116 protein-coding genes and 1 pseudogene are annotated in these 107,040 nt (G+C 61.9%); 32 read left to right on the top strand and 85 right to left on the bottom strand.

Going from position 1 to position 107,040, the window contains the following annotated elements:
* The 4 genes from HMPREF2617_RS07745 to HMPREF2617_RS07730 all read left to right on the top strand — a co-directional run.
* Window positions 1–516 (top strand): MetQ/NlpA family ABC transporter substrate-binding protein (locus HMPREF2617_RS07745; RefSeq protein ID WP_246817568.1); only part of this gene is annotated, 516 nt, incomplete at its 5' end.
* Window positions 517–1,545 (top strand): methionine ABC transporter ATP-binding protein, encoded by a 1,029-nt coding sequence (locus HMPREF2617_RS07740; RefSeq protein WP_070450483.1) that lies wholly within the window; start codon window positions 517–519, stop codon window positions 1,543–1,545.
* Window positions 1,542–2,222 (top strand): methionine ABC transporter permease, encoded by a 681-nt coding sequence (locus HMPREF2617_RS07735; RefSeq protein WP_070482425.1) that lies wholly within the window; start codon window positions 1,542–1,544, stop codon window positions 2,220–2,222. The genes HMPREF2617_RS07740 and HMPREF2617_RS07735 overlap by 4 nt, the downstream gene beginning before the upstream one ends.
* Before the next feature lie 11 nt (window positions 2,223–2,233).
* A complete protein-coding gene (locus HMPREF2617_RS07730; RefSeq protein WP_070614290.1) occupies window positions 2,234–3,004 on the top strand; it encodes an HAD family hydrolase in 771 nt (256 codons plus the stop codon).
* A gap of 29 nt (window positions 3,005–3,033) precedes the next feature.
* On the opposite strand, the gene HMPREF2617_RS07725 is transcribed toward HMPREF2617_RS07730, so the two are convergent.
* On the bottom strand, window positions 3,034–3,915 hold the full coding sequence (locus HMPREF2617_RS07725) for a sucrase ferredoxin (RefSeq protein WP_070614289.1): 882 nt from the start codon (window positions 3,913–3,915) through the stop codon (window positions 3,034–3,036).
* Window positions 3,916–4,056: 141 nt separating this feature from the next.
* Here HMPREF2617_RS07725 and HMPREF2617_RS07720 point away from each other — a divergent pair, with 141 nt between their 5' ends.
* The gene (locus HMPREF2617_RS07720) at window positions 4,057–4,644 is read left to right on the top strand and encodes an AMIN-like domain-containing (lipo)protein (RefSeq protein WP_070614288.1); all 588 of its coding nucleotides are present in this window, start codon (window positions 4,057–4,059) and stop codon (window positions 4,642–4,644) included.
* A gap of 22 nt (window positions 4,645–4,666) precedes the next feature.
* Here HMPREF2617_RS07720 and HMPREF2617_RS07715 read toward each other — a convergent pair whose 3' ends face one another.
* Window positions 4,667–6,220, bottom strand: a complete 1,554-nt coding sequence (locus HMPREF2617_RS07715) for a Y-family DNA polymerase (protein ID WP_070840449.1) — start codon at window positions 6,218–6,220, stop codon at window positions 4,667–4,669.
* On the bottom strand, window positions 6,217–6,954 hold the full coding sequence (locus tag HMPREF2617_RS07710) for a hypothetical protein (RefSeq protein ID WP_246821716.1): 738 nt from the start codon (window positions 6,952–6,954) through the stop codon (window positions 6,217–6,219). The genes HMPREF2617_RS07715 and HMPREF2617_RS07710 overlap by 4 nt, the downstream gene beginning before the upstream one ends.
* Window positions 6,955–7,159: 205 nt before the next feature.
* Here HMPREF2617_RS07710 and HMPREF2617_RS07705 point away from each other — a divergent pair, with 205 nt between their 5' ends.
* From HMPREF2617_RS07705 to HMPREF2617_RS07695, 3 genes are read left to right on the top strand one after another with little or no spacing between them, the layout of a single operon-like run.
* Window positions 7,160–8,284: a helix-turn-helix domain-containing protein gene (locus tag HMPREF2617_RS07705; protein ID WP_070570562.1), complete on the top strand. Its 1,125-nt coding sequence runs from the start codon at window positions 7,160–7,162 to the stop codon at window positions 8,282–8,284.
* Window positions 8,281–8,745, top strand: a complete 465-nt coding sequence (locus HMPREF2617_RS07700) for a DUF4411 family protein (RefSeq protein WP_070422792.1) — start codon at window positions 8,281–8,283, stop codon at window positions 8,743–8,745. Before HMPREF2617_RS07705 ends, HMPREF2617_RS07700 begins: the two co-directional genes overlap by 4 nt.
* 1 nt (window position 8,746) lies before the next feature.
* Window positions 8,747–9,163: a hypothetical protein gene (locus HMPREF2617_RS07695; RefSeq protein ID WP_070570565.1), complete on the top strand. Its 417-nt coding sequence runs from the start codon at window positions 8,747–8,749 to the stop codon at window positions 9,161–9,163.
* Between the two features lie 102 nt (window positions 9,164–9,265).
* Here the strand turns inward: HMPREF2617_RS07695 and HMPREF2617_RS07690 are convergent, their stop codons facing one another.
* Window positions 9,266–10,657, bottom strand: a complete 1,392-nt coding sequence (locus HMPREF2617_RS07690) for an RNA-binding domain-containing protein (protein WP_070840448.1) — start codon at window positions 10,655–10,657, stop codon at window positions 9,266–9,268.
* Window positions 10,658–10,836: 179 nt separating this feature from the next.
* Between HMPREF2617_RS07690 and HMPREF2617_RS07685 the strand changes: the two genes are divergently transcribed.
* Entirely contained in the window at window positions 10,837–11,349 is a 513-nt protein-coding gene (locus HMPREF2617_RS07685; protein ID WP_070840447.1) for a PspC domain-containing protein, read from the top strand.
* Here the strand turns inward: HMPREF2617_RS07685 and HMPREF2617_RS07680 are convergent.
* The 5 genes from HMPREF2617_RS07680 to HMPREF2617_RS07660 are packed head-to-tail and all read right to left on the bottom strand — an operon-like array spanning window position 11,346 to window position 17,680.
* The gene (locus HMPREF2617_RS07680; RefSeq protein ID WP_070840446.1) at window positions 11,346–12,563 is read right to left on the bottom strand and encodes an alkylhydroperoxidase domain protein; all 1,218 of its coding nucleotides are present in this window, start codon (window positions 12,561–12,563) and stop codon (window positions 11,346–11,348) included. The genes HMPREF2617_RS07685 and HMPREF2617_RS07680 overlap by 4 nt on opposite strands.
* Window positions 12,556–14,160 carry a dipeptide ABC transporter ATP-binding protein gene (locus HMPREF2617_RS07675; RefSeq protein WP_070840445.1) on the bottom strand — a complete coding sequence of 535 codons (1,605 nt, stop codon included), beginning with the start codon at window positions 14,158–14,160 and terminating at the stop codon, window positions 12,556–12,558. The genes HMPREF2617_RS07680 and HMPREF2617_RS07675 overlap by 8 nt, the downstream gene beginning before the upstream one ends.
* A complete protein-coding gene (locus HMPREF2617_RS07670) occupies window positions 14,157–15,044 on the bottom strand; it encodes an ABC transporter permease (RefSeq protein WP_070614283.1) in 888 nt (295 codons plus the stop codon). Before HMPREF2617_RS07670 ends, HMPREF2617_RS07675 begins: the two co-directional genes overlap by 4 nt.
* Window positions 15,041–16,033, bottom strand: a complete 993-nt coding sequence (locus tag HMPREF2617_RS07665; protein ID WP_070840444.1) for an ABC transporter permease — start codon at window positions 16,031–16,033, stop codon at window positions 15,041–15,043. Before HMPREF2617_RS07665 ends, HMPREF2617_RS07670 begins: the two co-directional genes overlap by 4 nt.
* Window positions 16,034–17,680 (bottom strand): TIGR04028 family ABC transporter substrate-binding protein, encoded by a 1,647-nt coding sequence (locus HMPREF2617_RS07660; RefSeq protein ID WP_070840443.1) that lies wholly within the window; start codon window positions 17,678–17,680, stop codon window positions 16,034–16,036.
* 128 nt (window positions 17,681–17,808) lie between these two features.
* Here HMPREF2617_RS07660 and HMPREF2617_RS07655 point away from each other — a divergent pair, with 128 nt between their 5' ends.
* Together HMPREF2617_RS07655 and HMPREF2617_RS07650 are read left to right on the top strand one after the other, a co-directional pair.
* Window positions 17,809–19,686: an FAD/NAD(P)-binding protein gene (locus HMPREF2617_RS07655; protein WP_371441299.1), complete on the top strand. Its 1,878-nt coding sequence runs from the start codon at window positions 17,809–17,811 to the stop codon at window positions 19,684–19,686.
* Between the two features lie 75 nt (window positions 19,687–19,761).
* On the top strand, window positions 19,762–19,974 hold the full coding sequence (locus tag HMPREF2617_RS07650) for a hypothetical protein (RefSeq protein ID WP_224213060.1): 213 nt from the start codon (window positions 19,762–19,764) through the stop codon (window positions 19,972–19,974).
* Window positions 19,975–19,994: 20 nt separating this feature from the next.
* On the opposite strand, the gene HMPREF2617_RS07645 is transcribed toward HMPREF2617_RS07650, so the two are convergent.
* Together HMPREF2617_RS07645 and HMPREF2617_RS07640 are read right to left on the bottom strand one after the other, a co-directional pair.
* Window positions 19,995–20,630, bottom strand: a complete 636-nt coding sequence (locus tag HMPREF2617_RS07645) for a LuxR C-terminal-related transcriptional regulator (protein WP_070570581.1) — start codon at window positions 20,628–20,630, stop codon at window positions 19,995–19,997.
* Entirely contained in the window at window positions 20,627–21,754 is a 1,128-nt protein-coding gene (locus HMPREF2617_RS07640) for an ATP-binding protein (protein WP_070840441.1), read from the bottom strand. Before HMPREF2617_RS07640 ends, HMPREF2617_RS07645 begins: the two co-directional genes overlap by 4 nt.
* Before the next feature lie 113 nt (window positions 21,755–21,867).
* Between HMPREF2617_RS07640 and HMPREF2617_RS07635 the strand changes: the two genes are divergently transcribed.
* Window positions 21,868–22,941, top strand: a complete 1,074-nt coding sequence (locus HMPREF2617_RS07635) for a PspC domain-containing protein (protein ID WP_070840440.1) — start codon at window positions 21,868–21,870, stop codon at window positions 22,939–22,941.
* Window position 22,942: 1 nt separating this feature from the next.
* Here the strand turns inward: HMPREF2617_RS07635 and guaA are convergent, their stop codons facing one another.
* Window positions 22,943–24,517 carry a glutamine-hydrolyzing GMP synthase gene (gene guaA, locus HMPREF2617_RS07630; protein WP_141758822.1) on the bottom strand — a complete coding sequence of 525 codons (1,575 nt, stop codon included), beginning with the start codon at window positions 24,515–24,517 and terminating at the stop codon, window positions 22,943–22,945.
* 53 nt (window positions 24,518–24,570) lie between these two features.
* On the opposite strand from guaA, the gene HMPREF2617_RS07625 reads away from it, so the two are divergent.
* Window positions 24,571–25,458, top strand: a complete 888-nt coding sequence (locus HMPREF2617_RS07625) for an EamA family transporter (protein WP_070422778.1) — start codon at window positions 24,571–24,573, stop codon at window positions 25,456–25,458.
* Here the strand turns inward: HMPREF2617_RS07625 and HMPREF2617_RS07620 are convergent.
* The 3 genes from HMPREF2617_RS07620 to guaB are packed head-to-tail and all read right to left on the bottom strand — an operon-like array spanning window position 25,455 to window position 29,455.
* Window positions 25,455–26,741: a PAS domain-containing protein gene (locus HMPREF2617_RS07620; protein ID WP_070840439.1), complete on the bottom strand. Its 1,287-nt coding sequence runs from the start codon at window positions 26,739–26,741 to the stop codon at window positions 25,455–25,457. The genes HMPREF2617_RS07625 and HMPREF2617_RS07620 overlap by 4 nt on opposite strands.
* Window positions 26,742–26,761: 20 nt before the next feature.
* The gene (locus HMPREF2617_RS07615; protein ID WP_070482462.1) at window positions 26,762–27,916 is read right to left on the bottom strand and encodes a GuaB3 family IMP dehydrogenase-related protein; all 1,155 of its coding nucleotides are present in this window, start codon (window positions 27,914–27,916) and stop codon (window positions 26,762–26,764) included.
* A gap of 15 nt (window positions 27,917–27,931) precedes the next feature.
* Window positions 27,932–29,455, bottom strand: a complete 1,524-nt coding sequence (gene guaB / locus HMPREF2617_RS07610; RefSeq protein WP_070840486.1) for an IMP dehydrogenase — start codon at window positions 29,453–29,455, stop codon at window positions 27,932–27,934.
* 124 nt (window positions 29,456–29,579) lie between these two features.
* Here guaB and HMPREF2617_RS07605 point away from each other — a divergent pair, with 124 nt between their 5' ends.
* Window positions 29,580–29,951: a DUF5319 domain-containing protein gene (locus HMPREF2617_RS07605; protein WP_070422774.1), complete on the top strand. Its 372-nt coding sequence runs from the start codon at window positions 29,580–29,582 to the stop codon at window positions 29,949–29,951.
* Here HMPREF2617_RS07605 and HMPREF2617_RS07600 read toward each other — a convergent pair whose 3' ends face one another.
* On the bottom strand, window positions 29,952–30,845 hold the full coding sequence (locus tag HMPREF2617_RS07600; RefSeq protein WP_070840438.1) for a hypothetical protein: 894 nt from the start codon (window positions 30,843–30,845) through the stop codon (window positions 29,952–29,954).
* Window positions 30,835–31,434 (bottom strand): sigma-70 family RNA polymerase sigma factor, encoded by a 600-nt coding sequence (locus tag HMPREF2617_RS07595; RefSeq protein WP_224213064.1) that lies wholly within the window; start codon window positions 31,432–31,434, stop codon window positions 30,835–30,837. Before HMPREF2617_RS07595 ends, HMPREF2617_RS07600 begins: the two co-directional genes overlap by 11 nt.
* Before the next feature lie 234 nt (window positions 31,435–31,668).
* Here HMPREF2617_RS07595 and HMPREF2617_RS07590 point away from each other — a divergent pair, with 234 nt between their 5' ends.
* On the top strand, window positions 31,669–31,977 hold the full coding sequence (locus tag HMPREF2617_RS07590) for a WhiB family transcriptional regulator (protein WP_070422772.1): 309 nt from the start codon (window positions 31,669–31,671) through the stop codon (window positions 31,975–31,977).
* Between the two features lie 80 nt (window positions 31,978–32,057).
* Here HMPREF2617_RS07590 and groL read toward each other — a convergent pair whose 3' ends face one another.
* From groL to HMPREF2617_RS07540, 10 genes are all read right to left on the bottom strand, one after another.
* Window positions 32,058–33,668 (bottom strand): chaperonin GroEL, encoded by a 1,611-nt coding sequence (gene groL, locus HMPREF2617_RS07585; protein WP_070422771.1) that lies wholly within the window; start codon window positions 33,666–33,668, stop codon window positions 32,058–32,060.
* Window positions 33,669–33,678: 10 nt separating this feature from the next.
* The gene (gene groES / locus HMPREF2617_RS07580) at window positions 33,679–33,978 is read right to left on the bottom strand and encodes a co-chaperone GroES (RefSeq protein WP_070422770.1); all 300 of its coding nucleotides are present in this window, start codon (window positions 33,976–33,978) and stop codon (window positions 33,679–33,681) included.
* A gap of 143 nt (window positions 33,979–34,121) precedes the next feature.
* Window positions 34,122–34,574, bottom strand: coding sequence for a hypothetical protein (locus HMPREF2617_RS07575; protein WP_070840437.1), 453 nt, complete (start codon window positions 34,572–34,574; stop codon window positions 34,122–34,124).
* Window positions 34,575–34,649: 75 nt separating this feature from the next.
* Window positions 34,650–35,693 (bottom strand): tRNA (adenosine(37)-N6)-threonylcarbamoyltransferase complex transferase subunit TsaD, encoded by a 1,044-nt coding sequence (tsaD, locus tag HMPREF2617_RS07570; protein ID WP_070815592.1) that lies wholly within the window; start codon window positions 35,691–35,693, stop codon window positions 34,650–34,652.
* A gap of 3 nt (window positions 35,694–35,696) precedes the next feature.
* Window positions 35,697–36,161 carry a ribosomal protein S18-alanine N-acetyltransferase gene (gene rimI / locus HMPREF2617_RS07565; protein WP_070482471.1) on the bottom strand — a complete coding sequence of 155 codons (465 nt, stop codon included), beginning with the start codon at window positions 36,159–36,161 and terminating at the stop codon, window positions 35,697–35,699.
* Window positions 36,161–36,799, bottom strand: coding sequence for a tRNA (adenosine(37)-N6)-threonylcarbamoyltransferase complex dimerization subunit type 1 TsaB (gene tsaB, locus HMPREF2617_RS07560; RefSeq protein WP_070422766.1), 639 nt, complete (start codon window positions 36,797–36,799; stop codon window positions 36,161–36,163). Before tsaB ends, rimI begins: the two co-directional genes overlap by 1 nt.
* On the bottom strand, window positions 36,799–37,302 hold the full coding sequence (locus tag HMPREF2617_RS07555) for a hypothetical protein (protein ID WP_070422765.1): 504 nt from the start codon (window positions 37,300–37,302) through the stop codon (window positions 36,799–36,801). The genes tsaB and HMPREF2617_RS07555 overlap by 1 nt, the downstream gene beginning before the upstream one ends.
* Window positions 37,303–37,312: 10 nt before the next feature.
* Window positions 37,313–37,780, bottom strand: coding sequence for a tRNA (adenosine(37)-N6)-threonylcarbamoyltransferase complex ATPase subunit type 1 TsaE (gene tsaE, locus HMPREF2617_RS07550; RefSeq protein WP_083284743.1), 468 nt, complete (start codon window positions 37,778–37,780; stop codon window positions 37,313–37,315).
* Entirely contained in the window at window positions 37,781–38,866 is a 1,086-nt protein-coding gene (gene alr, locus HMPREF2617_RS07545) for an alanine racemase (RefSeq protein WP_070840436.1), read from the bottom strand.
* 19 nt (window positions 38,867–38,885) lie between these two features.
* On the bottom strand, window positions 38,886–39,545 hold the full coding sequence (locus HMPREF2617_RS07540) for a GAP family protein (protein ID WP_070840435.1): 660 nt from the start codon (window positions 39,543–39,545) through the stop codon (window positions 38,886–38,888).
* Between the two features lie 75 nt (window positions 39,546–39,620).
* Between HMPREF2617_RS07540 and HMPREF2617_RS07535 the strand changes: the two genes are divergently transcribed.
* On the top strand, window positions 39,621–40,475 hold the full coding sequence (locus HMPREF2617_RS07535) for a dienelactone hydrolase family protein (RefSeq protein WP_070840434.1): 855 nt from the start codon (window positions 39,621–39,623) through the stop codon (window positions 40,473–40,475).
* A 34-nt stretch (window positions 40,476–40,509) separates the two neighbouring features.
* Here the strand turns inward: HMPREF2617_RS07535 and HMPREF2617_RS07530 are convergent, their stop codons facing one another.
* The 10 genes from HMPREF2617_RS07530 to eccCb form a co-directional block, all read right to left on the bottom strand.
* Window positions 40,510–40,755 (bottom strand): hypothetical protein, encoded by a 246-nt coding sequence (locus tag HMPREF2617_RS07530; protein ID WP_141739346.1) that lies wholly within the window; start codon window positions 40,753–40,755, stop codon window positions 40,510–40,512.
* 54 nt (window positions 40,756–40,809) lie between these two features.
* A complete protein-coding gene (locus HMPREF2617_RS12410; protein ID WP_070482478.1) occupies window positions 40,810–41,838 on the bottom strand; it encodes a hypothetical protein in 1,029 nt (342 codons plus the stop codon).
* Window positions 41,835–42,152 carry a hypothetical protein gene (locus HMPREF2617_RS07520; protein ID WP_070771066.1) on the bottom strand — a complete coding sequence of 106 codons (318 nt, stop codon included), beginning with the start codon at window positions 42,150–42,152 and terminating at the stop codon, window positions 41,835–41,837. Before HMPREF2617_RS07520 ends, HMPREF2617_RS12410 begins: the two co-directional genes overlap by 4 nt.
* Window positions 42,153–42,255: 103 nt before the next feature.
* A complete protein-coding gene (gene glmM / locus HMPREF2617_RS07515; RefSeq protein WP_070840433.1) occupies window positions 42,256–43,599 on the bottom strand; it encodes a phosphoglucosamine mutase in 1,344 nt (447 codons plus the stop codon).
* Between the two features lie 135 nt (window positions 43,600–43,734).
* The gene (gene rpsI, locus HMPREF2617_RS07510) at window positions 43,735–44,274 is read right to left on the bottom strand and encodes a 30S ribosomal protein S9 (protein ID WP_070422757.1); all 540 of its coding nucleotides are present in this window, start codon (window positions 44,272–44,274) and stop codon (window positions 43,735–43,737) included.
* The gene (gene rplM, locus HMPREF2617_RS07505; RefSeq protein ID WP_070422756.1) at window positions 44,274–44,717 is read right to left on the bottom strand and encodes a 50S ribosomal protein L13; all 444 of its coding nucleotides are present in this window, start codon (window positions 44,715–44,717) and stop codon (window positions 44,274–44,276) included. The genes rpsI and rplM overlap by 1 nt, the downstream gene beginning before the upstream one ends.
* A 293-nt stretch (window positions 44,718–45,010) precedes the next feature.
* Window positions 45,011–45,295, bottom strand: coding sequence for a WXG100 family type VII secretion target (locus HMPREF2617_RS07500; RefSeq protein WP_070450580.1), 285 nt, complete (start codon window positions 45,293–45,295; stop codon window positions 45,011–45,013).
* Between the two features lie 18 nt (window positions 45,296–45,313).
* Window positions 45,314–45,625 carry a WXG100 family type VII secretion target gene (locus HMPREF2617_RS07495; protein ID WP_070422754.1) on the bottom strand — a complete coding sequence of 104 codons (312 nt, stop codon included), beginning with the start codon at window positions 45,623–45,625 and terminating at the stop codon, window positions 45,314–45,316.
* A gap of 103 nt (window positions 45,626–45,728) precedes the next feature.
* Window positions 45,729–46,724: a type VII secretion-associated protein gene (locus HMPREF2617_RS07490; RefSeq protein ID WP_070450583.1), complete on the bottom strand. Its 996-nt coding sequence runs from the start codon at window positions 46,722–46,724 to the stop codon at window positions 45,729–45,731.
* Window positions 46,725–50,219, bottom strand: a complete 3,495-nt coding sequence (gene eccCb, locus HMPREF2617_RS07485) for a type VII secretion protein EccCb (protein ID WP_070840432.1) — start codon at window positions 50,217–50,219, stop codon at window positions 46,725–46,727.
* Between the two features lie 221 nt (window positions 50,220–50,440).
* Between eccCb and eccD the strand changes: the two genes are divergently transcribed.
* The gene (gene eccD / locus HMPREF2617_RS07480; protein ID WP_168168340.1) at window positions 50,441–51,733 is read left to right on the top strand and encodes a type VII secretion integral membrane protein EccD; all 1,293 of its coding nucleotides are present in this window, start codon (window positions 50,441–50,443) and stop codon (window positions 51,731–51,733) included.
* A 2-nt stretch (window positions 51,734–51,735) separates the two neighbouring features.
* The gene (locus tag HMPREF2617_RS07475; protein WP_141763027.1) at window positions 51,736–52,932 is read left to right on the top strand and encodes a S8 family serine peptidase; all 1,197 of its coding nucleotides are present in this window, start codon (window positions 51,736–51,738) and stop codon (window positions 52,930–52,932) included.
* On the opposite strand, the gene eccB is transcribed toward HMPREF2617_RS07475, so the two are convergent.
* From eccB to HMPREF2617_RS07375, 20 genes are all read right to left on the bottom strand, one after another.
* A complete protein-coding gene (eccB, locus tag HMPREF2617_RS07470; protein ID WP_245167912.1) occupies window positions 52,871–54,163 on the bottom strand; it encodes a type VII secretion protein EccB in 1,293 nt (430 codons plus the stop codon). The two genes, HMPREF2617_RS07475 and eccB, sit on opposite strands and share 62 nt — an antisense overlap.
* A gap of 71 nt (window positions 54,164–54,234) precedes the next feature.
* Entirely contained in the window at window positions 54,235–56,340 is a 2,106-nt protein-coding gene (locus HMPREF2617_RS07465) for a DUF6541 family protein (RefSeq protein WP_070840429.1), read from the bottom strand.
* 33 nt (window positions 56,341–56,373) lie between these two features.
* On the bottom strand, window positions 56,374–57,204 hold the full coding sequence (gene truA / locus HMPREF2617_RS07460) for a tRNA pseudouridine(38-40) synthase TruA (RefSeq protein ID WP_070840428.1): 831 nt from the start codon (window positions 57,202–57,204) through the stop codon (window positions 56,374–56,376).
* Between the two features lie 79 nt (window positions 57,205–57,283).
* On the bottom strand, window positions 57,284–57,778 hold the full coding sequence (rplQ, locus tag HMPREF2617_RS07455; protein WP_070422747.1) for a 50S ribosomal protein L17: 495 nt from the start codon (window positions 57,776–57,778) through the stop codon (window positions 57,284–57,286).
* Between the two features lie 46 nt (window positions 57,779–57,824).
* A complete protein-coding gene (locus HMPREF2617_RS07450) occupies window positions 57,825–58,838 on the bottom strand; it encodes a DNA-directed RNA polymerase subunit alpha (protein ID WP_070840427.1) in 1,014 nt (337 codons plus the stop codon).
* A gap of 102 nt (window positions 58,839–58,940) precedes the next feature.
* Entirely contained in the window at window positions 58,941–59,546 is a 606-nt protein-coding gene (gene rpsD / locus HMPREF2617_RS07445; RefSeq protein ID WP_070422745.1) for a 30S ribosomal protein S4, read from the bottom strand.
* Window positions 59,547–59,573: 27 nt separating this feature from the next.
* Window positions 59,574–59,975: a 30S ribosomal protein S11 gene (gene rpsK / locus HMPREF2617_RS07440; protein WP_070422744.1), complete on the bottom strand. Its 402-nt coding sequence runs from the start codon at window positions 59,973–59,975 to the stop codon at window positions 59,574–59,576.
* A gap of 3 nt (window positions 59,976–59,978) precedes the next feature.
* Window positions 59,979–60,347 (bottom strand): 30S ribosomal protein S13, encoded by a 369-nt coding sequence (rpsM, locus tag HMPREF2617_RS07435; RefSeq protein ID WP_070422743.1) that lies wholly within the window; start codon window positions 60,345–60,347, stop codon window positions 59,979–59,981.
* Between the two features lie 173 nt (window positions 60,348–60,520).
* Window positions 60,521–60,739, bottom strand: coding sequence for a translation initiation factor IF-1 (infA, locus tag HMPREF2617_RS07430; protein WP_070422742.1), 219 nt, complete (start codon window positions 60,737–60,739; stop codon window positions 60,521–60,523).
* A 172-nt stretch (window positions 60,740–60,911) separates the two neighbouring features.
* Window positions 60,912–61,709, bottom strand: coding sequence for a L,D-transpeptidase (locus HMPREF2617_RS07425; protein ID WP_070422741.1), 798 nt, complete (start codon window positions 61,707–61,709; stop codon window positions 60,912–60,914).
* A gap of 51 nt (window positions 61,710–61,760) precedes the next feature.
* On the bottom strand, window positions 61,761–62,552 hold the full coding sequence (gene map / locus HMPREF2617_RS07420; protein ID WP_070422740.1) for a type I methionyl aminopeptidase: 792 nt from the start codon (window positions 62,550–62,552) through the stop codon (window positions 61,761–61,763).
* Window positions 62,553–62,632: 80 nt separating this feature from the next.
* Entirely contained in the window at window positions 62,633–63,178 is a 546-nt protein-coding gene (locus HMPREF2617_RS07415) for an adenylate kinase (protein ID WP_070422739.1), read from the bottom strand.
* On the bottom strand, window positions 63,178–64,506 hold the full coding sequence (gene secY / locus HMPREF2617_RS07410) for a preprotein translocase subunit SecY (protein ID WP_070422738.1): 1,329 nt from the start codon (window positions 64,504–64,506) through the stop codon (window positions 63,178–63,180). Before secY ends, HMPREF2617_RS07415 begins: the two co-directional genes overlap by 1 nt.
* A 246-nt stretch (window positions 64,507–64,752) precedes the next feature.
* A complete protein-coding gene (rplO, locus tag HMPREF2617_RS07405; protein ID WP_070422737.1) occupies window positions 64,753–65,229 on the bottom strand; it encodes a 50S ribosomal protein L15 in 477 nt (158 codons plus the stop codon).
* A gap of 7 nt (window positions 65,230–65,236) precedes the next feature.
* Entirely contained in the window at window positions 65,237–65,422 is a 186-nt protein-coding gene (gene rpmD / locus HMPREF2617_RS07400; RefSeq protein WP_034997282.1) for a 50S ribosomal protein L30, read from the bottom strand.
* A gap of 5 nt (window positions 65,423–65,427) precedes the next feature.
* Window positions 65,428–66,060: a 30S ribosomal protein S5 gene (gene rpsE / locus HMPREF2617_RS07395; RefSeq protein WP_070422736.1), complete on the bottom strand. Its 633-nt coding sequence runs from the start codon at window positions 66,058–66,060 to the stop codon at window positions 65,428–65,430.
* A gap of 40 nt (window positions 66,061–66,100) precedes the next feature.
* Window positions 66,101–66,505, bottom strand: coding sequence for a 50S ribosomal protein L18 (gene rplR / locus HMPREF2617_RS07390; RefSeq protein ID WP_070422735.1), 405 nt, complete (start codon window positions 66,503–66,505; stop codon window positions 66,101–66,103).
* 2 nt (window positions 66,506–66,507) lie between these two features.
* Window positions 66,508–67,044: a 50S ribosomal protein L6 gene (gene rplF, locus HMPREF2617_RS07385; RefSeq protein WP_070422734.1), complete on the bottom strand. Its 537-nt coding sequence runs from the start codon at window positions 67,042–67,044 to the stop codon at window positions 66,508–66,510.
* 18 nt (window positions 67,045–67,062) lie between these two features.
* Window positions 67,063–67,461 (bottom strand): 30S ribosomal protein S8, encoded by a 399-nt coding sequence (gene rpsH, locus HMPREF2617_RS07380; protein ID WP_070422733.1) that lies wholly within the window; start codon window positions 67,459–67,461, stop codon window positions 67,063–67,065.
* A 324-nt stretch (window positions 67,462–67,785) separates the two neighbouring features.
* Window positions 67,786–68,502, bottom strand: coding sequence for a DUF2786 domain-containing protein (locus HMPREF2617_RS07375; RefSeq protein ID WP_101732443.1), 717 nt, complete (start codon window positions 68,500–68,502; stop codon window positions 67,786–67,788).
* Window positions 68,503–68,694: 192 nt separating this feature from the next.
* Between HMPREF2617_RS07375 and HMPREF2617_RS07370 the strand changes: the two genes are divergently transcribed.
* Window positions 68,695–69,453 (top strand): formate dehydrogenase accessory sulfurtransferase FdhD, encoded by a 759-nt coding sequence (locus tag HMPREF2617_RS07370; RefSeq protein WP_070450599.1) that lies wholly within the window; start codon window positions 68,695–68,697, stop codon window positions 69,451–69,453.
* On the opposite strand, the gene HMPREF2617_RS07365 is transcribed toward HMPREF2617_RS07370, so the two are convergent.
* The 6 genes from HMPREF2617_RS07365 to HMPREF2617_RS07340 form a co-directional block, all read right to left on the bottom strand.
* Complete coding sequence (locus HMPREF2617_RS07365) at window positions 69,450–70,973, bottom strand: L-lactate MFS transporter (RefSeq protein ID WP_070482511.1); 1,524 nt, start codon at window positions 70,971–70,973, stop codon at window positions 69,450–69,452. The genes HMPREF2617_RS07370 and HMPREF2617_RS07365 overlap by 4 nt on opposite strands.
* A gap of 168 nt (window positions 70,974–71,141) precedes the next feature.
* Window positions 71,142–71,729, bottom strand: coding sequence for a 50S ribosomal protein L5 (rplE, locus tag HMPREF2617_RS07360; RefSeq protein WP_070422729.1), 588 nt, complete (start codon window positions 71,727–71,729; stop codon window positions 71,142–71,144).
* The gene (rplX, locus tag HMPREF2617_RS07355; RefSeq protein WP_070840426.1) at window positions 71,729–72,043 is read right to left on the bottom strand and encodes a 50S ribosomal protein L24; all 315 of its coding nucleotides are present in this window, start codon (window positions 72,041–72,043) and stop codon (window positions 71,729–71,731) included. Before rplX ends, rplE begins: the two co-directional genes overlap by 1 nt.
* Before the next feature lie 2 nt (window positions 72,044–72,045).
* A complete protein-coding gene (gene rplN / locus HMPREF2617_RS07350; protein WP_070422727.1) occupies window positions 72,046–72,414 on the bottom strand; it encodes a 50S ribosomal protein L14 in 369 nt (122 codons plus the stop codon).
* A gap of 326 nt (window positions 72,415–72,740) precedes the next feature.
* Window positions 72,741–72,995, bottom strand: coding sequence for a hypothetical protein (locus HMPREF2617_RS07345; RefSeq protein ID WP_070482513.1), 255 nt, complete (start codon window positions 72,993–72,995; stop codon window positions 72,741–72,743).
* Window positions 72,996–73,034: 39 nt separating this feature from the next.
* Window positions 73,035–73,262 carry a hypothetical protein gene (locus HMPREF2617_RS07340; protein WP_070482515.1) on the bottom strand — a complete coding sequence of 76 codons (228 nt, stop codon included), beginning with the start codon at window positions 73,260–73,262 and terminating at the stop codon, window positions 73,035–73,037.
* Between the two features lie 197 nt (window positions 73,263–73,459).
* Here HMPREF2617_RS07340 and HMPREF2617_RS07335 point away from each other — a divergent pair, with 197 nt between their 5' ends.
* The 6 genes and pseudogenes from HMPREF2617_RS07335 (at window position 73,460) to HMPREF2617_RS07310 (ending at window position 79,333) form a co-directional block, all read left to right on the top strand.
* Window positions 73,460–74,251 (top strand): formate/nitrite transporter family protein, encoded by a 792-nt coding sequence (locus HMPREF2617_RS07335; protein WP_070422867.1) that lies wholly within the window; start codon window positions 73,460–73,462, stop codon window positions 74,249–74,251.
* A 52-nt stretch (window positions 74,252–74,303) separates the two neighbouring features.
* The gene (locus tag HMPREF2617_RS07330; protein ID WP_224213076.1) at window positions 74,304–76,142 is read left to right on the top strand and encodes a GTPase; all 1,839 of its coding nucleotides are present in this window, start codon (window positions 74,304–74,306) and stop codon (window positions 76,140–76,142) included.
* On the top strand, window positions 76,129–77,727 hold the full coding sequence (locus HMPREF2617_RS07325) for a GTPase (protein WP_210400837.1): 1,599 nt from the start codon (window positions 76,129–76,131) through the stop codon (window positions 77,725–77,727). The genes HMPREF2617_RS07330 and HMPREF2617_RS07325 overlap by 14 nt, the downstream gene beginning before the upstream one ends.
* A 21-nt stretch (window positions 77,728–77,748) precedes the next feature.
* A pseudogene (thiD, locus tag HMPREF2617_RS07320) lies at window positions 77,749–78,573 on the top strand (bifunctional hydroxymethylpyrimidine kinase/phosphomethylpyrimidine kinase); the annotation flags it as partial.
* A gap of 5 nt (window positions 78,574–78,578) precedes the next feature.
* On the top strand, window positions 78,579–78,800 hold the full coding sequence (locus HMPREF2617_RS07315) for an antitoxin VbhA family protein (RefSeq protein WP_070422723.1): 222 nt from the start codon (window positions 78,579–78,581) through the stop codon (window positions 78,798–78,800).
* Window positions 78,801–78,805: 5 nt separating this feature from the next.
* Window positions 78,806–79,333 carry a Fic/DOC family protein gene (locus HMPREF2617_RS07310; RefSeq protein WP_070840425.1) on the top strand — a complete coding sequence of 176 codons (528 nt, stop codon included), beginning with the start codon at window positions 78,806–78,808 and terminating at the stop codon, window positions 79,331–79,333.
* Window positions 79,334–79,497: 164 nt separating this feature from the next.
* Here HMPREF2617_RS07310 and glmS read toward each other — a convergent pair whose 3' ends face one another.
* The 12 genes from glmS to rpsJ all read right to left on the bottom strand — a co-directional run bounded on the left by glmS (window position 79,498) and on the right by rpsJ (window position 86,653).
* Window positions 79,498–81,363 (bottom strand): glutamine--fructose-6-phosphate transaminase (isomerizing), encoded by a 1,866-nt coding sequence (gene glmS / locus HMPREF2617_RS07305; RefSeq protein WP_070422721.1) that lies wholly within the window; start codon window positions 81,361–81,363, stop codon window positions 79,498–79,500.
* Window positions 81,364–81,473: 110 nt separating this feature from the next.
* Complete coding sequence (rpsQ, locus tag HMPREF2617_RS07300) at window positions 81,474–81,758, bottom strand: 30S ribosomal protein S17 (RefSeq protein WP_070840424.1); 285 nt, start codon at window positions 81,756–81,758, stop codon at window positions 81,474–81,476.
* A gap of 2 nt (window positions 81,759–81,760) precedes the next feature.
* A complete protein-coding gene (gene rpmC, locus HMPREF2617_RS07295) occupies window positions 81,761–82,000 on the bottom strand; it encodes a 50S ribosomal protein L29 (RefSeq protein ID WP_070422719.1) in 240 nt (79 codons plus the stop codon).
* Window positions 82,000–82,416 carry a 50S ribosomal protein L16 gene (gene rplP / locus HMPREF2617_RS07290; protein ID WP_070422718.1) on the bottom strand — a complete coding sequence of 139 codons (417 nt, stop codon included), beginning with the start codon at window positions 82,414–82,416 and terminating at the stop codon, window positions 82,000–82,002. The genes rpmC and rplP overlap by 1 nt, the downstream gene beginning before the upstream one ends.
* 3 nt (window positions 82,417–82,419) lie before the next feature.
* Window positions 82,420–83,163 (bottom strand): 30S ribosomal protein S3, encoded by a 744-nt coding sequence (rpsC, locus tag HMPREF2617_RS07285; RefSeq protein ID WP_070422717.1) that lies wholly within the window; start codon window positions 83,161–83,163, stop codon window positions 82,420–82,422.
* On the bottom strand, window positions 83,163–83,522 hold the full coding sequence (gene rplV / locus HMPREF2617_RS07280; RefSeq protein ID WP_070422716.1) for a 50S ribosomal protein L22: 360 nt from the start codon (window positions 83,520–83,522) through the stop codon (window positions 83,163–83,165). Before rplV ends, rpsC begins: the two co-directional genes overlap by 1 nt.
* Window positions 83,523–83,525: 3 nt before the next feature.
* Entirely contained in the window at window positions 83,526–83,801 is a 276-nt protein-coding gene (gene rpsS, locus HMPREF2617_RS07275) for a 30S ribosomal protein S19 (RefSeq protein ID WP_018017481.1), read from the bottom strand.
* A gap of 16 nt (window positions 83,802–83,817) precedes the next feature.
* Window positions 83,818–84,651, bottom strand: coding sequence for a 50S ribosomal protein L2 (gene rplB / locus HMPREF2617_RS07270; RefSeq protein WP_070422715.1), 834 nt, complete (start codon window positions 84,649–84,651; stop codon window positions 83,818–83,820).
* A gap of 39 nt (window positions 84,652–84,690) precedes the next feature.
* Window positions 84,691–84,996, bottom strand: a complete 306-nt coding sequence (gene rplW / locus HMPREF2617_RS07265; RefSeq protein ID WP_070422714.1) for a 50S ribosomal protein L23 — start codon at window positions 84,994–84,996, stop codon at window positions 84,691–84,693.
* The gene (gene rplD / locus HMPREF2617_RS07260) at window positions 84,997–85,659 is read right to left on the bottom strand and encodes a 50S ribosomal protein L4 (protein WP_070450615.1); all 663 of its coding nucleotides are present in this window, start codon (window positions 85,657–85,659) and stop codon (window positions 84,997–84,999) included. It lies immediately after the preceding gene.
* The gene (gene rplC, locus HMPREF2617_RS07255; protein ID WP_070422712.1) at window positions 85,656–86,312 is read right to left on the bottom strand and encodes a 50S ribosomal protein L3; all 657 of its coding nucleotides are present in this window, start codon (window positions 86,310–86,312) and stop codon (window positions 85,656–85,658) included. The genes rplD and rplC overlap by 4 nt, the downstream gene beginning before the upstream one ends.
* A 35-nt stretch (window positions 86,313–86,347) precedes the next feature.
* Entirely contained in the window at window positions 86,348–86,653 is a 306-nt protein-coding gene (gene rpsJ, locus HMPREF2617_RS07250) for a 30S ribosomal protein S10 (RefSeq protein WP_034997227.1), read from the bottom strand.
* Between the two features lie 544 nt (window positions 86,654–87,197).
* On the opposite strand from rpsJ, the gene HMPREF2617_RS07245 reads away from it, so the two are divergent.
* From HMPREF2617_RS07245 to HMPREF2617_RS07220, 6 genes are read left to right on the top strand one after another with little or no spacing between them, the layout of a single operon-like run.
* Complete coding sequence (locus HMPREF2617_RS07245) at window positions 87,198–87,734, top strand: Asp23/Gls24 family envelope stress response protein (protein ID WP_070840483.1); 537 nt, start codon at window positions 87,198–87,200, stop codon at window positions 87,732–87,734.
* Between the two features lie 2 nt (window positions 87,735–87,736).
* Window positions 87,737–88,039, top strand: a complete 303-nt coding sequence (locus tag HMPREF2617_RS07240) for a hypothetical protein (protein WP_070570621.1) — start codon at window positions 87,737–87,739, stop codon at window positions 88,037–88,039.
* A 57-nt stretch (window positions 88,040–88,096) separates the two neighbouring features.
* Window positions 88,097–88,297: a hypothetical protein gene (locus tag HMPREF2617_RS07235; RefSeq protein ID WP_070422710.1), complete on the top strand. Its 201-nt coding sequence runs from the start codon at window positions 88,097–88,099 to the stop codon at window positions 88,295–88,297.
* A complete protein-coding gene (locus HMPREF2617_RS07230; RefSeq protein WP_070840423.1) occupies window positions 88,297–89,184 on the top strand; it encodes an Asp23/Gls24 family envelope stress response protein in 888 nt (295 codons plus the stop codon). The genes HMPREF2617_RS07235 and HMPREF2617_RS07230 overlap by 1 nt, the downstream gene beginning before the upstream one ends.
* Window positions 89,168–89,809, top strand: coding sequence for an Asp23/Gls24 family envelope stress response protein (locus tag HMPREF2617_RS07225; protein ID WP_070450621.1), 642 nt, complete (start codon window positions 89,168–89,170; stop codon window positions 89,807–89,809). The genes HMPREF2617_RS07230 and HMPREF2617_RS07225 overlap by 17 nt, the downstream gene beginning before the upstream one ends.
* Window positions 89,806–90,366: a hypothetical protein gene (locus HMPREF2617_RS07220; RefSeq protein WP_070840422.1), complete on the top strand. Its 561-nt coding sequence runs from the start codon at window positions 89,806–89,808 to the stop codon at window positions 90,364–90,366. The genes HMPREF2617_RS07225 and HMPREF2617_RS07220 overlap by 4 nt, the downstream gene beginning before the upstream one ends.
* An 18-nt stretch (window positions 90,367–90,384) precedes the next feature.
* On the opposite strand, the gene HMPREF2617_RS07215 is transcribed toward HMPREF2617_RS07220, so the two are convergent.
* The 5 genes from HMPREF2617_RS07215 to rpsL all read right to left on the bottom strand — a co-directional run bounded on the left by HMPREF2617_RS07215 (window position 90,385) and on the right by rpsL (window position 95,842).
* Window positions 90,385–91,080, bottom strand: a complete 696-nt coding sequence (locus tag HMPREF2617_RS07215) for a hypothetical protein (protein WP_070840421.1) — start codon at window positions 91,078–91,080, stop codon at window positions 90,385–90,387.
* A 104-nt stretch (window positions 91,081–91,184) separates the two neighbouring features.
* Window positions 91,185–92,375 (bottom strand): elongation factor Tu, encoded by a 1,191-nt coding sequence (gene tuf, locus HMPREF2617_RS07210; protein ID WP_070422705.1) that lies wholly within the window; start codon window positions 92,373–92,375, stop codon window positions 91,185–91,187.
* Window positions 92,376–92,680: 305 nt separating this feature from the next.
* Window positions 92,681–94,801, bottom strand: coding sequence for an elongation factor G (gene fusA / locus HMPREF2617_RS07205; protein ID WP_070422704.1), 2,121 nt, complete (start codon window positions 94,799–94,801; stop codon window positions 92,681–92,683).
* Between the two features lie 198 nt (window positions 94,802–94,999).
* On the bottom strand, window positions 95,000–95,467 hold the full coding sequence (gene rpsG / locus HMPREF2617_RS07200) for a 30S ribosomal protein S7 (protein ID WP_070422703.1): 468 nt from the start codon (window positions 95,465–95,467) through the stop codon (window positions 95,000–95,002).
* A 3-nt stretch (window positions 95,468–95,470) separates the two neighbouring features.
* Window positions 95,471–95,842 (bottom strand): 30S ribosomal protein S12, encoded by a 372-nt coding sequence (rpsL, locus tag HMPREF2617_RS07195; protein WP_070422702.1) that lies wholly within the window; start codon window positions 95,840–95,842, stop codon window positions 95,471–95,473.
* Window positions 95,843–96,053: 211 nt separating this feature from the next.
* Here rpsL and HMPREF2617_RS07190 point away from each other — a divergent pair, with 211 nt between their 5' ends.
* The gene (locus HMPREF2617_RS07190) at window positions 96,054–96,683 is read left to right on the top strand and encodes a DUF1707 SHOCT-like domain-containing protein (protein WP_070815611.1); all 630 of its coding nucleotides are present in this window, start codon (window positions 96,054–96,056) and stop codon (window positions 96,681–96,683) included.
* An 89-nt stretch (window positions 96,684–96,772) separates the two neighbouring features.
* On the opposite strand, the gene HMPREF2617_RS07185 is transcribed toward HMPREF2617_RS07190, so the two are convergent.
* The 5 genes from HMPREF2617_RS07185 to rplJ all read right to left on the bottom strand — a co-directional run bounded on the left by HMPREF2617_RS07185 (window position 96,773) and on the right by rplJ (window position 106,654).
* Window positions 96,773–100,771, bottom strand: a complete 3,999-nt coding sequence (locus tag HMPREF2617_RS07185) for a DNA-directed RNA polymerase subunit beta' (RefSeq protein WP_070450630.1) — start codon at window positions 100,769–100,771, stop codon at window positions 96,773–96,775.
* Window positions 100,772–100,857: 86 nt separating this feature from the next.
* Window positions 100,858–104,355 carry a DNA-directed RNA polymerase subunit beta gene (locus tag HMPREF2617_RS07180; protein WP_070840420.1) on the bottom strand — a complete coding sequence of 1,166 codons (3,498 nt, stop codon included), beginning with the start codon at window positions 104,353–104,355 and terminating at the stop codon, window positions 100,858–100,860.
* Between the two features lie 333 nt (window positions 104,356–104,688).
* The gene (locus HMPREF2617_RS07175) at window positions 104,689–105,603 is read right to left on the bottom strand and encodes a cell envelope lipid trafficking protein PgfA (RefSeq protein ID WP_070840419.1); all 915 of its coding nucleotides are present in this window, start codon (window positions 105,601–105,603) and stop codon (window positions 104,689–104,691) included.
* 90 nt (window positions 105,604–105,693) lie between these two features.
* Window positions 105,694–106,080, bottom strand: a complete 387-nt coding sequence (gene rplL, locus HMPREF2617_RS07170; protein ID WP_070422697.1) for a 50S ribosomal protein L7/L12 — start codon at window positions 106,078–106,080, stop codon at window positions 105,694–105,696.
* A 52-nt stretch (window positions 106,081–106,132) separates the two neighbouring features.
* Window positions 106,133–106,654, bottom strand: a complete 522-nt coding sequence (gene rplJ, locus HMPREF2617_RS07165; RefSeq protein ID WP_070840418.1) for a 50S ribosomal protein L10 — start codon at window positions 106,652–106,654, stop codon at window positions 106,133–106,135.
* Window positions 106,655–107,040 lie beyond the last annotated feature (386 nt).

Here is a 107,040-nt window from a genome sequence, read left to right as displayed (position 1 = left end):
GACCACGACTCGCTCGACGGCATCGAGGGCACCGAAATCGCTGTCCCGAACGACCCGTCCAACCAGGGTCGCGCGATCAACGTGCTGGTTCAGGCTGGTCTGCTGAAGCTGCGCGAAGGCGCGCCGAAGCTCACCCCGACCCCGGCGGACATCGATAAGGATGCCTCCAAGGTCAAGGTTGTCGCTGTGGATGCGTCCCAGACGCCGAACGCCTACAACGAAGGCCGCCCGGCTGTGATCAACAACAACTGGCTGGCACGCGCAGGTATCGACCCGGCTTCCTCGGTCGCGGCCGACGATCCGAACTCCGAGCTTGCGGAGCCGTACATCAACGTATTCACTGTCTCAGGCGATGACCTGGACAACGAGACGTACGCCAAGTTGGTCGACGTCTGGCAGTCGCCGGAGGTCACCGCAGCGCTTGACGAGGATTCCAACGGCACCGCCGTGCAGGTCCAGCGCAGCAAGGAGGAACTCAACGAGATCCTCGACCGACTTGTGGAGGAGTACAAGTAAATGACAACAACCGGCACCCGGATTGAGTTCCGGAACGTATCCAAGGTTTTCAAAACCAAAGAGCGCGAGGTCAAGGCCGTCGATGACGTCACCTTGACCGTCGAGCCAGGCGAAATCCTCGGAGTGATCGGCTACTCGGGTGCCGGCAAGTCAACGCTTGTCCGCCTCATTAACGGCCTTGATATGCCAACCTCGGGCGAATTGCTTCTCGACGACACCAACGTCGCCGGTATGCCCGAGCGCAAACTCCGGGAGATCCGCCGCAACGTCGGCATGATCTTCCAGCAGTTCAACCTCTTTTCCTCCCGTACCGCAGCGGGCAACATCGAGTACCCGCTGAAACTGGCCGGTGTGGACAAGAAGGAACGTAAGCGTCGCGTTGCTGAACTGCTCGACTTCGTCGGTCTGTCTGACCGTGGCGAGAACTACCCGGAGCAACTCTCCGGCGGCCAGAAGCAGCGCGTCGGCATCGCGCGAGCACTCGCAACCAACCCGTCGCTGTTGCTTGCCGACGAAGCCACGTCCGCACTCGATCCCGAAACCACCCACGAGGTGCTCGGAGTGCTGCGTCGCGTCAACGAAGAACTCGGCATCACCATCGTGGTAATCACCCACGAAATGGATGTCATCCGAGCCATCGCCGACAAGGTTGCCGTAATGGAGAACGGTCGTGTTGTGGAGTACGGCGGGGTCTACGACGTCTTCGCCAACCCGCAGACCCCCGTCGCGCAGCGTTTCGCAGCGACGAGCCTGCGCAACACCCCCGATGATGTTGAGCGCGCCGAACTGCTGACCAAGCCTGGCCGCCTGTTCACCGTGGATCTTTCCGAGGACTCCGGGTTCTTCGGCGCCGCCGAGACCGCCCGCACGCGCGGTGTTGTCATCGAGCCGGTCCACGCCGGCATCACCACCTTGCAGGAACGTTCCTTTGGCAAGATGACCGTCCGCCTCAACGGCGACGACGCCGCTATCAACGAATTCCTGGCCACACTGCAGCGCAGCACCGAGATTGAGGAGATCACCCGATGACCGAATACCTGCTCGCTGAACCGAACTGGGACAACCTCGGCCCCACCTTCCTCGACGCCATCGGCGACACCCTGTGGATGGTCGCCATCACCATGATTGTTGGTGGCTTCTTCGGCCTGGTGTTGGGCATGCTGCTCTACACCACCCGACCAGGTGGCATCCTGCGCAACAACGTGGTCTACACCCTGATCAACGTTGCGGTGAACTTCTTCAGGCCAATCCCGTTCATCATCATGATCGCGATGCTGTACCCACTGACTCTGGAGGTCGTGGGCACCACCATCGGCCGTGCCGCTGCAACGTTCGTGATGTGTTTCTCCGCCACGTTCACCGTGGCGCGCATCGTGGAGCAAAACCTCGTCGCGATCGACCCCGGCGTCATCGAGGCCGCACGCTCCATGGGCGCAGGCCCCTGGAAGATCATCACCTCGGTGATCCTGCCGGAGGCACTCGGCCCGCTAATCCTGGGTTACACCTTCATCTTCATCGCGGTTATCGATATGTCCGCGATGGCCGGCTACATCGGCGGCGGCGGTGTGGGTGACTTCGCCATCGTGTACGGCTACCGCGCCTTCGAGCCACAAGTCACCTGGGCTGCAGTCCTGGTCATCGTGGTGATCGTGCAGCTCGCTCAGTTCCTGGGCAACTGGCTGTCCAAGAAGGTCATGCGCCGGTAGATTGAAGTGCCATGAAGGTAGCGGCGTTCGACTTCGATGGCACTCTCCACCACCCTCCCCACGGTTTCGACCAGGAGGATATCGCCGCAATAGATGCCTGGCGCAAAGCCGGGCATCTTGCCATTTCTGCCACCGGACGCTCCCGTACAGCGCTCGCCCACGGCATGGCCGGCAGCACGCTAGCGTTCGACTACCAGGTGCTGTCCAACGGTGCATCAGCTACCGACGGCGCCAACCGCGACCTGCTCTTCAGCCACGAACTCGACGGTGCCGTCCTGCGTGCCGCCGTGGAACAGTTCGGGGAGCGCGAGGGACTGGCTATTTTCGGCACCACCATCGGACGTGTCGACGGCGTGTTTGCCAACAACACCGGCCGTACCCACGACTTCACGGCTCACTTCACGCCGATGGGGATTCGCGACATCCCGGACCACCAGTTCGCTGTCATTCCGTTCTGGATTCCTGACAACGACGCGCTGCGCGCCGAAGTCATCGCCTGGGCCACCAAACTCGGCGACGTAGAAGTCGCCCAAAACCAGGACTACATCGATCTGATGGCACCAGGCCGCTCCAAGGGTTCAGGGATCCTCGAGCTGTTCGAGGTACTCGGCATCAACCGCGATGGCGTTGAGCTCTACACGTTCGGCGACTCATGGAACGACCTGAGTATGCATACCCTCGCCGACCACTCGCACTGCTTCCACCACTCCCCCACCGACGTGAAAGCAGCCACAGACCACGTCATCGGGTCAGTGGCTGAGGTGCTCGACGAGTACATCTAGGACCTGGTTTCGCCCCCGCCCGGCATCACCTAACGTGGCTGCACGCTGAGCGCGCCCCAGGCGGAGCCTTCCTTGGGGGCCTTGCCGCAGGAATCGACAATCCCGCTGACCGGACGCTTTTCCAGTTCGACGACGTACTCCCCACCGGCGGTGGTGACGTTGACGGTGGCGGTGGTGTCGTCGATACGCACAGGCGCAACGTCGAACTCCCCGTAACGAGGCTCAGCGACCTCGCTGGCAACAGCAATCTCGGCCACCTGTTCCACAGGACTGAGCGTGCCGCGACCGCGATTGCCGGGTACGAAGTATTCGCCCCGCTTCGCTGCTGTGAGCATCGCGTCGGTGGCCTCCACGTTCATGCGGCCGAAACTGTATGCCCAAGGCATGAGCATCATGGTTGCGGCGAAGCGGTGGCCCTTGATGTGGGAAACCTCCCACACGACATCGTTGCCGGGGCCGAACGGGTAGCGCTCGTGCAGTGCGTTGACCAGCGGGCGACCCTTCACTGCGCAGCAGACATCGCGCTTGGCGTGGGTGCAGATCAGCAGCAGCGGGCGTTCGCGGCGCACTCCACCGTTCTTACCGGGACCCGACAGGTCGAGGTTCAAAATGTCTTCTGGCCCGTCCACATGGAGGACCTCGGTGATGCCTTCGTCGGCGAAGACGAGATAGAGGTGGTGATCCTCAATGTTGCGACCTTCGCGCGTTGGATGGCGGATGAGCAGCAGGGATGCGTCGTATTCGTCGAGGTGTTTGGAGATTTTGGGGGTGATTTCTTCGCCAAGTGCGGCGTTGGAAATCACGTCGCGGGGCCACGGGTCGGGCCACTCAAAGATGACGTAGGTAGCGCCGGGCTTGGCGGTGCCGGGCAGCGGTTCAACCTCAACATCTGAGCAGGGCAATTGTCGCATGTCACCACCATAGCCAAGCTTGGCCTAACTTATTAGATGACCCATTTGAACAACATTCACTTCTGTAACAGTTAGATAACCTTTTGGGTATTTCGCTCTGAGGCTTTTGTTCTGATTCCTCCTGCTGGTTACGGTGGCTTAATGCAAAAAAATTCCGGTTCCTTCCGCGCTGCGGTCGTGGGCGCTTGCGTAGCGACGATCGCTGCCTGCACCGCCTGCACCACACCCAGCTTCGGGGCCGGCGAAACGGTGGCCAGCAGCTTGTCCGCCAGCTCTCCGCGTCTGAAACCGTTGGGCAACGCTGACCCGTCTCCGAAGACGCAGCGCCCGTCGGCACCGTCACAGCTTGTGGTCACCGCGGTCCGTGTTGGCGCACATGAGGGATTCGACCGCGTCGTGGTGGATCTTGAGGGCGACGGGGATCCGGGTTGGTTTGTGGATTACACCTCCACCCCGATGCAGGAGACCACCGGCCAGCCGTTGAAGGTAGCGGGTAACGCGTTTTTGAACATCAACGTCGACGGCACCGTTTATCCGTTTGAGATGGGTAAGGATTCCGATGTTGAGGTGAAGATGGCTGGCGATACCGGCAACGTCATCGACGTGATCAGCGCCGGCACTTATGAGGGCCGCAGCCAGGTCGTGGTGGGTCTGCGCTCTGCCTTGCCGTATTCGGTGCAGGTGCTGGAGGACCCGAAGCGCGTGGTCGTCGACATCGTCCAGAACTAATCGCAGCGCTAAACCCCCACCGTTAATACACCGCCTCGACGCGCCAGCTGCGTCTGCTCCACACAAGCAACCAGCCTGTGACAGCGCCGTCTGGTCCGCCTTCGCGCCCGACGACTTGCATGCGCGCAAGCCGTCCTGTGGCCCCTTCGGTTTGGGCCCACCATCCTTCATCCACGGGCCACGGCCCGGCCCAGCCGGTAACCAGAAACCGGCGATCGCCCCAGGCCAGGGCGTACGGCGTGGTTGAGAGCAGCACTTCGGCGGTGACGATGACGGGGGTTGCGGTGTCGTCGATAAGCGCGATGCGCGAGGCGGGGTGCTCAATGCCGCCGCCGAGGCGCGCAGGCAGCGGTGCTGGGATCGCTCCGGGCCACGACCGCTTGTCGACGACCGGCCCCGCCTCCCCGTACGGCACCATCTGCACCCGTTCTGCCACGCCACGGCCGCCGACGAGCCGGGGTTGGAGCACCGCGTCGATGCCGAGTTGGGATTGCACGCGTTCCACGACGCGGCGGGCGGTGTCGGTGGAGGCGCCGTCGGCCCACAGTTCGCCGACGGGTTCGGGCGCGGCGAGTTCGAGTGGTTCCAGGATGAGACTTGTAATTTCGCCTGCGCCGCCGCCAGTGAGCCAGCCGTCGAGTTGCCAGCGCACACGGTCGGCGGTGGCGGCCTCGGTGAGTGCTTCGCGGGTGCGCCAGACGCGTTCGACACGGGTGCCGTCGCCAAGTTCGGCGGTCACCTTCAGCCGCAGGCAGTTCCGCCCCGTTTCCTTCAGCCGTTCGTGCAGGCTGGCGGCCAGCGCACGGGCGGCGAACGCTGCAGCATCAACTCGGTCGATCGGGTCCTCCGGAGTGATCGCCACCGCGAGGTCCTCCACGGGAATTTCGGGCGCGACGCGGCGGTCCGGCGTGGCTGCGGCGATCCGGTAGATGAGCATCCCGGACTGGCCGAAGCGCGTGGTGACAGCCGCCGGGGGCAGCGCCGCCAACTGCCCGAGCGTGGAAATCCCCAACTGCCCCAACGCCCGCACCGTGTCCATGTCCGCGCCGAGCGCTTCTTCGGCGACGAGCACACCGAGTGGCTGGTCTGCCAGGAACGTCGCCGACTGCCCCTGCGCCACCACGTCAGATGAGCGCGAGGCGATCACTGCGGTGGCGATCTCGTCGGCGGCACCGGCAAGGGCGTCGATGCCGCGGCGCGAGGCGGCGTCGATAAGCATCTCGAGCGCACGGTCCTCACTGCCGTGGAACTTGCCCGCGGCCTCAAGGTCCGCAACGACAAGGCCTGGGCGCAGCACTTCTACGCTCGCCGCGACATCGTCGAGACCCGCTGCAAGTGCTGCGAACATCCGGCCGTCGCGGTCGGCGTTGTCCTCCACCACCGTCAGCTCCGGCGCTGCCGCCTGTGCGTTTCGCACCCGCATCCCACGCCGGATGCCCACTTGGCGGGCTGCCTGCGAGCACGCCTTCACCCTGTGGTGCGCAGCAATCGCAATGGGTTCTATCAACTCGTCGCCGGACTCCAGCTTCGCAGCCTGCACGGGCCAGTCCGGAAACCACAACGCCGCTGCTCTCATGTGACCAGTCGCAGCTTTCGCCTATCGACGACCCGCTCACCACCAGCACCCAACGTCACCCGTGCACTCGCCGGACGATAGCCCTTACCTTCTGCGCGCACGTCGAAATCGATCCCGGTAATGCGCCCTGTGCCTCTGCCGATGCCGTGGAATTGTGCGAGCGTGCCCGTCAGCGTGAGCGCCGGCGACGGCACCGCAACGTTGACACACACAAGCGCCGCTTGCCCTTTCCGGATCCTGGCCAGCAGCGGCCGGGCGCGCACCGGGGTGAGCTGGAACGGGCTGCGGGTGTGCAGCACCACCAGGTCAAGCCCTTCGGCGAGCACGCCCGCCACCGAGAGGTCGTCAATACCCGGCTCCGGCACCGCAACGACCCGCTCAAGCGCATCGGCGCCGATCGCGGCATACGACAACTCCGGCCAACCCACCACGCCTGCGCGCCCACCGGCTTCCACCACCTGGCCGATGAGCTCCACGATCAGCGCCGGGGTGTCGCTGACGTGCGTGACCGCCCTTCGCGCCAAGCCACCATTCGGCAACACAGTCGAAAGACCACCGCCGATCGTGAGCACCTCAGTATCAGCAGCAACCTCCTGAGGGACCTCCCCGCCGAGCGCAGCCATACGCGCACGCAGCTCTGCGATCTGCTCAGCACGCGTCGGCTGAGCAGGCGCTTCGCCCACTTCATGCAGGTGCGCCGCCGCAGATAACGCTCGAATAGGTGTTCCACTCACGCCAGATAGTATGCACCCCGGGGTCGACGCAGGCAACGCCCCTGGTCGAACAGGCTTGCTAAATTATTTTCAACTTCTTTTCGCTGTTCAAGGAATGAAAGTCTTTCACGCGAATCAGCTTTTGTATACGCATTGAACCAGATTGAGTACGCTCAGCAGCATCATTTCCTATCCGAACATTCGCACAGCTGAAGGAGGCAGACTGATGGAGCGGGTTCCAATTCAACCGCAAACGCTCGCATGGGCACGTCAGGTATCTGGTCTCACAGTAAGCGAGCTAGCAAATGCAATCGGAGTGAAGGCAAAGCAGATTGACGCCTTTGAAACCGGCACCGCGAAGCCAACGTTCAAACAACTGGTCAATGTAGCGAAAAAACTCGACCGCACACCCGCATTTTTCTTCACCGAACCGCCAGCCCAAGCAGATGTCCCCCCTACGGTTGATTTCCGGCAGTCCCCCGAAGCCGATGGGCTCGACGCAGCCACCACTAAAGCGCTGCGAAGGGCGGAACGCTACCGCGAGATCATGCTGGAGTACAGCCAACCTTCTCACGCCGGAATCACATTCCCTACCGCTTTTCACTGGGGCACAGAGCAGCAGGCAGCAGCAGCGATGCGTTCTCTGTTGGAGCTCGAGCCTTCTTTTGTTCCTACCGGACCAACAAAGGACGCTGGCTTCAAAATGTGGCGCGACCTTTTGGAAAACCATGGGATCATGGTGTTCCAAACTTCGGATGTGGAACGTGGAGTCTTCCGCGGCCTCTCTGTCTATCACGACGTGTTGCCGATTGTTCTACTCAACGGAAAAGACAGCTCTGCAGGAAAGACGTTTACCCTTTTCCATGAATTGGGCCACCTCATCAACCGCAGCAGCGGGTTGTGCTTGCTCGAGGAGACCGACACTGAAGAAGCGTTAGTTAACTCTTTCGCTGCACACTTTCTTATGCCAGGGGCAGCAGTTTCGGAGAAACTATCTGGCCTAGATAGCGATGACCTCGTCGGCGTAATTGCCACCCACTTCAAGGTAAGCCGGGTTGCTGCGGCTATTCGGCTCAAAAACCTCGGTGTGGTCAACGAATCGGCCGTGAAACGTGAAATGTCGTTAAGCAATTCCGCATGGAAACAAGAACGCGACCAGATGAAAAAGAAGGAAGCCGGGCCAGCATATTGGCGGATGCGTTACCGGGATCTCGGCGCAACGTACGTGGGCACGGTGGCTCGTGCGTTAGAAGAAGAGAAAATTAGCATTCTCGATGCATCGTATTTCCTCGATTCGCGTGTACCAACCGTCGACAAGCTGATTGATGCCTATCGAAGTGAGGCAGGATGACTTCCTACACCTTCGATGCCAACATCTTGATCAACATGGAGCGTTGGTATCCCCGCGAACATTTCGCGAGTGTTTGGAGCAATGTCGAAGAGTTGATCACAGATGGTCGCGCCTGCATTTGCGGGATGGTCGAAGAAGAGATCAAGCGAGGTACCGACGACCTTCACAAATGGACAAGATCCATTGATGAATTCGTCCATCCACACACGGAGCAGGACTATGAGATAGCAGCCAAAATCTCAACCGCCCACCCAGACTGGGTAGTTGAGAAACAAAACGCCGCTGATCCCTTCGTCATCGCGCATGCAGCAATCGAGGGGTCGATCCTCGTGACTCAGGAAACAAGAAAGGGACCCGGAGTTCAAGGCCGGAATTTGAAGATTCCCAATGTCGCCGACGAGCATGGTGTCACATGCATCAATTTTTTCGGCCTACTCAAGGCTGAGAACTGGAGGTTCTGACATGATCCCGATCAGCGCCAACGAGGTCCGTAGCCGCGTCACTCCGATCCCCACACCCGCCATCGTGCGCGCGCTGGGTTCGCTGGCTGTGGGCGGTTCCGTGGGCGTGATGGTGTCCGAAGCGCCGCTGGGCATCAAGGCGATCACAGCACTGGTCTGCGTCGTTGTTGCTATCGCGGTGACGTGGTTGCACCCCTACCGGAAGCAGATTGTGGCGTTTGCGGAGGAGAAAAATGTCAGCAGGGTGCCGTCGATAAGCATGGTTGTGCCGCTCATGGTGTGGTGGCTGGTACTCATGATGGGCCCGCTGGTGCACTGGTCCGCGGTGGCGGGGCTGCTGGTTGGCATCCTTGCGGCAGTGGCGGCGTGGTTGCTGTACCCGCACGTGGACGGCACGCGGCGCCTCGCGTACGCATAGAACTACTAGAAAGAATCTACTCGAAAGGCTTTCTAGTAGACGAGTTTTCGCAGCTCAACCTAGAAACATTCCCTTTCGAGTAGCTTTCTAGTAGCTTTCGAGCTACCGCAAAGGCCCTTCCAAAAGCCATACCGCCCGAGGGTCCCGCGGACCTTTACCGCGCCATTGAATAAGGCCCTCCTCCCGCAGCGCTTTCAACGCGCGGCGGGCAGGCGGGTTCGAAATCCCCAAGGCATCTGCAACCTCCCCCGTAGACATTGGCCCGCCTTTCGCTTGCATGACTGACAGGGCGCTGCCGGCGTGAGGCGGGAGGGAGTCCGCGGTCTTCGGATCAAGCCGTTGAACCGCCTTCAACGTGAGCAGAACACTTCCGCTCGTCTGCTGGTAAATCGGGTCAGCAAAACCCACTCGCCGCATACCTGCGAACATACGGCGGATACCCTCGCCGAGTTCTTGACCAATCCGAAGCTCTGCCGTCACCCGCGCAATGAGAGGATTGCGCGCAAATCGAGCAATAGATTCTGGTCGTGTGGGGTCCACCAAACCGGGAAAGCGCCCCGGACTCGAAACTTCGATGCGAGATGGATAGATCTCGAACCGCACATGGTCACCAGCCATGCTGTACGACCGGTGAATGACAGCATTTACTAATCCCTCAAGCCAAACGTCGTTCGGGATGAGATTTTCATCCTCGAACAACCCCGAAGCACCCAGGCGCCGGACTTGCGGCAGCATCCCCTCAATCGCCCGCTGAGCAGCCCAAATTTGTTGTGGCAACGGCCCCTCAAACCGGTCGTCGGCCAAAAGCTGTTGCTGATGCCCCGCGAGCCGCTCATCCTCACCGAACCGCAGAACACGGACATGCGCATTAGGGAAGAACTCTTGCGGGTCTTTACCGAAGAGCAAGAGTGCTGCTGTGCGGGGCCTACCTTCGCGGTCGATGAGATTTCTTGCTTTGAGAGCGTCTTCAGCGGAAGAAGAACCAATAACGTTGGCATATTCACCAACGACCTCCATATCGAGATCACCCATACCGACACGGGGCAGCACCGTCGCGTCGAACTGTTGCTCACCCTTGGTGTAACGCAGTTCGAGAATGCCGTCTGCATTCAGCAACCGAGATTCGTCGCCGACACGCAGGAAGCAGTCCCCCGACCGCAAATAATGCACATGCTCACTCGGGTCTACATGAAACAGGTAAACCTGCGCACCGTCGTCGACATCGAACGGCTCGATTCGAACACGCACGGTTGGATCCGTGTGGTCGAGCGATGTTTGTCTCAGATCATTGTCCTGCTTAGGCGTCGGTGCCCCATCAAACTCCCGGTCAGTAATTCCGACAGCAATAATGCCGCCCTCCGCATTTGCCATGCCGACGATGGTCTTGGCGAGATCCTTCGGCTTGATACGGAAAGACTTTCGCTCGAACCATTGATCTTCCGGCAGACGCAGAAGGAGGCTCGGGTCATCTCGGTAGTTTCTCTCTGGATGCACAGAAGGAATTCTACTCGAAAGGCTTTCTAGTAGACGAGTTTTCGCAGCTCAACCTAGAAACATTCCCTTTCGAGTAGCTTTCTAGTAGCTTTCGAGCTACCGCAAAGGCCCTCGCGCAGGCCCCGCCATTCTCGAAACCCCTGCTGCGAAGTCCGCCGTAGATACGGATAATGGCACGCATGGCTCAAACCTCATCGACATCGCTCAAGCACATGTGGGAAACCCGCCCGCGGCGCATCACGAAAGACCAAGGTGGTCGGGCCGTATTCGGCGGTGTGTGCACCGGTTTCGGTGCCCGCTACGGCTACGACCCGGTGGCGGTGCGTATCGCGTTTGTGCTCACCGGGTTTATTTTCGGCGGTGGCATCTTCGCATACCTGCTGTGCTGGCTGCTCATGCCGCGTCTTGGGGAGGACATGAGCCCGGGCCGGGCGATCTTTACCCGCAAGGATCAGCGCAGCCCCATCGAACAGAAGGAGTGCCGCACCGGCTGGCTGCTTCTGCTCGGACTGATCATTTTCATCCCGGCGGCGGCTGACGCAGGCGATAACCGTGTGACCTTTGGCGTGTTCGTGGTGTTGCTGTTCATTTGGTTGTTCGCCTACGCCGAAAACCCGACGCCACCCGAGCAATGGCGTGACGACGACCTCGTGTGGCGCGACCAGAAACGCCGCCGCAGGTTCAAGCGCTAGCGGTAGCGCTTCGGCACATCCGGCGCGCCGAGCGTGAGCATGAGACGGTTGGCCCAGTTGAAGAAGGCCGACGAGTTGATCACGTCGATGATCGCCAGATCATCCAACCCGACCTCGCGCAATACCTCGACGTGCTCGGCACCGAAAGCAAACGGCGTGCGGGTCAGCGCAACCGCAGCCTGGCGGATCGCGTCCCAGGTGTCAGAGCCAAGGTCCGCCTCCACGCCTTCGTCCAGGAGACGGTCGATCGCCTCCGCGTCGCCGCCTTCCTCCTTCGAACGTGCCTGGTGCACGGATGCGCAGTACTCGCAGCCGTTCAAACGGGACGCGACGGTAGCGGCAAGTTCGCGCTCGGCACGGCCCAGGCCACCTTCGGTGTTGTAGAAGATGTCCAGGTCGGTCAGGGTGCGCGCCTTCAATGCCTGCGGGTCGCGGGCGAGCAGACGGAAGTACTCCATGCCGATGCGCTCCGGCTTGATCAGGGCATCGCGTTGCTCGTCGGTGAATTCGGACTCTTCAAGTGGCGCCACCCACGGCTTCCACCCCAGGGAGTGGTTGACAAACTTTTCGGGTGCGACGACCTCCGGTTGCAGGGTCGCCGCTGCGGGAGTCCAGCCGGGATCGGCGACGCCGGCGGCGCGCTCAACAGCAGCATCGCCAGCACCCGAACCACCCGAGGCAGCAGTACCGCCAGCCAGCACCTGCACACCGTGCACGACGCGCAGCTGGAACGCCACAAAGGAGATGAGTTGGCCGAGCGAGACGATCGCGTCCTCGGTGTAGCCAGCGGTCTGCAGGTGCCCGATCGCCGCCGGCGAAGCATCCTTCGGATGGAAGGTCAGCAGGTGGGCGAAGTCGAAGGCGGCGGCGAGCTGCCCCTCGCCGAAGGTGACAAAGTCCCCGCCCGCGTAGGGGCCGGCGGATACACCTGCGCGCACCGCGTCTTCGACCACGGCAACGAGCGCCTCGTCTTCGTCGGCAAGCAAGTCCGCGTAGAACTCCGCGGCGCGCTGTGCACCGGAAATGCCGGAGACGAAAGCGGCGACGGCGTAGCGGGTGGATACCGGCAGGGCCTCGATCAGCGCCGGGTTGGTGGGCTCAAACAGGGCCTCGAAGCTGCGCTGGGCGTTTTCTACGGCTTCGGGTCGGCGGCGGCGCAGTTCGGCAAGGTCGGCCGGGGTTTCTGCGAGCAGGTCGATAATGTCGTTAGACAACAAACTCTCCTAACTGTCGGGCACGGAAGACGGTGCCGGGGATGGCGTCGATAAGTTCACGGGTGACATCGTGGCGCGGGTGCGAGAACACCTCGTCGGTGGGGCCATATTCCACTTGTTGGCCGCGGCTGAACACGCTCACCGTATCCGAAATCTGGCGCACCACCGCCAGGTCGTGGGAGATGAACACGTAGGTCAGCCCCAGCTCGCGCTGGAGGTTTTCCAGCAGTTCCAGGATCTGTGCCTGCACGGTCACATCGAGCGCGGAAACGGCCTCGTCGAGCACCACGAGTTCCGGCTCAACGATCAGCGCGCGGGCGATAGCGACGCGTTGGCGCTGCCCGCCGGACAGTTGCGCAGGCGTGCGCGACGCAAAGCGTTCCGGGTCAAGCGCCACGCGCTCCAGGTATTCGTTGGCGCGCGCAAGGCTTTCGCGTTTCGACGTCCCCGCGAGGTTGCGCAGCGGCTCCGCCACAATCTCGCCGACCCGCATCTTCGGATCCAGCGATGAAAACGGGTTTTGGTACACCATCTGGATGCGGTTGCGGAACTGCCGCTTCTGCTTCGGGCTCAGCGTGGTCAGTTCCTCACCGTCGAGGGTGATGCTGCCCTCAGCAGGCTGGTTAAACATGGCGATCGTGCGGCCTGTGGTGGTTTTGCCGGAGCCGGACCCGCCCACCAGCGCATGGGTGGAGCCGCGCGCGACCTCGAAGGAGATATCGGATACGGCGGTGAAGTCGCCGTAGCGCACGGCAAGGTTGTCTACGCGCAGGAGGGTGTCGGTGGTGACAGGGGGTCGTCGATACGCATTTGCCACGGACAGCGACGGCACGTTTGCCAACAGGCGCTTGGAGTAGTCCTGCGTGGGGTTGGTCAGCACTGTGCTCACAGGGCCGTGCTCGACGACTCGGCCGCGCTCCATGATGACCACGTCATCGGCGCGATCGCCCGCCACGGCAAGGTCGTGGGTGATGAAAATGACGCCCAGGCCCAACTCTGCGCGCATCTCGTCGAGCAGGTCAAGGATGGTTTTCTGCACGGTCACGTCGAGTGCGGACGTGGGTTCGTCGGCAATGAGCACCTCGGGCTCGAGCGCCACCGCAGCCGCGATGAGCACGCGCTGCTTCATGCCGCCGGACAACTCGTGCGGGTACTGGTTGTAGCGCTTTTCAGGATCATCGATGCCGACGCGCTCAAGCAGGGCAATTGCTTGACGACGACGCGACGCCGCGTCCCCCACCCCATGAATCTCCAACCCATCCTCCACGGATGCGCCGATGGTTTTCAGCGGGTTGAGCGAGTTGTTCGGATCCTGCGGGACCAGACCAATCTTTGCGCCGCGCAGCTGACGCCACTCGGCGGCGCTCAGGCTGGCAAGGTCTTGGCCCTTGAACCGGATGGAACCTGCGCGCACGTTGCCGGTGGGCCCCAACAAGTCGAGCGCCGCCATGGCGGAAGTGGTCTTGCCGGAGCCGGACTCGCCGACGATCGCAGTCATCTTGCCGGCATCGACAGCAAACGCAATGTTTTCCACGGTGGGCTCGGCATCGCCGTACGCAACGGTAAGGCCGTCAACTTCAAGCAAAGGGGTACTCACTTCGCATCACCTTCTGTCTGAATGACCTGGGAGATGTGGTTGGTGGACATCACGGTGGCCACAATGGCCAGACCCGGCAGCACGATCAGCCACCAGGCGGTGGACATAAAGTCGCGGCCTTCCGCGATCAACAGTCCCCACTCCGGCACTGGTGGCGGTGCGCCGTAGCCCAGGAAGCCAAGGATGGACAACTGCAGGATTGCGGTGCCGAACTGCAGCGCAGCCAGCGCCAACACTGGGGTCAGCGAGTTGGGCAGCACGTGGCGGAACAACACCTGGGTCTGGGTTGCGCCAGAGCCGTAGGCAGCCTCGACGAAGTCTGCACCGGCAATCTGGATCACCTGCGAACGAGCCAGACGAGCGAACGTGGCCACCGATGTCATACCGACAGCAAACGCCGCCTGCAGCGAACCGAAACCGGTGACGATGATGATGGACAGCGACAGCAAAATGCCCGGGATGGCCAGCAGCACGTCCACGAACCGCATAAGCACGGTCTCTACCCAGCCACGCTGCGTACCTGCAACAAGGCCAATCAAGGTGCCCAGGACCAGGCCGACCACCACGGCGATCAGTGCGCCGAGCAGCGACTGGCGTGCGCCGTAAACCACGCGGGAGTACACGTCGCGGCCCACGGCGTCGGTACCGAAGATGTGCTCGCCATTCGGCGCGAGCAGCGCCACATCCACGCCCTTGTATGGGTCGTAGGTGGCAAACACACCCGGCAGCAGCGCCCACAGGGCAGCGATGACCAGGACGATCAGCGACAGGAACGTCGCCGGCGAGCGCCACCGGCGGTTCTTGCGCGACTTCGCCCGCACGCCAGCGCGCGTATTCGCCCGCGCAACAGGATTCGTTGCTGCTTGTGTTGTTTGTGTTGTCATCGGGCGCCCTCCTTCACGGCAGCCTGAGCGGTGCTCTTCTTAGCCTTGTTGCTCTGTGGCCCCGCATCCCGCAGTCGCACATCAAGCACCGGGTAGAGCAAGTCGACGATGAGGTTGATCAGCACGTACGCGGTCGCGGCGATAAGCACCACGCCCAGCAGGACCGGCATGTCGCGGCTGGACACCGCGTTGACGGTCAGGGAGCCCAAGCCTGCGCGGCCGAAGACGGTTTCGGTCACCACTGCCCCGCCGACGAGTTCGCCGAACAGCAGGCCGGCCATGGTGATGGCGGGCAGCAACGAGTTGCGCAGCACGTCGCGCCAGAAGATGCGGGCCTCGCTGGCACCGCGGGCGCGGATGACTTGGACGAATGGTTGGGCGCGGACTTCGTCGATAGACCGGATGAGCACCTGCATCAGCGGCGCAGCCATCGGCACGGCCAGGGTGAGCGACGGCAGGATGAGCCCCTCGAGCGGGGTCGGGTCGACCACGTTGACCCAGCCGAGTTGGAAGGAGAAGAACTGCAGCAGCAGGATCGCAATCCAGAAGCCTGGCAGCGACACCATGAACGACGGCAGCGCGCGGAAGAAATTACGCACCGCACCACCGCCCGGCAGCGTGGCCACATAGGCGGTGAGCAGCGCGACGATGACGGCAAGACCGATCGAGGTCGCGGCCAGCGCAAAGGTGTGTGGTGCGGCGTCGACGATGAGGTCGAACACCGGCGTGCCCGAGGCAACCGAGAACCCCAGGTTGCCGGTAAACAGCCCGGCAAGGGTGGCCAGGTACTGCTCGACGAGCGGTTTATCCACGCCCATCTGCTCGCGGATCTCCTCGATCTCTGCCTGGGACAGCCCAAGCGCGGGGTCCGCATAGCGCGCAGCCACGCCGTCCGACGGCAGCGCAGACAGCAGGAAGAACGCAAGCGTGTAGGCAAGCAGTAGCACGAGCAGCGCCTGCCCAACGCGTTTCAGCACAGTGGTACTCATTTAGTTGTCCTCCCCATCACGGTCGAAGTACACCGAGTAGAAACTCGGGCGGGCCACCGATTCGGTAACAAAGCCCTTCACGTGTGGCGCAAGTGCGTACACCTGCGGCTCCTCAAACAACGGCAGCACGTAGGCCTGTTCTGTGAGGTAGTCCTGCACCGCCTTCGACGCGGCCGCACGGCCCGCATCGTCCGGTGTGGAAACCACCTTTTGCAGCAACTCCTCGAGCTTGGCATCCACTGGGGTGCCATCTCCTGCGTTGTTCAGCAGCGAGTCGCGGCGGTTCACCGACAAGTGCGACTCAATCACGTCATAATCCGCACGCCCCACCATCGTGTGCATCAACTGCACGCGGTTGATGTCCTTCTGCGCTGCGTTTTGCGTGGCACGATCCCCGGCCACCATGTTCAGCTCAATACCCAGGTCACGCAGGTCCGACTGCACCATCGTGACAATCTCCTTCGAACGCGGCTGCGGCAGCGCGTGGTTGACCGACAGGCTCAACCGCTGCCCGTCCTTGACGCGGATGCCGTCAGAGCCTGGGGCCCAGCCGGCGTCGTCGAGAAGCGCACGCGCACGATCCGGATCAAACGTGTACGCGCCGGGCTGCTCCGCGTAGCCAAGTGCCGTCGAGGTCATCGACGACGTGGCCAGCGGGTAGGAATCCGACAGCAGAATGCGGATGATCTCTTCACGGTTGATGCCGTGGATAATCGCCTGCCGTACGCGGATGTCCTGCAGCAACGGGTGGTTAAACCGCATGGCCAATTGGTTGTTCATGCCGTTGGTGGCAGAGGCAACCACCTGCACACCCTGGTCTTTCAGGTGCCGCTCCACTGGCGGAGAGATCGTGCGCGCGGCGTCCGCTTGGCCGGACAGCAACGCGCCGGAGCGGACGGCTTCTTCGGCGGCGAGGGTGTAGTGGATGCCGTCAATGCGCGCCCGGCCCTGGTGCTCGAGCGACGGTGGCGCCCAGTCGTAATCCTCGCGCGTTTTCAGCACGAGGTCAGTGCCCAGCGTTTCACTATCGACGACAAAGGGGCCCGAACCGATCACATTCGCCGCCCCGCCTGGGCCGAAGTCCTCGTTGCGCAGTTGCAGGGAGGAATCCGCCAGCAGGCCCGCGTTGTACGAGGACGTAGCCTGCGCGAAGCCCGGAGAAGGTGCGGTGAAGTGGAAGCGAACCGTGTCCTCGTCGACGACTTCGCCGTAGTCGTAGTTGGAGATCTGCTCCGAGACGTTGAGCAGGCGATCCTTGTCGCCCTGGCCGTAGAGGTCGAAGTTGTCGACGATGTTCTGCGCCGTCATCGGCGTGCCGTCGGAGTAGGTCACATCGGTGCGGATATCGAAGGTGAACACGGTGGCGTCCTCGTTGATCTCCGGCAGGTCGGTGGCAATCCACGGCTGGAGTTCGAGCGTTTCAGGGTCTTGGTAGAGCAACCTGTCTGTTAGCTGATTGATCACACCGCCGTTGGGGTAAAACCCGGCAGCCGGCGGGTAGAGGCTGTTAAACCAGTTGGATTCCAGGTAGGTGAGCACATTGTCACCCTCTGCGTGAGATTCAGCGCCACCCCCTGCGGTGCAGCCGCTCAGCAGGGCAACTGCACCTACAAGTACAACTGGGGCCGCGACCGTTTTCTTCGGCACGTTATCGTCCTCTTTTCCCTTGTGGTTTTCGGCACCATACCACTTTTAGACAATTCGGTTCTTTCTTAATAGACTGCGCAGTCTATACACGTTATAAAGATTCATCGAAATCGTGGAGGTACATCGCTGTGGAAGCAGACATCGCCATCGTCGGAGCAGGACCGCGAGGCATCTCCATCACCGAGCGCATCGCAGCCTTCCTCAACGACCGTGGCGCTACACCACTGACGTTGCACATCATCGACGACGCCCAGCTCGGTGCCGGCCGCATCTGGGACACCGAACAAACCCGCACACTGTGCATGAACACCCTGGCTGGCGCGGTAACCCTGTTCACTGAGCCCGGCGCGACCGTCACCGCACCTGTGCTCGAAGGCCCCACCATGTTTGAGTGGATCCAGGCGCTTCGCGGCGAATTCGCGCATCCGCTTATCAGCGACCACCCGCCGGCCGTCCCCAGCACCTTCGACGCTGAAATCCGTGTGACGCGACCTGAATCTAATCCTTCGCGTGCGTTGTATGGCGAGTACTTGCGCTGGGTGTGGCAGGTTGCGCTGGCCGAGCTGCCGGACTCTGTCACCGTGGTTGAGCACCAGTCCCGCGCGATGTCGCTGTACAGCGACGGAGGCCGAGACGCGATCTTGCTTGCAGATGGCACGCTGATCCACGCCGACGCCACCGTGGTCGCCTCCGGCTGGGTGTTGCCCGCCCCGACCCCGGCACAGCAGGCCTTTGCCAAATCTGGCCTGACCTACATCCCGCCCGGCAACCCGGTTGAGCAGGACGTGGACCGCATCGGCGAGGGCGAGCGCCTGCTCGTGCGTGGCATGGGCATGGGCTTTTTCGACCTCATGGCGCTGACCACCATCAACCGCGGCGGCCGCTTCTTCGAAGACGACACGGCCCGCTCCGGTTTGCGTTACGACGCCACCGGCGAGGAACCCCACTTCATCGTTACCTCTGGCCGCGGCTACCCCTACCTGCCCAAGTCCGAGTACAACTCGCTGCCGCCAAAGGCCGATCTGTCACGCCTGCGCGCCGCTATCGATGCCAACCCTGCCGAGCCCGGCAGCGGCACTTTGTCGTTCGGCCGCACCCTGTGGCCAGCGCTCGCCCGCGATGCCTTCGCCGAGTACTACCGCACCCTCGCGCGCGTGCACCCCGAGGCGCTGAAGGTGCCGCTCGAGGAGATCATCACGCGTATCGACGACACCGACCTGGCCGTCCACGCCTCCCCCGAGGACATCCTGCCGGTCGCCCGCGCGCTGACTCAGGCACTCGAGGGCACGAGCACCGAGCCGTTCGACATGGCCGCCTGGGTCGACCCACTCGCCGGCACCGAAGACCTCAGCCTGGACGAACTCCAGCGCGTGGTCACCGACTCCATGGCGGGCGACATCGCCGAGGCTGTCGCCGCCTGGGACTCCCCACTCAAGGCCGGGCTGTGGGCGATTTCAGCCGGCCGCAAACCCAGCGCCATCGCCACCGAAAACGGCAAGGGTGCCCAGGAGGTGGCCCGCTCGCAGTACATGGCGTTCGGCCAGATGGTCGGCTCCGGCCCGCCACTGTTCCGCACGCGCGAGCTGCTTGCACTTGCCGACGCCGGCCTGGTGACGTTCCTGGGCCCGCAGCCGGTCGTCGATACGCAAGAAGGCGCATTCACCGCCGCAAGCCACGGGCGCACCACCACCGCGACGGCACTCGCCGACGCGTTCCTGCCTGGCCCGGACATCCGCAACACCAAGGACCCGCTGGTGCGCTCGCTCGTCGACGCCAACCGCGTCCGCCCCTTCGCCCAAACCGCCTCACCCGAAACCGACGCGGACACCCGCCGCGCCGTCCACCCCGACGGCACCCTGGATCCCCGCCTGCACATCGTGGGCATCCCCACCGGTAAGCAGTGGGCGGACACGACGATCTCGCCGATGCCGGGCACGAACCCGCTCATGCTGCAAGAAACCGACAAGACCGCCCTGTCGCTGCTCACCCAGGCGGGCGTGCTCTAGGTCGGCGCTGGGTCGGCGCTACCCTAAGGCCGGGTCGTAACCGCTGCTGATACAACACGAAAAGAAAGGAACGAAATGAGCCTTGGACGCAGAATGCTGATCATTGCGTTGAGTACGAACATTGCCATGCTTTGTTTAGTGAGTGCTGTTCTCCAGATAGTTCTGCCGAACGATGCACCGCAGTGGCTCATCTTTGGAAATATTGTTGTCTTCGTAGCGTGTGTCTACTACACATACAAAGCAGTGACGGTGTGGCCGGATGAAGAAAAGGCAGCCACAATTAGTTGATTGCCAAATTTCCTGGAGCGCTACCCTAAGTCGCGCGCAACCGCCCACCGGGTCAACTGGTGGCGGTTCGACGTCTGCGTCTTGCGCAAAATGTTGGAGGCGTGCGTCTCCACCGTCTTCACCGAAATGAACAGCCGCTCGGCGATTTCCTTGTAGGTGTAACCACGCGCAAGCAGCCGCAACACCTCAAGTTCACGCCGGGTCAGCGAGTCCACCGCCGGGTCGTCCTCCTCCACAACCGGACCAGAGGCAAACGCGTCGAGCACAAACCCGGCAAGCCGCGGCGAGAAGTATGCGTCTCCGCCGCGCACCCGCTCAATCGCCTCCGCAAGTTCTGTCCCTGCGATGTTCTTGGTCACGTATCCGCGTGCCCCTGCACGGATCAGCGCGATGACATCCTCGGCAGCGTCGGAGACGCTCAGCGCCAAATACGAAGGTCCCGGCGCGCGCTTGAGCACAGCCAACCCGCCGCCGTCGGGCATGTGCACGTCCAGCAACACCACATCCGGGCGCTCCTTTTCGATCCCGCGCACCGCCTCCGCAACCGTGCCTGCCTCCCCGACGACGTCTAGCTGGCCATCGCCTGCGGCAGCCAGTTCGGCCTTCACTCCGGCCCGAAACACCGAGTGATCATCTACGAGAAACACGCGCGTCATAGGTCCAACGCTAGTTCGATCTCGGAGCCATTGCCTATCGACGACACCACGTTAACCTCTCCCCCAACCCGCTCCACCCGGCCCACGATGGAATCGCGCAGCCCGTGCCGGCCCGCCGGTACCGCCTCCGGGTCGAAGCCGGCACCCCGGTCGCGCACGAACACCTCGAGCCTGCCCGCGAGGTGCTCGGCGTAGACGTCGATCGTGTCCACCCCCGCGTGCTTGGCGGCGTTGACCATCGCCTCCCGGGCGGCGAGCACGACCGCTTCGGTGCGCTCATCGAAAGGAATGTCCTCGCCCACCGTGACCGGTTGAATCACGACCCCATAGGCGTCCTCCACCTCGCCCGCGGCCTTGTGCAACGCGGCGAAGGTGGTGGTGTGGTTGGACACGGTGTCGTCGAAAAGCCATGCCCGAAGTTCGCGCTCCTGACCACGGGCAAGGCGCACCACCTCGTCCGGATGATCCGCCTGGCGCTGAATCAGCGCCAGGGTCTGCAGCACCGAATCGTGCAGGCGCGAGGCGATCTCCGCGCGCTGATCCGCCACCGCCTTCGCCTCACGCTCCGCAACAAGCGAGTTGGTCAACTTGGCAATCAGCGGCACCACAAGCACCCCGACACCCAGCACCGTCACCAGCACAGAAACGACCACACCGGCGACCCCGGCGCTCTCCCCGAGGAGTGCCACAGCGAGCACCCCACTCATGATCAACAGCGCGCCTAAGGACAACGCGGCGATGTTGCCCCACGAATCCGTACCGCGGTCGTACGCCTGCAACGCAATCACCGCACCGACGATAAGCACGCCGATGATGAACACCACCGTGGCCCCCGCGCCGGAGGAAATCTGCAGCGACGTCAACGCACCAGCGAAACCTGCAAGCACCAGGAAGATGTCGAGCGCACTCGGGCGCTGCCGCGGCGCAGCACTTTCAGCAACCGGGGTAAACACCCACAGACCTGCGTACAGCAGCACGCCGAAGCCACCAGCGAAACTCGCCGCAACCAAAAACAGACGCACCCATTTCACGTCCACCCCGAGCAGGTCAGCCGCCCCGGACGCCACGCCAGCAATGACGCGGCGGGAACGATCACGGGTCAGCCGGGGATACAACGCAGACATGTCCCCTATCGTTGCACGGCAACTCCCTCAGGCACATCGGGGTAAACCCTGAGATGAAAACTCAGGGTCGTTCCCGATACCGCGCTTGGCGTTGCCTCGCAACAATAGAAGCTATGGAAACCAACACACTCAAGCGCATGTGGGAGACCCGCCCGCCCCGCATCCCACAAGACCAGGGCGGCAAGGCCGTCGTCGGTGGTGTCTGCGAAGGCATCGGTGCCCGCTACCAAATCGACCCAACGCTCATCCGCGTCCTGTTCGTCGTATTGTCAATCGCCTTCGGCGGTGGCCTGTTCCTCTACCTGCTCTGCTGGATCAATATGCCCCGCTTCGGGCTGACCCGCACCCCAGCAACTTCGATCGCCACCCCGAAAGAGCAGCTGACCAAGGTAGAGAAGAAAGAGCGCGACACCGGCTGGCTGCTGCTCCTCGGTCTTGTCATCTTCTTCCCGTCCGTTGCTGTTGCCAGCGACCTGCGCGGTGTTTTGGTTACCTTCGCGCTCTTCGCGCTCGGCTGGTACCTTGCCTACCAGCGCCAGCCGGAAGCACCGGAGGGACTCGTGGTGGGCTTGGAGTCGCAGACGAGCAAAGGCCCTGTCGTAGACACCTCCCACCTGACCGTGCCGGAGGGCTACGAACACCCCGGGCAGAAGCCACCGGCATGGGACCCACTCGGCGCGGCACCGGGCCTGTGGCACCTGCCGAACCCAGTCGAGCCAGCTCCGGAGCGTGCGCAACCAAAGAAGCGCTACTGGCTGTGGATCCCCGTCACGCTGGTGCTGACAACGGCAACGGTGTTTGCGCTGGGGGTCACCAGCGAAGTGCGACTTGGTAATTACAGCCGCTTCGGCAGCGCGTACATCACCGTGTACGACGTCGACGAGCTACCAGACCAAATGGGCACCAGCGGCTTCATCGGCGAGTCCTACATCGACTTCACCGATCTCGAACCGCTGAGTGAGCCGAAAACGGTCAACATTGCGAACAACATCGGCAGCACCGATATCATCCTGCCGGAAAACGTCCCCGTCGACATCAACTGCAAGGTGAACATCGGCGAAGTCGCATGCCCCGAAGAACGACAAAACGCGGACACAGACAGCGCACTACTGACGATCAACGTGTCGCAGCGCGTCGGATCCGTGTCCGCGTACTACGCCCGCGAGAACGCGGACGAAGGAAACTGACTTACTCCCACTCGATGGTGGCCGGCGGCTTGGACGTCACGTCCAGCACCACGCGGTTAACGTCAGCCACCTCGTTGGTGATGCGGGTAGAAATCACCTCAAGCGTCTCGTACGGGATGCGCACCCAGTCCGCAGTCATCGCGTCCTCGGACGCGACCGGGCGCAGCACGATCGGGTGGCCGTAGGTGCGGCCATCGCCCTGCACACCAACCGAACGCACATCGGCCAACAGCACGACCGGGCACTGCCAGATCTGGTCATCCAGACCAGCCTTGGTCAACTCCTCGCGAGCAATCGCATCAGCAGCGCGCAGGGTTTCCAGGCGCTCCTCGGTGACCTCACCGATGATGCGGATACCCAGGCCCGGCCCCGGGAACGGCTGGCGGTTCACAATCACCTCAGGCAGGCCAAGCTCACGGCCAACCGCGCGCACCTCGTCCTTGAACAGCAGGCGAAGCGGCTCGACGAGTTCGAACTCCACGTCATCCGGCAGGCCACCGACGTTGTGGTGGCTCTTGATGTTCGCAGTACCGGTGCCCCCGCCCGACTCCACAACATCCGGGTACAGGGTGCCCTGCACCAGGTAATCCACCTTGTGGTCGGACAGCACATCAGCCACGGCACGCTCGAAGGAACGGATGAACTCCGCACCGATCGCCTTACGCTTGGCCTCCGGCTCGGTCACACCAGCGAGCTTGTCCAGGAAGGCCTTGCGCTCGTCGACAGTGACCAGCTTCGCTCCGGTCGCGGCGACGAAGTCCTTCTCCACCTGCTCGCGCTCACCCTGACGTAGCAGACCGTGATCCACGAACACACAGGTCAAACGGTCACCGATGGCACGCTGTACAAGCGCTGCCGCCACGGCGGAATCCACGCCGCCAGACAGGCCGCAGATGGCGTAGCCGTCGCCGACTTGGTTACGGACATCGTCGATAAGCTGCTGCGCAATATTCGACGCCGTCCAGTTCTGCTCCAGACCAGCAATCTCCGTGAGGAAGCGGGTCAGCACCTCCTGACCGTGCGGCGAGTGCATCACCTCCGGGTGGTACTGCACACCAGCAAACTTGCGCTCCGCGTTCTCAAACGCAGCAACCGGCGCACCCGGGGTCGAGGCAGTGACCTCAAAGCCCTCCGGCGCCTGCGTCACAGAATCGCCGTGGGACATCCACACCGGGTGCTCATCCAGGCCAGCGTGCAGCACGCCACCCTTGACAGCCATCGCTGTGCGGCCGTACTCGCGGGCACCGGTCTCCTCGACCTTGCCGCCGAGCGCCTGCGTCATCACCTGGAAGCCATAGCAAATACCAAAGATCGGCAGCCCCAGCTCAAAGATCTCCGGATCGAGCTGCGGGGCACCCTCCGCGTACACCGACGACGGCCCACCGGAGAGCACCAACGCCTGCGGGTTCTTCTCACGAACCTCCGCAGCCGTAATAGTCGACGGCACAACCTCCGAGAACACATGCGCCTCGCGCACACGGCGGGCGATCAACTGCGCGTATTGCGCACCAAAATCAACGACAAGAACAGGGCGTTTCTGAGCGGTAGTCACGGCCCAAATACTAGCTGATGGCATATAGATCCGAATATATTGTCCATTCTTCGACGTTTCGCCCCAGAATGATCTGCATGACATTGCGTGCCCCCTCCCCGGTTGAACCCAATACCGACCGCACCGCCGTGTTGTGCATCCTTGGGTCCTGCCTGTTTCTGCAGCTTGGCGCCGCTCTTGCCACGCAGCTTTTCCCCCATGCCGGAACCTGGGCGACGAGTTCATTCCGACTACTCATCGCCTCCGTCATCCTGCTTGCAATCTCACGGCCAGCGTTTTGGCGCTGGATCCCCGAACAATGGGGTGCAGCGATCGTGCTCGGAGTGTCGTTAGGCTGCATGAACGGGTTCTACTACGCCGGTATTGCAACTGTGCCACTCGCATCCGCGGTAACCATCCAATTCCTCGGCCCGCTGCTGCTCGCCGCGGTGTTGTCCCGTTCGGTACGCGACGGCATCTCCGTCGGGCTTGCGCTTACAGGTATGGCGTTGCTTGGCGTTGATTCGCTCTCCGGTGAGCCGCTCGACCGCCTCGGCGTGTTCTACATCCTGATCGCAGGCGCTGCTTGGGCGGTGTATATCCTTGCCAACAAGCGCACTGGCCGCCTCATCGCCGGCCAAGGTGGGCTCGCGGTTGCTCTTGCAGTTGGTGGTTTGGTGACGTTGCCCTTCGGTTTCGAAGGCGCACTCGTTATCGTTTCCGATACCAATCTGCTGCTCCTCGCAATTGGTACCGCAATCTTGGCGTCGCTGCTCCCAACATCACTGGAACTGATTGCTATGCGACGACTCCGCCCCCAGGTATTTTCCATCCTCATCTCGTTCGAGCCTGCGTTTGCAGCACTCGTCGGATGGCTTGTGCTCAGCCAGGATCCCTCCCCGCTGAAGCTTGCGGCGATTGCCTTGGTTATCGGTGCTTCCGTCAACCAGACACTCGCCGGCAAGCGACTCCGACGTCAGGTTTAACGGACCGCAGCGCTGAGGCTGTCCAGAGCCTCGCGCACCTTCTCCGTCGAAGGTGCCTGTGCGAGGCGCTCAGCTGAGCGGTGCAGCTGGTTAATCGAGGCATCAGCAGCAGCCATTGCCTTGTTCACCTGCTCCACCAGCGGTGCGACCTCTTCGCCCATGTCGTTGGTGTTCTCAGACCAACGACGAATCATCTCGAGCGGAATCTTGGTCAGCTCCGTGATGGAGTTAACCTTCAGCTCCACGCGGCGACGGAACGACGAGTGCAAGAACACGGCGTCATCCATGTGCTTGACGTCAGCCTCGAGTGCGTCGACGAGAAGCTGCATCGACTCCTGCACGTTAGCCTCCGTGGAGAACTGTGCGGTCTGTGCGGTGTGCAGACGAGCCAGAGCAATCGCCATACGTGCGTTGGACGTCTTGGCGTAGAGCTCCTGAGCGGTCTCCTCGAGGGTCCTCGCGTTCTCGTCGATAATGCCACGCATCGTCGCCCACACCTGCAGCGGTGCGAGCAGCAGCGTACGCGATGCACCCTCGGTGACCACGTTTTCCATCTCGGCCTTCACATTGTTGGTCACTGCGTTTTCCTCGACCAGCGTCGCACTGGCCTTGCGCAGCTCCTCAGCAGCTTCCTTAATGGCGGTCTGCACCGTCATGAACTCGTCGAGTTCACGGTAGAGCGTCACAGCAGCATCGTAGATGTCGCCGGAGCCCTCCGGAAGCGTAAAGCCTGCATCCTCACGTGCCTGGACCTCAGCAGGAAGGACTTCGCGCAGGAATGCGTCGTAGTCCGGCAGCAGCTCCGTAACCTTCTCTGCGCCCATCACTGCACGCTCGCGGCGGCCAACACCGTTGGCCTTCGCCTCGTGCTCAACGATGTTTGCTTCTTGGTAAATACCAGCGGCTGCTTCGAAGTTCTCCGTCATCGGACGGGTACGCACCGACAGGTAACCGCCGTTTGGCAGCGGCGTAACAGTGGCAAACACGTCGTACGCGGAGCCGCTCTTCGCCTTATTACGCACATACGCGGCGAAAGGACGGCCATCCTCGATGGTGTCCCACATGAGTTTGAACGCCGCACCAGGCATCTCCTCATGACGGATGAGGTTGTGCGGCTTACCGATCATCTCTTCGGCGGAGTACTGCGCGTACTTGATGAACACATCGTTCACATGCGTCATCACACCTTTGGCGTCAGTCACCGAAAAGAAGATGTCGTTCACATCAACTTCGTGGAATGGGCCCTCAGGGGCGTCGCGAAGAATCGTTACACGGCTAGACATAGGTCGATTTCATCCAGTTCTTAGTTACGGATTGCCAAATCGGCTTTCTGGAAAGCTTTGATCCCAGTATAGCCACATTTCGCCATAATTCTTTTCAGTCCACCAATGAGATTCATCGCACCCCACGGATCGCTCGATGGACCGAAGAGCACGACCTCCAGTGGCGCCGAAGAAGTGAAGTCAGGTTCCTTCCGCACGCTACCTCGCGGAAAACGTGGGTGAGCTGTCTGAGCTTCCCAATACACGCCACCGGCAGCAGCCTCAGTTGCCTTCGTCAATGGGTTGCCAAGCATGACAGCATCTGCACCACAAGCGATGGCTGCAGCAATCTCGCCTGCCCCCCAAATAGTGGTATCCGCAAGAATGTGGACATAACGTCCACCAGTCTCATCGAGGTAATCCCGACGTGCTGCCGCGACATCTGCGATAGCGGTAGCCATCGGGACATTCACCACCGTGTCGGCATCGCCCGAACCGACAATGACACCAGCAACGCCAGCGCGCATCAGGTGGGTCGCGGTCGTGTAGTCATACACACCACCGGCAATGACCGGCACGTCGAGCGAACCGACGAACTCTTTCAAGTTCAACGGTTCCCCACCTTTTTGCACGTGCTCTGCAGACACGATCGACCCCTGAATGAAGAGGATTTCTGCACCTGCGGCGATAACTACAGGCGCCAATTCGCGCACGTTCTGCGGGCTCACGCGCACCGCAACAGTCACGCCAGAGTCACGCACCTGGGCGATACGTTCCGAAAGCAAGTCGTGATCAAGTTCTGCGGCGTGCAACTCCTGCAAGGTGCGCACGGCACGCTCACCTGCCTCGACAAACTCCTGGTACTTCTCAGCCGTATCGACGTTAAAGGGGTCCTCGCATGATTCCACCACCTTCTTCACCGCAGCCTCCAGATCAGCGTGTCGGCCCCACAGGCCTTCCGCGTCAATCACACCGAGGCCACCCTGCTTGCCCATCTCGATAACAAACTCAGGGCTTGCCAACGCGTCCGTCGGATGGGACGCAAGCGGGATATCGAACGTGTAGGCATCAATATGCCAGGAGGTGTCCACATCCTGCGAGGAGCGGGTGCGTCGTTTCGGAACGATCGACAAATCACTCAAGCCGTAAGCCTTGCGGGCTTCGCGCCCAATGCCGATTTCCACGTAGTCACGCATGTTGTGCTGGTTCTCCTACTGGCGGTAGTTCGGTGCCTCGACGGTCTGCGTGATGTCGTGCGGGTGGGACTCACGCAGGCCCGCGGTGGTGATCTGGACGAACTGCCTGGTCTGCAGCTCCTCGATAGTGGATGCGCCTGTGTAGCCCATCGCGGCGCGCAGACCGCCAACGATCTGGTGGGTGATGGAATCCAGGTCACCGCGGAACGGCACGCGCCCCTCAATGCCTTCCGGCACGAGCTTGTCCTCGCTTGCCACATCCGCCTGGAAGTAACGGTCCTTGGAGAAGGAACGCTTCTCACCAGTCAGTCCACGGCCCTGCATTGCACCCATGGAGCCCATGCCGCGGTAACGCTTGTACTGCTTGCCGCCGACAACAACAATGTCGCCTGGCGCTTCCGCCGTGCCCGCCAACATGGAGCCGAGCATGACGGTGGATGCGCCGGCAGCCAATGCCTTAGCCACGTCGCCAGAGAACTGCATGCCACCGTCGGCAATGATCGGCACACCTGCAGCCTTCGCCGGCACGGCCGCCTCGAGGATGGAGGTAATCTGCGGTGCACCAACACCTGCAACCACGCGGGTGGTGCAGATAGAGCCCGGACCGATACCGACCTTGATGGCGTCTGCGCCAGCGTCGATCATGGCCTTCGCAGCGCTACGGGTAGCCAAGTTGCCACCGACAACGTCGACGCGGTCGCCGAATTCCTTCTTCACACGAGAGACCATCTCAAGTACACGGTTGTTGTGTGCGTGCGCGGAGTCGACAACGAGCGCGTCTACGCCCGCCTCAACGAGCAGACCAGCGCGCTCAAATGCGTCCTCACCGGTACCGACGCCAGCAGCGACAAGTAGACGGCCGTTCTCATCCTTCGAGGCGTTCGGGTACTGCTCGCTCTTGACAAAGTCCTTCACCGTGATCAGACCGGCAAGCTTGCCTTCGGAGGTCACAATCGGAAGTTTCTCCACCTTGTTGGCGGATAGCAGATCGAGCGCTTCCTTCTTGTCCACACCCTCCTGCGCTACAACCAGCGGCATCGGGGTCATGACCTCTGCAACCTTGCGCTGAGCATCCGGCTCGAAGCGCATGTCGCGGTTGGTGATGATGCCAACAAGACGGTCAGAACCGTCAACTACAGGAAGGCCCGAGATGCGGAAACGGGCGCACAGTGCATCGACGTCGGCGATGGTCATATCGGGGGTGGCGGTAACAGGGTTAGTCACCATGCCGGATTCCGAGCGCTTGACCACATCGACGTGCTCCGCCTGGTCCTGAGCGCTCAAGTTACGGTGCAGCACACCGATACCGCCCTGGCGCGCCATCGCGATCGCCATACGGGATTCGGTCACTGTGTCCATCGCCGCCGAAATAATCGGCATGCCGAGACGGATATTGCGGGTGAACTGGGCTTCGGTGCTCACCTCAGATGGAACAATGTGGGACTCCGCCGGAAGCAGCAGCACGTCATCAAACGTCAGCCCCCTCAGCGCCACCTTGTTCGGATCGTCGCCACCCGTCCATACTCGTGCCTCAGACATCGACATGTTCTCCTCTCCCGCGCGATTGTTTTCAGCAATGATATAACGCCGCGCAAGCTCTGGGGCTATGCGGGGATGACGCCCTGATTGGCCTAGCAAGCGGCCACTTAATAGGCTGGGCACCGTGAATTACGACGACATGATGCCGCTGGACCCGTTCGCGGACGACCCAAACGATCCGGCGTCGTTCATCGAAGACGATGAGATCGTGGAGCCCCTCTCCCCTGAGGAGCGCGTCGCCGTCATCCAGGACCTTGCACACGTACGCGACGCACAACGCATGCTAAAGCCGCGCGGAATTTTGGGCATCCATTTCCTGTGCGAGGACTGCGACCAAATGCACTACTACGACTGGGAGATCATGGAACAAAACATGATCGCCACCCTCAACGGGGAACTTCCCCCGGTGCATGAGCCCAGCGCGCAACCGAACGTCACTGCGTACGTTCCGTGGGATTACGCGATGGGCTACCTCGATGGTCTCGAGGCACGCTAGCTAGAAATTTTCCGACGAGCCCGCCCCGCCCGGCACTACCGGCGCGGGCGTTGCTGCGTACCGCGATGCAGAATCAACTGGGTTCGACGAGACATTATCGCGGACCGTCGGCCGTGCTGGCGGCTGATCTCCTGGGATCGGAGTTTGCTCGCGCGAATCGGACGGCTCCACCACCGTCGGTCGCGGTTGCTCCTGCGGCTGGCGCGGCGGCAAGCTCCCGTTCGAAGGCGCCACGGCATCCGACCCCGGCGCCGGTGCCCCGGCCGGCGGCTGCGCATTTTCCGGAGCAGGCGCAGGGTTCTGCTCCGGCGCCGGCGCAGGCTGCTGCACGCTCGGCGGAACTTCAACTTCATGGACCTCCACCACAGTCGTGGTTTCAGTAACCGTGCGTGGCGCTGGCTGCACTACGTCTTCACCGTTGCGCGCCTCACGCATCTTGATACCTGCCATAAGCCCCCTAGCCTGCTCAAGCAGGCTTCGGGCGGCCTCCATATCCCCGCTTTGGTTCGCTGCCTCCAGCTCGTCGAGCGTGGTTGCCAACTCCACCATCGTGGTTTCGTTCGCCGAGCTCTGCGTGCCATACACCGCAGCGCCAGTGCCGACGATAGCCACAGACGCAGCTGCAGCACCGACCACACCTGCGACCCATGGGTTGGCGGTCCGGCGGCGCGCGCGGGCGTCGTCAAGCGATGCAACCGGCGCAACCGGCGCAACCGGGATCACCGTGGGAGCCGCTGGCATCGGGCGATCGACGTCCTGCTTTAGTCCAAGCAGCGCCGCAGCCAGTGGGTCACTGCCGTCACTGGGGTCTACACCACTCGAAAGCGCATCAAGAAACGCATCGTCGCGAACGTACTCTTCTCCAAAGTCGCCGCCACCAAAATCACGCGTCATGGCCTGAATGGTCTCCTTCCAACTGCTCACGCAACTTGGACAGCGCCCTATGCTGCGCGACACGCACCGCACCTGGAGTACTGCCCACTACCTCTGCCGTTTCTTCCGCCGAGAGGCCCACAAACACTCTCAGAATCACAATGTCGCGAGCCTTATCACTTAATGAATCGAGTAATGCGCGAACTTCGTTACTTCCGTCTGCAACAACGGCTGCATCCTCCGGCGTGAACGCAACAACCTCCTGGTCAGGGACATCTTCAGTAGGCGTTGTCTTGTCACGCACCAGGCTGCGGTGCGCATCGGCGACCTTGTTAAACGCAATGCCGTACACAAACGCCATGAACGGCCGCCCGGTATCCACGTAGCGGTCAATGGACGTCGCTACCGCCAAGCAGATCTCCTGAGCGACGTCCTCCGCAGTCGGCATGCGCCCGCCTCCAATGCGCGCCCTGGCGTAGCGCAGCACCCGTGGATGGACGATGGCAATCACACGCTGGAGAGCACGCGCATCCCCTTCGGCGGCACGTGGAACGAGGGTGACAAGTTCATCTTCCTCGTCACCCGCTGTCGCGCCGGTATTGCCAATCACAAGCAAACACTATAAACACTCATTCCCCCGCCATATGAGTTACCGACGCGTATCCAAGAATTCACCAACCTTTAACTCTTGCCATTTTCCCTGCGAATTGCGCTTTTATTCACAAGAGCCTCCGAGAAACACCCGTGCCGTAACCGCGCGGCAACCCTTTGTTCACCCACCGCCGGAACACTGCACTGCTGGTTGTGTACATCACGTTTTCCACGGCAAAGGAGATCTCACACCATGACGTTGCCACAGCAACTCCCCGGCCCCAATGCAGACTTTTGGGATTGGCAGCTTCACGGCGCCTGCCGAGGCGAAGCCTCGGAAATCTTCTACCACCCCGAGGGTGAGCGGGGCCGCGCCCGCACGCAGCGTGAGAATCGAGCGAAGGCTATTTGCTTCAATTGTCCGGTGCTTACCCAGTGCCGCGAGCATGCCCTGCGTGTGGCCGAGCCCTATGGCATCTGGGGCGGCATGAGTGAATCTGAGCGCTCCACTGCCCTGCGCCGCGGCCTTGGCAGCGTGAAGTACGTCGCCGCCGTCAAGTAAGCGCACGACAGAAGAATCACGCCAAAAGAAAAACAGTGCCCTACCGAAGTGGGGCACTGTTTTAGCGTATCGACGACACCCTAGTGGGCGTGTGCGTGACCTTCCTCGCCTTCTTCGGCCGGCTTGGTCACCACGGATACCTCCGTGGTCAGCACCATGCGAGCCACGGATGCGGCGTTGACCACAGCGTTGTGGGTCACCTTCACCGGGTCGATGATGCCCTGGTCGATGAGGTTGCCGTACTCGAGCGTGGCGGCGTTGAAGCCCTCGCCGTTGTTCATCTCGGCAACCTTGGACACGACGACAGCGCCGTCGAGGCCCGCGTTGTCAGCGATCCAGAATGCCGGCTTGGACAGTGCACGTGCCACTGCCAGCACACCGGTCTTCTGCTCGCCTTCGAAGCCTTCAGCAAACTCCTCAAGCTGCTTGGCAATCTGCACCAGTGCGGAGCCGCCGCCGGCGATGATGCCTTCCTCTGCTGCCGCGCGGGCAGCGTTGATGGCGTCCTCGACGCGGAGCTTGCGCTCGTTTTGTTCGGTCTCGGTCGCTGCACCGACGCGCAGCACCGCGACACCACCGGAAAGCTTGGCCAAGCGCTCCTCGGCCTTTTCCTTGTCCCAGGTGGAATCCGTGGTTTCGATCTCGCGGCGGATCTGCTCGCGGCGCTCCTCGACTGCCTCTGCCGTGCCGGCACCGTCGACGATGACCGTGTCGTCCTTCGTCGTGGTTACGCGGCGTGCGGAGCCAAGGTGGTCCAGGGTGGCGTCCTTGAGGTTGATGCCAACCTCTGGGTCGATGACGGTCGCGTCGGTGACAACAGCAAGGTCATCCATGAACGCCTTGCGGCGCTCGCCGAAGTACGGCGACTTCACAGCAACGACCTTGATCACCTTGCGGATCGCGTTGACAACGAGAGCCTGCAGCGCCTCGCCTTCGATGTCCTCGGCCACGACGAACAGCGGCACCGACTCCGATGCAACCTGCTCAAGCAGCGGGAGGAAATCCGGCAGAGAGGAGATCTTGCCGCGTACGAGCAGCACGCGGGCGTCCTCAAGCACGGCCTGGCCGGCATCCGGATCGGTCATGAAGTACGGGGAGAGGAAGCCCTTATCAAAGGAAATACCCTCAGTCAGATCCACGTAGGAATCAATGGACTGAGACTCCTCGACGGTAAGCACACCGTCTTTGCCCACCTTCTCCATGGCACCTGCGACCATCTCACCAACCTCAGGGTCGCGAGAGGACACGGTGGCCACGTTGGCGATCTCAGCGGACGACTTCACGTCGGTCGCGCGAGCCTTGAGCTCCTCGACGACCTTGTCGGCTGCCGCCTTGATGCCCTTATTCAGCTCGATCGGGTTCGCACCAGCAGCCACGTTGCGCAGCCCTTCGGCGACGAGCGCCTGGGCGAGCAGCGTTGCGGTGGTGGTGCCGTCACCTGCAATGTCGTTGGTCTTGACTGCGACGGACTTCACCAGCTGCGCACCGAGGTTCTCAAACGGATCCTCAAGGTCAATGTCGCGGGCGATGGTCACGCCGTCGTTGGTGACGGTCGGGCCGCCCCAGGACTTTGCAAGCACAACGTTGCGGCCACGGGGACCGAGGGTGACCTTCACCGCGTCGGCGAGCGTGTTCACGCCGCGCTGGATGCCCTCGCGAGCTTCCTGATCAAATGCGATGAGTTTTGCCATAGCGTTTTACTTACTTCTCGACGACGGCCAGCAGGTCACGAGCGGACAGCAGGAGGAACTCCTCGCCGCCGTACTTCAGCTCGGTGCCGCCGTACTTGGAGAAGATAACCGTGTCGCCTTCCTTCACGTCCACGGCGATGCGGTTGCCATTGTCGTCGAGACGACCCGGGCCAACAGCGATGACGACGGCTTCCTGCGGCTTTTCCGCCGCGGAATCCGGAATAACCAGGCCGGAGGCGGTGGTGGTTTCAGCCTCAGCGATCTGGACGAGGACCTTGTCCTCCAGCGGCTTGATGTTGACGTTTGCCATGATCAAAAACCTTTCATTGGTGAATGATTCAATAGTTCAGGTCTCACGAGGCGCAGCCGTCGTCGCGGGTGAACAACTGTGCTTCACACAACCTGCCTTAGCACTCTACCTATGAGAGTGCCAGCCAACAACACTGGTGGCGTTTAGCGGTTTTTCACCGCGTTACGCCACAGCTCGAACTCTTCGGGATTGTCGTTGCGGAAGTTTTCCACCGCACGGATCGCGTTGACGACCTCTTCGACCGTTCCCTCGCTGATGCTGTCGCCCCCGCGCGCCGCGAAGATCACTGGCCCGCAGATCGACCGGGTGGGATCCGTAAGAAACTCCGGGGTGTCCGTCTCTGCAGTGTTACGCGCGAGGGACGCAACAGGGTTCGGCTCTGCTCCGACAATTCCAGCGTCAACCCGGTAAATCGCGTGGAACCGGTTGCCGTCGCGGTCAAACGCCACGTCCACAACACCATCGGTTCCGCCACCGAGCATCTCGCGCGCAGAGTCCTCGTCGAACACGATGCGACGGTACGTCAGATCTGGGTTGACGAGCAGCCCGAAACGTTCGCGTTCGGCCTGCTCTTGGCTAAATTGCTCGGTGGTCACGGAGGATTTCCTTTCACGGGATACAGTTCAGGTGCTCAATGTAGCCCCTCCCCGGTGACCTCGCTCGGCGAGCAATTACACGAGCGGAACCTCTACCTCGAGCGACGTGTCCGTGCCTACGCCCAAATCAGACGGCGTGGCCCCTTCGTGGATGAGCTGACCCGCAAGCGCTGCGATCATCACACCGTTGTCGGTGCAGAGTTTGAACCGTGGCACACGCAGTTCGATGCCGTGGTCGTCGCAACGCTGCTGCGCGAGTTCACGCAGACGACTGTTGGCCGCCACACCCCCGCCGAGCAGCAGGGTGTTCGCGCCGGTGTCCTCGCAGGCCATGATCGCCTTGGCGGTAAGCACGTCGCAGACTGCCTCCTGGAAGGACGCGCACACGTCCTCCAGCGAGATCACGCGGCCCTCACGCTCGGCGGCCTCAACGTGGCGCGCGACCGCAGTCTTCAGCCCAGAGAACGAGAAGTTGTAACGGTGTTCGCCGCGCAGATCCTCCGCACGCGACAGCGCCCGCGGAAAACGCACCGCATTCGGATCCCCCTGCGCAGCTAACTTGTCGACGACCGGGCCACCCGGGTAGCCCAACCCCAGAAGCCGGGCCACCTTGTCGTAGGCCTCACCAGCAGCGTCGTCGAGTGTGGTGCCGAGTTCCTTCATCGGCTTGCCCACCGCGTCAACCTCGAGCAGCTGCGTGTGCCCGCCAGAGACCAACAGCGCAATCGAGTGCGGCAAGCTTTCCCCCTCGAGGTTGGCCACAGCGACGTGGCCGCCAAGGTGGTTCACGCCGTAAAAGGGCACGCCCCAGGCGGCGGCGTATGCCTTCGCGGCGGAAGCGCCAACCAGCAGTGCGCCTGCAAGACCGGGCCCGATCGTGGCTGCTACGGCATCTGGCTTCTCAATACCAGCGTCCGCCAGCGCCTTTTCCATCACCTGCGGCATCGCCTCAAGGTGTGCACGGGAGGCGATCTCCGGCACCACACCACCAAAGCGGGCGTGCTGTTCCATCGAGGACGCGACGACGTCGGCAAGGATTTCCATCGTGCCGTCGTCATGAAGGTTGATGATGCCTACGCCAGTCTCGTCGCAGGAGGACTCGATACCGAGGACAATCATTGCTTACACCCTTTCGCTCTTGCGCGGGCGCGTCATGGTGTACGCGTCCATGCCGGAGGCCTGATAGTAGTTCTTCCGCACGCCGGCGGTGAAAAACTCGAAACGTTTATACAGCGCGATCGCGGGCTCGTTATCCACCCGCACCTCAAGATAGACCGGACCATCCATGAGGTCAGCGGTGTGCATCATCTGGTCCATCAACGCCCGGCCCAGGCCGCGGCCCTGCTGTTCGGGGTCCACCCCGATGGTGTGGATTTCAAACTCTGGGTCGTCGCGCGGGCCCAGCATTGCAAGCCCCGCGTACCCAAGCATCCGGTCTGCTTCAAACGCACCGAGGTAAAACGTGTGGGGCGCAGCAATCTCTGAACGAAATGCTGCCTCCGACCACGGGTTATCCCCAGCGAACAGGACAGCCTCTATCGCTGCCGCCGCGGCCGCATCGCCGACTGTCAGTTCACGGAACTCCATCACGGCAGCGCGGGCGACTTCGGAGCTTGCTTCGGTGGCACCGCATCCGGCCGACGCAAATACAGCGGGACGAGAGGCTCCGGGGTGGCGCTCAGATCCGCCACAGCAACCAACCCAGCCGGGGCCGGCGCATGGTACGCAATAGTGCCTGCTACGACCGTGACCTGCTCTGCAAGGTTGTCGGGCACGCTCAGCACGTCCACCTGCTCCACTGGCAGATCCGCCGGCTTACATACCTCGGGGCCTGCAACACGGGCACCGTCGTTGTACCGGGCCCAGTACACCTCGCGGCGGCGGGCGTCGGTCACCACAAGCACATCGCCTTGGCGGTCTACCGCTACCGCATCGTGGGTGCATACCCCATGCACCGGAATGCCAAGCGCCTGGCCAAGCGCAGAGGCGGTGGCCATCCCGACACGCAAACCGGTAAACGGGCCCGGCCCGCAACCGACAACGATGGCGTCGAGGTCGGCGAAGGTGAGCGAGGCTTCGTCGAGAAGCACCTGCACTGTCGGCACAAGCTGCTCGTTGTGCGCACGCGTAGCAACGGTTGCCTCAGCAAGCGTTTTCGCCGCCTCGGTATCCACGACACCTGCGACCAAATCCGTAGTCGCCGTGTCGAGGGCGAGCACCAGCATTACTGGCCCATCCCCAGAGCCCACTGGCCCTTCGTGTTGTAGAACGGCATTGCGGTGTTCAGCGGGAAAGTCTCCGACTGCGGAACAGTGCAGATGTCGACCTTCTTCAACTCAACCGGGTCGATCAGGGCAGTCTCACCCTCCGCTGGGATCAGCAGCACGTAACCCATCTCGCCGTTGAGGTCCACATCCTCATCCGTCAGCGCGAAGGCTTCCTTCTTCGCCTTCACCAGCTCCTCCGGCTCGCCTGGGCACAGCGTGGTGTACCCCATGTACTCGTTTGCGTCGTACACCCTGGACGGGTCAACGAGCTGCGCGGCAACCACGTCACCGCCCGGACGGGTCTGCAGCAACGCACGCGTCAGCGAGTTCGTCGGCTTCACCTCGTCCACAGCGTTCGAGCCACGGGACTGCGGAATGAAGATGATCCCGATCAGGATCACCAACCACAGCACCGCCGCAAGAATGATCCAACCACGGGCTTTGCTACTCGTTTTCAGCATGGGTGTAAGCCTACATCCCCTCCACGACACGCCAGGAAACTATCCTGCCCTCAGTCTCCGCGAGAGTCTCCCGATCCAACTGCACGAGAATGTGGCGCGCCCCCAACTGCTCCATCAAACCGCCGCCCCATTCTGCGACCACCACGGCATCTTCCAACTCGGTATCCAGGTCGAGCGCATCGAGCTCACCCAGCGGATCGTCGCCGAGACGGTAGGCATCCACATGCACCAACGCGGGCCCGCCCACAGTGGAAGCGTGCTGGCGCGCGATGACAAACGTCGGGCTGGTCACGCGTCCCTTCACCTGCATGCCACGCGCAATACCTTGTGTGAACGTGGTCTTGCCGGCGCCGAGCGGGCCATCCAGGATCACTAGATCCCCCGCCTCAAGTGCTGCGCCGAGCTCCTCACCAAGCTGTTGCGTATCGACGACCCCCTCACACACCCGCTTTCCTTCACACGCAAACGTGTCCTTCACTTACTCCTCCCCTACATAGGTGCGAAGCGTTCGGCCCTCCGGCGCGCACACAACCTCATAGTTGATCGTGCCGGCGGCCTTAGCCAGATCAGTTGCGCTGCGACCACCCGCACCGAAGATGATTGCCTCGTCGCCTGCCTGGACGTTGTCCTCGTTTGCGCCGAGCCACACCACAATCTGGTCCATGCTCACACGCCCAACCTGGGTGTAGGTCTGGCCATTGATGGCGATCTCCAACGCACCCTGCCAGCTACGGTGCACGCCGTCTGCATAACCGGCCGGAATCACTGCGGTGTAGCCGTCCTCGGGTGCTTCCCAGGTGCGTGCGTAACTGGTTACTTCGCCCTGCTTCATCGGCTTAACCGCGATGACCTGTCCCACCCACGTCATCGCCGGTTTCAGGTCGTGGTCAAGCCCCGCCACTGGTTCGAGCCCGTACAGGCTCACGCCGGGGCGCACCATGTCAAAGTGCAAATCTTTGCGCGTCCAAGTCGCTGGCGAGTTCGCCATGTGGTTTCGCTCCACACGCAATCCGGCCGCACGCGCCGCCTCGATCGCCTTGCGGAAGTTCTCCGCCTGGAAATCCGTGTAGGGGTCGACCGGGTTGTCGGCGCACGCCAGGTGCGTCATCAAACCAGCAACCTCAATCTTGCCGGCCTGCTCCGCCTCAAATGCCATCTTGAACGCTGCTTCCCACTCGGGTTCGTCGATACCGGAGCGGTGCATGCCCGTATCCACCATGAGGTAGACGGTGCGGTGCGTGGGTTCGTCGATAAGCAACTGCAAATGGGCAACACTCGGCGCGCCAAGATCGATGCCCTCCGGTAACTCCTCGTGGATACTCCACAACCAGGCGAGCACAGGCTTCTGTGTGACCTCACGGACACGACGAGCCTCAGCCAACGTGGCCACGCCGAACGCATCTGCGCCATTGCGATCCATCACCGGAACACACTGTTCAACGCCGTGATTGTAGGCATCCGCCTTCACCACACACATCAGTTTCGCCTCGCCTGCCTGCTCTTTCAGACGGCGAGTGTTGTGCGCAATCGCACCTAAATCAATCGTTGTACGGAGCGGAAACATACGCCCCATTGTGCACCACCTACAGCAGGTGCACGACACCCAGCACAGTCAGCATTACTGCCACAGCCCACGTCGCCGCTGCCGTCACCTGCTGCGGGTGGCTGCGCGCCCACGCAAACCCCCTGCCTGCGAGACTTTCAGGACGAGCGCGCACCAACCCGACCAGCAGCGCACACAGCGTTGGCAGCGACAACGCCACCGAGGCGTACAGCGGAATCGCCGCGTAACGCACCTGCGTGTCAATACCCGAGGCGGACAGCAACGCAAGCCCGCCGAAAAACGGTCCCGAGGTTGCGGACTGCACCAGCCCCAAGACAAAACCCGTCAGCACCGTCAGCGGACCGGGCGTGTTCAGGTGCTGCATGATCTTCTGCGTCAGCGCCTGGTTGTCACCGCCACGCATGGCAAGCACCGCCGTCAGCAAACCCGTTGCGATCAGCAACACACCGAAGACAGGGCCGTTGACAAAACGTTCAACGGCGGAGCCCAACCCGTCGAAAATGACAAGCATCAGCAGCGCAAGCCCCGCCACCCCCAGCCAGTCACCGGCAATCAGCAACGATGTCGTCTTGGCGTAGCGGCCGTTTCCCCGCGGCACCGCAATTCCTACTGCAACGATGACCCCGATGAGCAGAAGGTTCACCGAATCGACGAATGCGAGCTGTAACGCGCCGAGCATCCTGCCTCCTGAGTAACCCCGCCTGCAACGATGGACTCACCCTAGTCCAGACAAGGATGCAGTAGGATCGTCGGCGTGTCTGCGAAGCTAAAGAAACTCTCTGACCTGTCCAAGCGTGGCCCCCACCGCGTCCTTGAAGGCGACTTGGGCTACACGGGCCTACCTGGCAAGGTGTACACCCCTGCCGAGGGCAAGAACCTGCCCGCTGTCGCGTTCGGCCACGACTGGACGAAAGACGTCGACGACTACCACGGCACACTGCGCCACCTGGCCAGCTGGGGCATCGCAGTCGCAGCACCCAACACTGAAACCGGGTTTAGGCCAGATCACCGTGGCTTTGCTGCAGACCTGGAGACGAGCCTGCAGATCCTCGCCGGCGTGCGACTGGGCAACGGCAACATCTCTGTCTCCCCAGGCAAACTCGGCATCGTCGGCCACGGCATGGGTGGTGGCGCCGCAGTGCTTGCGGCGGTAGACAACCCGAAGGTGAAGGCTGTGGCGACGGTGTACCCGGCAAACGTCGCACCGTCCGCGGTGGAAGCAGCCCGTGCGCTCTTCGCCCCCGGCATGGTCATCGGTCCCGGCGAGGACGGCGATTCCTTGTTCGACCCGGGCAACCCCGCAAAGCTTGCCTACAACTGGGCGGGCGATGTGGTCTACCGCGCGCCGAAGAAGGGCGATCAGCAGTCCTTCTCCGAAGACGGCATGATCAAGCGCATCCTCGGCTTGGGCAAGTCCGACCGCGCACTGCAGGAAACCGTGCGCGGCTTGCTCGTGGGCTACTTGCTGCACGTGCTAAACGACGAGAAGGCCTACGCCGGCTACGCGAAAGCCGACGCCGAAGGCTCTGGCGTGGTCTCCCTTTCTGGCGAGAAGCTCGCCAAGGCCGCGGGGCTGGCCCGCGACAACGCCGGTTTCTCCCTGTTCTAGGGCGGCGCGCTTCCGCGGGGTTCTCACTCGCGGGTTAGGCCTCTTCGCCCACGCCGGGCTGCTCCGGCGGAGTCCCCCGGGCCTGGCTTTGCAGCACCGCATGCACCTGCGCCCTTCTTGCGCGACGCGCCGCAGACACGCGCGAGCGTTCCAAGGTGTAATCCCCACGCGGCGCGACCGGCTTCGGCCGTTCCATCGTCTCGCGCGCTCTGGCGTAGTGCTTCGCAGTTTGTTCCATCTTGTTCTGGTGCTCGCGCATCATGGCCTCAAAATCAGCCATGCGTTTTTGCGTCCTACGTTGGAACTGGAGCACAAACAACTCGTAATCCATTGGTTACCACTCCCCCGTTTTCTTCATTGCCCACGGATCCTGCCCGCCCTGAGCGCCTGATTGTGCCCCGTCTGCGCCACCTACGGAAGCAGCTGTTGTATCGACGTGCTGTGCCTTCTTCGGCGGTGGTGGCGGCTCTTGCACCTGCGACAGTTCTGGCGGTGGGGCGATAACCCCATCCTTAGTCGGTGTCGGTGCAGGTGCAGGCGGTGGTGGTGGCGGTGGCGCTGGTGCCGGTGCTGGAGCAGGTTTCGGTGCTGGTTTCGCCGGCGGTTCAGGCTCCGGCTTCGGTGCTTCCTCCGGCGGGCATTCCACCTCGCCCTGTGCCAGGTCGAGCTCAAGGCCCAGTTTCAGCCCCACATCGACCGAGATATTCACGCCGGCGGCCACAGTGCCGACCGAGGAGCTTGCAACCGTGTCGCATGGTTTCTCCACCGCAGGCTCTGGCTGGGTTTGCGCCGCCTCACCAGTGCACTCGGCAATGCTGTCGAGGCACTCCCGGATCACCCCATTTCGGTCCGTGGTCGTTGCTGTTGCACACCGCAGCGCTTCGATGATCACCTCGACGGCGATCTCCACAATCTGAGTGATGCCGCAACGCTGCGCGATTTCGAACACACGGCGCGCAGGTTCCAAGATCGCACGAATCGCCATATCAGCTGAGCGCACGATCGCTTCTATCGCCGAAGAGCACTCTCCAATACGCTGGCCTACCTGCTTGACGTGTTCAAAGTGGTCGGTCTCGCGGGCTTCATTTCGGCACTCCCGATCCCGGATGCCCACCTCCTCAAACCATCCGCTGTTATCCGCCGTGCACGTGCGCGCTGGTGTATCCGGACGCTCACAACTCAACGCCAATTGCAAGCCGATCTGTGCGAACACCGAAAGGTCGAGCCCGTTGATACAGGAGGACTCGGACATCAACTCACCGGCAAGGCCTCGCACGGCATTGCGCTGGTGTTCTGGCACCTCAGGTGCAACCTCGACCGCTTCGACGAGGGTGCGGACATCATCTTGCACTGTCGGCATCATGGCTGCTCCACCCCCTCAAGTACCTCGGCTGCGAGTGCATCGGCGGCCACGATGTCGTCGGTAAGCGCGAGCACCTGCTCCCAGTTCTCGCTGCGGACCTCTAAAAACCGCTTCGACGTACTGTGAAGCGCTTCAAGTGCCTCAGCAACACGCTGGCCTTGCTCCGCGAAGCCATCGCCGAAAGCAGACGGGTCCACCGTGATGCGCCTCGCGTCGAGGTCGTGCGCCGCAGCACGGTACGCGTTAATCGCGGCACCGTACTGCGTTCGAACATTGTCAACGTCAACGTCGACAGCACTGACATGTCGTGTCATTTCCCACCCCTGAAAAGATTCCAGTCCAACTATTTCTACTTAGTTAGACTCCCCCAACGCCCCGGCGGTTCCCTGCCGGGGCAAAAAACTTCTTACTCAGAAGTTACACGGCTGCGACGACCGCCGCGAGCTGTCCGGCAACCTTTCGTGCCTGTTCTTCCTCAGCTGCTTCCACCATCACGCGGAACAGCTCCTCGGTACCCGACGGACGCAGCAAGACACGGCCGGTATCGCCCAGCTCCGCTTCGGCTTCGCGGATCGCGGCGGTAACGGATTCGTCGTCAAGAATGCGCGACTTGTCTGAGACCGGAACGTTGATCAGCGTCTGCGGCAGCACGGTCATCACACTCGCCAACTCAGCGAGCGACTTCCCGGTTTCAGCCATGCGTGCCATGAGCATCAGACCGGACAGCACGCCATCGCCGGTGGTCGCATGCTCCGGAACCACAATGTGGCCGGACTGCTCGCCACCCAAGGAGAAGTCGCCACGGTTGAGCTCTTCGAGGACATAACGGTCGCCCACTTTGGTCTCCCGCATCTCGATGCCCTCGCGCTTCATTGCCTGCTTCAGCCCCAGGTTGCTCATCACCGTGGCCACCAGCGTGTTGGAACGCAGCGAGTTGTTATCGCGCATCGCGGTTGCCAGTACAGCCATGATCTGGTCGCCGTCGACAACATTGCCCTCGGCGTCCACAGCCAAGCAACGATCCGCGTCACCATCGTGCGCCAAACCAAGGTCCGCGCCGTGCTCAACCACTGCGCGCTGAATCTGCTCCATGTGCGTGGAGCCTGCGTCGTCGTTGATGTTGTAGGCGTCGGGCTTGTTAAAGATCGCGGTCACGTCAGCTCCCGCTGCCGCATACGCCTTCGGGGCTACCTCGAACGCTGCACCGTTCGCGCAGTCCACCACAACCTTGATACCTGACAGGTCGGTGCTTACCGCATCAGCCAGGTGTGCCAGGTAGCGGCTCTGCGCATCTGGGGCCTCCTCGATCACACGGCCGATGCTGGTGCCGGTCGGACCGGTTTCCTCCAGCTCGTCCATGGCGCGCTCAATCTCGTCTTCAATATCGTCGGGCAGCTTGTGACCACCAGCGGAGAAGAACTTGATCCCGTTATCCGGCATCGGGTTGTGGGAGGCGGAAATCATTACACCGATGTCGGCTCCGTAGTCGTCCGTAAGAAACGCCAAGCCAGGCGTCGGAATCACACCGACACGCAGCACGTCTACGCCCTTCGACGCCATGCCGGCTGCCATCGCTGCCGCCAGCATCTCACCGGAGACGCGCGGGTCGCGCCCAATGAGCGCTACTGGGCGACGCTTCCCGGAGCGACGGTCCTTCGTCAGCACCGTTGCCGCAGCTGCGCCGAGCTTCAACGCCAACGGCGCTGTCAACGCCTCGTTGGCCAAGCCGCGAACACCATCAGTTCCAAACAATCGAGTCATGCCCACAATTATGCATGCTTGCTGCAATTGCTTATCGACGAACCCTCGCAACCGGTCCGCTCACCAACAACGACAGAAGAAACGGCAAACGCCGCCACCCGAAACCGGGCGACGGCGTGTGGAGTAAGCCAGCGATTAACGCTTGGAGTACTGCGGTGCGCGACGGGCCTTGTGCAGACCAGCCTTCTTGCGCTCCACGGCACGAGCGTCACGGGTGAGCAGGCCGGCCTTCTTCAGGGTCGGGCGCTCAGCCGGGTTGTAGATGTTCAGTGCGCGGGCGATAGCCAGACGCAGAGCACCGGACTGGCCGGTCGGGCCGCCACCGGAGATGTTGGCCTTGATGTCGAACTGGCCTTCGCGCTCGAGCAGCGTCAGCGGGGTCAGGATGTCCTGCTGGTGCAGCTTGTTCGGGAAGTACTCCTCGAACTCACGGCCGTTGACCGTGATCTTGCCTTCGCCCTCGACGACGGTCACGCGAGCGATTGCGCGCTTACGACGACCAACAGTCTGGATCGGGCCCTCGTGCAGCGGTGCGACCTCAACGGTCTCCTCAGCAGCGTCAGCCTCCGGCGCAATTGCGTCACCGATGGTGTAGTTGAACTCCTCGGTTGCTGCGGTTGCGGCATCGATGTCGGTGTCGGCAGCGAGGTTGTCGTAGTTGTTCGGCTCGGTCATTACTGTGCCACCTGCTTAAACTCGTAGGTTTCCGGCTTCTGAGCAGCGTACGGGTGCTCGGAGCCGACGAAGACGTGCAGCTTCTTGATGGACTGGCGGGAGAGCTTGTTGTGCGGCATCATGCCCTTCACAGCTTCCTCGATCACGCGGTCCGGACGCTCGTCCAGTGCGCGGCCCAGGGTCATGGACTTCAGACCACCCGGGTAGCCGGAGTGGCGGTAACGCATCTCGCGATCGCGCTTGTTGGAGGAGATGTGGATCTTGTCGGCGTTGATCACGATGACGTGATCGCCGGTGTCAACGTTCGGTGCGAACTGCGGCTTGTGCTTACCGCGCAGCAGGTCTGCTGCGGTGGAAGCAAGCTTGCCCAGCACCACGTCGGTTGCGTCGATGACGTACCAGTTACGGGTCACGTCACCGCTCTTCGGGTGGTAAGTAGACATGCATGACTCCTTAAAGTCTGTCTAGATTGCTGCCGGCCATCCTTCGCATGTTCCTCGACGGTTCCGGCGGCCGGTGGAGACCCGAAACGCGCGTCAGGCGGGACACACAGGGGTTAAACACTACGGCAATCTGGCCGCAAAACAAAAACGCCGCCGCAGGTGTTCCCCTTCATCACCTGCGGCGGCGTTTCCCCCGAGTCCCCCCTTTTTTCTTTTGTGGATGCGCCGGGGACGGATCTGCCGCGCCCTATCCCCCGATGGTCGGCGTTGTCGCCCCGACGCAAGTCTGTTGGTTAGCCCCAGCTGTTCGCTGCAGCGTTGTTGACGGCCAACATGGTGGAGTTGCCATCCTCAACGGTCTGCGCGATCTGGGTGAGGATCTGGTTGAGGTCCTCTGCTGCCTGGTCCCACTTGGCTTGGTGTGCCTGGTAAGCGGTGGCGGCGGTACCTTCCCAGGTCTGGACCATGGGCTGGAGCATCTGCTTCAGTTCGGCCAGGTCGCCGTTGATGCGGGATGCGGATGCGCGCATATCTTCGGATGCGCCGGCGATCTGAGTGAAGTCGTATTTGATCTGCATGGTGGTTCCCCCTTGTGGTTAGAGTGCGAGTCCGCCAGCGAGCTGACGGAGGCTGTCGGTGTTGGTTGCGTCGGTGGACTCGTAGTGCTTCGCGTTGTCGCGAATGTTCGCGGAGATCGCGGTCAACGCCTCCGACAAACGCTTTTGAGCGTCGTCGTAGCGCATCATCAGGTCGTCGAAACTGCGCTGCGCGTTGCCCACCCAGTAGTTGCGAGTGGATTCGACTACCTGTTGGATGCGGTCGATTTCGCGGTTGACGTTTGCGTTGGTGTCGTCGGTACGGTCTGCGGCGGCGCGCATGACCTCCGCTTCAGTGGCGAACAGCTCCATGGTTTCCCCCTTGTGTGTTTAGGTTGGATGAACGGTGTGTGTTTGCCGTTCATATATCTGACTGACATTTGATGCTTTCGGTTCCATCGAATTCAAAAGTTTTTCATGTCCGCATGTCAGCCCCCTTAAATTCAGCGGTTTCCATGGCCATTCGACACGTTGCGCGTTGCACTGTGGTGGGTTCATGGCGCGTGTGGCAGCCCACGAAAAGCTGGGTGGTGCCGTGCGGCCAGGTCTTCCAGAGCGCCTGCGATCCATCCGCGGCACGCTCCAGGTAGGTCACCGAGGTGCCGTCCGTGTCCACAAGTTCTGTTTGCGGGTCCGCCTCAACATCGGCGAGGAGTTGCTCGGCCATAGTCTTGGCCGGTAGTTGGTACAGCCTCTCAACGGCGATGTGGAGGCGGAAGTTCGGATCATCGCCGGTTGCGCGCCATGTGCCATCGTCGGCCTCAAGAGCGAACCCGGCAGGCAGTTCCACTTGAAGGCCGTCTTGTTCAAGCAGGACGGTCTGCGGTGCTTCTTCGCGTATCGACGACTCCACCGCCACAGACGGCGTTGCCCCCGCAGCAGCTTCAGTAGCCGTCGGTGTCGCAATTGAACTGTCCGTGTTCGCTGCACTGCTGGCGCTGCCGGCACTGCCAACGCTGCCTTTCCAGACAACGTTGAAGATGACCACCGCACACACGACTGCGACCACCACGACGACTGCGGCGATGATCCAGACGCCGATGTTTGACGAGCGGTTGTCCGCAATCGCCGCGAACGTGTCTGTCGGCGGGTCCCGTGGCGGGTCCCGTGGCGGATCCCACGGCGCAGGTGGCGCGGAGGGTGCGTTGAGCGAACGTGGCACGTCTGCCGGATCGGGACCAAGGAGTTCGGTGGTTAAGTCAATGTCGTAGTCCGCCAGGGCGTACTCGAGCTCGCGTAGGCGCGTGTCGTCTGCGGTGATGTGCACGTGTGCCCCATCTGGGTTCGGCCCCAGCACAGTGCGGATCGTGCTCGCGATTTCACGGCTGCTTGGCGCGTCGAAGCGGTGGACGTCGGCCGCACCGGTGAACACGGTCGACGCATCGGTCGCGGTAATACGCAGGTCTGTCATTTAGTCCCCCATATTCAGCATCGGCAGTTGGATCATGCCCTTCGGCTCGCCCTGTACGAGCGTTGCGCGCCCTGGTGGCTGCGAAGCCGGTCGGACGCCGAAGAGTGCGCCTTCGTCCTTGGTGCCGTCCATAATCAGCACGTCTGGGTGAAGGTCTTTCACAGCGGAGAGGAACGGGCCAAACATGGCACGCCCAACACCGCCGAACTTGCGCGCCACCACGATGTGCAAGCCGATGTCACGCGCGTGGGGCAACAAGTCGATGATTGGGCGCAGTGGTTCGTCGCCGACCAGGTCGAGATCGTCGATAAGCAAGTAGAGCTCTGGGCCTGCCCACCAGGACCTGTCTGCCAGTTGGGCGGGCGTGACGTCGCTGCCCGGCAGTCGCGAGGTCAGCGTGGTGGCCAGCGAGCGCACCGCATCGGTGAGCGCACTCGAGGAAGCTGCGTACGCCGCGACCATGTCGCTGTCCGCATGAGCCAGGTGTGCCCGGCGCGGGTCGCAGATCACCATGCGGGCTTGTTCGCGTGGCATCGCTGAAATAGCCGCAATCGTGCTGGCGATGAAGGCGGATTTGCCCGCGCCGCCTGCACCGATGGCCAGGATGTGGCCGGTGGAGTACAGCGGTGCAAGGTCCGCTCCGCCAATGCCGAGTGGGATGCGGGTGCCGTCGATAAGCGGTTGCGCGTCGACTCTTGCTGGCAGCACGCGCAGGCGTGGCACCGGCGTCTGGCTCGCCGCCTGGGCTGCGATGTGTGCGATGTCTTCGGCGCTGGTCAGCGCGACATGCATGACTTTGCCGTCCGGGGTGAGCGCACGTCCCGGCACGGCGGCGAGACGTTCTTGGGCCTTGCGGTCGATCAGCGAATCCATCGGCTCGGTCAGGCGCATCTCGATGCGGGTGCCGATGAGGTCGCGCACATTCGCACGCACTGCGTTCCACCGCTGTGTGGTAACCAGCAGGTGCACGCGTGCAGCAGGGCCTTCGGAGGCGATCCGTGCCAAAGGATCGCGCAGGTCCTCAAGTTTGGAATCGTTGGCCAGCAACGCATGCCAACCATCGACAACGAGCAGTGTCGCGCGCGAGGCAGGCACATCCAGAAGTCCGGTGACCTCGTCGATAACACGACGCGTGCGTTCTTCATCCTTCGCGTTCGCCACACCCGCCACGTGAGGCAGGGACTCGATGTCGCTGTAGTCGCCGCCGCCAGCGTTGATGATGTAGATCGCCACCTCATCGGTTGTGCGACACAGCGCTTGCTTGGCGACGATCGACCGCACCGCCATCGACTTCCCCGTCTGCGGCGCACCAGCAATGGCAACATGCTCACCGGCACGGGAAAAGTCCACGGCGAAGGGGACTTGGAGTTGGCGATAGGGCTCGTCGACGAGGGCGATGGTGTCGTCGACAAGCGAAGAAAGCGCGAGCGTATCCGGCAACGGTGGCAGCCACACCTGGTGGGCGCGCATGCTCCGGGTTGCGGCGACGTCGCGGGCTTTCTCCACAACGGCGTCGAACAGCGTTGTCGAATAGTCGGTATCGGTAACAGTTTGCGGGGCGATTTCTATCTCGTCGCCGGTAAACAACCGCACTGTCGGCGCGTCCGCTGGGTGCGACAACACCTGGCGGGTCAGCGGGCCGGAGACGTAAGAACCCCTAAAGCGAGTGAGTTCCATACCTGACTTGAGGTAACCCGAGCCCGGCTCACTGGGCAGTTCATAGGCATCCGGCACGCCGAGGACTTGGCGCGACTCCCCTGCGGAAAACGTCTTCAACCCGATGCGATACGACAAGTGGGAATCGAGCCCGCGCAGCTTTCCTTCCTCGAGCCGCTGCGAGGCGAGCAACAAGTGCACACCAAGTGAGCGGCCCAGGCGCCCCACCGCGACGAAAAGGTCCGCGAAGTGCGGGTGTTGCGAGAGCAATTCTGAAAACTCATCGACGATGATCACCAGCGACGGCAGTGTGTGCCCAGCGCGGGTGTAGTCGGTGATGTTGGCAAAGTTGCCTGCGGCACGCAGCAGTTCCTGGCGGCGGTTCAACTCGCCGGAGATGGCATCAAACATGCGCTCGACCAGCACGGCCTCGTCTTCAAGGTTGGTGATCACCGCACTGGTGTGGGGCAGGTCCTCGCAGCCGAGGAAGGTTGCGCCGCCCTTGAAGTCCACAAGCACCAAGTTGAGCTCGTCCGGCGAGTGCGTTGCGGCAAGCGCAACAACGATTTCCTTAAGCAGTTCGGACTTACCACTACCGGTAGCTCCGATACAGAGCCCGTGTGGGCCCATGCCACCGAGCGCTGATTCTTTGAAGTCCAGGTACACCGGCTGCCCATCGGGGGTCGCGCCGATGGGCACGACAAGCTTGTTGCGCATCCCCGGCCACATTGTGGTGGCATCGAGTGCATCCAGGTCCGTAATCCCCAGCATGGCAAGCAGATCGCCCGTGTCTTCACTCGCACCTTCTGGGCGTCGGTAGAACCCGAGGTGGCGAGCGATGAACTCGGCCTGCGCGTCAGTGAACGAGTCCGGAAGGCCGAGTTGCTCCATGCCCTGTTCGGTGACCGCAGCGAGCGTATCGGTGCACACGAGGTGGAAGGCATCCGGGTCCACAAAGTAGTGCTCGTCCGGGTGGACGACAATCACACAGTCGGCGTCGGGGGCGTGGAGGTGCTCCACGGTGGCGTCGATAAGCACCACGCGAAAACGTGCATGTTCCGCGCGAGCGTGCGGCAGCCACTTCGCCCACGCGAATGGCGCGTCGATGCTGACCAACTCGGGCCCATGAAAAAACGCGAGTTGGCACACGATGGAACGCGCCACCTCATGCGCGCCGGGACCAGCCAAGGTGACCGCGGGAAATGCATCGAGCTGCACAACAATCGGCATGCCAGGCACGGTGCTTACGGCAGCGACAGTGCGACGAAGACTCACCGCGCACACCGGGTCAAGGTCCTCTGGGCTTCCCGGATCCTCTACATCGACAGGCGTGCACAGCGCACCGCTGCCAGTCCCCAACCGGACGGTCAACGCCAGCGGTGACGCCGCAGTGCGCTCCCAAACCCGCTCCACCGGTGTCGCAGCAACAAGATCTGCCGGAGCCGGGTGCAACCCTGTCGCGTGCGCGCGCTGTTGCGCTGCGTTCGCGCGCGCCTTCCGGGTCAACGCATCCAGGTGGCGCAGGTACACCCGGCGCGTTTCGTTGATATCTCCCTGCCGATCTTGCGGATTGATCATGCCCAACAGTCCGAAAAGCATCATCAGCGGGAAGATCAACATCATTGGGCTCACAGTGCGTCCAGATGTCATCATCAGCGCCATCACCGCACCAACGGCAACCACCATCACAATTGGCAGCAAGATCTTGATCACCGGCTGCGTCTGCGGCTTTTGCGCTGTTGGGACTGGCTCTGCACGCAGTTGTCCTGTTGGCAGTGCCGGCACGTCAGGTGTGCCCGCAGTTGGTGCGAGCACAGCATCGTGGTCTAACCCGAGCATTCGTGGATCCCCCCTTTTCACCCCATGTGGCCACAGTTCCCCCGAACTGTGTTGGGCATAGTGTTGAGCGCAGTGTAGACCATTTGCCCGCCAAAGGGGTACGAAAAGCTGGACTGCAGCGTAACGGTGCGCCATACTGGCCCAAGTTGCGTGGCAAATGGGGGCCACGCGTTGAGACTTCCGGGGGAAGAGTTTTGGTTGCTACTTCGGCGCACCACATTGTGCGCGTAACCGTACGTGTTTCTGTTGCGGCGTTTCACCGCGATATCGATGTCACACTGCCGACATCCTCAACGTTTGCAGAGGTGCTGCCCGAATTGGCGCGTCTTGTGGAACTGCCGCAGATCCACCGCCCGTGGGAAATCTCCACGGCAGGCGGACGCCCACTCGACATGCACACGCCGTTGTACGCGCTCAAGCTTCACGACGGCGCCGTGATCGCCCTGCGCCCCAAAGAACCCATCGCACCTCCCGTGGTACGCGACGCCGCCGACGCCCTCGCGCACGCAGGCCGCAATGCCCGCAGCGTGCGCGGCCTCGACGCCGCCGCAACCCTCGTAGGGTTAGCGTGCATTGCGTTGCTGCTCAGCATGTTTACCCCACCTCCCGCGACCTTCGCCGTCACCGGGTTATGTGCGCTCACCCTCGCTGCTGTTGCGAAATCGCCCGCCGTGTTTGCTGCCGCGCCGTTGTGCCTCGGCTGGGCCGCCGCCACATGGGTCATCGGTGGCGCAGAACCGAACCTGCACAGCACAGACGTTGCTCTTGGCGCACTCGCAGGTGTCGTCACAGCCTTCATCACCGTCGGCATTGGAGTGGCTCTGCGCCTTGCGGGCCCTGCATTGGTGGCGTTTGCTGTCACGGTTGGTGTGCTCAGCGGCATCGGCATGTTAGGCACCTGGCTGCCCGCCGCAAACGCGCCTGCCGCATTATCCGTCCTCACCGGCCTGTTTACGGTTGCCGCCACACCCGGCATCGCCACCCGTGCTGCAGGCCTTGCCGTGGCGCACGTGCCCACCGCCGGCGAAGAATTCGATCGCGCCGACGAATACCAACCAGACGTCGACGCACGCAGCCGAGTCGCCACCACCATCGCCAGCGCAGTCACCGCCGGAATTGCCACAGTGAGCATCCCTGCGCTCCTCCAGATCGGCAGCAGCGGCGGTGCATGGAACTTCGTGTTCTGCACCTGCATCGCTGGCGCACTCGTCGTCTACGCATCGCGCCACCACTGGGCTGCAACCCGCATTGCGCTGATGGCGATAGCACTCGCGGCAGTCATTGCTTCCGCCATCAGCGTTGTGCGTATCGACGACCCGCATCCCGCCCTCATCACCATCGCCGTCCTCACCGCACTGGCAGCTACAACCACCGTGCTGTGGGCCCGGCGCGTACCCGACCTAGAACCGACAACCGTTGTCTGGTTCGAACGTGCCGAAATCGCCGCCCTCATCGCCGTCATCCCACTCGCGGTACACCTCACCGGGGTCTTCGACCTGATTCGAGGGCTGTAACAATGCGCACACGTTCCCTGCCCGCTTCCGCACTGTTGCCACTGATGCTCGCCATGCCTGTACTCTGCGCACCTGCAGCACTCGCGCCGGGCTCGCTTACCTACGCCTCCGCCCAAGACATCGCCTGCGCCGTGCCTTCGGCAGCACAACCACCAGGTGAGACACCTGCGGAGCTCCACGAGCTCCGTCGCTTCGCCACCGGAGCCGGCGTGCGCGTCGCCGTCATCGACACTGGCGTCGCTCCACACCCGGAACTTAATCACCTGCGCCCCGGAGCCGACTTTGTCGGCGACAACGCGCTTGCGGACTGCGACAGCCACGGCACCATCGTCGCCGGCATCATCGCTGGGCGCACGCTCGGCATCGCACCAGATGCGGAGATCCTGGCGGTGCGCCAAACGTCAGCCCACTACCGCGGTGTCCGCGGCCAATCTGTCGCGGGGGACCTTGAGACGCTCGCCTCTGCAATCAACAACGCGCTCGACGAAGGTGCGCGCGTGCTCAACGTCTCTGTCGTGTCCTGTGTGGACCCGGGGCTTGCCTCACGCATTGATCTCAATGGACTGCGCGGCGCGTTGCACCGTGCCGAGGCCGACGGCGCAGTCGTCGTCGCCGCATCCGGCAACACCAGCGCCGATTGTGAACCAGGCTTTAGCGTGATCCCGGCTCTGTTTCCCACGGTGCTTGCTGTGGGGGCTCGCGAGGACACCCACACGCTCGCGTCATACTCCATGCCAGCGGAAATCTCCGCAGCCGGTCTTGTCCCACACGCGCTCGCATCCAGCGGCAACGGCTGGGCCGACGGCACGCTCACCCGCGACGGGTCACGCCCCTACGTTGGAACCAGCTTCGCCGCACCGGTAGTCAGTGGTGCGGCCGCGTTGCTCATGCAGCGCTACCCCGGCATCACGCCAGACCACGTGCGCACGCTCATCACCGCCGCAGCACAACACGGCGGCGGCGCCATCACCCCGCACAACGTGATCAGCCAACTCACGCCGGACGACATCGCGCCCCGAGACACCGTCACCGTGGCCCCAACAGAGCGCACCGCCTCCTTAGCCGTGAAACGGTTCAGCAGTGTCGGTCTCGGCGCAGTTGTGTTCGCTCTGCTGGGTGTCCTTGTACTGTGTGCTGTTAGTACGTGGCGGTCAAAGCCGCAGCCCGGGTCAGCTCCTCGCCCTCCGGCAAGAGGCTGACAATCTCCCAAGGCACGCGCTCGACATGCACCGCACCGACCGTGGCAAGTGTTTCCGCATCGGGTGCACGGTGGCGCAACCCGTTGCTCGCCACGACGTGGAAGCCATGTCCGGAATCCACACCGATCGAGCCATCCGCAAGCCCCGCAAAATGTGTCGCCACCGACGCCCCAGACAACGCAATCGCCGAAGCATCACCGGATCGCACTGCGCCGTACCGTGCTGTACCGGCGTGTTCTGCACCGTCGTGTTTTGTACCGTCGTGTTCTGTACCGGACTGCACCGCGCCACCACGGTCCTGGTCCACGCATACCGTCTGCTGCACCGGGTCAACCCACTGCGGGCGACGCTCTGGAATCGTCAGCCCTAAGTCCCCGTCCTGATACGTGGCTAACTGTTCGCGGCCGATGCTGCGTTGCTTCGCGCCAGCATCCAACAGCACTGCCTGCTGCACCTCACTGAGCGGCTCGATTCTCCCGTTGAACAGCGCCCACGCACCGCTCTCAGCGACCAATACTTCTGGCAGCCGGTCGGGCGCAGGTACTGATACCGGTGGCAATTCCTTCAGCGCCGTCATCACCTGCAACGGTGGCTCCCACATCGGAGTGGTGTGCCCGACCCCCAACGCACGGCGCACGATACGCCCCTGCGGGGACGCCGCATCAGGCAGCAACTGTCTGCCCTCACCAGTCACCAACCATTGGCGGGTGCCGTCGGTGGCCAGCACGGTATCGTCGCCAAGCAAAGGCTCCGGACGCTGCCCCGCAACCACCGTCACACGGCCCGGCACCGCACACACCGACCATGCAGCATCAACCGCACCCTCCGGCGCAAACATCGCCGGCGCAGCCACAATGCCCACCGGAACGCCACGTGGCATCGCCGCCAAATGCTCATCACCCACCCGCGACGGATCAGCCGCCGCACCAGCAATCAAGCGTGCAGAAGAAAGATTGGTCACCGGATGAACAGTGTCATCAACACGCACATACAGCGTGCCGTCCGACGCCCGCAGAATCGGGGCATCCCCCGGATCTGCATTCGGACGCATCCACGCAAACAACCCCATCACCCCGGCGATCATCACCACCGCAGCAACACCAAACACCGTGGCGCGATGGCGCGCCGACAACGGGTCATGGATCATCCGGATATCCCCGAACAACAACCCATGCTCCATACGACGGCGCATGAACTGGTGGCCCGAAACCTGGGCACGTGTAGTAGGCAAAAGTTTCGCCATAATTCCCCCTCCCCCGAGTAAGTACTCAACAGGCTACAGCCTTAGCACCCCGCGCGCATCTACCAGGCGGCTACACCGGCATCTTCAAGCTCGAATAGCTCATCCGAGCCGTGGTCCTGTCCGTCTTTGCGCATCGCCCGCAACTGGGCGGTGGAGAACTCGCTGTTGACCGCAAACACCGACGTCGTGCCCTTGCGATACACCGGCGTCACCCCGTTTGACGCCCAGAACGCCCGCAGCATCGGATACTGCGGTTTCTGGTCCGCCCAAAACGACCCCGGGCTGAGCACAAAGAACCGTACGTTCAAGTCCTTCAGCGCCTGCTCCACCACTTCGCCGTTGTCTTCTCCGATGAAGTCCGCGTGCTGGAAAATTGTGTCGTGCGCTGAGCCAATCCCGCCGGTCGGCCATAGGTAATGGCGGGAAACCGACGGCAACCCGTTGTAGGCATACATCCACGAATATCCATCCGCAGGATCACCCATGATCGTGCCTTCCCACGCTGCGTCCTGGGTCGCCAACCAGTCAAACACCTGGAGGTCATCCGCGCTTACCATCCGTCCGCTTTGGCGCGGGGTAGCAAACGCGTCCTGTGCACCAGCCTCAGTGTGGTTGCGTACCTGTGGCACCGCCGCCGACCCGGCGATCACCGCCACCGCGATCGACGCCAGCACCGTGGCTCGCTGCCCCGTACCGGTTCGTGCTGCGAGTGGAGCGAAGGTGACAAGGCGGATAATCACAGCAATGCCGATGGCGGCCGCTACCCACACGCACATCACCACCGGCATGATCAGCCGGTGCCCCGTGCTGTAGTGCAGGTTGCCCACCATGGCCAGTACATCGCCCCACGCGTTATCGAATGGTGTGAGCGCATTTGCGGTCACCGCAAGCGAAACCACATACAACAGCACAGGCCACACCTGGCCGCGCCACAGCACCAACGCCAGCGCGCCTGCACCGGCGAGCCACAGCATCACCGTCGGGTCGAAGTCCGGGAAAAACTGAGAGACGTGCCGGGTGTCCATCCGAAACGCACTCCCCCACGCGCCGCCGCGGCCTAGTTTCTCCTGCGGCGCCCACGAGGCAACCTCACTCGCCTGGTCCGACCCCGCCAGCACTTGGGGCAAAAACACGAGCGTTGCCGCGGCTGCCGGGAGTGCCATCCACACCGTATCGCTACGACGCGAGCGCACCGGGCGAACCAGCAGCGACGTCGCCCACGCAAAGATGACGCCGAGCACCACCACGGTCACCGCAGCCGGGTGTGTGCACAACACGCCAAGGAACCCGATCGCAGCAGGCAGCGCACCCGCATGCCGTGCCGGAACTTCAAGGAACTGCCAAACCACGATGCCGGTCAGGGTCATCGCAAACAGGTACGGCCACATCCCCACGTAGTCGGGCACCCACAGCAGCTGCGGGGCCGCGTACGCCATGATCGCGGCAAACGCGGCGGCAATCTGCGCGGTGAGCCCAGTCGAGCGCATAAACGCGAACACCAGACACACCATGGTCAGCGGCAGTGCCACCGCTGGCAGCACCGTCGACGCGATGTTGACCGCCCGAATCGGCTCAAGACCAGCAGCCTCCGCAAAGAGAGCAACACCCGCGTGGAATCCCGACGGGTAGAACAGCCGCGCGTGCGTTTCGAAGTTCTGCAGCTCGCCCATGCGTGTCGACGACGCCACGCCCGTCTCCATCACAAACCGCACCGCATTCGCATGCCACTGCGAATCCCACCCCTGGACGATATTGTCCGCACCGTTGGGCATCTGAGCCAACCACGACAGCCGGTCCGTAACTGCCATCCACGCCGCGACCGCTACCCCGACAAACGGAATGCCCCAGTGCGTCCACTCCACCTTGCCGGGAAAAAGCGCACGGCGCCACGGCACATCACCACCGCGGCGGGCCTTGCGTGCAAACGCATAGCGCCACCCGCCAGCCACCGCGAGGGCAAGCACCATGCTCACCCCGAACGTCCACAGGTTAAACGGCGCACTAGTCACGCCCCACATCCACGACGACACTCCGATAACACCGAAGGTCACCGGCAGCGCCGTGGTCACCGCTGCAGGAACTCGGAGGCCTGCAACCCACGCCACCAGGAATCCGGGAAGCAGGAAAAACACAACTGCAAACCATGCTGCGGCTGCTGTGGTCATCGCACCTCCCAGATTGTCAGTAACCCAAGCATGCTACATCTCGCGACGCGCGCGGGTAGCTTCGGCGCGGGCAGCTAACTCAGAATCAGCGGGATACTCAACGCCGACCAACGTCAGGCCACGAGCGGGAGCGAGTGGGACTTCGGGCGCGCGTTCGTCGCGAAGCAAGAGCTCCTTTGGCCAGTCACTCCCCCGGCGGCCCTCCCCGACGGTTAAACACGTCGCGGTCAGCGCGCGAACCATATTCCAGCAAAACGCATCCGCAACAATGCGCGCTTCGTACACGGTGTCCTCGACCTGCGACCACTCGAAAGAATGCACGTCGCGGATCGTGGTGGCATGCTCCTTCGGACGGCAAAACGCCGCGAAGTTGTTCAAGCCCACAAGCGCATCGGCACACGCCTGTGTCGTCTCAAGGTCGATAGGTTTTGGCCACACCGCCGTATCGCGCGCCCGTGTTGGCAACGCACCTGCCGGATGCGTAGTCACCCGATATACGTAGGTGCGAGCCAACGCCGAGAAACGCGCGTCAAACCCCTCTGGCGCTTCCACGACATTAAATACGCGGACGTCTTCCGGGAGCAGTTTTGCTAATCGACGAACCAACCGTCCCGGGGCCCCCTCAATCGAACGCTGATCAAGGCTGCTGCGAGGAATATCCACATGGGCGGTCTGTCCCGAGGCATGGACTCCTGCGTCGGTGCGTCCAGCGACGGTAAGGGAGACGCTACTACGCAGCACGAGGCTCAACGCCTCTTCGATGGTCTGTTGGACTGTGCGGATGCCGCTTTTCTGGCGCGCCCAACCGTGAAAATCGGTGCCATCGTAGGCGATATCCAAACGCAGCCGCATCGTCTCATCCATGGCGATCAATCTTATCTGGGCAATACAAAACGCCCAGCTACACGGGGTAGCTGGGCGTTACGCGAGGAAGGAAGTGAGTTTACTTCTCTTCCTCAGCAGCGGTCTCCTCTGCCGGAGCCTCGGTGGTCTCCTCTGCCGGAGCCTCCTCAGCCTTGGCCTCCTCAGCCTGGCGGGATGCAGCTGCGCGTGCAGCGCGGGTTGCCTCGGTGGTAACGGTCTCCTCGAGCACCAGGGAAATCTGGGTCATCGGAGCGTTGTCACCGGAGCGGTTCGGGAGCTTGATGGAGCGGGTGTAGCCGCCCTCACGGTTCTCGAACTTCGGCGCGAGCTCGTTGAACAGGTAGTTAACAACCTGCTTGTTCGGCAGCTCAGCGAGGACTGCGCGGCGGTCAGCCACAGTGCCCTTCTTCGCCTTGGTGATCAGCTTCTCAGCGTACGGACGCACGGCGCGTGCCTTAGCGTCCGTCGTCTTGATAGCGCCGTTCTCGAAGAGGGACTGCGCCAGGTTGGCCAGAATGTGCTTCTGGTGCGAGGCGGACCCTCCGAGGCGGGCACCCTTCTTGGGGGTAGGCATATTCGAACTCCTCGTATGCGGTTAGTTGAGCGCGTGCTCTGTTGTGTTACTCGGTCTCGTCCGCGCCGTCGTCCACGAAATCGCCAGTTTCGGCGTCGTAGCCTTCGAGCTGGGTCGGGTCGAAATCTTCCGGAGCGTCCTTCAAGGTCAGGCCCAGGTTAGCGAGCTTGATCTTGACCTCGTTGATCGACTTCTGGCCGAAGTTGCGGATGTCCAGCAGGTCGGTCTCGCTGTGCTCAGCAAGCTCGCCCACGGTGTGGATCTCCTGACGCTTCAGGCAGTTGTAGGAACGAACAGAGAAGTTCAGGTCCTCGATCGGCGTGGAGTACGCAGCGATGTACTCGGACTCCTGAGCCGACGGGCCGATCTCGATACCCTCTGCAGCGGTGTTGAGCTCACGAGCCAGGCCGAAGAGCTCCACCAGGGTGGAACCAGCCGACGCGAGCGCGTCACGTGCGGTCATCGAGTTCTTCGTCTCAACGTCGATGATGAGCTTGTCAAAGTCGGTGCGCTGCTCAACACGAGTTGCCTCAACCTTGTAAGCAACACGGGTCACCGGCGAGTAAATCTGGTCGACCGGGATACGGCCGGCCTCTCCACCGGAGTTCGGCATAGCCGGGACGTAGCCACGGCCGCGCTCGACAACAAGCTCCATCTCCAGGCGTGCCTGCTCGTTAAGGGAGGCGATGTGCAGATCCGGGTTGTGGATCTCCACGCCTGCCGGTGGCTCGATGTCACCTGCGGTGACGTCGCCCGGCCCCTCGACTGCAAGCTGCATGACTACCGGCTCGTCAAAGTCGGAAGACAGCACGAGGTCCTTGATGTTGAGGATGATCTCGGAGACATTCTCCTTGACACCGTTGATCGTGGTGAACTCGTGGAGCACACCGTCGATCTTGATGGACGTCACGGCTGCGCCCGGGATGGACGACAGCAGCGTGCGACGCAGGGAGTTGCCCAGGGTGTAACCGAAACCAGGCTCGAGCGGCTCGATGACGAACTTCGAGCGGTTGGTATCGATGTACTCCTCGGTCAATTCAGGACGCTGAGAGATGAGCATGAACTTCTCCTTTGGCTCCCGCTATATGAAGCCGGTAGGGACTGATATGGAAGATTCCGTGCACCGTGGACGGCGCGCGGGGTGAAGCAAACGTGTGAAAGTTTACTTCGAGTAAAGCTCGACGATGAGCTGCTCCTGCAGCGGCACCTCGATCTGAGCGCGCTCGGGCAACTGGTGCACGAGGATGCGCAGGGTGTCCGGAACGACCTGCAGCCAAGCCGGAACGACAGCGTCCAGGAGGTTGTCCTGAGCCTCTTCGAACCACAGCATGTTGCGGGACTTCTCACGGACGTCGATGATGTCGTACTGCGTTACCGCGAACGACGGAACGTCGATGCTCTTGCCGTTGACCGTGAAGTGGCCGTGGGACACGAGCTGACGTGCCTGACGGCGGGTCTTAGCCAGACCAGCACGGTAGACAACGTTGTCCAGACGGGACTCCAGCAGGATGAGCAGGTTGTCGCCGGTCTTGCCCGGACGACGGTTCGCTTCTTCGTAGTAGCGACGGAACTGCTTCTCCATCACGCCGTAGGTGAAGCGAGCCTTCTGCTTCTCCTGCAGCTGGAGCAGGTACTCGGATTCCTTGATGCGAGCGCGACCAGCCTGCCCCGGAGGGTACGGGCGACGCTCGAAGGACATGTCGCCGCCGACGAGGTCGACGCGGAGGCGACGGGACTTACGGGTAGCAGGGCCGGTGTAACGAGCCATGTCTCTTTACCTCTTTTCCTTTCAGCCTTAAACGCGACGACGCTTCGGCGGACGGCAGCCGTTGAACGGCTGAGGCGTCACGTCGGAGATCGAAGACACCTCCAGGCCGGCAGCCTGGAGCGAACGGATAGCGGTCTCGCGGCCGGAGCCCGGACCCTTGACGAAAACGTCGACCTTCTTCATGCCGTGGTCCATTGCCTTGCGGGCAGCGTTCTCTGCAGCCATCTGCGCAGCGAACGGCGTGGACTTACGGGAGCCCTTGAAGCCAACGTGGCCGGAGGACGCCCAGGAGATGACGTTGCCCTGCGGGTCCGTGATGGACACGATGGTGTTGTTGAAGGTGGACTTGATGTATGCGTGGCCTGCGGCCACGTTCTTCTTGACGATGCGACGTCCGCGACGTGCACCGGAACGAGTCTGAGTAGCCATAGGTTACTTCTTCTTTCCTGCGATGGTCTTCTTCGGGCCCTTGCGGGTACGCGCATTGGTCTTGGTGCGCTGGCCGCGGACAGGCAGGCCACGACGGTGGCGCATGCCCTGGTAGGAGCCGATTTCGATCTTGCGGCGGATGTCTGCCTGAACCTCGCGGCGCAGGTCGCCCTCGACGGTGTAGGAGGACTCAATCGCGTCACGCAGAGCGGAGAGCTGGTCATCGCTCAGATCGTCCGTGCGCAGGTCCGGAGAAATGCCCGTCTTCTCGAGCAGTTCCTTGGATCGGGTTGCACCGATGCCATAGATGTAGGTGAGAGCGATCTCCATGCGCTTATTGCGCGGGAGATCAACACCAGCTAGACGTGCCATGAGGTACGTACCTTTCGGGTTGTTACGGTGGTTTTCTCCCCACCCGTCCACGTCAACCAACGCTTTATCCGGACCGCGCCGGAGGATGGGTTGGGATTACACGCGGCTCCAGCCACCGTGGCCGGAGGTAAACGACCCACTATGAGCAGGTCTGGGTGAGGAGGCTGAAATGCTTACTTGTAGCGGTAAGTGATACGCCCGCGTTCCAGGTCGTAGGGAGAGAGCTCCACCACGACACGGTCCTCAGGGAGGATGCGGATGTAGTGCTGGCGCATCTTGCCACTGATGTGGGCGAGAACCTCGTGCCCATTGTCGAGTTCGACACGGAACATGGCGTTCTTCAGGGGCTCGACGATGCGGCCCTCAACCTCGATTGCGCCTTCTTTTGCCATACACTCCACTTCCTACACTGCCCGCAAATGTGCAGGCAGAAACGTTTTCTTACCGTGACAGTCGGTACCTGCCAACACTTCGTGGCAGCACCGTTGGACTACTTTATCCGCTCACCTGCGAAAACGCAAAAGGCCCCAGCATTTCGCCGGGGCCAATATGCAACAAAGATGTCTAGTAGACGTAGACCTTGTCACCGATCTGCAGATCACTGAAGTAGCGCTGTGCATCACCGCGGTACATGCGGATGCAGCCGTGGGACAGGATGCTCGGGTCCCCTTCGTGGAACGCGATGCCGTTGTAGGTGAAGTACGTGGCGTACGGCATCGGTGCGTTGCCGAACTCCCAGGAGATCTCGTCCTTGACCTTACGGTTGACGTAGAAGGTACCGCGCGGCGTCTCGTAGCCCGGTCGGCCCGGACCAATCAGGCCCGACTGGTAGTACATGACACCGTTGTTCTGCAGCCAGGAACGGCGACCATCAATGTCAATGCAGGCCTTGGCATCGGCCGGGCACGGACCGTAGTCAAAGCCAGCACGCGGGTTCGGAGCCGGCGCCGGAGCAGGAGCTGGTGCCGGAGCGGGAGCCGGCTTCGGTGCAGGCTTCGGCTTCGGAGTCTTCTCGGCGATGAGTCCGGGGAAGAAAACCTCCACGATCTCGTCGATACGCTGCTTCGCCTTCGCCGGCAGATCCGGGCTGATATTCGCCAACCCGTCTGCCTGCAAGCGCAGGTTGTTGCGAAGATCCCAAGCTGCATCCCGTGCAGACTTATCCAGGTTTGCAAACGCGGTGTTTGCCGACGAGGACAGCGCATCAAGGCTGGAGGTTGCAACCGGATTCGGGGCCGGAGCAGGCGCTGCCTGCGCAGTCACAGGTGCGGCGAGCGTAGCGACGACACCAAAACCGGCGGCAAACGTAATTGCACGTCGCTTCAACGGCGACTGCTTTGCATGGCGAGGACGGTAAGACATGCCGGAAGTATAACCGTATAGCTATGAATCACGCATCGACGCGCCAGCCGTTTATACGCGCGGAGTAAGAATTCGTGGTCCCTGAGCGGTCGCCGCCACGGTGTGTTCCCAGTGTGCTGCCGGTGAACCATCGAGGGTGGTAACCGTCCATTCGTCGTCAAGTACGCGTGTGTCGTAGCCACCACCCAGGATCAACATCGGCTCGATCGCCAACACCGAACCTTCCTGAATCACAGGACCCCGATTCGGCTTGCCCTCATTAGCCAGGTACGGGTCTTCGTGCATCGTGCGGCCAATGCCGTGCCCGCCGTAGCCATCCACAATGCCGAGCTCAACGCCGAAACGCTCCTCGGCGGCGTAGGTTGCCAACTCCAACGCGTGAGACACGTCAGTGAGCTTGTTGCCCGGAACCATGGCTTTCAGACCTTCTGCGAGCACCCACTCGGTTGCGCGGTTGAGCGCGTCCACATCCGGCGCAAGTTCACCGATACCGAACGACCAGGCACTGTCCCCTACCCAACCGTTGAACGTCGCGCCGCAGTCGATGGAAACCAGGTCCCCTTCATTGAGCACCACGTCAGCGGATGGAATGCCATGGACCACCACATCGTTGACCGACGCACAAATTGAGCCAGTAAAACCGTGGTATCCGAGGAAGGTCGGCACAGCGCCATGGTCGCGAATGACGGTTTCCGCCACCTTGTCAAGGTCAAGCGTGCTGACACCCGGCTTTGCCGCAGCACGGACCTCCTGCAGCGCGACACCGACAATGCGGCCGGCTGCCTCCATCGCATCGAGTTCGTCGTGGGTTTTGGCGGCAATCTTGCGTTTGCGGAATGCCATAGCGGGTTGCTCCTTTGTGGTGGTCGTCGATAAGCAAAAGCGAAAGGCCGGTGCGAACACCGGCCTTGAGCGTATTCGGGCTACTTGCCCAGCTGCGCCATGGCGCGCTGGTTGATCTCGTCGACGTCGCCCACAGCGTCGATAGAAATGATCTCCTCACCGTAGTGATCGATCAGCGGTGCGGTCTCATCGCGGTACACGGCGAGACGGGTGCGGATGGTCTCCTCGTTGTCGTCTGCACGACCACGGGCGAGCATGCGCTCCACGACAACGTCCTCATCAACAACGAAGTTGAGCACGCCGTCGAGCTTCTCGCCCTTCTTCGCCAGTAGGTCGGTCAGGATCTCAGCCTGCTCCACCGTGCGCGGGAAGCCGTCCAGCAGGAAGCCGTCCTTCGCGTCGTCCTGGTTCAGGCGATCCTCAACCATGCGTGCGGTGACATCGGTCGGCACAAGCTTGCCGGCGTCGATGTAGCTCTTTGCCTCAACACCGAGCGGGGTGCCCTCGCCAATGTTGGCGCGGAACAGATCACCGGTGGAGATGTGCGGAACACCGAGCTTTTCGGAAAGGATAGCGGCTTGGGTGCCCTTGCCGGCACCGGGAGGGCCAAGGAGAACGAGACGCATTATCGCAGAAGTCCTTCGTAGTTGGATTGCAGAAGCTGGGATTCAATTTGCTTAACCGTGGTCAGGGCCACGGAAACCATAATCAGGATGGCCGTACCGCCAAACGCGCTCATACCCATCCGGCCGGAGCCGGTGATACCGGCGTCCATTGCCAGGTTCGGCAGCACTGCGATCAGCGCGAGGTAAATCGCGCCGACGAACAGCAGGCGGTTCATGACGAACGCGAGGTATTCAGCAGTCGGACGGCCCGGACGGATACCCGGGATAAAGCCACCGTACTTCTTCATGTTCTCTGCCTGATCGACCGGGTCATACTGGATCGACACATAGAAGTAGGAGAAGAAGATGATCATCACGACGTAGGTGAGGATGTACTGCCACGAACCCGGGTTCTGCAGCCATGCCATCACGTGGTTCATCCACCAGTTGTCCGGCGGAGTCGGGTTATTCATGGTCACGATCTGTGTGATCAGAACCGGCACGTACATCAGCGACGAGGCGAAGATGACCGGGATAACGCCAGCCTGGTTGACCTTCAGCGGCAAGTAGGTGGAAGAGCCACCGTACTGGCGACGACCCACCATGCGCTTGGCGTACTGCACCGGGATGCGACGCTGGCCCTGCTCAATGAAGACAATGCCGACGACCAGCGCAACAAGCGCGAGGATGACGAGGATCAGCGTCAAGGCACCGGAGTTCTGGAGGATGAACGCACCCTCGGACGGGATCTGGGTTGCGATACCCGCGAAGATGAGCAGGGACATACCGTTGCCCACGCCCTTTTCAGTGATGATCTCGCCGAGCCACATGATGAGCACCGCACCGGAGGTCATCACAAGGATCATCATGATCAAGGTCCAGACATTGCGGTCTTCCACCAGCACCGGCATTCCCTGGCCGAGCAGCTGCTCGCGGTCTGCCAGCGCGACGATACCTGCGGACTGCAGCAACGCCAGCGCAACCGTGAGGTAGCGCGTGTACTGCGTCATCTTGGCCTGGCCGGACTGACCTTCCTTCTTCAGCTCCTCGAACTTCGGGATCACGACAGTGAGCAGCTGCACGATAATCGACGCCGTAATGTACGGCATGATGCCGATCGCGAAGATCGACAACTGCAGCAGTGCACCACCGGAGAACAGGCCAATGATGGAGAACATCGTGGCACGGTCACCCTGGGCAACCTCTTCGAGTCGCTGGTTGATCAACGCGTAATCAACGCCCGGGGACGGGATCTGGGCACCTACGCGGTACAGAATCATCAGCGCAAGGGTGATCAAGATCTTCTTGCGAAGGTCAGGATCCTTAAACGCCTGAGCAATTGCGGACACATAGCCTCCTGGCTTCCACCTGAACCGCGGCGGAAGGTAGTGGATAGTGCAGCGCCGACTCGTGCATGAAGGCACACAAAACGGGCCGTCGCCGTGTTTGACCCCACTACCCTAGCAGCTGTGCTTAAAAAGTTGATACTCACGGTCGACTTTACCGCTACAGCACAGCGAAAACCCCCACACCGGACAGTGATTGTCCAGTATGGGGGTTATCTCAAGCGCGGAAAGCGTTACGCTTTCGGCTCTTTACGCGTCCTTCGGAGCGCGCTTGGAGAACTCGACGACGGTGGCGGAACCGCCAGCAGCCTTGAGCTTCTCCTCAGCGGACTTGGAGAACTTGTTTGCGGTGACGTTGAGTGCGACGTTGATGTCGCCCTCTGCCAGCACCTTCACCGGCTGCTTCGGGCGAACGAGGCCCTTAGCGACGATGTCGGCAACTGCAATGTCGCCACCCTGCGGGAATGCTTCCGCGAGGTCCGCGACGTTGACCACCTGGTACTCGACGCGGTTCGGGTTCTTGAAGCCCTTGAGCTTCGGCAGACGCATGTGCAGCGGCATCTGGCCACCCTCGAAAGCAGCGGAAACCTGCTTACGAGCCTTGGTGCCCTTGGTACCGCGGCCAGCGGTCTTGCCCTTGGAGGCCTCACCGCGACCAACGCGGGTCTTGGCCTTGTTGGCGCCCTCTGCCGGGCGCAGATCATGGAGCTTGATGATGTCAGCCATGTTTTATCTACTCCCCTGCAACTTCTTCGACGGTGACGAGGTGACGCACCTTGAGGATCTGGCCGCGGGTAGCAGCGTTGTCCTTCTTCACCACGGACTGACCGATCTTGCGCAGACCGAGAGCCTCGAGGTTCTTGCGGGTCACCGGCTTCTCACCGATCTTGCCGTGGTGCAACGTAATCTTCAGTGCCATTGTTCTTAGGCCTCCTGTCCTGCGCGAGCGCGCAGCATACGTGCCGGGGCAACGTCCTCGACAGCCTTACCGCGCTTCGCTGCGACCTCTTCCGGACGCACGAGCTGCTTCAGGCCTGCAACGGTGGCCTGAACCACGTTGAGGGCGTTGTCAGAGCCGAGGGACTTGGCCAGGATGTCCTGGACACCAGCGGCCTCGAGCACCGGACGGACTGCGCCACCGGCGATCACACCGGTACCCGGAGCAGCCGGGCGGAGCATGACGATACCGGCGGCTTCTTCAGCCTGAACCGGGTGAGGAATGGTGCCACCGATCATCGGGACGCGGAAGAAGTTCTTGCGAGCCTCTTCTGCACCCTTCTGAATTGCGGCGGGAACTTCCTTCGCCTTGCCGTAGCCAACGCCGACCATGCCTTCACCGTCGCCGACGACGACGAGAGCGGTGAAGGACATGTTGCGGCCACCCTTAACGGTCTTGGCAACACGGTTGATGGTGATGACGCGCTCGATGTACTTATCGCGCTCGTCGTTCTGGTTGCGACGGTCGTCGCGACGGCCACGGCCGCCGCGGTTACCGCGGTCGTTGTTGTTCTGGTTGTCGGCGGAGCGCCCGCCGTCACGCCGTTCACGTTCGGCCATTACGCGATCCTTCCGTTGATGGTGATGTTTGCCGTGATCATTAGAACTTCAGACCACCTTCACGAGCAGCTTCAGCCAGGGCCGCAACGCGGCCGTGGTACTTGTAGCCACCACGGTCGAAGACGATCTGCTCGATGCCTGCTGCCTTGGCACGCTCAGCGACGAGCTGGCCAACCTTTGCGGCCTTCTCCTTCTTGTCACCCTCCAGGTTGCGCACGTCTGCCTCGATGGACGACGCAGAAACCAGGGTGTGGCCTGCGAGGTCGTCGATGACCTGGACGTGGATGTGGCGAGACGAGCGGTGCACAACGAGACGCGGGGTCTCCGGGGTGCCACGCAGGGTCTTGCGGATGCGGTAGTGGCGACGTGCGCGGGCCTCGCGGCGGCGGGACGAGATGTCCTTGCCCACCGGGGTGCGCTTGGTGTTCTCTGCAGTATTGCTCATGATTACTTACCCGTCTTTCCGACCTTGCGGCGGACCTGCTCGCCGGCGTAGCGGATGCCCTTACCCTTGTACGGGTCATCCTTACGCAGACGGCGGATGTTTGCCGCAATCTGGCCAACCTGCTGCTTGTCAGTGCCTTCGATGGCGAACTTGGTGTTGCCATCGACGGAGAACGTGACGCCTTCCGGCGCCTCAATCAGGATCGGGTGCGAGTAGCCGAGGGAGAACTCAAGGTCCTTGCCCTTCTGCTGCACACGGTAACCGACGCCGAAGATCTCCATGTTGATCTTGTAGCCCTCAGTCACGCCGATGATCAGGTTGTTGATCAGCGAGCGGGTCAGGCCGTGCAGCGAACGGCTGTCGCGGTGATCGTCCGGACGGGACACCACGACTTCGTTGTCTTCGACGGAAGCGGTGATCGGCTCCGGCATCTCGAGGTCCATGGTGGCCTTCGGGCCCTTGACCTCAACACGCTGGCCGTCGATCTTCACCTCGACGTTGTTCGGGATTGCGATGGGTGCATTACCTACACGCGACATAGTCTTTTCAACCTCCCCTTACCAGACGTAAGCGAGGACTTCCCCGCCTACACCCTTCTCTTGAGCCTGGCGGTCGGTCAGCAGGCCGTGGGACGTGGAGATGATTGCCACGCCCAGGCCACCGAGCACCTGAGGCAGGTCGTTGGACTTGGCGTACACGCGCAGGCCCGGCTTGGACACGCGGCGCAGACCAGCGATGGAAGCCTCGCGGGTCGGGCCGTACTTGAGGTTGAGCGTCAGCGATTTGCCAACCTTCTCGTCCTCAACTTTGTAATCTTCGATGTAGCCTTCCTGCTTCAAGATCTCAGCAATAGCTGCCTTGAGCTTGGAGGACGGCATAGACACGGTGTCGTGCTGCGCAGTTGTTGCGTTGCGCACGCGCGACAGCATGTCCGCAATCGGATCTGTCATGGTCATTGTGGTGACCGTTTCCTTTCTCGTTGCGGTTCCCTAAACCCACCTGACCCTTTTCAAGGTCGCGTTTTCCGCATGGTCTATCGGGGGCTACTCAACGCTGCCCACACTCAGTAGCGTGGGCCGCTCGCCGCCTCCCTTGCACGCGGTCCGCATCTTGGCGAGGGGCCTGCAACAAAGTTGGATGTTCAAATGTTTCTCTCGGCTTGGCACGCCGAAATCTCGGCGCACAAGTCCGATCGACCAAGTTACCTGCTTGTTCGCTCAGAACCAAATTGCTTAACGACGACACCTAGCCCCCGACAGCATCTCCCGACACCGAATTCATCAGAACGGCAGCGCCGCCCTGGACTTCACCCGTGTTTGGCCGAGGTCTGAATTCTCTCCCGCGGCGTGTCCGCTGAGGTACGCACCTGGGTCGAACGAGCGGTTGGTTTGGTGCGCGGAGAGCACAAAGCCCTGCTCTTCGGCAAATTTGGAGCGGGCTTGCTCGGCCTTTGCGGCGTCGTCGACAAGCACAAGCGCATATTCGCTATCCACACGTGCTGCGCCCTCTTCTGCTTTCATCAGACGTTTGCCGATGCTTGTCGCGAACCCCTGCATAAACGACCGACGCATCACGACCACCGATTCACCGAAGTTTGTGGCGCGGATCTTTTGTGATTCTGCAAGCATCACCGGCAACAGCAGCGCGTAGAGCATGTCCACCCGGTCGAGGTGTCGCTGTAGGCCAAAAAGGTCTGCGTCCTTGACGCGCGTGGAGTTATACACCCGCTGCGTAAACCCCGTACAGTGCAACGACCTCGCGATGGAGTGCAGCAGCGTTGCCTGCATATCGGTGTAGGCGCCACGGAACGTGTAGGCGCGGTGGCCTACGTTGTCGCCGGCATCGGGACTTGCAAGATCGCGCTCGTCGTAGCCGTACTGTGCCATCAGCTCGAATGCTCGGGCATAGAACGCGTCACCCTCCGGTGTCCCTTCCCTGTCGTTGGCTTGATTGAGTAGTTTTTGTACTCGTTGTTTGATCTTTTCCTCGGTACGCATCTGACGCACCCACCCCTTCCCCATTGCTGTTTGGATGTGTGCCTGTAGTTATAACGAACTCGCACGACATGTCCGTTTCAGCTTGTGGAATTTGCAATTTCCGCCCTGTGGATAACTTCTCTTTGCGCAGGTTGTAGCGCTGCGACGACACCCCTCCGTCCCGCTTGCACCCTAAGCGCTAGCATCGTTGCAATGAGCAGGACCAAGCGCAGTTTCGCCGTCACAAAGATTTCCGCTAGCGGCACCCGCGACACGCGCGCGGGCCAAGTGGAAGTGGAAGAACCACTCGAGGTGCGCGCCGGTGGCCGAGAGGTCGCTCAGTTGTTTCGCACCCCGGGCCACGACATCGAACTCGCCCACGGTGTGCTCCTGACGCAGGGCCTCATTACCACCCCTAAAGACGTCATTACCGCCCGCTATTGCGAAGGTGCCATCGGCGGCGAAAACACCTACAACCTGCTCGATATCGAGCTTTCCTACCCTGCTGCACCGCAGTTCATCGACCCAATCCCATCACAGTCCTGTGGTATTTCCGCCGAGCAGCGCGTACGGGAGTTGGCGGTCCGCCTGAACGTGCGCAGCGAGTTCGCCCCTATTGATCAGGATGCGATCTTCGCCTTGCCAGAACGTCTCAACCAGGCGCGTCGTCGCGACCTGCCCACCGCGCTCGCTGGCGAGACCGCGCGTCAAGATATCGACGCCGTCAACGCGGTACAGAAGATCGCTGGGCGTTTGCTTCTCGACGACACCCTGCCCGCCCACAACCTCACCCTCGCAGTGGATACGCGCGTGACGTTTGAAATGATGCGTGCTGCAGCAGCGGCCGGCTTCAGCATTGTCGCCACCACACGCGACGTCACGTCGATGGCGGTGGAATTGGCCCGCGAAACAAATACAGCGCTCGTCGGCGCAATTACCGACGAGCGCTTCAGCGTGTACTCGGGCGCTTAGCCAATGAACATGCCAGCAGCCTTCGCGGCAGTGGCCCACAGACCGTAGATAAGCAGTCCAGCGATGATTGCCGCCAGAATGATCGCGACAATCTTGTGGGCCTGGCCCGCGGAAGCCCCACGCGCCTGACCGGCACCAGCACCTTCAAGCGCGGAGGCGCGATCTGCCTCGATCTTCGCCTGAACGGTGTCTTGGTCTTCGAACCACTTCGACGCCACCGGGCGTACAAGGATGTTGGCGATCAGGCCAACAGCAAGCAGGCAGCACATGACGTACAGCGACAGGCGGTAAAGGTCCGGGCCTTCGCCGCCGTTGGCTGCCTGGCGCTCCACGACCATGTTGATGATCAGCGGGCCAGCTACACCTGCAGCCGACCATGCGGTAAGCAGACGGCCGTGGATAGCGCCGACCTGGTAAACACCGAATAGGTCGCGCAGGTAGGCCGGGATACTGGCAAAGCCACCCCCGTAGAAGGACAGCAACACCAGTGCGCAGATCACAAACAGCGCGATGTTGGCGTGGCCGAACCTGGCGAAGATGAAGTAGAAAGCCAACCCGATACCCAGGTACACCATGTAGATGTTCTTGCGGCCAATGACGTCAGAAACCGACGACCAGACGAAACGGCCAGCCATGTTCGCCAGCGACAGCAAGCCAACAAAGCCTGCGGCGGCCGCCGCGGTCAGTGCCGGGAAGTAGTCCTGAATCATCGGTGCCGCATTCTCCAGCACGCCGATACCCGCAGTGATGTTGCAGAACAGGATCACCCACAGGCACCAGAACTGCGGGGTTCGAATGGCGTTGTTGGCGCTAACATTTGCACCGACGATGGCAACCTTGGAAGGTTTGCGCCCCTGCTTCGCTTCGCCCGACGGGGTCCAATCCGGGTGCGGCATGCGGATGCAGTACGCGCCCATAGCGATGACGACGAGGTACACGACGCCAAGGGTGACAAAGGTGGGTTGGATGCCCGCGGCGCGGTTGGCGATGTCCGCACCACCGCCGTAGAACTCCATGAGGCGGTTCGACGCCGGCGAGGCAATCAGTGCGCCGCCGCCGAAGCCCATGATCGCAAGGCCCGTAGCCAGACCGGGGCGATCCGGGAACCACTTCATCAGCGTGGACACCGGCGAGATGTATCCGATGCCCAAACCGATGCCGCCGATAAAGCCGTAGCCGAAGTACACCAGCCACAAGTTTCCGGTGGTGACACCCAGGGTGGCAACGAGGAAGCCTGTCACCCATAGCACGCCGGAAACTGCCATGGACGCGCGTGGGCCGACTCGCTCGACCCAGGAACCGAACAGCGCGGACGAGATGCCGAGCATGCCGATTGCCAACGAGAAGATCCAGCCCACAGCAACTTCGCCGACACCGAAGTGCTCCATCATTGGCTTCTTGAACACGGAGAACCCGTAGACCTGGCCGATAGAGAGGTGGATGGCGAGTGCCGCAGGGACAATTAGCCAGCGATTGAATTCCTTAGGCGCGATAATTGCGCTTCGGGAGAAGTAACTCATGGGGGTTCCCCTATTATGGATGCCAAACAATGTATTTAATACAGCGGACATCATAACCACCTATAGCCAGCTTCACGCAAGCTTTCTTTCATGCTTTTCCAATACGACAAAACCCCTGCGACCGCGGTATAAAAACCGGGTGCAGGGGTGTCGTCGTCAAGTGAACGCTTATGCGCGCTTCATCTTGCCGTCCTTGTCAGCGAACGGGAAGCCGAGGTGCGTCAGCAGTGCGCGACCCTCGTCGTCGCTACCAGCGGTGGTCACGAGCGTGATGTCCATGCCGCGAACGCGATCGATCTTGTCGATGTCGATTTCGTAGAACATGGTCTGCTCGGACAGGCCGAAGGTGTAGTTACCGTTGCCGTCGAACTGCTTGTCGTTCAGGCCACGGAAGTCGCGAATACGCGGGAGAGCAACCGTCAGCATACGGTCGAGGAACTCCCACATACGGTCGCCGCGCAGGGTGACCTTTGCGCCGATCGGCATGCCCTCACGGAGCTTGAAGTTAGCGATGGACTTCTTCGCGCGACGCAGCTGCGGCTTCTGGCCGGTGATCGCGGTGAGGTCCTCGAGTGCGCCGTTGATCACCTTGGAGTCGCGGGCAGCGTCGCCCACACCCATGTTCACAACAATCTTGGTCAGGCCCGGGATCTGCATGACGTTGTCGTAGTTGAACTGCTCGTTCAGCTTGGTGCGGATCTCGTCCTGGTAGCGGGACTTCAGGCGCGGGGTGTAGTTCTGAATGTTCTCAGCCATTAGATGTCCTTCCCGTTCGACTTAGCCACGCGGACCTTCTTGCCGTTCTCGTCGAAGCGGTAGCCCACGCGGGTCAGCTTGCCGTCGGAGTCCAGGATCATCACGTTGGACACGTGGATCGGAGCTTCCTGGCTGACGATGCCGCCGGACTCGGCGCCGCGCTCGTTGTAGGAGTTTGCGACGTGCTTCTTGATGCGGTTAACACCCTCGACGAGGACCTTGTCGCGCTGCGGGTACGCCTCAATGACGCGACCCTGAGCACCCTTATCCTTGCCGGCGATGACCTGCACCATATCGCCCTTCTTGATCTTCATACTTAGATCACCTCCGGTGCGAGAGACACAATCTTCATGAAGCGCTTGTCGCGGAGCTCACGAGCAACCGGGCCGAAGATGCGGGTACCGCGCGGCTCGGTGTCGTTCTTGATGACGACAGCAGCGTTCTCGTCGAACGAGATGTAGGAGCCGTCCGGACGACGGGTCTCCTTCTTCGCACGGACGATGACAGCCTTAACGACCTCGCCTTCCTTGACGTTGCCGCCCGGGGCAGCTTCCTTCACGGTGGCGACGATCGTGTCGCCGATGCCGGCGAAGCGTCGAACGGAACCGCCGAGAACGCGGATGCACAGCAGTTCGCGTGCACCCGTGTTGTCGGCGACCTTCAGACGCGATTCCTTCTGAATCACAGTTGGTCTCCTGACCTGGGTCAATGTGCGCCAGATTTCCGTCCTGCACGCACGTGGTCAATGTTCTTGCGGCCTATTGCTTATCGACGAACCTCGTGCGCTCGTCCCTCGCACACGAGGAGAGCGCAGTCTGGTCGAAGGGTCTCGGACGCTCCACTCGGAAACGCGTGTCACGCCCGACCAGCAGTAGACAACTGGAGTATTTAACCATGAGCAGCGCCGATCCCCCAAATTGCCGCTAAATCGTGTCGCCTGAAGAAACAAAAATCGCCCCACCCCGAAACTTAGGGGTGAGACGATGAGTGTGCCGCAGCGTTAGCGCAATGTTAAGCGACGCTGGCAGCAACAGCGCCGAGGCCGAGCACACCAGTGAGCGACAGGATGGTGATGATCCAGCCCACGGAAGACAGGGCAGCTGGAACCAGCAGCAGGTTCGGGGCCAGCGGGCCACCGAGAGCGCGCATCTCATTGATGACCTGGTTGAGCGGCTCCGGGTAGGTAGCAGCCTCAGCGACAGGAGCACCAGCACCGATTGCAACAGATGCCGCAAGAGCAACAGCGGCGAGACGACGGAACTTCATGTTCGTTTCCTTTCAGGAGAGGTGTGTACGTGTCGCGGCTTACTTAGCAGCAGTGACGATGGACTGAATGATCGAGATGACAACGTTCAGCGAAGAAAGCGCTGCCGGCAGCAGAATGATGTTCTGGGCTTCCCAGCCACCGACCTTGTAAATCTCGTACAGAACACGGTTCAGCGGTTCCGGAGCAGGCTGAGCGGTAGCAGCCGGAGCAGCAACAGCAACGGTGGTTGCGACGGCCGCCGCAGCAACAAGACGACGAAGCTTCATGTGAATCTCCAATTTTCTTAATGAACGGTAGGCATCGGCCGCAGCTTGAACGACCTTGCCCACCGAACATTACCGTGACGTTTTACAGTTTTTGGCAGAATTCCCATTTTCTTTCACGATTTTCCAAAGCTTTCCAATCGCCGAATAGGTATTACCACATTTCCTTTTAAGGTAGTACCTCTTGTACATTGGAGGGCGTGAGTTTCTACGAAGCTGCCCCCGAGGCAATCAAGAATAAGGTCGATCTGTTCTCGACAGAACCTGCCCGATTTGCCACGCGCTCCGTGCTCGCGGGCGTGTACCTGGGCATCATGACGGCATTCGCCGCATCCACGGCACAACTACTCGACGGCTACGCCCCCGGCTGGGGCAAATACGCCTTCGGCGCCATCTTCGCGTCAACGCTGTACATCATCATCGTCTTGCAAGGCGAACTCGCCACAGGTGACATGATGTTCATGACCTATGGCGCCATCCATAGGCTCAACACCATCACCCGCGGGTTCCTCCTCGTCTTCTTTGTCACCGTGTTCAACCTCATTGGTGCAGTGGCGATTTCATGGCTGATTTCCCGGACCACCATGGGCCAGATGGTCGAGGTGGACGGATTCCTCCACGATTTGCTCGTCGCCAAGCTGCAAAAATCCAGTTCCACCCTGTTCGTTGAAGCGATCCTGGCAAACGTCGTGGTCAACATCGCCTTCATGCTGGCCACCCAGGCCGGCAAGGACTTCAGCGCGAAGCTGTGGGGTGTCATCCTGATCATCCCGTCGTTTGCCACCATGAGCTACGAGCACTCCATCGCGAACTTCATCCTCACCAGCCTGGGCGGGTTTACGCTCGGCCCTGAAACCATCGAAGGCTTCACCAACTGGAACGTCATCCGCAACTGGGTGGTCGTCTGGCTGGGCAACTTCGTCGGCGGCGGGTTCATCATGGGCGGCCTCTACGGATGGCTGAACCTGACCAAGACCGGTTACAAGGACTAACCAACAAGGACTAACTCCCCTCACCTTGGGTGTCTCTGCCAAAATGAGACGGGTGAGTACCCAGACACCTGACGTCCTCGAAGCTGTTCGCAGTGTTCGCGATGCCCTCGCGGACACTGCCCTACCTATTGATGCAGCCCCAGAGGCCCGCGCAATTGTCAACCAGCTCGACGACTATGTCCTGCCCCGCCTCGCCAACCTGGACGCGCCGCTGCTCGCCGTGATCGGCGGCTCCACCGGCTCTGGTAAGTCCACGCTTGTCAATGCATTGCTGCGCGAGCGGGTTTCCAACCCAGGCGTTATCCGCCCCACCACCCGGCAACCTGTGCTTGTGGCAAACCCCGCGGATGCTGATTGGTTTAACTCCCCACAGGTTCTCCCCGGCCTGACGCGCTCGCACGGCGCGGGCAACGAGCAATCGACGACGCTGCGAGTCGTAGATACGCAAAGCGTGCCCGAGGGCCTTGCGCTTCTCGACGCCCCCGATTTCGACTCCATCGACGACAAAAACCGCGCCCTGGCAAGTCAGCTCCTTGCGGCTGCGGATCTGTGGGTGTTCGTCACCACCCCGGCGCGCTACGCCGATCAACTTGTGTGGAACTTCCTCCACGACGCCGCTGGCCGCGGCATCGAAGTTGTGGTGGTACTCAACCGTCTGGACGAGAAGGCAGCCGAAACCGTGCCGGACGATCTGCGCCGCATGATGAATGAGGCTGGCTTGCACGACGCAACAGTCTTTACTGTGCCGTTCGTCGCGGACCTTGGCGCGGAGAAGTCTGGAGAGTCCGGGGAGTTTCTCGCCGAAGACCTTGTCGCTTCACTGCGCGATTACCTGACCACACTCGCCGAGGACACCGTCGCCCGGCGCGACGTGGCTGGCAAGACTGTGGCCGGCGCGGTTCAGACTGCGCTTGATCGAGTGGATACCTTGGTCGGCCGCCGTGAGCGTCAGGAGGCGTTTGCCAACCAGCTCGACGCATCGATCCACGAGTTTTACACCACCGCCAACCGTCAGGTCATCGACGCGACTTCCGACGGACAGTTGCTGCGCTCCGAGGTCATGGACCGCTGGCAGGACGTCATCGGTACCTCTGACGTGTTCCGTGGCTTCGAGCGCTGGTTCAGCAGCGCAATAGATAAGGTGGGCAGTTTCTTCACCGGTCAGCCCGCTCCCCTGCGTGAGGTGGAGACCGAGATCGAGTCCGGTCTGCACGCAGTCATCGTCGATGCTGCCGAATCCGCAGCATCGCGCGCCTGGGCGCATACCGGCGCGGTCGCTCCTGAGCTGCGCACCGACGCCGATCCGGCTCTCGCACGCGCCAGCGCCGACATTTCCGAACAGGCGGCGAAACTGGTGCGAGACTGGCAGCAAGAACTCGTCGGACATATCCAGGACACTGCTGGCGATAAGCGTCAGCGCGCCCGTCTCATGTCCTTTGGGCTCAACGTGGTCACCGTGGCACTCATGCTTACAGTGTTCGCCTCCACCGCTGGTTTGACTGGCGGCGAGGTGGCCATCGCGGGCGGTTCTGCGGTACTTGGCCAGAAACTTTTGGAGACCATCTTCGGCGAAGACACGGTGCGCCGCATGGTCACTCAGGCCCGCAACGACCTCAACGAGCGCCTTGGTGGACTCTTTGCTGCCGAGCGCGACCGCTACCACGTGTTCACCGACCCGTTGCTCGAGGGCGCAACGGCCGAGCAGATCCGCGATGCCTCCCAGCAGGCTCGCCGGGCGGTGGATGCGAAGCTGCTGGGGGTCGTCGACAAGCAAGTGCCTGCGCGTATCGACGACACCCCCAACGACGACCTGAACAACAGCGCCCTGCGTGGCCTGTTTGACCAGCTTCGCGGCAACTTCCGAAAGGGGTCCGACAATGGCGCTGTTTAGCAAAAAGATTGGGCTGAGCAAACGGCTGAGCGCGCTCGAGGACGCTGCCGAAATTGGTGCACCGTACCTGTCCGGCGAGCAACGCGAACGCCTAGAACGCGTGGCCAAGGCTGGCGCCGAGCGTCGCGCCCTGTCCGCCGAGCACACCGTCGTGGGATTTTTCGGCGCGACCGGTTCCGGTAAAACCTCGCTGTTCAACGCCGTTGTCGGCGAGGACCTGGGCAAAGCAGCGGCGCGCCGCCCAACCACGTCCTCTCCCCTGGCCGCGATCTGGCAGCCGGAAGGCTCTGAGGAACTCCTGGACTGGCTCGGCGTGGAAGACCGCCGCGAGCGCCAAGGCGAGTTCGCTAAAAATGCTGGCCCGCTGATCCTGCTGGATCTTCCCGACTTCGACTCGGTAGAGGCCTCCAACCGCGTCATCGCCGAACGCCTCGCCGGCCAGGTCGACGTGCTCGTGTGGGTGTCCGACCCCGAGAAGTACGCCGACAGTGTCATCCATGACCAGTTCATCCGCCCGCACGCGAACCACTCCGCGGTCACACTGGCAGTGCTGAACAAAGCCGACCTTTTGGCGGAGCGCGACGTGGACACCGTAGCTGGCTCTTATGCGGGCCTGCTTCTCGACGACGGCCTGACCAACGTCCACGTCATCCCCACCTCCACCCTGACCGGTGCTGGTATCGAAGACCTGCGCGGCGCGATCGCGCGCGTGGCAAAGGCCCACAATGCGCAGACTGCCCGCATCGAGGCCGACATTGCTTCCGTTGCCGCCCCCTACGCTGGAACGAAGGGGGCCGGTGGTGTGGACAAGCACGCCAAGCGTGACCTCGACACCGCACTGACCAAGGCCGCGGGTGCAGAACGCATCGCGGGCATCACCGCTGCCGCCTACCGCAAACGCCTGCGCCAACGCACCGGCTGGCTGCTGACCTCCTGGATCACCCGCTTCAAACCCGACCCGCTTCGTCGCTTAGGGCTGCGCGAGGATGCCGACGAACTGGGCGTGCACCGCACCTCCATGCCGGAACTCGACGCCGCCTCCAAAGCCGTAGCCAACTCGGGCCTTCGCGATTACGCCACCGCCGTTGGCGAAGGGCTGCCACACGAGTGGGCTGCGGCCGTGGCGGACCGGTCCGAGGAGATCTCCACCGGGCTTCCTGCCGAGCTGGACCGAGCTGTGGCCCGCGCGAAACTGCCCGCCGAGCCGTCCAAGGGCTGGGCGTTGCTGACCATCTTCCAGTGGTTTGCGCTGCTCGCCGCCCTGATCGGCGTGCTGTGGTACCTGCTGGTCGCCTTCGTGCCGGGCGTGCTCACACCGCTGCTCGGCACCGATCTGGTACCGGATGTAGAAGGCTGGCCGATTCCTACCCTGCTGATCATGGCTGGCTTACTCACCGGTGTAATCATCGGATTGATATCCGCGGCCTTCGGCGGCGTGCTGGGCTCTGGGGTGAAGCGACGCACCCGCAACGCCATCCAAAAAGAGGTGGCCGCAGCCTCCGAAACCGCCGTGTCCCAGCCATTGTTGGCTATCCGCGAAGACTACTCCCGCTTTGCCGAGCGCATCGCCCTCGCCGCTGGGTAGTTCCGGGTAGCGTCAGTGCCTATGGCACGCATCCCAAGAGTTCTCTCCATTGCCGGCACCGACCCCACAGGCGGTGCCGGCATTCAAGCCGATCTGAAGTCCATCGCCGCCGCAGGTGGCTACGGTATGTGCGTGGTCACCGCGCTGGTCGCCCAGAACACACAAGGTGTGCGCGAGATCCACACCCCACCCCAGTCATTCCTGCGCGCGCAGTTGGATTCCGTGTTCGACGACGTCACAGTCGACGCCGTCAAGATCGGCATGCTGGGCGATGCGGACACCACCCGCACGGTCTCCGAATTCCTCGCCCAGCACTCCGTCCCCGTCGTTGTTGTCGATCCCGTCATGGTCGCCACCTCCGGCGATCGCCTCCTCACCGAGGATGCCGAAGACGCCCTGCGCACCCTCGTTCGTGAGCACGCCACCGTGGTCACCCCGAACATCCCCGAGCTCGCAGTGCTTTGCGACGACACCCCCGCCACCACATTCGACGAAGCGGTTTCCCAGGGTCGTCGATACGCAGCAGATGCGAACGTGTCCGTCCTGGTCAAAGGCGGGCACCTCACCGGCGACCACGCCTCCAACGCGCTGATCACCCCCGACGGCGACACCCACATCGCGGACGTGCCCCGCGTGCGCACAAAAAACACCCACGGCACCGGCTGTTCTCTCTCCGCAGCCCTTGCAACCCGGCTTGTTCTCGACGACGCCCCCGCCGCCGTCGAGTGGGCTTCCGCCTGGCTCCACGAAGCCATCGCCCACGCCGACGACCTCGAGGTGGGCCAGGGTCACGGGCCGGTGCACCACTTCCACCAGCTCTACCGCCTCGCCGAACCGCTAGAATCACCTGCATGACTGACCCGCGCAACGAAGATCAGAAGGTCGCCGCCGTGAATGCCTCGATGATCATGGCGGGCCAACCCATGTCCGCAGAGGACGAGGCGCTTCTGCGACGACAGCTGCGAGGAGATATCTCGGCCGACGAGGCCGTGCTACAGGTGCTCGAAAGGGAAGGCCTGGGAAACACGCCTCGTGCACGTGAACTGCGGCAACGTATCACCGGAGCTGCCTAAACGCCATGGCACGACGAAGCAACGAGGCCCCGGAAAACCTATTCGGGCTAACAGACCCGGTTGTGCTGGACCGCATCGCTGGCAACCTCGCGCTTCAACGACTCGGCGAGCTCGAAATCGGCCCACTGCTGACCGAGTTCACACGTGAATCCCTACAGTCCACACACCGCTACCTCATGCAGGACATTTACCCCTGGGCGGGCCAGATCCGCACCGAGGAAGTCGGTGCGATGGGCATGGCGATGTGTCGAGCGCGATACGTCGAGGCTGAACTCGACCGAGTGATGGGCCGGATCGCGAAACTGCCGGTCTACTCCGATGACAAGTCTGCTGCAGTAAACACCATCGCGGATCACTGGAGCGAATTGACAATCGTGCATCCGTTCCGGGACGGTAATTCGCGGACCCAACGCTTTTTCTTCGATCAGATGCTGCGCACCTCCGGTTGGGCAGTCGACTGGACACGCATCGACGCCGCAGAAGCCCACGCCGCCCGCTACGTCGGCGCAGCGACGGCTGCCCCTCATTTCTAGCAGAGGTTCTCACCCCGGGAGTATTCGCGCTTGACGCATTGCCTGACAACACGGGTACGCTCAGCGCGACACAGGGGCAGCGGGCTGGTGCTGCGGAGATCTTCCACCAGATGATGAAATACCGCAGCGCCAATCCCGGGGCGCCCTGGCGCGGTCGGTAGCTTCTACTCCACCGTGACGGACTTGGCCAGGTTACGCGGCTGGTCCACGTTCAGGCCGCGTGCTTCTGCGACGGCGCAGGCGAAGATCTGCAACGGGATCGTCGCCAAGAGTGGCTGCAGCAGGCCCGGGGACTCCGGGATGCGGATGATGTGGTTGGCAAACTGCTCCACATCCGTGTCGCCCTCTTCCGCGATCACGATAGTCACGGCACCACGGGCGCGCACCTCTTGGATGTTGGAGACGACCTTGGCGTGCAGGTTGTGGCGCGACTTCTTCGACGGCACGATGACGAACACCGGCTGGCCTTCCTCGACCAGCGCGATCGGACCGTGCTTCAACTCGCCTGCAGCGAAGCCCTCGGAGTGCAAATAAGCAACCTCCTTGAGCTTCAGAGCGCCCTCGAGTGCGACCGGGAAGCCGACGTGGCGGCCAAGGAAGAGCACGGACTTTGCATCCGCCATATCCTGGCCCAACTGCTTGACCTGGTCTTCGTTGTCCAGCACGCGCTGGATCTTCTCCGGCATCAGCTCCAGCTCGCCGATGATCTGACGGATCTCATCGGCGTACTTGTTGCCACGCACCTGCGCCAGGTACAGCGCCAGCAGGTACGCCGCGACAATCTGGGAGATGAACGCCTTCGTCGACGCCACAGCGATCTCCGGGCCTGCGTAGGTGTACAGCGACGCATCCGCCTCACGCGGGATCGAGGAGCCCACGGTGTTGCAGATAGCGACGACCTTCGCTCCCTGCTCACGTGCGTGACGGACAGCCATAAGCGTGTCCATGGTCTCTCCGGACTGGGAAACGGCAACGACGAGAGTCTGCTCGTTGACAATCGGGTCGCGGTAGCGGAACTCGTGGGCGAGCTCCACTTCCGTCGGGATACGGCACCAGTGTTCGATGGCGTAACGCGCCACCTGGCCCGCGTACGACGCAGTACCGCAAGCGACGATGATGATTTTGTTGATGGAGCGCAGCACGGATTCGTCGATACGCAACTCGTCCAACATCAACTTGCCATCTTCGTCGAAGCGACCGTAAAGCGTGTCGCGGACGGCACCCGGCTGATCATGGATCTCCTTCTCCATGAAGGAGTTGTAGCCACCCTTCTCCGCAGCGGTGACATCCCACTCAACCTTGAACGGCTTCGCCTCGGCGGGGGTGCCGTCGAAGTCAATCACGTCGTAGCCATCAGCCGTCAACGTCACAATCTGGCCGTTGTCCATCTCCACCGCGTCACGGGTGAACTCAATGAAGCCAGCGACGTCGGAGCTCAGGAAGTTCTCGCCCTCGCCTACACCGATCACCAGCGGGGAGTTCCAACGCGCCGCAACAATGCGGTCTGGATGGTCCGGGTGGATGGCGAGCAGGGTGAACGCGCCCTCCAGACGGTTCGCTGCCAACTGCATCGCACGGGTCAGATCCCCGTCCGCTTCCGTGTTGTAGATATCCAGCAGCAGCGTGCCAGCAACCTCAGTATCGGTTTCAGACTTGAAGGTGTAGCCCTTCTCTGCGAGCTCAGCCTTCAAATGCGAAAAGTTTTCGATGATGCCGTTGTGCACCACTGCCATACGGCCATCTCCCACCACATGCGGGTGAGCATTCGCATCCGTCGGACCGCCGTGGGTCGCCCACCGGGTATGCCCGATGCCCAGGTTCGATGCTGCGATGGGGTTGTTAGCAATCTCCGCTTCGAGATCCGCTACCTTGCCGGCCTTCTTCCGGCATTCGATCGACTGGTCGTTCACCACCGCAACACCTGCGGAGTCGTACCCGCGGTATTCGAGGCGGCGAAGACCATCGATGATTACGTCTTTCGCGTCACGCGTTGTCGCGTTTGCGCCTACATATCCAACGATTCCACACATGCGGGAAATCGTACCCTTGTGTAAGGGCGCAGAAAAAGTTGAAAACGCAAAAACCGCCCCGGGTTGGTAGCCAACCCGGGGCGGTGGAGTCGTCGAGAAGCGACTAGCTTTTAGCGAGCCTTCTCGATGATGTCGACGAGACGGAAGTGCTTGTCCTTCGACAGCGGACGCGTCTCCTCGATGTGGACGAGATCGCCAACACCAGCGGCGTTGTTCTCGTCGTGAGCCTTGACGCGCTTCGTGGTACGCACGATCTTGCCGTAGAGGGCGTGGGACTTGCGGTCCTCAACCTCGACGACGATCGTCTTGTCCATCTTGTCGGACACGACGTAGCCACGGCGGCGCTTCTGCACGGCCTTGTCCTTGGTGTTCTCAGTCACGTTTGCCTCACTCATGGTTATGCCTCAGCTCCCGTGGACTCCGGGACGACGGACAGACCAAGCTCACGCTCGCGCAGCACCGTGTAGATGCGAGCGATGTCGCGCTTCACGGTGGAGATGCGGCGGTTGTTGGTCAGCTGGCCGGTTGCAAGCTGGAAGCGCAGGTTGAACAGCTCTTCCTTCGCCTCGTTGAGGCGGCCCTTCAGCTCGTCGTCGTTGAGCTCGCGGAACTCAGATGCGGGGGTACCGTTAGCCATTAGAACTGGTCCTCCTTCTTGATGACGCGGACCTTGCACGGCAGCTTCGCGCCTGCACGGCGCAGCGCCTCAATGGCAGTTTCCTCGTTGGGGTAGGACATTTCGAACAGGATGCGGCCAGGCTTGACGTTGGCCACCCACTTCTCCACCGGGCCCTTACCGGAACCCATACGCACGCCGAGCGGCTTCTGGGTCAGCGGACGATCCGGGAAGATGTTGATCCAGACCTTGCCACCACGCTTGACGTGGCGGTTGATAGCAATACGGGCAGACTCGATCTGGCGGTTCGTGATGTACGCCGGCTCGAGGGCCTGCAGGCCGTAGTCGCCGAAGTTGATCTGGTTGCCACCCTTGGACACGCCAGAACGGGTCGGGCGGTGCTGGCGGCGGTATTTCACGCGCTTAGGGATGAGCATGAATTAGCCCTCCTTCTTCTGCTCTGCCGCCCGGCGACGCTGGCCGCCGCGGCGCGGGCGACGGTCGCCACGTCCACGACGATCGTTGCTCGGTGCATTGAGCTCAGACTCGCGGACGCCACCGACGACGTCGCCCTTGTAGATCCACACCTTGACGCCAATGACGCCGAAGGTGGTGTGTGCTTCTGCAGTGCCGTAGTCGATCTCCGCGCGCAGCGTGTGCAGCGGAACGCGACCCTCGTGGTAGCGCTCGACACGGGACATTTCCGCGCCGCCGAGACGGCCGGACGTCATAACCTTGATGCCCTTGACCTGCGGGTTACGCATAGCGGACTGGATGGCCTTACGCATGGCGCGACGGAACGCGACACGGTTGACCAGCTGCTCGGCGATGGACTGAGCAACCAGGGTGGCGTCTGCATCGACGTTCTTCACCTCGAGGATGTTCAGTGCAACCATCTTGCCGGTCAGCTTCTCCAGCTCACGGCGAATACGGTCAGCCTCAGCGCCGCGACGGCCGATGACAATGCCCGGACGTGCGGTGTGGATGTCCACACGGACGCGGTCGCGGGTGCGCTCGATGACAACATCGGAGATGCCAGCGCGCTCGAGGTTCTTCTCGAGCCACTCGCGGACCTTGATGTCCTCAGCGACGTACTCGGCGTAGTTCTTGTCGGCGTACCAGTGGGACTTCCAGTCGGAAGTGATACCCAGGCGCAGGCCGTGTGGGTGAATCTTCTGGCCCATTACTTGGCCCCTTCCTTGGACTCGACAACAACGGTGATGTGAGAGGTGCGCTTCCGGATCTGGAATGCGCGACCCTGTGCACGCGGCTGGAAACGACGCATGGTCGGGCCCTCGTTTGCGTAGCACTCGGCAATGACGAGCGTGCGCGGATCCAGGCCGAAGTTGTTCTCCGCGTTGGCTGCTGCGGAAGCAACAACCTTTGCAACGTCCTTGGACGCACCCTGCGGGGCGTACTTCAGGATGGCGAGTGCCTCAGCAACCGACTTGTTGCGGATGAGAGCAAGCACGCGGCGTGCCTTCATCGGAGAGACGCGAACGAACTTGGCAGTCGCGGATGCAGTGGTGATGGTGTCAGCCATTGCTTATCGACGTCCCTTCTGTTCCTTGACGTGACCCTTAAAGGTCTTGGTCGGTGCAAACTCGCCGAGCTTGTGGCCAACCATGGACTCGTCCACGAACACCGGCACGTGCTTACGACCGTCGTGGACGGCGAAAGTGTGACCGATGAAATCGGGGAGAATGGTCGAACGGCGCGACCAGGTCTTGATGACCTGCTTGGTGCCTGCCTCGTTCTGAGCATCCACCTTGTTGAGGAGGTGCTCGTCGACGAACGGGCCCTTCTTAAGGCTACGTGGCATGTCTGTTTACCTCCTCTTAGCGCTTCTTCGAGCGACGACGTCGCACGATCATGTTGTTGGAATAGCGGTTCGGGTTGCGGGTGCGGCCTTCCTTCTGGCCCCACGGCGAGACCGGGTGACGACCACCGGAGGTCTTGCCCTCGCCACCACCGTGCGGGTGGTCGACCGGGTTCATAACCACACCACGCACGGTCGGGCGCCAGCCCTTCCAGCGCATACGACCAGCCTTGCCCCAACGGATGTTGATCTGGTCAGCGTTGCCGACCTCACCAACAGTTGCACGGCAGCGGATGTCCACGCGGCGGATTTCGGAAGACGGCATACGCAAAACTGCGTAGTTGCCTTCCTTACCCAGCAGCTGGATGGACGCGCCAGCGGAACGAGCCAGCTTTGCGCCTGCGCCCGGCTTGAGCTCCACAGCGTGGATGGTCGTACCGGTCGGGATGTTGCGCAGCGGCAGGTTGTTGCCAACCTTGATGTCCGCGTTCGGGCCAGCCTCGACGATGGTGCCCTGCTTCAGGCCCTTCGGGGCGATGATGTAGCGCTTCTCACCGTCGTAGTAGTGCAGCAGTGCGATGTTCGCGGTGCGGTTCGGGTCGTACTCGATGTGAGCAACCTTTGCCAGCACGCCGTCCTTGTCGGAGCGGCGGAAGTCGATCACACGGTAGCGACGCTTGTGGCCGCCGCCGCGGTGACGAGTGGTGATGTGGCCGTGGGTGTTACGGCCACCCTTCTTCGGGAGCGGGCGCAGCAGCGTCTTTTCCGGGGTCGAACGAGTGATCTCGTCGAACGCGGACACGGAGCTGGCACGGCGACCCGGAGTTGTCGGCTTGTACTTACGAATAGCCATAGTGGTTCCTTTTCTATCGTCTCTTCAGCGAGCCGCGGGTTACGCGGTCGCACCGCCGAAGATGTCGATGGAGTCGCTGCCCTCGCGGAGAGTGACGTAGGCGCGCTTGGTGTCCTTACGCTTACCGAAACCGGTGCGGGAGCGCTTGCGCTTGCCCTCACGGTTGACGGTGTTCACCGAAGCGACGTCGACGCCGAAAATCTCTTCCACGGCAATCTTGATCTGGGTCTTGTTCGCGGACGGGGACACGTAGAAGGTGTACGTGTTCTGCTCCATCAGGCCGTAGCTCTTCTCAGAGAGCACCGGGGCGATGATGATGTCGCGCGGGTTAGCGATCTTTGCCATTTACTTCTCCTCCTCCGCAGCGGCGGCAACAGCTGCGCCGCGGTTGATGAAGGTGTGGAGTGCCTCGACCGAGAACACAACGTCATCAGCGTTGAGGACGTCGTAGGTGTTCAGCTGAGCCGGCTCAATGATCTGGACGCCCGGCAGGTTCCTTGCGGAGAGACGGGAATTCTGATCATCACGGCCGATCACCAGCAGGACCGACTTGCGGTCGGTGAGGCGCTCGATGAATGCACGAGCGGACTTCGTCGACGGGGTCTGGCCCGGGACGAGATCCTCCACGATGTGGATGCGCTCGTTCTGCGCACGGTTGGTCAAAGCGCCGGCGAGGGCAGCCTTGATCATCTTCTTTGGGGTGCGCTGTGCGTAGGAACGCGGCTGCGGACCATGCACAATGCCACCACCGGTGTAGTGCGGAGCACGGATCGAACCCTGACGGGCGCGACCGGTGCCCTTCTGGCGGAACGGCTTCTTGCCGCCGCCGGAAACCATGCCGCGGGTCTTCGTTGCGTGGGTGCCCTGGCGCTTAGCAGCAAGCTGTGCATTCACAACCTGGTGCATGAGTGCCACGGATACCTCGCGGTCGAAGTACTCGGCCGGCAGGTCGACGGAACCCTTGGTAGCTCCGTCTGCGGTGTGGACGTCAAGCGTCAGCTTCGTCATGCGTGAGCACCGCCCTTCACTGCGGTCTTGACGGTAACAACGGAACCCTTTGCGCCAGGGATGGCGCCCTTGATCAGGATGAGGTTGTTGTCGCCGTCGATGCGTTGAATCTTCAGGTTCTGGGTGGTAACGCGGTTACCGCCCATGCGGCCAGCCATACGGGTGCCCTTGAACACGCGACCCGGGGTCGCGCAGGCGCCGATGGAACCCACACGACGGTGGGCAGCCTGGTTACCGTGGGAAGCACCCTGGCCAGCAAAGCCGTGGCGCTTCATGGCACCGGCGTAGCCGTGGCCCTTGGTGGTGCCTGCGACGTCGACGAAGGTGTCGCCTTCGAAGATCGTTGCATTGAACTCCTGGCCGAGCTCGTAGCCCGAGGTGTCGTCCATGCGGATCTCAGCAACGTAGCGACGCGGGTTGACGCCAGCCTTCTTAAAGTGGCCAGCCTGCGGCTTCTTAGCCTTACGGGGATCGATGTCGCCGTAAGCGATCTGGATGGCGGAGTAGCCATCGGTCTCAGGGGTACGGATCTGGGTGACAACGCACGGCCCAGCCTCGACGACGGTAACCGGGATAACGCGGTTCTCCTCGTCGAAGATCTGGGTCATGCCGAGCTTCTTGCCCAGAATGCCCTTGATCTGGTTGTCAGACATGTGTTAGTTCTCCACTACTTACGTTGGGGATTGCTCTACTGGATGTTCACGTCGACGCTGGCCGGCAGATCAATGCGCATAAGCGCGTCTACCGTCTTCGGCGTCGGGTCGAGAATGTCGATGAGGCGCTTGTGAGTGCGCATCTCGAAGTGCTCGCGAGAATCCTTGTACTTGTGGGGAGAACGAATCACGGCGTACACGTTCTTCTGGGTTGGCAACGGCACCGGGCCGACGACGCGGGCACCCGTACGGGTGACCGTCTCGACGATCTTCTTCGCGGATGCGTCGATCGCCTCGTGATCGTAGGCCTTCAGCCTGATGCGGATCTTCTGTCCCGCCACGCTTACCTCTTCCTCGCATCCCCACGTTCAACTCTCGCTTCGCTCGAAGTTGAACGAAGTGAAACGAGAGAGAAGCGGTGGGGTTTGTAGCTTCTAGTTTCTCTATAACGTTGTCCGGGCTGGGCCCTTGGCTCAACGCCAGTGTCTTTTCTGACTGTCATGACACATCCGGAAGTTGAGACCTGCGCAATAAACGCGCCGACGCTCAGTGCTTCCGCCAAGGCACGTTGTTGGCCGACACGTCATCGTCGACAAGCAATATGCCCGGGTATCAGACACGGAAGGGTGCGTGACCCTCGCGTACTGCCGCTGTTTATTTGCCATGGCCCCTTCACCGGTCTTCCGACTGGAAGGTGTCATGTTTGCCGAGCCACCGGCCGACTTCCGTCAACCCATGTCAAGGCAACCTGCGTATTAAAACACAAGGTCGCTACCAACGCAAGCCCGCTTGACGACGACAACCTGTGTACCCTTGTTCCCATACCGTGCGCGTCATCTATATAGGCGCACTCGGAACATGAACATCACAGTTGAAAGGACCGTCATGGCCGACCAGAACGCAAACAACGCTGCAAACAACACTGCAAAGAACACCCCAGCAACCGCCTCGACCGCAACCGAGACCGAGAAGCAGCGCCCGCGCAACGAAAACCTCGAAACTGAGCACGGCAGCACTGTTATCGACGACAACGTTGTTGGCAAGATCGCCGGCATCGCAGCACGCGAAGTCTCCGGCGTCCACAACCTCGGCGGCGGCGCAGCCCGCATGTGGGGCGCAGTCCGCGAGTCCCTGACCTCCTCCACCAACGTCCAGCAGGGCGTCAATGTGGCAGTCGAGGACGGCCACGCATCCGTCGCAGTTGCCATCATCGCCGAGTACGGTGTCGCCATCCACGAGCTGGCAAACGCCATCCGCGAAAACATCACCGTCGCCATCACCCGCATGACCGGCCTGATCGTCGACCGCGTCGATGTCACCGTCCACGACGTCAACCTGCCGGAGCAGGAGACCGCAGGTGAGAACTACGACGACGGCAACTACCAGGCAGTCAACCAGTCTGTAAACCAGCAGATCCAGTAATCATGGCCAACACCCCCGTTACCCGAGAGGTTGCGGAGGGCGTCCGCGACGCCACACTCGCCGTCAACGGAGTAGCAAAACTCTACGGCGGCCGACTCGGCGAAATCGCAACCTACTTGCCGCACCAACGCATCGAAGGCATCCGATCTGCCTCACGCAACGGCAAAGCAGGCCTCGAAGTCCACTTCACCTTCGACGTCGCCTCAGGACGCAACGTCCACGAGGTCGCCGAAGACGTACGCGCCGCAGCACTGAGCGCTTCGGACGCCGAGTTCGTGGACGTCATCGCCGGCGATGCGCAATAGCAGCAACACGGGCTACGCCCCCGCACCTCACACAACAACCCGAAACGTGGTTTAACAATGAATCTCTTTGCCAACAAGGCACTGACCGGCGTCATCATCGGCGTCATCGTTGCCTTCTTCGTCACATTCGGTGGCTGGGCCGGCCTACTCTGGCTGCTGCTGTTTACCATCCTCGGCGGCGTAGTAGGCGCCCAACTCGACGGCCGCCTCGACCTAGCCAGCATCATCGGCAACGGAACCGGCCGGAGCAATAGCTAATGGACACTTCCTTCTACCACGTCAGCGAACGCACCATCGAGCGCGTGGCGGAAGTGGCGGCCTCAACAGTGCCGGGATCCCGCAACATCGACGCGAAATTGGCGGGCCTGGCGGGCCGCAGCCTTCCGCGCATCGAGGCACACATCGACCGCACGACGGGCCTTGTCGCCATCGATGCCGAGATTGCCACGTCCTATCCCGCGCCCGTCGCGGCGATTACGGACGCTGTGCGCGCCACCATCATCGCCCACATCCGCACCCTCACAGGGATGGATGTCTCCCGCGTCAACGTCACCGTTGCCAACGTCGAATCGATCGACGATGGTTCCCGTGTGACCTGGGACGATGTTGCGACCCACGATGCTTTCATCATCCCAGAGCCCATCCAGGTTTCTCCTACCGAGATCACGCACCCCGTTACCAGCGAGCGCGAGGAACTGGCGCCGATCGAAGCGCGATCGCTTGTCGACGACATGCGTGCCGTCACCACACCAACTCCCCCAAGCGTTCGAACCCCGAAGCAGCCCCAACCGGTCACCGTTTCTGGCGTTGACGTGCCCGAGCCACTCGAGCCGTTCGCCCCAGAGACGCCTATGCCCGTGGCTCTGCGCGCCCCGTCGCTGCCAGCGTTGCAGCCCCTCGCCCCGATCGCTGTCAAGGCGTTCGGGCACATGCGGCCGGTTGAGGTGCCGTGGCAGCGACCGTTGCGCGATATCACCGTAGATAGGCAGCCGCTCAAGCCGGTGACAATCCAGCCCAGTGCGCGCCCAACAAGCCCGCGCGGCCCGGCTCCGAAGCCCGTGGTCATCCCACAGGCCCCACAGCCGAAGCCACTTCAGCAGATCACGATAGAACCGGTGGTGAAGTACTATGACCGAACCAACTAGCGCCCGCCCAGTCGGGCCACACCCCGGCGACGAACCGCTAGGCACCCCTGCATCGCGCTGGATCGCAGTCCTCATCAGCCTGCTCCTCATCGCTTTAGCGGGTGTCGGCGCGCGTGACCTCTGGTACTACACCTACGAGTCGGAATCACCCGAGCAGTCCTGGTTTGGTCGCGCGTTTGAGTTCCTCGGCTCGTTCACCACAGAGATCCCCGCCGTCATCATTGCGTGCCTGCTGGCCTTGGTCGGCCTTGTGCTCATCGTGGTTGCGCTCAAACCCCGCCCGCACCGGTTTGTCCGAGTGAACTCCCCAGTGTCTATCTGGACCCGTCCCGTCGATGTGGCACGAAAGTCCACCAACACGGTTCACAGCGACCTCGGTGGCGAGCAAGTACGCTCCAAGGCGACCCGCAAGTCGGTCAAGGTACAGGTTGTCGACGACGGCTCCGGCCCCGCAATGCAAGAACGCATCACGCGATCGCTCAACAGCGAGCTCAAGAGCCTCGCCGCGCCTCCTGCGGTGTCCGTGAAGGTGTTGCCTAAGGAAACGCCTCAGGCACAAGTCGCCACCACGACGCAGTCGACGCCCGAAGTGTCCGACGTCCGTCCCCCGGAGGTGCACCGATGACCAAAACATTGAGCTTCTTCAACCGTCTGGTCACGTTCCTGCTCGGCCTGTTGATGGTCGTTGTGGCCCTATTCCCCATTGCGGAGTACTGGGAAATCCCGTACCTGAGCGATTTCCTCCGCGACATCGACCGCAGCCGCGTGACGTACCTCGCCTACGAGGACTGGTATACCAAGGCGCTTATCGCCGCCGCTATTGTCCTGGCCGTGTTGGGATTGTGGATCTTGCTTGCAAATCTACGCTCCCGCGCGTTCTCCAACGGCAGCATCGTGCCAGCCGATGCCGCGCACGGTGACACGGTAATCAACGTTCAGCGCGTCGCCGAGGCAGCCTGCAACACCATCCAGCGTCTCGACGAAGTCCAACGCGCCGACAGCCGCGTCGCTATGGTCGGCCAACGCCCGACCGTCACGTTCACCGTCACCGCGAACCCGAACTACCCGTTGGAAAGCGCCATCCGCGCTATCGAGGCCGCAGACGACGATTTCCGGCTCGCAAGCCACACCATGGACATCGATACCGTATGGAAGCTGCAATTCGATAGGATCTCCGCCTAAACGCGGCTTCGCGGCTGTCTAGGCTTCCTCCTGAACTTCCAGCGGCAACACCGCGGTAACTCGCCCCAGCACCACCGGCTCCCCGCCGCAGGCTGGGGCGATTGTCATGTCCGCCCCCGCCTCGCATTGAAGAATGCGTGCCCAGGCGAAGGTATCCACGTCAACACCACGACGCGCCTGTACCCAACGACGGATCCGGCTGCCGACCACAGCCCGTGCTCCATCTTCCAGCGCCACCAACCACCGGTTCGCTCCTACGCTATTTTGCAGCAATCCCGCCAACGAGCGACTCTCCCCCGGCGTAAAAAGCTTCAAATGACGGACAATCCCCAGCCGATGTTCCACCCCCTCCACATCAGCTACCACGAGAGGTAACCCCGGACCGGTACGTCGCATCGACGCATACCGCCACACCGACGGCATTCGCCCTGGGTGCGCCGCGCTACGCACCACCACATTTCCGTCCACCAACGTGACCTGCAGGTGCGGCTCGACGGTGGTGAAGGTGATGGGGGCGGAGGTGTCGTCGACAAGCGAAGGATGCTCCTGAGAGACCTGCTGAAGAACTGCGAGCGCCTCTGCGTCAGTTGAGTCCCACCCCAGCCCACGATTGCCCAATACCCCAAATAATTGGCCGAGGCTCAAATCTGGTTGCCCCTCCCAAACCTCTTGAAGCGCGGCCAGAATCTTCGGGATACGTGTTGGGTCCTGCACACCTCAGACCATAAACCCCCCTCAGGGCATGCAAAAGGCCGCCCCTCCCAAACGGGAGAGGCGGCCTTGGCGTTTATCCGACGGTTACGTCAGATCGACTCGAATTAGTCGAGGATCTTGGTAACGCGGCCAGCGCCGACGGTGCGGGAGCCCTCGCGGATAGCGAAGCGCAGACCCTCGTCCATAGCGACCGGCTGGATGAGCTCGACGGTCATGTCGACGTTGTCGCCCGGCATAACCATCTCGGTGCCCTCCGGCAGCTTCACAACACCGGTCACGTCGGTGGTGCGGAAGTAGAACTGCGGACGGTAGTTGTCGAAGAACGGGGTGTGACGGCCGCCCTCGTCCTTGGACAGCACGTAGACGGAGCCCTCGAACTTGGTGTGCGGGGTGTAAGCGCCCGGCTTGATGATGACCTGGCCGCGCTCGACGTCCTCGCGCTTCAGACCACGCAGCAGCAGTGCAGCGTTGTCGCCAGCCTCAGCGGTGTCGAGAAGCTTGTTGAACATCTCGATGGAGGTGACGGTGGTCTTCTGGGACTTCTCGCGGATACCGATGATCTCGACCTCGTCGTTGAGGTTGAGGACGCCACGCTCCACACGACCGGTAACCACGGTGCCGCGGCCGGAAATGGTGAAGATGTCCTCGATCGGCATCAGGAACGGCTTGTCGGTCTCGCGCTCCGGATCCGGGATGGAGTCATCGCAAGCCTGCATGAGGTCGACGATGGACTGAACCCACTTCTCATCGCCCTCGAGAGCCTTGAGAGCGGAGATGTGGACGATCGGTGCTTCCTCGTCGTAGTCCTGCTCAGCCAGCAGCTCGCGAACCTCCATCTCGACGAGCTCGATGATCTCTTCGTCGTCGACCATGTCGCACTTGTTCAGTGCAACGAGGATGTACGGAACGCCAACCTGGCGAGCGAGCAGAACGTGCTCACGGGTCTGCGGCATCGGGCCGTCGGTAGCAGCAACCACGAGGATTGCGCCGTCCATCTGAGCAGCGCCGGTAATCATGTTCTTGATGTAGTCGGCGTGGCCCGGGGCGTCAACGTGTGCGTAGTGACGCTTCGGGGTGTTGTACTCCACGTGGGAGATGTTGATGGTAATGCCGCGCTCGCGCTCCTCCGGAGCCTTATCGATCATCGCGTAGTCGAAGGCCTTGTTCTCCTCCGGGTACTGGTCTGCCAGTACCTTGGTGATCGCAGCGGTGGTGGTGGTCTTGCCGTGGTCGACGTGACCAATGGTGCCGATGTTCACGTGCGGCTTAGTGCGCTCGAACTTTTCCTTTGCCACTGATTGTCCTCCTGGACTTCATGGTGGCTACGACCTTCGCAGCCACGTGGTTTGCTTACGCCCAACCGCTACAGCCCAAAACGGATATAGCGACGGGAGCCATTTCACAATGTGCCAGTTACAAGATCCTAGGTTCAAAAAGGCCGTTTTTCAAACTGGCCGATCCGATTCCCCGGACCAACCTAGAGGGTAACGGCCGGCTCAGACAACGCCCGTTGTTGCGTTGCCTCAGCGCGACCGCTACCCCGCTAGGGGTTCTCCCTTGTACGCCAGCTGCTGGCACGCAGCTGGCGGGAGAGGGCGGCTTAGTTGCCGTTGCGCTTCTCGATGATCTCCTGCGCGACGCTCTGCGGAACCTCAGCGTAGGAGTCGAACACCATGGTGAAGTTCGCACGGCCAGCGGTCGAGGAACGCAGGTCGCCGATGTAGCCGAACATCTCGGACAGCGGCACCTTCGCACGGACGACCTTTGCGCCGGAGCGATCTTCCATGGCGTAGACCTGGCCACGGCGGGAGCTGATGTCACCGTTAACGGTGCCCATGTACTCCTCCGGGGTCACGACCTCAACAGCCATGACCGGCTCAAGCAGAACCGGCTTCGCCTTAGCAACAGCTTCCTTGAGGACCTGGGAGCCAGCGATCTTAAACGCCATTTCCGAAGAGTCGACGTCGTGGTAAGCGCCGTCCTCGAGGGTGGCCTTGATGTTCACCAGCGGGTAGCCAGCGAGGTAGCCGTACTGCATTGCGTCCTGGATACCAGCGTCGACGGACGGGATGTATTCCTTCGGCACGCGACCACCGGTGACGGCGTTCTCGAACTTGTAGGTTGCGGACTCGCCCTCTTCCAGGGTCTCCGGATCCGGGTTGTACGGCTCGATGGTGACGATGACCTTTGCGAACTGGCCCGAACCACCGGTCTGCTTCTTGTGGGTGAAGTCGAGGGACTCGACCTTCTTGCGAATGGTCTCGCGGTAAGCAACCTGCGGGGAACCGATGTTTGCCTCAACCTTGAACTCGCGCTTCATGCGGTCCACCAGCACGTCGAGGTGGAGCTCGCCCATGCCGCCGATGACGGTCTGGCCGGTCTCTTCGTCGAGCTGGACGGTGAAGGTCGGGTCCTCTTCAGCAAGCTTCTGAATAGCGGTACCGAGCTTCTCCTGGTCAGCTTTGGTCTTCGGCTCGATGGCCACCTGGATAACCGGGTCCGGGAAGTCCATGGACTCGAGGATGATCGGGTGATCCGGGTTGCACAGGGTGTCGCCGGTCGTAGTTTCCTTCAGGCCGATGAACGCGTAGATGTTGCCGGCGTCTGCGTGCTCGACCGGGTTCTCCTTGTTCGCGTGCATCTGGAAGAGCTTGCCCACGCGCTCCTTCTTGGACTTCGTGGAGTTGAGCATCTGCTCGCCCGGAATAGCCTGGCCGGAGTAGACGCGCACGTAGGTGAGCTTGCCGAAGAACGGGTGCACGGCGATCTTGAAGGCCAGTGCGGAGAACGGCTCTTCGACGGACGGCTTACGGAAGAGTTCCTCGGAGCCGTCGACGGAGGTGCCACGCACCTCGCCGATGTCCAGCGGGCTCGGCAGGTAGTCAACAACAGCGTCGAGGATCGGCTCGATGCCCTTGTTGCGGTATGCGGTACCGCAGAACACCGGGTAGATCTCGGAGTTCACGGTGAGCTTGCGGATGGCGCCCTTGATTTCCTCGATGGTGAGTTCTTCGCCACCGAAGTACTTCTCCATGAGCTCTTCGTCGGACTCGGCAACGGTCTCGAGAAGCTTCTCGCGGTACTCTTCTGCGAGCTCCTTGAGGTCCTCCGGGATCTCGGTGATCTGAGGCGGCGTGCCGGTCTCAACCTTGCCCGGCCACTGCAGAGCCTTCATCTCGAGCAGATCGACGACGCCGTCGAAGTCGTCCTCAGCGCCGATCGGAATCTGCATTACCAACGGCTTAGCGCCGAGGCGGTCGACAATGGTGCCGACGGTGTAGAAGAAGTCTGCACCCAGCTTGTCCATCTTGTTGACGAAGCAGATACGCGGTACGTCGTACTTCGCAGCCTGACGCCACACCTGCTCGGACTGCGGCTCAACGCCTTCCTTGCCGTCGAACACGGCGACAGCACCATCGAGCACGCGCAGGGAGCGCTCCACCTCAACGGTGAAGTCCACGTGACCCGGGGTGTCAATGATGTTGATCTGGTTGTTGTTCCAGAAACAGGTCACAGCTGCGGACGTAATGGTGATGCCGCGCTCTTTCTCCTGATCCATCCAGTCGGTGGTTGCGCCACCGTCGTGGGTTTCGCCGACCTTGCGGTTGATGCCCGTGTAGAACAGGATGCGCTCGGTGGTGGTGGTCTTACCGGCGTCAATGTGGGCCATGATGCCGATGTTGCGGACCTTGTGCAGGTCCTTAAGCACTTCTTGTGCCACGTTTGTTACCCCAACTTAATGTCGTCGACGCGGTGAAGCGTCTTTGTCGGTTAGTTGTCGTTAGTCAATTCTGCCACTTTGTTGCTCAAATGGCAGCGCGAGCTTGTGCTTATCGACGAAAACCCCGAAAACGCGGGCCCCACGAGGGGACACATATGCAGTTTCGGGGTCTGCCGACGATCATCTCGCTTCCAGCTCTTACCAGCGGTAGTGGGCGAAGGCGCGGTTGGCCTCTGCCATCTTGTGGACATCCTCGCGACGCTTCACGGATGCGCCGAGACCGTTGGAAGCATCCAGGATCTCGTTGGCGAGACGCTCGATCATCGAGTTCTCACGACGCTGGCGGGTAAAGGTGACCAGCCAACGCAGGGCGAGAGTGGTGGAGCGCTCCGGCTTGACGTCAACCGGGACCTGGTAGGTTGCGCCACCAACACGGCGGGAGCGAACCTCGAGGTCCGGGCGAACGTTGCCGATAGCCTTTTCCAGGGTGCCCACCGGATCGGTGCCGGTCTTCTCGCGGCAGATCTCGAGTGCGCCGTAGACGATGCGCTCGGCGGTGGACTTCTTGCCGTCCTGCAGGATCTTGTTCACAAGCTGGGTGACCAGCTCGGACTCGTATACCGGATCCTTAACGATGGGACGCTTCGGTGCTTGCTGCTTACGCATTGATTACTGTCCCTTCTTCGCGCCGTAGCGGGAACGTGCTTGCTTACGGTCCTTCACTGCCTGGGTATCGAGGGCGCCACGAACGATCTTGTAGCGCACACCCGGGAGGTCCTTCACACGGCCGCCGCGCACGAGCACCATGGAGTGCTCCTGCAGGTTGTGGCCCTCGCCCGGAATGTAAGCGGAAACCTCGACACCGGAGGTCAGGCGCACACGGGCGACCTTACGCAGTGCAGAGTTCGGCTTCTTCGGGGTGGTGGTGTACACGCGGGTGCACACGCCGCGGCGCTGCGGGGAGCCCTTCAGCGCAGCAGTAGCCACCTTCGCGCTCTTGGAGTGGCGGCCCTTGCGGACCAGCTGCTGAATAGTAGGCATTCAAGCCCTTTCTGTTCGCGCGTCCCGCTCACACATGGCCATACATGCAAAAATAGGGGCTCTTCTTCCGGGGCCCTGCCGTTTGCATGAACTACCTAGTGAACGAGTCGCATGGAGTTCGTTTAACTTCGCACCGATTCACACGGGCGAAACCTCAGATAATTTACAACACGCCAAGGCATGACGGCAAATCCGTGCTAGCTTTCGTGGCATGAGCGATGCGAACCTCCCCCGTAAGCGACTGAGCAGCGCGGAACGCGACCGTGCCGCCGCCTTCCTTCACGATGCATTCGTCGATGGACAGCTCACCGTCAACGAGTTCGACGAGCGCTCCCGCATGCTCTACGAGGCAACCTTTGTCGATGAGCTTCCTGCGCTTATCGACGATCTCTCCCCCGTCACCGCCCAACCCCATCCTCCGGCCCAGCGCCCTTCAGGAGTGAGGAACTACGTCACCGGCGAATCCGGCGGCTCCGGCTTCAGCCTTGCAGTCATGGGAGGCAGCGAGCGAGGCGGCGACTGGTTGGTAGCTCCGACGCACACCTCCTTCACCGTGATGGGCGGAAGCTCAATCGATCTGCGCGAGGCGAGGTTGAGTTCTCACGAGACCGAGATCAACGCATTCGCCATCATGGGTGGCATCGAGATCATCGTGCCAGACGATGTCCGAGTCGTCGATGCAGGAATTGGAATCATGGGTGGTTTCGGGGTGGAAACCCACTCGTCGTGCAGGTTTTCTCTCGCTGAGATTCCCGCCGATGCTCCGGTCATCCATGTTCGCGGGCTCGCACTCATGGGTGGCGTAGGAATCGTGCGCGCAGCCCGTGGTGCTCACATTTAGTATCAGCACAACAAAAAGCCCGGCCTCCCCTCAGCGGGGATGCCGGGCTTTGAAGCAGACCTAGCTAAGCCAGAATGCTGGGGCTGCCTTTAGAGCTCCTCGTAGCCGAACTCTTCCATCGGCACCGAAGCGCCGGTGAATTCGCCGTAGCCTTCGTCGCCGTAGATGGAATCGCCGAAGGTCGGGATGGCGTACGCCGCGGAGCGTGCCGCCTCGGTCGGCTTGACCTGGATGTTGCGGTAGCGGGAGATACCGGTACCAGCCGGGATCAACTTACCGATGATCACGTTCTCCTTCAGGCCGATGAGCTTGTCGGAACGCTTGTTAATCGCAGCGTCCGTGAGCACACGGGTGGTCTCCTGGAAGGAAGCAGCCGACAGCCAGGACTCGGTAGCCAGCGACGCCTTGGTGATGCCCATGATCTCGGAGCGCATCTCGGCCGGCTCGCCACCGTCTGCCACAGCAGCGGCGTTGACCTGGCGTGCCTCCGACAGGTCCACGAGCGTGCCCGGGAGGAACTCGGTGGTACCCGAGTCGATCACGGTGCCGCGACGCAGCATCTGGCGGATGATGATCTCGATGTGCTTGTCGTGAATGGACACACCCTGGGTGCGGTACACGGCCTGGACCTCGTCGATAAGGTGCTTCTCCACACCGCGACGGCCGAGAACCTCGAGCACGTCGTGCGGGTCAGCAGCACCGCGAAGCAGGCGCTCGCCCACCTCGACGTGGTCACCCTCGCGCAGGCCACGCTCGATCATGGCGTCCGGGTTGGACTCCATCGGGCGGCGAACCTGGGCCAGGCCCTGGCGCTTGGACAGCTTCTCGTAGACCACCACGTCGGAACCGTCATCCGGGTGGATGGTCAGCGTCCAGAAGTTGCCCTCGTCCTCGAGCGAGATCGTGCCGGCCACGGAAGCGATCGGGGCGCGGTTCTTCGGAACGCGGGCCTCGAAGAGCTCCTGGACACGCGGCAGACCACCGGTAATGTCGCCACCGACACCACCCTGGTGGAAGGTACGCATGGTCAGCTGAGTACCCGGCTCACCAATGGACTGTGCAGCCACGATGCCGACGGCTTCGCCGATGTCGACGAGGTGACCGGAGGCCATGGACTTGCCGTAGCACTTCGCGCAGACACCGGTCGGGGTCTGGCAGGTCAGCACGGAGCGAACCTTGACCTCGGTGATGCCGGCGGCCACGAGGTCGTCGATACGCTGCTCGCTCAACTCGGTACCAGCCTCGGCGATGACCTTGCCATCAGCGTCGGTGGCATCCGCAGCCAGAACGCGGCCGGAGACAGAGGTCTCGACCAGGTCGTGGCGGTGGAAAACGCCAGCGTTTTCCACGGCAACAGGAACCTTGACGCCCTGACGGGTGCCACAGTCCTCCTCGCGGACGATGACGTCCTGCGCCACGTCCACCAGACGACGGGTGAGGTAGCCCGAGTCAGCGGTACGCAGAGCGGTATCGGCAAGACCCTTACGGGAACCGTGGGAGTTGTTGAAGTACTCCATCACGGACAGGCCTTCGCGGAAAGAGGTCTTGATCGGGCGCGTGATGTACTCACCACGCGAGTTCACGACCATGCCCTTCATGCCGGCCAGGGTCCAGATCTGACGCATGTTACCTGCAGCACCGGACTTCACGATCATCGGAATCGGGTTGTCGTCCGGGTACAGGTCCTCGACGGCCTGACCAACCTTGTTGGTGGCATCCTGCCACAGCTCGACCAGACGGTCGTAACGGTTCTCCTCCGTAAGCGCGCCCTTCTCCCAGAACTTGCGCTCGATGGCCTCGGCTTCCTTCTCGTACTGCTCGAGGACTTCGTTCTTGTTCGGGAGAATCAGCACGTCGGACATGGAGATGGTGACGCCGGAACGGGTGGACCAGTAGAAGCCAGCGTCCTTCATCTTGTCCAGCACCTGAGCGACGGTGATCATCGGGTACTGCTCAACCATGGACTGGATGATGTCGCCGAGCAGCACCTTGCCGCCGCCACCGCCCTTACGGACCATGGCGCCTTCCTGGTACGGGAAGTTAAACGGCATGAGCTCGTTGAACATGATGCGACCAAGGGTGGTCTCCATCATCCACGGCTGACCCTTCGTCCAACCATCCGGGAACTGCTCTGCCTCGATCTCCTCCGTCGGACGCAGGTGATCGATGCGCACCTTGATCGGTGCCTGCAGGCCAAGCACGCCCAGGTCGTAGGCCATGATGGCCTCGCGGTAGGACGAGTAGACGCCGCGCTCCGGGCCGTTTTCGTCGGCAGGTGCGTATGCGCCCTCGCCGCCGATCTCCTGCGGGCCCTTGAGCATGGTCAGGAAGTACAGGCCGGTCACCATGTCCAGGCGCGGCATTGCCAGCGGCTTGCCGGACGCCGGGGACAGGATGTTGTTGGAGGACAGCATCAGGATGCGGGCCTCAGCCTGCGCCTCTGCGGACAGCGGCAGGTGGACTGCCATCTGGTCACCGTCGAAGTCGGCGTTGAATGCTTCACAGGCCAGCGGGTGCAGCTGAATTGCCTTACCCTCGACCAGCTTCGGCTCGAACGCCTGGATACCCAGACGGTGCAGGGTCGGTGCACGGTTGAGCAGCACTGGGTGCTCGGAAATCGCCTCTTCGAGGACGTCCCACACCTCAGGGCGCTGACGCTCCACCATGCGCTTGGCGGACTTGATGTTCTGCGCGTAGTCATTATCGACAAGGCGCTTCATCACGAACGGCTTAAACAGCTCAAGCGCCATACGCTTCGGCAGACCACACTCGTGCAGCTTCAGCTGCGGGCCGACGATAATCACGGAACGGCCGGAGTAGTCCACACGCTTACCCAGCAGGTTCTGGCGGAAGCGGCCCTGCTTGCCCTTGAGCAGATCAGACAGGGACTTCAGCGGACGGGTGCCCGGGCCGGTGACCGGACGGCCACGACGACCGTTGTCGAACAGGGCGTCAACGGACTCCTGCAGCATGCGCTTCTCGTTGTTCACGATGATCTCTGGTGCACCCAGGTCGATCATGCGCTTCAAACGGTTGTTGCGGTTGATCACGCGGCGGTACAGGTCGTTCAGGTCAGAGGTGGCAAAACGGCCACCGTCGAGCTGGACCATCGGACGCAGCTCCGGCGGGATCACCGGAATGGCGTCGAGGATCATGCCGGCCGGGTCGTTGCCCGAGCGCTGGAACGCAGCGACAACGCGCAGACGCTTCAGGGCGCGGACCTTCTTCTGGCCCTTGCCCTCGGCGATGATGCCACGCAGCTCCTCAGCCTCGGCGTCGAGGTCGAAGTTGCGGATCAGGGTCTGGATTGCCTCGGCGCCCATGCCGCCGGTGAAGTAATCCTCGTAACGGTCGACGAGTTCCTCGTAGAGGTTTTCGTCGATAATCATCTGCTTCGGAGCGAGCTTCTGGAAGGTGGTCCAGATCTCGTCGAGGCGCTCAACCTCGCGCTCGCCAGCCTCGCGCAGGTGCTGCATCTCCTTATCGGCAGCGTTCTGCACCTTCTTGCGAGCAGCAGCGGTTGCGCCGGAAGCCTCGAGCTCAGCGAGGTCCTCCTCCAGCTTCTGCGCACGGTCGGCGATCTCGGAGTTGGTGTCGTCCTCGACATCCTTCTTCTCCATCAACATCTCCGCCTCGAGGGTGGACATGTCGTTGTGGCGAGCCTCGTCATCAACAGAGGTGATGATGTTCGCCGCGAAGTAAATAATGCGCTCAAGGTCCTTCGGCGCCAGGTCGAGCAGGTAGCCCAGACGGGACGGCACACCCTTGAAGTACCAGATGTGCGTCACCGGAGCAGCCAGCTCAATGTGGCCCATGCGCTCACGGCGCACCTTGGACTTGGTCACCTCGACGCCGCAGCGCTCGCAGATGATGCCCTTGTAGCGGACACGCTTGTACTTACCGCAGGCACACTCCCAGTCACGGGTCGGACCGAAGATGCGCTCGCAGAACAGGCCGTCCTTTTCCGGCTTGAGCGTGCGGTAGTTAATGGTTTCAGGCTTCTTCACCTCGCCGTGGGACCAACGGCGAATATCGTCGGCGGTGGCCAGGCCGATGCGAAGCTCATCGAAGAGGTTTACGTCAAACACGTAAAAATTCCTTTTCTTTTAAGTGGTTGGCTATTGCGTTCGTTTGATCGTCGACAAGCAATTGCTTTACGACGACCACCTGGCGCCTAAGCGGTATCCGCCGCTGCACCCTCGTCGCGGGACAGGTTAATGCCGAGCGAGGAGCCAGCCTGATCAAACTCGTCGTCATCGCCGTCGAGCTCCATCGGCGTGCCATCAGTAGAGAGAACCTCCACGTTCAAGCACAGGGACTGCAACTCCTTGAGCAACACCTTGAAGGACTCCGGAATACCCGGATCCGGGATGTTGTCGCCCTTGACAATCGCCTCGTAAACCTTCACACGGCCGACCACGTCATCCGACTTAATGGTCAGCAGCTCCTGCAGCGTGTAGGCAGCGCCGTAAGCCTGCATTGCCCACACCTCCATCTCGCCGAAACGCTGGCCACCGAACTGAGCCTTACCGCCCAGCGGCTGCTGCGTAATCATCGAGTACGGACCAGTGGAACGAGCGTGAATCTTCTCGTCCACCAGGTGGTGCAGCTTCAGCATGTACATGTAGCCGACCGAAATCGGGTACTTGTACGGCTCACCGGAACGGCCGTCAAACAGGACGGTCTTACCGTCGCCGTCCACCATGACGTCGCCGTCGCGGTTCGGCTTGGAGTTAGCAAGCAGGCCTGCGATCTCGTCGTTGGTCGCACCGTCGAACACCGGGGTTGCGGTCAGCGACTCCGGCGGAACGTCGTACAGGTGCTCCGGCAGGGTCTCCAGCAACTTGGCGTTCGACGGATCGTCCGGGTTCACCGTCCAGCCGGCCTTCGCCAGCCAGCCCAAGTGGACCTCGAGCACCTGGCCGATGTTCATACGACGCGGCACACCGTGGGTGTTCAGGATGATGTCCACCGGGGTGCCGTCAGCCATGAACGGCATGTCCTCCTGCGGCAGGATCTTGCCCACGACACCCTTGTTGCCGTGGCGGCCAGCCATCTTGTCACCGTCCTGGATCTTGCGCTTCTGAGCCACGTACACGCGGATCATCTCGTTCACGCCCGGGGACAGATCGTCGTCATCGTCACGGGAGAAGCGACGCACAGCAATGACCTTGCCCTGCTCGCCGTGCGGCACCTTCAGGGAGGTGTCGCGGACCTCGCGGGCCTTCTCACCGAAGATGGCGCGCAGCAGACGCTCCTCCGGGGTCAGCTCGGTCTCACCCTTCGGGGTGACCTTACCGACGAGGATGTCGCCGTCACGCACGTCAGCACCGATACGGATGATGCCGCGCTCGTCCAGATCCTTCAGCACATCCTCGGACACGTTCGGGATCTCACGAGTGATCTCCTCGGCACCGAGCTTGGTGTCGCGGGCATCAATCTCGTGCTCCTCGATGTGCACGGAGGTGAGGATGTCCTCCTCCACCACGCGCTGGTTGAGGATGATGGCGTCCTCGTAGTTGTGGCCTTCCCACGGCATGAACGCAACCAGCAGGTTACGGCCGAGAGCCATCTCGCCGTCCTTGGTGCCCGGGCCGTCAGCGATAACCTGACCGGCCTCAACGCGGTCGCCCGCGCTCACGATCGGGGTCTGGTTGTAGCAGGTGCCCTGGTTCGTACGCTCGAAGGTGCGCAGCATGTAGGTGTCGCGGCCACCCTCATCATCCATGACGGTGATGTAGTCGCCCGTGACGTTCTCAATCACGCCGGCCTTCTTGGAAATGACGGTATCGCCAGCGTCGTATGCAGCACGCTGCTCCATACCGGTAGCCACGTATGCGGACTCGGCGCGCAGCAGCGGCACAGCCTGCTTCTGCATGTTCGCACCCATGAGGGCACGGTTCGCATCGTCGTGCTCGAGGAACGGAATCATCGCCGTAGCCACGGACACCATCTGACGCGGGGAAATATCCAGGTAGTCAACGCCCTTCGGGCCGACGACGCCGATGTCGCCGTCCTTGAGGCGGACCTCGATACGCTCACCGGTGAGGTTGCCGTCCTTATCCATCGGGGTGGCCGCCTGCGCAATGGCGTAGCGGTCCTCCTCGTCGGCGGTGAGGTAATCAATCTGATCGGTCAGCTTGCCGTCTTCGACCTTCTGGTACGGCGTCTCAATGAAACCGAACGGGTTGACGCGCGCGTACGAGGACAGCGCACCAATCAGACCAATGTTCGGGCCTTCCGGGGTCTCAATCGGGCACATACGGCCGTAGTGCGACGGGTGCACGTCTCGCACCTCGATGCCGGCGCGCTCACGCGACAAACCACCCGGACCAAGCGCAGACAGACGACGCTTGTGGGTCAGGCCAGACAGAGAGTTGTTCTGGTCCATGAACTGCGACAGCTGCGAGGTACCGAAGAACTCGCGGATCGCAGCGGAGACCGGACGCACGTTAATCAGCGACGTCGGGGTAATCGACTCCGCATCCTGGGTGGTCATGCGTTCACGCACGACGCGCTCCATACGGGACAGGCCAACGCGTACCTGGTTCTGGATCAGCTCACCCACGGTGCGCAGACGACGATTACCGAAGTGGTCGATGTCGTCGGTGTTGATCGGGATGATCTCACCGGACGGGGAGGTCATCTCCGACTCACCTGCGTGCAGACGCACCAAGTACTCGAGGGTGGTAGCAATGTCCTCTTCGGTCAGCGTCATCAAACCGTCGTGATCGCCGCCGAGACCAAGCTTGCGGTTGACCTTGTAACGGCCCACGCGAGCCAGGTCGTAACGCTTCGCCTTGAAGAACGAGTTCTCCAGCAGGGACTGCGCAAGGTCACGCGTCGGCTGCTCGCCCGGACGCTGCTTGCGGTAAATCTCCAGCAGAGCCTCGTCGGTGTTGTTCACACCGTCGTTTTCCAGGGTGGACATCATGATCTCGGAGAAGCCGAAGCGCTCCGTGATCTGTTCCGTGGTCCAACCCAGAGCCTTCAGCAGGACGGTAACCGGCTGGCGACGCTTACGGTCAATACGCACACCAACGGTGTCACGCTTGTCCACGTCGAACTCGAGCCAAGCGCCGCGAGACGGGATAACCTTCACGGAGTGCAGCGGGCGCTCCGTGGACTTATCAATCGACTCGTCGAAGTACACGCCCGGCGAACGCACCAGCTGGGAGACAACGACACGCTCGGTGCCGTTGACAATGAAGGTGCCCTTGTCGGTCATCAGCGGGAAATCGCCAATGAACACGGTCTGGGACTTAATCTCCTGCGTGTCGTTGTTAATGAACTCCGCGGTCACATACAGCGGCGCGGAGTAGTTGATGTCCTTGTCCTTGCACTCGTCGATCGTGTACTTCACGTCTTCGAAGCGCGGCTCGGACAACGTCAGGCTCATGTTGCCCGAGTAGTCCTCGATCGGGGAGATCTCCTCAAGAATGTCCTCAAGGCCCGAGGTGACGCGTGCATCATCGCCACGGCTCGCCTGCTCATGATCACGCCACTCCGACGTACCGACGAGCCACGCGAACGATTCGAGCTGCACATCGAGCAAGCCCGGGACGGTAATGGGCTCGTTAATCTTCGCGAACGAATAACGTTCCGGAGCCCCCGGGATTTCAGCCATATTCATGGTCTGGTCTGAGACTGCCAAGTTGGGTCCTTCCAGCACCTCTGGCGGATGCTCACCGGCCCGCGTCTGGCTTCGCGGTCCAGCGGCATTTCCGCAGGATAAGTTAGCATTTGGTCTGCTTCGGAAGACCCGCCCCCAGAGACAACAAAATCACCTTGTCAAATAGGAAATTCTCATCCGTATGCACAAGGCTTCAATGACGTACTGGAGACGGCTTCCAGCGCAACGAGCAAGCTTATACAAAAGCTAACAAATTGTAAAGGGCCCTATCGGGCACTCAACCCCCCGCGTTACAACCCTCAAACACCCGAGCCGTCCGGTGTCATCGTCCAAGTTGCTGGGGGCAGCCTACCACCCCACCCGCGAGACTCGTCAATTTCGACGCGCCGAAATAACCGAACCAATCAGCCCCACCAGGGCCAACACCGCGCCAACACCGGTGACAATCCACCACAACAACGGATTGGCCGCCTTCGGCTGCGCCTGACCAACCCGCTGCACAAGTTCCGTGACCTGCGCCTCGTCCATACGTCCGTCATAGGTCAGCACGTTCTGCACGCCGTTACCCTCGGCGTCGGCATAGTAGTCGTCGACACGCTCGTTGATGCCCACAACAACGCCCGTTTGCTCGTCGACAAGCAACTCGCGCTCCGCCGCATGAGTAAAGAACGTACGTTCACCGTCGATCGTGAGCGTGTTACGCGGATCGGCGTAGCGCTGCGCGATATTCGTCGGCGCGACCGTCTGCTGGTAGCGGTTGACGGTGCGTCCGCCGATCTCTTGCGTATCGACGAACCGCGCCACCGCCGAACCACGCAACACCGGATCAAACACGTCCACGTCCGACGCAGGCGCGGGCGACGGGAATTTCAGCCACACACCATTCACCGCCACCTGAGCAGCAGGCATCGCAAAAATTACCTGCGCCTGCGCCGGCGACAACGCCTCACCCGACACCCGATCCAACTCATACGACCACGTCGTCGCAGACACCAAATTCTCAAAATCCCCCGGAGCCTCACCCGCTCGCACCGAATCCCCCACACGAATAGCCGCCCGCTCATCTCCCGAAGGCTCCATCACCTCCAAATGCAACTGACGCGTCACCGGCGCCGACTCCCCCGCACGCATGCCATCCGGATCCGTAATCGTCCACGTCGCATCCCCCAACGCCAACGGCAACCGCTCCCCTGACAACAACACCCGCGGCGCCAACATCCCAGCAACCACCAGCGCAATACCCACACCAGCAACCAACGCGGCCAAGGAACGGGAAAAACGCAGCATGGTCCGAAATCTTAGCGCAGGACAAGCGAAACCCCCGCCAGCCGGTAAACGTACCGGTGGGCGGGGGTGTCGTCGAAAAGCGAAAGGCTCTTACTTGAGGGTGACCTTTGCGCCAGCCTCCTCGAGCTTAGCCTTAGCAGCCTCAGCGTCGTCCTTGGAAGCGCCTTCCAGGATGGCCTTCGGGGTACCCTCAACCATTTCCTTAGCGTCCTTCAGGCCCAGGCCCGGAACGAGCTCGCGGACAGCCTTAATGACACCGATCTTCTTGTCGCCAGCGTCCTCGAGGACAACGTCGAACTCGTCCTTCTCCTCAGCAGCCGGAGCATCGCCAGCAGCGCCCGGAGCAGCAGCAACTGCAACCGGAGCAGCAGCGGTCACGTCGAAGACCTCCTCGAATTCCTTCAGGAACTCGGAAAGTTCGATGAGGGTCATTTCCTTGAACTGCTCAATGAGCTCGTCCTTGGTGAGCTTAGCCATGATGGCTTCCTTTCTTTAGGTGGGCGTCTGCAGCCCAGATGTAAAAGTTTGCTTACGCGGCTTCCTGCTTGTCCTGCAGCGCAGCGACAAGACGAGCCGTCTTGGAGGCCGGAGCCTGGAACAGGCCGGCAGCCTTTGCCAGAGAACCCTCGAACGCACCAGCGATCTTCGCAAGGGTGGTCTCGCGGTTGTCCATCTCAGCCAGAGCGTCGATCTGGGAAGCGTCCAGGACGTTACCGTCCATGAAGCCGCCCTTGATCACGAACGCGTCGTGGTCCTTGTTGAACTTCTTCATCACCTTCGCAGCATCAACAGCCGCGTCGCCCTTGATGAACGCAACAGCGGTCGGGCCGGTGAGAAGATCGTCGAGACCCTCAATGCCCTGCTCATTAGCAGCGATCTTGATGAGAGTGTTCTTGGCGACGTGGTACTCGACATCAAAGCCCATATCGCCGCGCAGCTGCTGGAGCTGGCCGACGGTCAGGCCACGGTACTCAGTCAGCACGATGGAGTCCGCCTCAGCGAACTTCTCCTTCAGAGCTGCAAGTTCCGCAACATTCTTCGGGTTTGCCATGACACACGCCTCCTTCCGATACTTCATGTCCTTCAATCCGCCCGGAGCACCAATGAAAAATGCCCCGTGCAGAAGGCACGGGGCAGACGCAAGTCCAGCCTCGTTTCTCCTGCGTGGGTCGATCCCTGGAATGGGATACCTTCGACTCCCTTACGGAAGTGACCGACGGTCTTCGGTGAAACTTGAGCGCGACCCTTACGGATCGCTCAAACTTCGGTTGGGTATCTTAGCGGGTTTCGCCGCGAGGTCAAATTGCCTGTGGATAAGCCATTGCTTTTCCACTACTTTTCGACGACCCCACGCCCAGTTATCCACAGGCCAGGTGCGCTTTCTCTGTTGACGGTTTAGCGTTTTATGTATGAATTCGTTCGAGGTGTTAGTGCAGG

The organism is Corynebacterium sp. HMSC070H05, assembly GCF_001837615.1.
In the GTDB taxonomy this organism is placed as follows: Bacteria; Actinomycetota; Actinomycetes; order Mycobacteriales; family Mycobacteriaceae; genus Corynebacterium; species Corynebacterium coyleae.
Note: the sequence above shows the minus strand (reverse complement) of the source record. Positions and strands in the feature narration are given on the sequence as shown.

Bases quoted from the DNA above. Each gene is read 5' to 3' on its own strand.
- rplR (WP_070422735.1), bottom strand. From the start codon at position 66,505: ATGAGCAATACTGCAGAGAACACCAAGCGCACCCCGGTGGGCAAGGAC.
- HMPREF2617_RS07450 (WP_070840427.1), bottom strand. From the start codon at position 58,838: ATGCTCATCTCTCAGCGTCCTGAATTGACCGAGGAGTACATCGATACC.
- HMPREF2617_RS07540 (WP_070840435.1), bottom strand. From the start codon at position 39,545: ATGCTCGGCGCGTTACAGCTCGCATTCGTCGATTCGGTGAACCTTCTG.
- rplD (WP_070450615.1), bottom strand. From the start codon at position 85,659: ATGACGAAGCTGACGCTTGACGTCCACACCGCAGACGGAGCTACCAAG.
- HMPREF2617_RS07370 (WP_070450599.1), top strand. From the start codon at position 68,695: ATGAGCAGGACCAAGCGCAGTTTCGCCGTCACAAAGATTTCCGCTAGC.
- rpmC (WP_070422719.1), bottom strand. From the start codon at position 82,000: ATGGCTAACGGTACCCCCGCATCTGAGTTCCGCGAGCTCAACGACGAC.
- HMPREF2617_RS07325 (WP_210400837.1), top strand. From the start codon at position 76,129: ATGGCGCTGTTTAGCAAAAAGATTGGGCTGAGCAAACGGCTGAGCGCG.
- HMPREF2617_RS07670 (WP_070614283.1), bottom strand. From the start codon at position 15,044: ATGACAACACAAACAACACAAGCAGCAACGAATCCTGTTGCGCGGGCG.
- rpsL (WP_070422702.1), bottom strand. From the start codon at position 95,842: ATGCCTACTATTCAGCAGCTGGTCCGCAAGGGCCGCCACTCCAAGAGC.
- rplC (WP_070422712.1), bottom strand. From the start codon at position 86,312: ATGTCTGACAACCAGATCAAGGGCATTCTGGGCAAGAAGCTCGGCATG.
- HMPREF2617_RS07415 (WP_070422739.1), bottom strand. From the start codon at position 63,178: ATGCGTCTCGTTCTCCTTGGCCCTCCCGGTGCCGGCAAGGGCACCCAA.
- rpsK (WP_070422744.1), bottom strand. From the start codon at position 59,975: ATGGCTACTCAGACTCGTTCCGGTGCACGTCGCGGACGTCGCATCGTC.
- HMPREF2617_RS07625 (WP_070422778.1), top strand. From the start codon at position 24,571: ATGACATTGCGTGCCCCCTCCCCGGTTGAACCCAATACCGACCGCACC.
- glmS (WP_070422721.1), bottom strand. From the start codon at position 81,363: ATGTGTGGAATCGTTGGATATGTAGGCGCAAACGCGACAACGCGTGAC.
- rpsI (WP_070422757.1), bottom strand. From the start codon at position 44,274: ATGACCGAGCCGAACAACTACGACAACCTCGCTGCCGACACCGACATC.
- rplE (WP_070422729.1), bottom strand. From the start codon at position 71,729: ATGGCTGAGAACATTCAGAACTACACCCCGCGCCTGAAGTCCCGCTAC.
- HMPREF2617_RS07695 (WP_070570565.1), top strand. From the start codon at position 8,747: ATGATCCCGATCAGCGCCAACGAGGTCCGTAGCCGCGTCACTCCGATC.
- HMPREF2617_RS07225 (WP_070450621.1), top strand. From the start codon at position 89,168: ATGACCGAACCAACTAGCGCCCGCCCAGTCGGGCCACACCCCGGCGAC.
- HMPREF2617_RS07720 (WP_070614288.1), top strand. From the start codon at position 4,057: ATGCAAAAAAATTCCGGTTCCTTCCGCGCTGCGGTCGTGGGCGCTTGC.
- HMPREF2617_RS07175 (WP_070840419.1), bottom strand. From the start codon at position 105,603: ATGCTGCGTTTTTCCCGTTCCTTGGCCGCGTTGGTTGCTGGTGTGGGT.
- rplX (WP_070840426.1), bottom strand. From the start codon at position 72,043: ATGAAGATCAAGAAGGGCGATATGGTGCAGGTCATCGCCGGCAAGGAT.
- eccCb (WP_070840432.1), bottom strand. From the start codon at position 50,219: ATGCTCGGGTTAGACCACGATGCTGTGCTCGCACCAACTGCGGGCACA.
- rplJ (WP_070840418.1), bottom strand. From the start codon at position 106,654: ATGGCAAACCCGAAGAATGTTGCGGAACTTGCAGCTCTGAAGGAGAAG.
- HMPREF2617_RS07375 (WP_101732443.1), bottom strand. From the start codon at position 68,502: ATGCGTACCGAGGAAAAGATCAAACAACGAGTACAAAAACTACTCAAT.
- HMPREF2617_RS07345 (WP_070482513.1), bottom strand. From the start codon at position 72,995: ATGAAGTTCCGTCGTCTCGCCGCTGTTGCTCTTGCGGCATCTGTTGCA.
- HMPREF2617_RS07735 (WP_070482425.1), top strand. From the start codon at position 1,542: ATGACCGAATACCTGCTCGCTGAACCGAACTGGGACAACCTCGGCCCC.
- HMPREF2617_RS07725 (WP_070614289.1), bottom strand. From the start codon at position 3,915: ATGCGACAATTGCCCTGCTCAGATGTTGAGGTTGAACCGCTGCCCGGC.
- infA (WP_070422742.1), bottom strand. From the start codon at position 60,739: ATGGCAAAAGAAGGCGCAATCGAGGTTGAGGGCCGCATCGTCGAGCCC.
- HMPREF2617_RS07590 (WP_070422772.1), top strand. From the start codon at position 31,669: ATGACGTTGCCACAGCAACTCCCCGGCCCCAATGCAGACTTTTGGGAT.
- rplL (WP_070422697.1), bottom strand. From the start codon at position 106,080: ATGGCTAAGCTCACCAAGGACGAGCTCATTGAGCAGTTCAAGGAAATG.
- guaA (WP_141758822.1), bottom strand. From the start codon at position 24,517: ATGCCATCAGCTAGTATTTGGGCCGTGACTACCGCTCAGAAACGCCCT.
- HMPREF2617_RS07645 (WP_070570581.1), bottom strand. From the start codon at position 20,630: ATGACGCGCGTGTTTCTCGTAGATGATCACTCGGTGTTTCGGGCCGGA.
- rplB (WP_070422715.1), bottom strand. From the start codon at position 84,651: ATGGCTATTCGTAAGTACAAGCCGACAACTCCGGGTCGCCGTGCCAGC.
- map (WP_070422740.1), bottom strand. From the start codon at position 62,552: ATGGCATTCCGCAAACGCAAGATTGCCGCCAAAACCCACGACGAACTC.
- groES (WP_070422770.1), bottom strand. From the start codon at position 33,978: ATGGCAAACGTCAACATCAAGCCGCTGGAGGACAAGGTCCTCGTCCAG.
- HMPREF2617_RS07520 (WP_070771066.1), bottom strand. From the start codon at position 42,152: ATGACACGACATGTCAGTGCTGTCGACGTTGACGTTGACAATGTTCGA.
- HMPREF2617_RS07365 (WP_070482511.1), bottom strand. From the start codon at position 70,973: ATGAGTTACTTCTCCCGAAGCGCAATTATCGCGCCTAAGGAATTCAAT.
- HMPREF2617_RS07425 (WP_070422741.1), bottom strand. From the start codon at position 61,709: ATGTCTTACCGTCCTCGCCATGCAAAGCAGTCGCCGTTGAAGCGACGT.
- tsaB (WP_070422766.1), bottom strand. From the start codon at position 36,799: ATGCTGGTGCTCGCCCTCGACACGGCGACTACGGATTTGGTCGCAGGT.
- rplF (WP_070422734.1), bottom strand. From the start codon at position 67,044: ATGTCGCGTGTAGGTAATGCACCCATCGCAATCCCGAACAACGTCGAG.
- rpsE (WP_070422736.1), bottom strand. From the start codon at position 66,060: ATGGCCGAACGTGAACGGCGTGACGGCGGGCGCTCCGCCGACAACCAG.
- HMPREF2617_RS07600 (WP_070840438.1), bottom strand. From the start codon at position 30,845: ATGACGCGTGATTTTGGTGGCGGCGACTTTGGAGAAGAGTACGTTCGC.
- HMPREF2617_RS07500 (WP_070450580.1), bottom strand. From the start codon at position 45,295: ATGCAGATCAAATACGACTTCACTCAGATCGCCGGCGCATCCGAAGAT.
- HMPREF2617_RS07240 (WP_070570621.1), top strand. From the start codon at position 87,737: ATGGCCAACACCCCCGTTACCCGAGAGGTTGCGGAGGGCGTCCGCGAC.
- rplM (WP_070422756.1), bottom strand. From the start codon at position 44,717: ATGTCTACTTACCACCCGAAGAGCGGTGACGTGACCCGTAACTGGTAC.
- HMPREF2617_RS07530 (WP_141739346.1), bottom strand. From the start codon at position 40,755: ATGGCTGATTTTGAGGCCATGATGCGCGAGCACCAGAACAAGATGGAA.
- HMPREF2617_RS07640 (WP_070840441.1), bottom strand. From the start codon at position 21,754: ATGTCTGCGTTGTATCCCCGGCTGACCCGTGATCGTTCCCGCCGCGTC.
- HMPREF2617_RS07700 (WP_070422792.1), top strand. From the start codon at position 8,281: ATGACTTCCTACACCTTCGATGCCAACATCTTGATCAACATGGAGCGT.
- HMPREF2617_RS07650 (WP_224213060.1), top strand. From the start codon at position 19,762: ATGAGCCTTGGACGCAGAATGCTGATCATTGCGTTGAGTACGAACATT.
- rpmD (WP_034997282.1), bottom strand. From the start codon at position 65,422: ATGGCACTGAAGATTACGTTGCACCACGGCAAGATCGGTGAGAAGCCG.
- HMPREF2617_RS07190 (WP_070815611.1), top strand. From the start codon at position 96,054: ATGAGCGATGCGAACCTCCCCCGTAAGCGACTGAGCAGCGCGGAACGC.
- HMPREF2617_RS07465 (WP_070840429.1), bottom strand. From the start codon at position 56,340: ATGACCACAGCAGCCGCAGCATGGTTTGCAGTTGTGTTTTTCCTGCTT.
- guaB (WP_070840486.1), bottom strand. From the start codon at position 29,455: ATGTCTGAGGCACGAGTATGGACGGGTGGCGACGATCCGAACAAGGTG.
- HMPREF2617_RS07730 (WP_070614290.1), top strand. From the start codon at position 2,234: ATGAAGGTAGCGGCGTTCGACTTCGATGGCACTCTCCACCACCCTCCC.
- HMPREF2617_RS07490 (WP_070450583.1), bottom strand. From the start codon at position 46,724: ATGACAGACCTGCGTATTACCGCGACCGATGCGTCGACCGTGTTCACC.
- HMPREF2617_RS07235 (WP_070422710.1), top strand. From the start codon at position 88,097: ATGAATCTCTTTGCCAACAAGGCACTGACCGGCGTCATCATCGGCGTC.
- HMPREF2617_RS07310 (WP_070840425.1), top strand. From the start codon at position 78,806: ATGGCACGACGAAGCAACGAGGCCCCGGAAAACCTATTCGGGCTAACA.
- tsaD (WP_070815592.1), bottom strand. From the start codon at position 35,693: ATGATTGTCCTCGGTATCGAGTCCTCCTGCGACGAGACTGGCGTAGGC.
- HMPREF2617_RS07315 (WP_070422723.1), top strand. From the start codon at position 78,579: ATGACTGACCCGCGCAACGAAGATCAGAAGGTCGCCGCCGTGAATGCC.
- rplP (WP_070422718.1), bottom strand. From the start codon at position 82,416: ATGCTCATCCCTAAGCGCGTGAAATACCGCCGCCAGCACCGCCCGACC.
- HMPREF2617_RS07635 (WP_070840440.1), top strand. From the start codon at position 21,868: ATGGAAACCAACACACTCAAGCGCATGTGGGAGACCCGCCCGCCCCGC.
- HMPREF2617_RS07715 (WP_070840449.1), bottom strand. From the start codon at position 6,220: ATGAGAGCAGCGGCGTTGTGGTTTCCGGACTGGCCCGTGCAGGCTGCG.
- HMPREF2617_RS07220 (WP_070840422.1), top strand. From the start codon at position 89,806: ATGACCAAAACATTGAGCTTCTTCAACCGTCTGGTCACGTTCCTGCTC.
- HMPREF2617_RS07665 (WP_070840444.1), bottom strand. From the start codon at position 16,033: ATGAGTACCACTGTGCTGAAACGCGTTGGGCAGGCGCTGCTCGTGCTA.
- HMPREF2617_RS07705 (WP_070570562.1), top strand. From the start codon at position 7,160: ATGGAGCGGGTTCCAATTCAACCGCAAACGCTCGCATGGGCACGTCAG.
- rpsG (WP_070422703.1), bottom strand. From the start codon at position 95,467: ATGCGTAAGCAGCAAGCACCGAAGCGTCCCATCGTTAAGGATCCGGTA.
- rpsQ (WP_070840424.1), bottom strand. From the start codon at position 81,758: ATGAGTGAGGCAAACGTGACTGAGAACACCAAGGACAAGGCCGTGCAG.
- groL (WP_070422771.1), bottom strand. From the start codon at position 33,668: ATGGCAAAACTCATCGCATTTGATCAGGAAGCTCGCGAGGGCATCCAG.
- HMPREF2617_RS07230 (WP_070840423.1), top strand. From the start codon at position 88,297: ATGGACACTTCCTTCTACCACGTCAGCGAACGCACCATCGAGCGCGTG.
- rplW (WP_070422714.1), bottom strand. From the start codon at position 84,996: ATGGCAAAGATCGCTAACCCGCGCGACATCATCATCGCCCCGGTGCTC.
- rplQ (WP_070422747.1), bottom strand. From the start codon at position 57,778: ATGCCTACCCCCAAGAAGGGTGCCCGCCTCGGAGGGTCCGCCTCGCAC.
- rpsM (WP_070422743.1), bottom strand. From the start codon at position 60,347: ATGGCACGTCTAGCTGGTGTTGATCTCCCGCGCAATAAGCGCATGGAG.
- rpsH (WP_070422733.1), bottom strand. From the start codon at position 67,461: ATGACCATGACAGATCCGATTGCGGACATGCTGTCGCGCGTGCGCAAC.
- HMPREF2617_RS07620 (WP_070840439.1), bottom strand. From the start codon at position 26,741: ATGTCTAGCCGTGTAACGATTCTTCGCGACGCCCCTGAGGGCCCATTC.
- HMPREF2617_RS12410 (WP_070482478.1), bottom strand. From the start codon at position 41,838: ATGATGCCGACAGTGCAAGATGATGTCCGCACCCTCGTCGAAGCGGTC.
- rpsD (WP_070422745.1), bottom strand. From the start codon at position 59,546: ATGGCTCGTTACACCGGCCCTGCTACCCGTAAGTCCCGTCGCCTCCGC.
- HMPREF2617_RS07615 (WP_070482462.1), bottom strand. From the start codon at position 27,916: ATGCGTGACTACGTGGAAATCGGCATTGGGCGCGAAGCCCGCAAGGCT.
- HMPREF2617_RS07245 (WP_070840483.1), top strand. From the start codon at position 87,198: ATGGCCGACCAGAACGCAAACAACGCTGCAAACAACACTGCAAAGAAC.
- HMPREF2617_RS07740 (WP_070450483.1), top strand. From the start codon at position 517: ATGACAACAACCGGCACCCGGATTGAGTTCCGGAACGTATCCAAGGTT.
- HMPREF2617_RS07555 (WP_070422765.1), bottom strand. From the start codon at position 37,302: ATGCTGAAAACGAGTAGCAAAGCCCGTGGTTGGATCATTCTTGCGGCG.
- rpsS (WP_018017481.1), bottom strand. From the start codon at position 83,801: ATGCCACGTAGCCTTAAGAAGGGCCCGTTCGTCGACGAGCACCTCCTC.
- HMPREF2617_RS07475 (WP_141763027.1), top strand. From the start codon at position 51,736: ATGCGCACACGTTCCCTGCCCGCTTCCGCACTGTTGCCACTGATGCTC.
- truA (WP_070840428.1), bottom strand. From the start codon at position 57,204: ATGGATGAGACGATGCGGCTGCGTTTGGATATCGCCTACGATGGCACC.
- rpsC (WP_070422717.1), bottom strand. From the start codon at position 83,163: ATGGGCCAGAAGATTCACCCACACGGCCTGCGCCTGGGTATCACTTCC.
- HMPREF2617_RS07495 (WP_070422754.1), bottom strand. From the start codon at position 45,625: ATGGAGCTGTTCGCCACTGAAGCGGAGGTCATGCGCGCCGCCGCAGAC.
- rplV (WP_070422716.1), bottom strand. From the start codon at position 83,522: ATGGCTGACACCATCACCACTGCATCCGCGACTGCCAAGTTCGTTCGC.
- rplO (WP_070422737.1), bottom strand. From the start codon at position 65,229: ATGGCTGACATCATCAAGCTCCATGATCTGCGCCCGGCAGAGGGCGCC.
- HMPREF2617_RS07685 (WP_070840447.1), top strand. From the start codon at position 10,837: ATGGCTCAAACCTCATCGACATCGCTCAAGCACATGTGGGAAACCCGC.
- glmM (WP_070840433.1), bottom strand. From the start codon at position 43,599: ATGACTCGATTGTTTGGAACTGATGGTGTTCGCGGCTTGGCCAACGAG.
- rimI (WP_070482471.1), bottom strand. From the start codon at position 36,161: ATGGAGTTCCGTGAACTGACAGTCGGCGATGCGGCCGCGGCGGCAGCG.
- HMPREF2617_RS07340 (WP_070482515.1), bottom strand. From the start codon at position 73,262: ATGAAGCTTCGTCGTCTTGTTGCTGCGGCGGCCGTCGCAACCACCGTT.
- alr (WP_070840436.1), bottom strand. From the start codon at position 38,866: ATGTTTCCGCTCCGTACAACGATTGATTTAGGTGCGATTGCGCACAAC.